The sequence below is a fragment of the Polaromonas sp. YR568 genome (assembly GCF_900116715.1).
GTDB lineage: Bacteria > Pseudomonadota > Gammaproteobacteria > Burkholderiales > Burkholderiaceae_C > Polaromonas.
This window is the reverse complement of the sequence record NZ_FPBM01000002.1, coordinates 114,902-226,543: the sequence shown is the minus strand read 5'-3', so window position 1 is coordinate 226,543 and position 111,642 is coordinate 114,902. Positions and strand designations below refer to the sequence as shown.

At 63.0% G+C, this 111,642-nt stretch carries 105 protein-coding genes, 2 tRNA genes and 1 pseudogene (1 of these 108 running past the window's edge); 55 read left to right on the top strand and 53 right to left on the bottom strand.

The window, feature by feature from the left end:
* Window positions 1-261: 261 nt before the first annotated feature.
* On the bottom strand, window positions 262-1,365 hold the full coding sequence (locus BM408_RS05560; RefSeq protein WP_092127778.1) for a saccharopine dehydrogenase family protein: 1,104 nt from the start codon (window positions 1,363-1,365) through the stop codon (window positions 262-264).
* 183 nt (window positions 1,366-1,548) lie between these two features.
* Here BM408_RS05560 and BM408_RS05555 point away from each other — a divergent pair, with 183 nt between their 5' ends.
* On the top strand, window positions 1,549-1,980 hold the full coding sequence (locus BM408_RS05555; RefSeq protein WP_092127776.1) for an Lrp/AsnC family transcriptional regulator: 432 nt from the start codon (window positions 1,549-1,551) through the stop codon (window positions 1,978-1,980).
* A gap of 7 nt (window positions 1,981-1,987) precedes the next feature.
* Here the strand turns inward: BM408_RS05555 and BM408_RS05550 are convergent, their stop codons facing one another.
* The 5 genes from BM408_RS05550 to BM408_RS05530 all read right to left on the bottom strand — a co-directional run bounded on the left by BM408_RS05550 (window position 1,988) and on the right by BM408_RS05530 (window position 4,695).
* Window positions 1,988-2,416: a thioesterase family protein gene (locus BM408_RS05550; protein ID WP_092127774.1), complete on the bottom strand. Its 429-nt coding sequence runs from the start codon at window positions 2,414-2,416 to the stop codon at window positions 1,988-1,990.
* A 28-nt stretch (window positions 2,417-2,444) separates the two neighbouring features.
* Window positions 2,445-2,795: a hypothetical protein gene (locus BM408_RS05545; RefSeq protein ID WP_092127772.1), complete on the bottom strand. Its 351-nt coding sequence runs from the start codon at window positions 2,793-2,795 to the stop codon at window positions 2,445-2,447.
* Window positions 2,792-3,010, bottom strand: coding sequence for a DUF4287 domain-containing protein (locus BM408_RS05540; protein ID WP_092127770.1), 219 nt, complete (start codon window positions 3,008-3,010; stop codon window positions 2,792-2,794). Before BM408_RS05540 ends, BM408_RS05545 begins: the two co-directional genes overlap by 4 nt.
* A gap of 81 nt (window positions 3,011-3,091) precedes the next feature.
* Entirely contained in the window at window positions 3,092-3,736 is a 645-nt protein-coding gene (locus BM408_RS05535) for a glutathione S-transferase (protein ID WP_092127768.1), read from the bottom strand.
* 11 nt (window positions 3,737-3,747) lie between these two features.
* On the bottom strand, window positions 3,748-4,695 hold the full coding sequence (locus tag BM408_RS05530; protein ID WP_092127766.1) for an oxygen-dependent tRNA uridine(34) hydroxylase TrhO: 948 nt from the start codon (window positions 4,693-4,695) through the stop codon (window positions 3,748-3,750).
* 298 nt (window positions 4,696-4,993) lie between these two features.
* Between BM408_RS05530 and BM408_RS05525 the strand changes: the two genes are divergently transcribed.
* Entirely contained in the window at window positions 4,994-6,217 is a 1,224-nt protein-coding gene (locus tag BM408_RS05525; protein WP_092127764.1) for an extracellular catalytic domain type 1 short-chain-length polyhydroxyalkanoate depolymerase, read from the top strand.
* A gap of 102 nt (window positions 6,218-6,319) precedes the next feature.
* Here the strand turns inward: BM408_RS05525 and BM408_RS05520 are convergent, their stop codons facing one another.
* The 3 genes from BM408_RS05520 to BM408_RS05510 all read right to left on the bottom strand — a co-directional run bounded on the left by BM408_RS05520 (window position 6,320) and on the right by BM408_RS05510 (window position 8,908).
* A complete protein-coding gene (locus BM408_RS05520) occupies window positions 6,320-7,261 on the bottom strand; it encodes an alpha/beta hydrolase (RefSeq protein ID WP_175541700.1) in 942 nt (313 codons plus the stop codon).
* A gap of 104 nt (window positions 7,262-7,365) precedes the next feature.
* Window positions 7,366-8,043: a porin family protein gene (locus BM408_RS05515; RefSeq protein ID WP_092127760.1), complete on the bottom strand. Its 678-nt coding sequence runs from the start codon at window positions 8,041-8,043 to the stop codon at window positions 7,366-7,368.
* 229 nt (window positions 8,044-8,272) lie between these two features.
* Window positions 8,273-8,908: an NADPH-dependent F420 reductase gene (locus tag BM408_RS05510; RefSeq protein WP_092127758.1), complete on the bottom strand. Its 636-nt coding sequence runs from the start codon at window positions 8,906-8,908 to the stop codon at window positions 8,273-8,275.
* Between the two features lie 163 nt (window positions 8,909-9,071).
* On the opposite strand from BM408_RS05510, the gene BM408_RS05505 reads away from it, so the two are divergent.
* A complete protein-coding gene (locus BM408_RS05505) occupies window positions 9,072-10,001 on the top strand; it encodes a LysR family transcriptional regulator (RefSeq protein ID WP_092127756.1) in 930 nt (309 codons plus the stop codon).
* A 130-nt stretch (window positions 10,002-10,131) separates the two neighbouring features.
* Entirely contained in the window at window positions 10,132-11,049 is a 918-nt protein-coding gene (locus BM408_RS05500) for a ketopantoate reductase family protein (protein ID WP_092127754.1), read from the top strand.
* Between the two features lie 23 nt (window positions 11,050-11,072).
* Here BM408_RS05500 and BM408_RS05495 read toward each other — a convergent pair whose 3' ends face one another.
* Together BM408_RS05495 and BM408_RS05490 are read right to left on the bottom strand one after the other, a co-directional pair.
* Complete coding sequence (locus BM408_RS05495; protein WP_175541699.1) at window positions 11,073-11,591, bottom strand: hypothetical protein; 519 nt, start codon at window positions 11,589-11,591, stop codon at window positions 11,073-11,075.
* Between the two features lie 143 nt (window positions 11,592-11,734).
* Window positions 11,735-12,628, bottom strand: a complete 894-nt coding sequence (locus tag BM408_RS05490; RefSeq protein WP_092127749.1) for an NAD(P)-dependent oxidoreductase — start codon at window positions 12,626-12,628, stop codon at window positions 11,735-11,737.
* A 135-nt stretch (window positions 12,629-12,763) separates the two neighbouring features.
* Between BM408_RS05490 and BM408_RS05485 the strand changes: the two genes are divergently transcribed.
* On the top strand, window positions 12,764-13,162 hold the full coding sequence (locus BM408_RS05485) for a winged helix-turn-helix transcriptional regulator (protein WP_092127747.1): 399 nt from the start codon (window positions 12,764-12,766) through the stop codon (window positions 13,160-13,162).
* A 38-nt stretch (window positions 13,163-13,200) separates the two neighbouring features.
* On the opposite strand, the gene BM408_RS05480 is transcribed toward BM408_RS05485, so the two are convergent.
* The 3 genes from BM408_RS05480 to BM408_RS05470 form a co-directional block, all read right to left on the bottom strand.
* The gene (locus BM408_RS05480; RefSeq protein ID WP_092127745.1) at window positions 13,201-14,292 is read right to left on the bottom strand and encodes a Bug family tripartite tricarboxylate transporter substrate binding protein; all 1,092 of its coding nucleotides are present in this window, start codon (window positions 14,290-14,292) and stop codon (window positions 13,201-13,203) included.
* A 548-nt stretch (window positions 14,293-14,840) separates the two neighbouring features.
* The gene (locus BM408_RS05475; RefSeq protein WP_092127743.1) at window positions 14,841-15,311 is read right to left on the bottom strand and encodes an EVE domain-containing protein; all 471 of its coding nucleotides are present in this window, start codon (window positions 15,309-15,311) and stop codon (window positions 14,841-14,843) included.
* Window positions 15,312-15,407: 96 nt separating this feature from the next.
* The gene (locus BM408_RS05470; RefSeq protein WP_092127740.1) at window positions 15,408-16,439 is read right to left on the bottom strand and encodes a saccharopine dehydrogenase family protein; all 1,032 of its coding nucleotides are present in this window, start codon (window positions 16,437-16,439) and stop codon (window positions 15,408-15,410) included.
* A gap of 106 nt (window positions 16,440-16,545) precedes the next feature.
* On the opposite strand from BM408_RS05470, the gene BM408_RS05465 reads away from it, so the two are divergent.
* On the top strand, window positions 16,546-17,160 hold the full coding sequence (locus BM408_RS05465; protein WP_092127738.1) for a TetR/AcrR family transcriptional regulator: 615 nt from the start codon (window positions 16,546-16,548) through the stop codon (window positions 17,158-17,160).
* 24 nt (window positions 17,161-17,184) lie between these two features.
* On the opposite strand, the gene BM408_RS05460 is transcribed toward BM408_RS05465, so the two are convergent.
* From BM408_RS05460 to BM408_RS05380, 17 genes are all read right to left on the bottom strand, one after another.
* Window positions 17,185-18,297, bottom strand: a complete 1,113-nt coding sequence (locus BM408_RS05460) for an ABC transporter substrate-binding protein (RefSeq protein WP_092127736.1) — start codon at window positions 18,295-18,297, stop codon at window positions 17,185-17,187.
* Window positions 18,298-18,470: 173 nt separating this feature from the next.
* Complete coding sequence (locus BM408_RS05455) at window positions 18,471-19,145, bottom strand: alpha/beta hydrolase family protein (protein WP_092127734.1); 675 nt, start codon at window positions 19,143-19,145, stop codon at window positions 18,471-18,473.
* A 35-nt stretch (window positions 19,146-19,180) separates the two neighbouring features.
* Window positions 19,181-19,453: a YkvA family protein gene (locus BM408_RS05450; RefSeq protein ID WP_092127732.1), complete on the bottom strand. Its 273-nt coding sequence runs from the start codon at window positions 19,451-19,453 to the stop codon at window positions 19,181-19,183.
* A 118-nt stretch (window positions 19,454-19,571) separates the two neighbouring features.
* Window positions 19,572-19,814: a hypothetical protein gene (locus BM408_RS05445; protein WP_092127730.1), complete on the bottom strand. Its 243-nt coding sequence runs from the start codon at window positions 19,812-19,814 to the stop codon at window positions 19,572-19,574.
* A gap of 41 nt (window positions 19,815-19,855) precedes the next feature.
* The gene (locus BM408_RS05440; RefSeq protein WP_092128493.1) at window positions 19,856-20,065 is read right to left on the bottom strand and encodes a hypothetical protein; all 210 of its coding nucleotides are present in this window, start codon (window positions 20,063-20,065) and stop codon (window positions 19,856-19,858) included.
* 28 nt (window positions 20,066-20,093) lie between these two features.
* A complete protein-coding gene (locus BM408_RS05435; RefSeq protein ID WP_092127728.1) occupies window positions 20,094-20,912 on the bottom strand; it encodes an alpha/beta fold hydrolase in 819 nt (272 codons plus the stop codon).
* A gap of 54 nt (window positions 20,913-20,966) precedes the next feature.
* Window positions 20,967-22,259 carry an amidohydrolase family protein gene (locus BM408_RS05430; protein ID WP_092127726.1) on the bottom strand — a complete coding sequence of 431 codons (1,293 nt, stop codon included), beginning with the start codon at window positions 22,257-22,259 and terminating at the stop codon, window positions 20,967-20,969.
* 21 nt (window positions 22,260-22,280) lie between these two features.
* Complete coding sequence (locus tag BM408_RS05425) at window positions 22,281-22,739, bottom strand: hypothetical protein (RefSeq protein ID WP_175541698.1); 459 nt, start codon at window positions 22,737-22,739, stop codon at window positions 22,281-22,283.
* Window positions 22,739-23,671, bottom strand: coding sequence for an ABC transporter permease (locus BM408_RS05420; RefSeq protein ID WP_092127722.1), 933 nt, complete (start codon window positions 23,669-23,671; stop codon window positions 22,739-22,741). Before BM408_RS05420 ends, BM408_RS05425 begins: the two co-directional genes overlap by 1 nt.
* Complete coding sequence (locus BM408_RS05415; RefSeq protein ID WP_092127720.1) at window positions 23,668-24,738, bottom strand: ABC transporter permease; 1,071 nt, start codon at window positions 24,736-24,738, stop codon at window positions 23,668-23,670. Before BM408_RS05415 ends, BM408_RS05420 begins: the two co-directional genes overlap by 4 nt.
* A complete protein-coding gene (locus BM408_RS05410) occupies window positions 24,735-26,297 on the bottom strand; it encodes an ABC transporter ATP-binding protein (RefSeq protein ID WP_175541697.1) in 1,563 nt (520 codons plus the stop codon). Before BM408_RS05410 ends, BM408_RS05415 begins: the two co-directional genes overlap by 4 nt.
* Before the next feature lie 130 nt (window positions 26,298-26,427).
* On the bottom strand, window positions 26,428-27,393 hold the full coding sequence (locus BM408_RS05405) for a 5'-methylthioadenosine/S-adenosylhomocysteine nucleosidase (RefSeq protein WP_092127718.1): 966 nt from the start codon (window positions 27,391-27,393) through the stop codon (window positions 26,428-26,430).
* A 30-nt stretch (window positions 27,394-27,423) separates the two neighbouring features.
* Entirely contained in the window at window positions 27,424-28,422 is a 999-nt protein-coding gene (locus tag BM408_RS05400; protein ID WP_092127716.1) for a BMP family protein, read from the bottom strand.
* A 103-nt stretch (window positions 28,423-28,525) separates the two neighbouring features.
* Window positions 28,526-29,179 (bottom strand): uracil phosphoribosyltransferase, encoded by a 654-nt coding sequence (gene upp / locus BM408_RS05395; protein ID WP_092127714.1) that lies wholly within the window; start codon window positions 29,177-29,179, stop codon window positions 28,526-28,528.
* Between the two features lie 28 nt (window positions 29,180-29,207).
* Window positions 29,208-30,509, bottom strand: coding sequence for a URC4/urg3 family protein (locus tag BM408_RS05390; protein ID WP_092127712.1), 1,302 nt, complete (start codon window positions 30,507-30,509; stop codon window positions 29,208-29,210).
* A complete protein-coding gene (locus tag BM408_RS05385; RefSeq protein WP_092127710.1) occupies window positions 30,502-31,839 on the bottom strand; it encodes a GTP cyclohydrolase II in 1,338 nt (445 codons plus the stop codon). Before BM408_RS05385 ends, BM408_RS05390 begins: the two co-directional genes overlap by 8 nt.
* Before the next feature lie 102 nt (window positions 31,840-31,941).
* Window positions 31,942-33,468, bottom strand: a complete 1,527-nt coding sequence (locus tag BM408_RS05380) for a helicase HerA-like C-terminal domain-containing protein (protein ID WP_092127708.1) — start codon at window positions 33,466-33,468, stop codon at window positions 31,942-31,944.
* Between the two features lie 88 nt (window positions 33,469-33,556).
* Between BM408_RS05380 and BM408_RS05375 the strand changes: the two genes are divergently transcribed.
* From BM408_RS05375 to BM408_RS05325, 11 genes are read left to right on the top strand one after another with little or no spacing between them, the layout of a single operon-like run.
* Complete coding sequence (locus BM408_RS05375) at window positions 33,557-34,288, top strand: YebC/PmpR family DNA-binding transcriptional regulator (protein ID WP_092127706.1); 732 nt, start codon at window positions 33,557-33,559, stop codon at window positions 34,286-34,288.
* Window positions 34,289-34,323: 35 nt separating this feature from the next.
* Window positions 34,324-35,625 carry a phosphoribosylamine--glycine ligase gene (gene purD, locus BM408_RS05370; protein WP_092127704.1) on the top strand — a complete coding sequence of 434 codons (1,302 nt, stop codon included), beginning with the start codon at window positions 34,324-34,326 and terminating at the stop codon, window positions 35,623-35,625.
* Between the two features lie 58 nt (window positions 35,626-35,683).
* Window positions 35,684-36,286 carry a 1-acyl-sn-glycerol-3-phosphate acyltransferase gene (locus BM408_RS05365; protein ID WP_175541696.1) on the top strand — a complete coding sequence of 201 codons (603 nt, stop codon included), beginning with the start codon at window positions 35,684-35,686 and terminating at the stop codon, window positions 36,284-36,286.
* Entirely contained in the window at window positions 36,283-37,206 is a 924-nt protein-coding gene (hemF, locus tag BM408_RS05360; protein WP_092127700.1) for an oxygen-dependent coproporphyrinogen oxidase, read from the top strand. The genes BM408_RS05365 and hemF overlap by 4 nt, the downstream gene beginning before the upstream one ends.
* Window positions 37,203-37,856, top strand: a complete 654-nt coding sequence (gene nadD, locus BM408_RS05355) for a nicotinate (nicotinamide) nucleotide adenylyltransferase (RefSeq protein ID WP_092127698.1) — start codon at window positions 37,203-37,205, stop codon at window positions 37,854-37,856. Before hemF ends, nadD begins: the two co-directional genes overlap by 4 nt.
* A 29-nt stretch (window positions 37,857-37,885) precedes the next feature.
* Window positions 37,886-38,692, top strand: coding sequence for a ribosome silencing factor (gene rsfS, locus BM408_RS05350; RefSeq protein ID WP_092127696.1), 807 nt, complete (start codon window positions 37,886-37,888; stop codon window positions 38,690-38,692).
* Complete coding sequence (gene rlmH, locus BM408_RS05345) at window positions 38,689-39,156, top strand: 23S rRNA (pseudouridine(1915)-N(3))-methyltransferase RlmH (RefSeq protein ID WP_092127694.1); 468 nt, start codon at window positions 38,689-38,691, stop codon at window positions 39,154-39,156. The genes rsfS and rlmH overlap by 4 nt, the downstream gene beginning before the upstream one ends.
* 7 nt (window positions 39,157-39,163) lie before the next feature.
* Window positions 39,164-39,766 carry a Maf family protein gene (locus BM408_RS05340; protein ID WP_092127692.1) on the top strand — a complete coding sequence of 201 codons (603 nt, stop codon included), beginning with the start codon at window positions 39,164-39,166 and terminating at the stop codon, window positions 39,764-39,766.
* A gap of 22 nt (window positions 39,767-39,788) precedes the next feature.
* Window positions 39,789-41,288 (top strand): ribonuclease G, encoded by a 1,500-nt coding sequence (gene rng, locus BM408_RS05335; protein ID WP_092127690.1) that lies wholly within the window; start codon window positions 39,789-39,791, stop codon window positions 41,286-41,288.
* Window positions 41,289-41,300: 12 nt separating this feature from the next.
* A complete protein-coding gene (locus BM408_RS05330) occupies window positions 41,301-42,041 on the top strand; it encodes a polysaccharide deacetylase family protein (RefSeq protein WP_092127688.1) in 741 nt (246 codons plus the stop codon).
* Window positions 42,038-43,222 carry a glycosyltransferase family 4 protein gene (locus tag BM408_RS05325; RefSeq protein WP_092127686.1) on the top strand — a complete coding sequence of 395 codons (1,185 nt, stop codon included), beginning with the start codon at window positions 42,038-42,040 and terminating at the stop codon, window positions 43,220-43,222. Before BM408_RS05330 ends, BM408_RS05325 begins: the two co-directional genes overlap by 4 nt.
* Window positions 43,223-43,275: 53 nt before the next feature.
* Here the strand turns inward: BM408_RS05325 and BM408_RS05320 are convergent, their stop codons facing one another.
* The 3 genes from BM408_RS05320 to BM408_RS05310 are packed head-to-tail and all read right to left on the bottom strand — an operon-like array spanning window position 43,276 to window position 47,122.
* On the bottom strand, window positions 43,276-44,148 hold the full coding sequence (locus tag BM408_RS05320; protein WP_092127684.1) for a glycosyltransferase family protein: 873 nt from the start codon (window positions 44,146-44,148) through the stop codon (window positions 43,276-43,278).
* Between the two features lie 26 nt (window positions 44,149-44,174).
* Entirely contained in the window at window positions 44,175-45,941 is a 1,767-nt protein-coding gene (gene msbA / locus BM408_RS05315) for a lipid A export permease/ATP-binding protein MsbA (protein ID WP_092127682.1), read from the bottom strand.
* On the bottom strand, window positions 45,938-47,122 hold the full coding sequence (locus BM408_RS05310; protein WP_254774713.1) for an O-antigen ligase family protein: 1,185 nt from the start codon (window positions 47,120-47,122) through the stop codon (window positions 45,938-45,940). The genes msbA and BM408_RS05310 overlap by 4 nt, the downstream gene beginning before the upstream one ends.
* A 245-nt stretch (window positions 47,123-47,367) precedes the next feature.
* On the opposite strand from BM408_RS05310, the gene BM408_RS05305 reads away from it, so the two are divergent.
* The 10 genes from BM408_RS05305 to BM408_RS05260 all read left to right on the top strand — a co-directional run bounded on the left by BM408_RS05305 (window position 47,368) and on the right by BM408_RS05260 (window position 54,528).
* A complete protein-coding gene (locus BM408_RS05305; protein WP_092127678.1) occupies window positions 47,368-48,138 on the top strand; it encodes a glycosyltransferase family 2 protein in 771 nt (256 codons plus the stop codon).
* Window positions 48,135-49,007, top strand: a complete 873-nt coding sequence (locus tag BM408_RS05300; RefSeq protein WP_092127676.1) for a glycosyltransferase family 2 protein — start codon at window positions 48,135-48,137, stop codon at window positions 49,005-49,007. The genes BM408_RS05305 and BM408_RS05300 overlap by 4 nt, the downstream gene beginning before the upstream one ends.
* Window positions 49,004-50,293, top strand: coding sequence for a Tol-Pal system beta propeller repeat protein TolB (gene tolB, locus BM408_RS05295; protein WP_092127674.1), 1,290 nt, complete (start codon window positions 49,004-49,006; stop codon window positions 50,291-50,293). Before BM408_RS05300 ends, tolB begins: the two co-directional genes overlap by 4 nt.
* A 47-nt stretch (window positions 50,294-50,340) precedes the next feature.
* Window positions 50,341-50,880 carry a peptidoglycan-associated lipoprotein Pal gene (gene pal / locus BM408_RS05290; protein WP_092127672.1) on the top strand — a complete coding sequence of 180 codons (540 nt, stop codon included), beginning with the start codon at window positions 50,341-50,343 and terminating at the stop codon, window positions 50,878-50,880.
* A gap of 20 nt (window positions 50,881-50,900) precedes the next feature.
* Window positions 50,901-51,656: a tol-pal system protein YbgF gene (gene ybgF / locus BM408_RS05285; protein WP_092127670.1), complete on the top strand. Its 756-nt coding sequence runs from the start codon at window positions 50,901-50,903 to the stop codon at window positions 51,654-51,656.
* 67 nt (window positions 51,657-51,723) lie between these two features.
* Complete coding sequence (locus BM408_RS05280; RefSeq protein WP_092127668.1) at window positions 51,724-52,839, top strand: YeeE/YedE family protein; 1,116 nt, start codon at window positions 51,724-51,726, stop codon at window positions 52,837-52,839.
* A 23-nt stretch (window positions 52,840-52,862) separates the two neighbouring features.
* Entirely contained in the window at window positions 52,863-53,642 is a 780-nt protein-coding gene (locus BM408_RS05275) for a tRNA threonylcarbamoyladenosine dehydratase (protein WP_092127666.1), read from the top strand.
* 104 nt (window positions 53,643-53,746) lie between these two features.
* Window positions 53,747-53,822: transfer RNA gene (locus BM408_RS05270), tRNA-Lys, on the top strand.
* Between the two features lie 8 nt (window positions 53,823-53,830).
* Window positions 53,831-53,906: transfer RNA gene (locus BM408_RS05265), tRNA-Lys, on the top strand.
* 211 nt (window positions 53,907-54,117) lie between these two features.
* Window positions 54,118-54,528: a YybH family protein gene (locus tag BM408_RS05260; RefSeq protein ID WP_175541695.1), complete on the top strand. Its 411-nt coding sequence runs from the start codon at window positions 54,118-54,120 to the stop codon at window positions 54,526-54,528.
* A 23-nt stretch (window positions 54,529-54,551) separates the two neighbouring features.
* On the opposite strand, the gene BM408_RS05255 is transcribed toward BM408_RS05260, so the two are convergent.
* From BM408_RS05255 to dapC, 8 genes are all read right to left on the bottom strand, one after another.
* Window positions 54,552-55,055 (bottom strand): hypothetical protein, encoded by a 504-nt coding sequence (locus BM408_RS05255; protein WP_092127662.1) that lies wholly within the window; start codon window positions 55,053-55,055, stop codon window positions 54,552-54,554.
* Between the two features lie 27 nt (window positions 55,056-55,082).
* On the bottom strand, window positions 55,083-55,337 hold the full coding sequence (locus BM408_RS05250) for a GlsB/YeaQ/YmgE family stress response membrane protein (protein ID WP_092127660.1): 255 nt from the start codon (window positions 55,335-55,337) through the stop codon (window positions 55,083-55,085).
* 100 nt (window positions 55,338-55,437) lie between these two features.
* Window positions 55,438-57,450 (bottom strand): ABC-F family ATP-binding cassette domain-containing protein, encoded by a 2,013-nt coding sequence (locus BM408_RS05245; protein ID WP_092127658.1) that lies wholly within the window; start codon window positions 57,448-57,450, stop codon window positions 55,438-55,440.
* Between the two features lie 108 nt (window positions 57,451-57,558).
* Entirely contained in the window at window positions 57,559-58,470 is a 912-nt protein-coding gene (prmB, locus tag BM408_RS05240; protein ID WP_175541694.1) for a 50S ribosomal protein L3 N(5)-glutamine methyltransferase, read from the bottom strand.
* The gene (gene dapE, locus BM408_RS05235; protein ID WP_092127654.1) at window positions 58,467-59,627 is read right to left on the bottom strand and encodes a succinyl-diaminopimelate desuccinylase; all 1,161 of its coding nucleotides are present in this window, start codon (window positions 59,625-59,627) and stop codon (window positions 58,467-58,469) included. The genes prmB and dapE overlap by 4 nt, the downstream gene beginning before the upstream one ends.
* 42 nt (window positions 59,628-59,669) lie before the next feature.
* Window positions 59,670-60,815, bottom strand: coding sequence for a PilT/PilU family type 4a pilus ATPase (locus BM408_RS05230; protein WP_092127652.1), 1,146 nt, complete (start codon window positions 60,813-60,815; stop codon window positions 59,670-59,672).
* 157 nt (window positions 60,816-60,972) lie between these two features.
* Window positions 60,973-61,809 (bottom strand): 2,3,4,5-tetrahydropyridine-2,6-dicarboxylate N-succinyltransferase, encoded by an 837-nt coding sequence (gene dapD, locus BM408_RS05225; protein ID WP_092127650.1) that lies wholly within the window; start codon window positions 61,807-61,809, stop codon window positions 60,973-60,975.
* A gap of 13 nt (window positions 61,810-61,822) precedes the next feature.
* Entirely contained in the window at window positions 61,823-63,028 is a 1,206-nt protein-coding gene (gene dapC, locus BM408_RS05220; protein WP_092127648.1) for a succinyldiaminopimelate transaminase, read from the bottom strand.
* Window positions 63,029-63,419: 391 nt separating this feature from the next.
* On the opposite strand from dapC, the gene smc reads away from it, so the two are divergent.
* The 9 genes from smc (at window position 63,420) to BM408_RS05175 (ending at window position 74,907) form a co-directional block, all read left to right on the top strand.
* Window positions 63,420-66,956 carry a chromosome segregation protein SMC gene (gene smc, locus BM408_RS05215; protein ID WP_092128488.1) on the top strand — a complete coding sequence of 1,179 codons (3,537 nt, stop codon included), beginning with the start codon at window positions 63,420-63,422 and terminating at the stop codon, window positions 66,954-66,956.
* A 6-nt stretch (window positions 66,957-66,962) separates the two neighbouring features.
* On the top strand, window positions 66,963-68,033 hold the full coding sequence (locus BM408_RS05210; RefSeq protein WP_092127646.1) for a cell division protein ZipA C-terminal FtsZ-binding domain-containing protein: 1,071 nt from the start codon (window positions 66,963-66,965) through the stop codon (window positions 68,031-68,033).
* Between the two features lie 122 nt (window positions 68,034-68,155).
* Window positions 68,156-69,538, top strand: a complete 1,383-nt coding sequence (locus BM408_RS05205) for a hypothetical protein (RefSeq protein ID WP_092127644.1) — start codon at window positions 68,156-68,158, stop codon at window positions 69,536-69,538.
* A gap of 91 nt (window positions 69,539-69,629) precedes the next feature.
* Window positions 69,630-71,696 carry an NAD-dependent DNA ligase LigA gene (ligA, locus tag BM408_RS05200; RefSeq protein ID WP_092127641.1) on the top strand — a complete coding sequence of 689 codons (2,067 nt, stop codon included), beginning with the start codon at window positions 69,630-69,632 and terminating at the stop codon, window positions 71,694-71,696.
* A gap of 2 nt (window positions 71,697-71,698) precedes the next feature.
* On the top strand, window positions 71,699-72,304 hold the full coding sequence (locus tag BM408_RS05195; protein ID WP_092127638.1) for a hypothetical protein: 606 nt from the start codon (window positions 71,699-71,701) through the stop codon (window positions 72,302-72,304).
* A 56-nt stretch (window positions 72,305-72,360) separates the two neighbouring features.
* Window positions 72,361-73,077 (top strand): MgtC/SapB family protein, encoded by a 717-nt coding sequence (locus BM408_RS05190; RefSeq protein ID WP_092127636.1) that lies wholly within the window; start codon window positions 72,361-72,363, stop codon window positions 73,075-73,077.
* Between the two features lie 99 nt (window positions 73,078-73,176).
* Window positions 73,177-73,374, top strand: a complete 198-nt coding sequence (locus tag BM408_RS05185) for a hypothetical protein (protein WP_092127634.1) — start codon at window positions 73,177-73,179, stop codon at window positions 73,372-73,374.
* Window positions 73,375-73,452: 78 nt separating this feature from the next.
* Window positions 73,453-73,992 carry a peptide deformylase gene (gene def / locus BM408_RS05180; protein ID WP_092127632.1) on the top strand — a complete coding sequence of 180 codons (540 nt, stop codon included), beginning with the start codon at window positions 73,453-73,455 and terminating at the stop codon, window positions 73,990-73,992.
* 201 nt (window positions 73,993-74,193) lie between these two features.
* Window positions 74,194-74,907 (top strand): class I SAM-dependent methyltransferase, encoded by a 714-nt coding sequence (locus BM408_RS05175; RefSeq protein WP_092127630.1) that lies wholly within the window; start codon window positions 74,194-74,196, stop codon window positions 74,905-74,907.
* 3 nt (window positions 74,908-74,910) lie between these two features.
* On the opposite strand, the gene BM408_RS05170 is transcribed toward BM408_RS05175, so the two are convergent.
* On the bottom strand, window positions 74,911-77,502 hold the full coding sequence (locus BM408_RS05170; protein ID WP_092127628.1) for a [protein-PII] uridylyltransferase: 2,592 nt from the start codon (window positions 77,500-77,502) through the stop codon (window positions 74,911-74,913).
* 54 nt (window positions 77,503-77,556) lie between these two features.
* The gene (gene map, locus BM408_RS05165; RefSeq protein WP_092127626.1) at window positions 77,557-78,399 is read right to left on the bottom strand and encodes a type I methionyl aminopeptidase; all 843 of its coding nucleotides are present in this window, start codon (window positions 78,397-78,399) and stop codon (window positions 77,557-77,559) included.
* Window positions 78,400-78,655: 256 nt separating this feature from the next.
* Between map and purL the strand changes: the two genes are divergently transcribed.
* Together purL and BM408_RS05155 are read left to right on the top strand one after the other, a co-directional pair.
* Window positions 78,656-82,693, top strand: coding sequence for a phosphoribosylformylglycinamidine synthase (gene purL / locus BM408_RS05160; protein ID WP_092128486.1), 4,038 nt, complete (start codon window positions 78,656-78,658; stop codon window positions 82,691-82,693).
* A gap of 186 nt (window positions 82,694-82,879) precedes the next feature.
* Window positions 82,880-85,507, top strand: a complete 2,628-nt coding sequence (locus BM408_RS05155) for an autotransporter family protein (RefSeq protein WP_139237303.1) — start codon at window positions 82,880-82,882, stop codon at window positions 85,505-85,507.
* A 27-nt stretch (window positions 85,508-85,534) separates the two neighbouring features.
* Here the strand turns inward: BM408_RS05155 and BM408_RS23140 are convergent, their stop codons facing one another.
* The 9 genes and pseudogenes from BM408_RS23140 to BM408_RS05115 all read right to left on the bottom strand — a co-directional run bounded on the left by BM408_RS23140 (window position 85,535) and on the right by BM408_RS05115 (window position 92,343).
* Window positions 85,535-86,305 (bottom strand): ABC transporter substrate-binding protein, encoded by a 771-nt coding sequence (locus BM408_RS23140; RefSeq protein ID WP_254774733.1) that lies wholly within the window; start codon window positions 86,303-86,305, stop codon window positions 85,535-85,537.
* A gap of 102 nt (window positions 86,306-86,407) precedes the next feature.
* Window positions 86,408-86,536 (bottom strand): annotated as a pseudogene (locus BM408_RS23135) (ribosomal protein L7/L12); the annotation flags it as partial.
* A 202-nt stretch (window positions 86,537-86,738) separates the two neighbouring features.
* Window positions 86,739-87,596 carry a metal-dependent hydrolase gene (locus BM408_RS05145; protein WP_254774712.1) on the bottom strand — a complete coding sequence of 286 codons (858 nt, stop codon included), beginning with the start codon at window positions 87,594-87,596 and terminating at the stop codon, window positions 86,739-86,741.
* Between the two features lie 167 nt (window positions 87,597-87,763).
* The gene (locus BM408_RS05140; protein ID WP_092127622.1) at window positions 87,764-88,549 is read right to left on the bottom strand and encodes a peptidylprolyl isomerase; all 786 of its coding nucleotides are present in this window, start codon (window positions 88,547-88,549) and stop codon (window positions 87,764-87,766) included.
* Between the two features lie 107 nt (window positions 88,550-88,656).
* Window positions 88,657-88,956 carry a BolA family protein gene (locus BM408_RS05135; RefSeq protein ID WP_092127620.1) on the bottom strand — a complete coding sequence of 100 codons (300 nt, stop codon included), beginning with the start codon at window positions 88,954-88,956 and terminating at the stop codon, window positions 88,657-88,659.
* Window positions 88,953-89,582: a septation protein A gene (locus tag BM408_RS05130; protein WP_092127618.1), complete on the bottom strand. Its 630-nt coding sequence runs from the start codon at window positions 89,580-89,582 to the stop codon at window positions 88,953-88,955. Before BM408_RS05130 ends, BM408_RS05135 begins: the two co-directional genes overlap by 4 nt.
* A gap of 69 nt (window positions 89,583-89,651) precedes the next feature.
* Window positions 89,652-90,065, bottom strand: coding sequence for a peptide-methionine (R)-S-oxide reductase MsrB (msrB, locus tag BM408_RS05125; RefSeq protein WP_092127616.1), 414 nt, complete (start codon window positions 90,063-90,065; stop codon window positions 89,652-89,654).
* 45 nt (window positions 90,066-90,110) lie between these two features.
* Complete coding sequence (locus tag BM408_RS05120; RefSeq protein WP_092127614.1) at window positions 90,111-91,604, bottom strand: protein adenylyltransferase SelO; 1,494 nt, start codon at window positions 91,602-91,604, stop codon at window positions 90,111-90,113.
* A gap of 43 nt (window positions 91,605-91,647) precedes the next feature.
* Window positions 91,648-92,343 (bottom strand): Crp/Fnr family transcriptional regulator, encoded by a 696-nt coding sequence (locus tag BM408_RS05115; RefSeq protein WP_092127612.1) that lies wholly within the window; start codon window positions 92,341-92,343, stop codon window positions 91,648-91,650.
* A 304-nt stretch (window positions 92,344-92,647) separates the two neighbouring features.
* On the opposite strand from BM408_RS05115, the gene BM408_RS05110 reads away from it, so the two are divergent.
* From BM408_RS05110 to BM408_RS05030, 17 genes are all read left to right on the top strand, one after another.
* Complete coding sequence (locus BM408_RS05110; RefSeq protein ID WP_092127611.1) at window positions 92,648-94,276, top strand: 3-(methylthio)propionyl-CoA ligase; 1,629 nt, start codon at window positions 92,648-92,650, stop codon at window positions 94,274-94,276.
* Window positions 94,277-94,604: 328 nt separating this feature from the next.
* The gene (locus BM408_RS05105) at window positions 94,605-95,852 is read left to right on the top strand and encodes a branched-chain amino acid ABC transporter substrate-binding protein (RefSeq protein ID WP_092128480.1); all 1,248 of its coding nucleotides are present in this window, start codon (window positions 94,605-94,607) and stop codon (window positions 95,850-95,852) included.
* A 130-nt stretch (window positions 95,853-95,982) separates the two neighbouring features.
* Entirely contained in the window at window positions 95,983-96,936 is a 954-nt protein-coding gene (locus tag BM408_RS05100) for a branched-chain amino acid ABC transporter permease (protein ID WP_092127610.1), read from the top strand.
* 12 nt (window positions 96,937-96,948) lie between these two features.
* Entirely contained in the window at window positions 96,949-98,241 is a 1,293-nt protein-coding gene (locus BM408_RS05095) for a branched-chain amino acid ABC transporter permease (RefSeq protein ID WP_092127607.1), read from the top strand.
* A gap of 105 nt (window positions 98,242-98,346) precedes the next feature.
* Window positions 98,347-99,117 carry an ABC transporter ATP-binding protein gene (locus BM408_RS05090; protein WP_092127604.1) on the top strand — a complete coding sequence of 257 codons (771 nt, stop codon included), beginning with the start codon at window positions 98,347-98,349 and terminating at the stop codon, window positions 99,115-99,117.
* Entirely contained in the window at window positions 99,117-99,812 is a 696-nt protein-coding gene (locus tag BM408_RS05085) for an ABC transporter ATP-binding protein (RefSeq protein ID WP_074574254.1), read from the top strand. Before BM408_RS05090 ends, BM408_RS05085 begins: the two co-directional genes overlap by 1 nt.
* A 197-nt stretch (window positions 99,813-100,009) precedes the next feature.
* Window positions 100,010-102,118: a 3-hydroxyacyl-CoA dehydrogenase NAD-binding domain-containing protein gene (locus BM408_RS05080; RefSeq protein ID WP_092127601.1), complete on the top strand. Its 2,109-nt coding sequence runs from the start codon at window positions 100,010-100,012 to the stop codon at window positions 102,116-102,118.
* A 62-nt stretch (window positions 102,119-102,180) separates the two neighbouring features.
* Entirely contained in the window at window positions 102,181-103,356 is a 1,176-nt protein-coding gene (locus BM408_RS05075; RefSeq protein ID WP_092127599.1) for an acetyl-CoA C-acyltransferase, read from the top strand.
* Window positions 103,357-103,447: 91 nt separating this feature from the next.
* Window positions 103,448-105,286, top strand: coding sequence for an acyl-CoA dehydrogenase (locus tag BM408_RS05070; RefSeq protein WP_092127597.1), 1,839 nt, complete (start codon window positions 103,448-103,450; stop codon window positions 105,284-105,286).
* On the top strand, window positions 105,286-105,516 hold the full coding sequence (locus BM408_RS05065; protein ID WP_092127595.1) for a hypothetical protein: 231 nt from the start codon (window positions 105,286-105,288) through the stop codon (window positions 105,514-105,516). Before BM408_RS05070 ends, BM408_RS05065 begins: the two co-directional genes overlap by 1 nt.
* A 185-nt stretch (window positions 105,517-105,701) precedes the next feature.
* Window positions 105,702-106,493: an SDR family oxidoreductase gene (locus BM408_RS05060; RefSeq protein WP_092127593.1), complete on the top strand. Its 792-nt coding sequence runs from the start codon at window positions 105,702-105,704 to the stop codon at window positions 106,491-106,493.
* A gap of 25 nt (window positions 106,494-106,518) precedes the next feature.
* Complete coding sequence (locus BM408_RS05055) at window positions 106,519-106,956, top strand: PaaI family thioesterase (RefSeq protein WP_092127591.1); 438 nt, start codon at window positions 106,519-106,521, stop codon at window positions 106,954-106,956.
* Between the two features lie 50 nt (window positions 106,957-107,006).
* Window positions 107,007-108,023, top strand: coding sequence for an NADP-dependent oxidoreductase (locus BM408_RS05050; RefSeq protein WP_092127589.1), 1,017 nt, complete (start codon window positions 107,007-107,009; stop codon window positions 108,021-108,023).
* A gap of 32 nt (window positions 108,024-108,055) precedes the next feature.
* Window positions 108,056-109,696 carry an isovaleryl-CoA dehydrogenase gene (locus BM408_RS05045; protein ID WP_092127587.1) on the top strand — a complete coding sequence of 547 codons (1,641 nt, stop codon included), beginning with the start codon at window positions 108,056-108,058 and terminating at the stop codon, window positions 109,694-109,696.
* A 43-nt stretch (window positions 109,697-109,739) separates the two neighbouring features.
* Window positions 109,740-110,678: a glutathione S-transferase family protein gene (locus BM408_RS05040; protein WP_092127585.1), complete on the top strand. Its 939-nt coding sequence runs from the start codon at window positions 109,740-109,742 to the stop codon at window positions 110,676-110,678.
* A complete protein-coding gene (locus BM408_RS05035) occupies window positions 110,675-111,136 on the top strand; it encodes a GNAT family N-acetyltransferase (RefSeq protein WP_092127583.1) in 462 nt (153 codons plus the stop codon). Before BM408_RS05040 ends, BM408_RS05035 begins: the two co-directional genes overlap by 4 nt.
* Before the next feature lie 78 nt (window positions 111,137-111,214).
* A protein-coding gene (locus tag BM408_RS05030; protein ID WP_092127581.1) for an SDR family oxidoreductase crosses the window boundary here: on the top strand, window positions 111,215-111,642 show its start. Its footprint extends 478 nt past the window's final position; 428 of the gene's 906 nt are visible here — the first part of the coding sequence; its start codon is at window positions 111,215-111,217; its stop codon lies off the right edge, out of view.

Sequence of the window (111,642 nt, the reverse complement as noted above, 5' to 3'; positions counted from 1 at the left end):
CCCCTTCTGTCTGCGCCGAGGAGCGGAGGTCCAGACGGATAAGGGCAAAAACTTGTTTGAGCGAAGCGAGTTGTTTTTGACCCCGTCTGGACCGAGCACCGCAGGTTGCCCCGTAGCGAAGCGCAGGGGACGCAGACAGTAGGGTCGCCTTTCTTTTGGGTACTTTTCTTTGGCGAAGCAAAGAAAAGTGCCTCGCCCGCCGGGGCGAGACCCGGCCAGCAGCCTATGCAACGAGCACGCAGGCCGGGCCAAGAAACCAACTCAAGCCGCAAGCCTCTCCACAAACCCCTCCCCATAAACCCGCCCAAACCGGTTAGCCAAAAACTCCCCCAAACCAATCTCCTCCTGCCGCACAAACCCCTTCGCAGGCAAGCGCCCAGCCGCCAGCAAGTCCAGCACGGTGCAAATCCCCGAAGCCGTGGTGACTTGAATCGCACTGCGCATCGCGCCCCCAGCCGCCTGGCTGTAAACCTTGTGCGCATAAGTCTCTTGCGTCAGGCGCCCATCGCGCTGGCCGCTCACGGTGACAAACACGATCACCACGTCTTGCAGCGTCACAGGCAAAGCGTTTTCCAGCAGGTCTTTCAGCACAGGCCGGCGCTCGCGCAGGCGCAGGTCGTTCAGCAGCACCTTCATGATGGCCGCATGGCCCGGGTAGCGGATGGTTTTGTAGTTGAGGTGGGTGACCTTGCCTTGGAGCGTCTCGCACAACGTGCCGAGGCCGCCTGAGGTGTTGAAGGCCTCATACGTCACGCCGTCCAGTGAAAACTCTTCATGCTCGGCCAGCGGCGGCACCTGGCGCAGCGTGCCTTCGACAATCGCTTCACAGGGCTCGCAGTACTCGTTGATGACGCCGTCGGTGCTCCAGGTCAGGTTGTAGTTGAGGGCGTTCGACGGGAACTGTGGCAGCGCGCCTACGCGCATGCGCAAGCTGTGCAGGCTGTCAAAGCGTCGGCACAGGTCGGCCGCCACGATGGAGACAAAGCCCGGCGCCAGGCCGCACTGGGGGATTAGCGCCGTGTGCGCCGTGGCGGCCAGCTCTTTCACGCGACGTGTGCTGGCCACGTCTTCCGTCAGGTCGAGGTAGTGCACGCCCTGAGCCACGGCGGCTTCGGCGATCAGCGTGGTGAGGTGAAAGGGCGCGGCGCTGAGCACGGCGTATTGCCCGGTCAGTGCTGCACGCAGGGCCAGCGGGTCGGTGATATCGAGCGTGAGGCGCTGCACGTTCGGGCCGGTGTTGATGGCGGCGAGTGCCTGCGGCGATGCGTCTGCCACGGTGACGGCGTAGTCCGGCGTGGCGGCCAGCAGCGCGGCGATGGCCGAGCCGATCTTGCCGGCGCCTGCGATCAGGATTTTCTTTTTCATGGCGTCTCCTTTGAGGTGTGTGACCCCCGTGCAGGGGCATGACTTATTGTGAAAGCCTGTGCAGACGGTTACCAGTATCAAAATAGTGAAAATAACGCCATAATTTAGATAAATAAACTATAAAAATACGCGATTTAACTAAATCATCCTTAAACCTCTTGCCAAGCCTTTTCAGACCCTTCCATGCAACTCGACGCCATCGACCAGACCCTGCTCAGCGAACTGCGTGAAAACGCCCGTTGCCCCATGGCCTTGCTGGCCCGCAAGGTGGGGCTGTCGCGCACGGCGGTGCAGGCGCGCATCACGCGGCTGGAGCGCGACAAGGTCATCACCGGTTATGGCGCGCGCATCGGCGACGCTTATGAGCAGTCGCAGGTATCAGCGCATGTGATGCTCACCGTCGGCCCCAAGCTATCGGGCCCGGTCGAGGCGGCGCTGCGCAAAATCCCCGAGGTGCGTTCGCTGCTCTCCATCAGCGGCACCTTCGACATGATCGCCATCGTGCAGGCCGGCTCGATTGAGCGGCTCGATGCGCTGATCGACGGCATTGGGTTGCTCGAAGGGGTGGAGCGCACGCACACCTCGGTGGTGCTCTCGACGCGCTTTCAGCGCTGAAGGCACATCAAGCCGAAGCGCGCTTTCCTTTTTCGCGCACCCGCGCATCAAAGCGCTCCTTGTTGATCACAAAGCGCTCATGCCGCCCTTCAGAGACGGTGTCGACGCCGTCATGCGCCTGCACCGCAAACACCAGGCGCTTGCCGTCTACTTCGATCAGCTCCACCGTCGCCGTCACTTCCAGGCCCGGCGGCGTGGCGGCTGAATGGCTCACGTTGATGTGCGTGCCGACGGTTTGCTCGGCTGGCCAGTCCAGGTGCGGCTTGATCGCCAGCACGCAGGCCCACTCCAGAAAGCCGACCAGGTAGCCGGTGGCAAAGACTTCCGGCATGGCCACGAACTCTTCAGACTCGGGATAGAGCGCGGGAACGGTCTTGCCGGCGGGGACGACAAAGCGGTGAACGTATTTCAGGCCTGGTTGCAGTGATGGCTTCAACGAAACCTCCGGGACGTGTGAAGGCGGTTTAAAAACTGGCGCAGGTGGGCTTAAACACCTGCAGTTTGGAGATGGCGCCATTGGGCGGCGCTGCCTCAAACCATATTCTGTGAATGCAGCCGTACGGCGGCCACAAGGGGGCGCGGGACCGGTTGCACTCAAAAATGCCTTTGGCCCGTGGTTGAAGCGACGTGCCTTCCGCGCAAGAGAAGCCGCGAGACTGCATGGCCCTCACGGCGTCGGCAAGCGGCATGCCGTCTTTGACGACCTGGGTGACTTCGCCCTCCAGCAGCTTGAGGTCTGCAGGGTCAGTTGCGCAGGCGGACAGCGCCATGCACAGCGCAAGAGGCCATGCGCGGCGGCCTGCCAGCCTGATCACGCTTCTTTCCCTTTGAGCAAGGCCACAATCGCCATCGCATGGCCGTGCCCCAATTCAAACTCCTCCTTCAGCCATGCCACCACCTGGCCGGCTTTCACCTCGGGCTTGAGCTTGCCTTTGCTGCTGAAGCCTTTTTGGTCAGCCAGCTTTTTGAAGTCGGCAGCGGACTTGCCGGTCTTTGCCTGGATATTGTCGATGTAGGCCTGAAAGGTCATGAGGCGCCTTGCGTTGAAAAGAGACTCGCCAGTCTAGGCGGTCAGTGCGAGGCGATCAATCCTGAAGGCCGTGCGGGCGTGTCATGCCCGCCACGGTGCATGCTTTTGCATCACATCCGCATACAGCGCGCTCGCTTCAAACTGCGCCAGCCATGTTTGCAGCTGTGGCCAGGGCTGGGCGGCGAACCAGTCAGGATCCGTGTGCGCGAACTGGCGCACAAAGGGCAGCAGCGCCATGTCGGCCAGGCTGGCGCGTCTACCGAACAGCCAGCCGCCTTCCAGCATGCCGTCGAGCTCAAGCAGCCATGCCGCGCCCAGACTGCGGTGATGCAAGCCAAACCCGCCGGCATCACCGGCAGATTCTTGGTCGTAGCGATTCGGGTATTTGTAGCGATCCAGGCTGCGCTTGAAGGCGCCGTCGTTGCCGCTGATAAGCGTGAGCATCTCGTCGAGCGAGCCCTGCGCGGGTGCGAGCCAGCCCTCGGGGTCCTTGCGCCGCAACGCCCACAGCATCACATCCAGGCTTTCGTCGATGACTTCACCACCCGGCAGCACCAGCACGGGCACTGTGCCTTTGGGTGAGGCGGCCAGCATCTCGGCGGGTTTGCTTCGCAGCACGACTTCACGCAGTTCGTGCGGCTCGCTGCTGATGGCCAATGCGAGCCGCGCGCGCATCGCATACGGGCAGCGGCGAAACGAGTAGAGGACGGGCAGGGCGTCGCTCATGGCGTGAACGCTCAAGCGCCGGGCTGGCGCACGCCGATGTGCGCGGCCTGGCGCTTTTCGGCCAGCTCAACCTGGCGTTGGCGTTCGCGGTAGCCGGCCTTTTGTTCTTCGCTGGTGCTGCCGTGGCAGTGCGGGCAGCTCACGCCCAACTCATACAGCGGTGACTGGCGGTCTGCTTCGCTTAGCGGGTCGCGGCACGATCGGCATAGGGTGAAGCCGCCGGGCTTGAGCCCGTGGCCGACGGAGACGCGCTCGTCGAACACAAAACATTCGCCTTCCCAACTGCTTTGCGCCTCGGGCACGGTCTCCAGGTATTTGAGGATGCCGCCTTGCAGGTGATAGACCTCGTCAAAGCCTTTGGAGCGCAGCAGCGCGGTGGATTTTTCGCAGCGTATGCCGCCGGTGCAGAACATCGCCACCTTGGGCTTTTTGCCGTCTTGCGCGGCGAGCTTGCCGCCTTCGGCCATCTCGCGCTCGACCCAGCCCGGCAGCTCTGAAAAGCTGCTGGTGTGCGGGTTGATTGCGCCCTCAAAAGTGCCGATGGAGACCTCGTAGTCATTGCGCGTGTCGACCAGCACCACACCGGGCTCATGGATGAGCTGGTTCCAGTCTTCGGGCTTGACGTATTCGCCGGCCATCAGGGCCGGGTGCACTTCGGGTACGCCCATGGTGACGATCTCGCGTTTGAGGCGCACCTTCATGCGGTAGAAGGGCATGGCGTCGGCCCAGGCCTCCTTGTGCTCCAGCATTGCCAGGCGCGCGTCGCTGCGCAAATACGCCAGCACCGCCCGCACGCCGGCTTCGGGCCCGGCGATGGTGCCATTAATGCCTTCAGCGGCCAGCAGCAGCGTGCCCTTGACGCCATGGGCCTCACATTGCGCGAGCAGCGGCGCCTGCAGCGCGGCAAAGTCGGGCAGCTCAACAAACTGGTAGAGGGCGGCGGTAAGGAATTGGGACATGGGGCAAAAGGGCGGCGGAACGGGGAACCAGAAACGGGGGCACCAAAACAGGGTGATTTGGGCGCCAGGTGCTGATTTTCGCCTTTACATACGGCGTAACACGGCTTGAACCCTGATTTTGTGACGAAAAGCACTGGAATCAAGCCGGCGTCCGGCGCTTTGAGGCCTTGGCTGATAGATATTTTGCTGCAATGCAGCAAAATAAACGTATGCTTATTGATTGAGGGCTAAAGCATTGTGATTGCAGCCCCCGGTTTTCCTTTTCAATGACAACACACCTTCACACCCCCCTCCAGCCATGGCCAAAAGCCTGAGCAGCCTCTGGCTGAAAAGCATGCGCCGCGTGAGCAAGGCCCAACAGGCCCAGCAGGCGCAGGGCTTGCGGCTGTTTGAAAGCATGCTGCCCAAGGCCGCGCCGGCCAAAAAGCCGCGCCGGCCCAAGCTGAAACTGCTCAAGCTGGTGGCGGCCGTGCCTGAACCAGTTGCCAAAGCCGCCCCGAAAACCCGCCGCCCCACGGCCGCACAGGCGCGCGCTGCTGCCGGCTTGCCCGGCACCTGGCGCAAAGCTTGGTTTACCTTGCCGGGAGACGGCTTGTGGACGGATACGCGGCGCATGCTGTACTGGCTTTACCTGCCCGCCGGTGTGCCTTGCGCACCGGGTGTGTCTGACACGCCGGCCAAACCGCTTCCACTGGTCGTGATGCTGCACGGCTGCCAGCAGACGGCGGCCGACTTTGCTGCCGGCAGCCGCATGAACCAGCTGGCCGAGCGCAAGGGCTTTGCGGTGCTGTACCCGCAGCAATCAAGCACCGCCGACGCGCACCGCTGCTGGCACTGGTACAAGCGCGCCACGCAAAAGGGCGAGGGCGACATCGGCGTAATCGCCGCGATGGTGGCGCAGGTGCAGCAAAAGCATGGGCTGGACACCTCGCGCACCTATGTGGCGGGCCTGTCTGCCGGCGCCGCACTGGCGGCCATTCTGGCGCTGCGCCATCCGGGGCTGTTTGCCGCTGTGGGCATGCATTCGGCGCCGGTGTTCGGCACCACACATTCGCCTTTTAGCGCCTACCGCGCGATGCAGCACGGCTCGGCCTCGTCGTACGGCGCGGCGGCGCGTGAATTTGCCGGTGCGCAGCCGCAGTTTCCGGGCATGCCGGCCATCCTCATTCATGGCAATGACGACAGCGTGGTGCGGCGGGTGAATGCCGACCAGCTGGCCGAGCAGTTTGAAATCATCAACGGCCCGGTGCTGACGCAAAGCGCATCGCGTGAAGAGCCGGCGCTGCGCCGTTGCCCCGAACGCCGCGGCGGGCGCAAGCCGCGCCACGCCTATCAAACATCAACCTGGTACGCGGGCCGCAAGCCGCAACTGGTGAAGTGCGATGTCGACGCGCTGGGTCACGCCTGGAGCGGTGGCGACGTCAGCGTCAAATTTAATGAGCCGCAGGGCCCCGACGCGACGCTGATGATGTGGACCTTTTTCAGCTACCACCGCCGCGAGCCGGTTGCGCCCGAGACCTGAGGCGGCGCCAGGCTGCTGGCGCTATTAATTTGGTAGCGGGTTGCGCTCTTGCTTATTGGGTTTGAGCCCGATTTGAGCCTCGATTTTGACCTTTTAAAGCCTTCAGCGCACCGTGGATGCCCGCATGGAAAGCAAGCCTGACATGAAACTCTGCACGGCGTCGGTGTAGGCGCCGGGCAGGCCCAGCGTGGTGTTGACCTGCTCATGCGTCAGGTTCTGGGGCAAGACGCTGACTGGCGTGTTCCTGGCGGCAGCCTTGGCCGCAAAATCCCGCGCCTGCGCGCAGGGGCCGTCGGCCCGCTGTGTGGAGCACACCAGCAGCATGGGTGTGGCGTCCGGCGCCAGCACGCTGCTGGGTGATACGGTGCGCCAATACGCCGGGTCCGCGCCGAAGACGCGGTCGTAAAAGCGCATGTGGCGGGCGTTCATGATGCGCTCCAGGTCCAGCGCGGCGCTGTCGAGCGCGACGGTGCCCAGCCATGGCCGGGCGCCGGCCTCTCGCGCCAGCGCCGGCGACGCGCCCAGCAGCGCCACCAGGTGTGCGCCGGCCGAATGCCCCATGAGGATGACTTTTGCCGGGTCGCCGCCCCAGGAGGCCGCCAGCGACTGCGTTTTGGCCAGCGCTGTGGCCACGTCATGCGCCTGCACCAGAGGGTCAACTTGCGGCGAGAGACGGTAATTCACCGAGACGAAGACATAGCCTTTTTGCCGGACCCAGTAGGCCACCTTGTTGTCGACCACATTGGCCATCGCCTTGTTGCCCACCATCCACGCGCCGCCGTGCACCATGACGATGACGGGCGCCTTTGCCGCGTCCGTCATGGCGGCCGGCAGGTACACGTCCATGCGCTGCCTTGGATCCGTGCCGTAGGCGATGTCGGTGATTTGCCGCACCTCGGCCGGTACGGTGGCTTTGGCGGCCTTGGTGGTTTTACGCTCCAGGCGGCCATTGTCCTGCTGGGCGGGCGCCTGCCCGGCGTGGAAAAACGCGGCCAGCATCAGCGCAAGGACCGGCCAGCGGGGAAGTCGGAGGGCAGGGGGCATGCAATGGCTCCAGTGATGTTGCGCCGGGGCGGGCCGCAAAGCTTACCCGGCCCGCCTCAAAACCCAAAAAGGCCGGCGCACACGGCGCCGGCCGGGAATCACCTTCAGAGGAAGTGGTAGCGCAGGCCGAAGTTGACCTGGTTGACCGCGCTGGTGCCGGTGGCGGACGTACCGACGCGGTTGTAGTGCACCAGCTCCGCCGTCGCGTCTACGTTGGGCGAGATGGCATAGGCCACGCCGGCGCCCAGCGCCAGCGAGGTGTTGGAGCCGGTCGTCGATACGTTGGGGGTGCCGCCGGTGGCCGACGCCGTGTCCAGCGAGGTGTGCCATTGCTCGATACCGGCGCGTCCGTAGGCCGACCACTGGTTGTCCAGCGGCGCGATGCCCAGCACATGCAGGCCAAAGCCGTGCGCCTTCCAGGTGCCCGAGGCGGTGTCCGCCGCCGGCGACGTGATGGCGGACTGCAGGTCCGTCGAGCCGATGCGGTCGTAGCTGGCTTCGAAGGCCAGGTTGGGGTTGAGGCGGTAGCCCAGCCGCAGGCCCCCTGTGGCGCTGGGTGTGCTGGTCGAAGTGCTGCTGGCCAGGCCCTGGTTATTCAGTGCGCCGTCAATGCTGCCGCCCAGGCTGGACGTGCGGCTGTAGGCGATATTGCCGCCAAGGTAAACATCCGGCGATTGCGATGCCAGCGGCGCCGCCAGTGCCGTCTGGGCTGCCATGGCGGCGCCCAGGGACAGTGCAGCGGCAGACAGGCGCAACAGTTTGGATGAATGGGTGAACTTCATGATTTCTCCGGAAAAAGCCGGCGCATGGCGCCGGCAAGCTCTCTGATCTGCCTGGGTGGGCAACGAGCGCCCGTCATAAGCGCCCTTTATTCAACCCAGGCCGCGCAGGACCCTGCGCACCGCCATTGAGCGACGCATCGGTGTAGCGGCGGTCTAGCGCTGGTAAAGCAACGGTAAAAAAATGCATGGCATTTGTGACTTTACGCAGCGCCCCGCATCACTCGCCTTCTCAGGCGTAATGCACCAGATTCAAGATCGGCAGCGGGCCGCCCGGGAACTGCGCCAGGCGCGCCCCTACGTTCAGTGCGCCCAGGTCGATTCCTGAGAACCCGAGCCGGCCGATCAACGCGGCCACGGTGGCTTTGGCCGCAGCGTCGTCGCCTGAATAAAACAGCACGCGCTTGCCGCCCTGGTCGGCCGGGTCGGTGGCCAGCAGCGCGGCGGCCAGGTGATTGAAGGCCTTCACCACGCGTGCGCCGGGCACCAGATCGCTCACTACCTCGCTGGAGAGGCGACCGTTGAGTTCGGCGGGTTTGAAGAGCGGCGCCTCAATCGGGTTGTTGGTGTCGATGACGATGCGCCCGCCGAAGTCAGGCAGGCCAGCCAGCGCAGTGGGCAGCTTGCCCCAGTTGACGGCGACAAAGACGATGTCCTGGGCGGCGGCTTCTTCACGGGTGCCGGCTTTGATGCTGGGGCCCAGTTCGCGCACCAGGTCTTTCAGCGAATCGGGGCCGCGGCTGTTGGCGAGCGTGGCCTGGATGCCGTGGCGGGCCAGGACTTTGGCGACGGCCGAGCCAATGGCGCCGGAGCCGATGATGCCGATGGTGGGGGTGATGGGGGTGATGGGGGTGGTGATTGCAGTCATAAATTCAATCCTTGGGTTGTTGATGGGTTGCCAATCAGTTGCTAACTTGCTGCTGATGGACTGAATGATGGGATTTGGATTGCCTTTTGGTAAGTCAGTAATGCCTTGAATCATCTTCAAGCATTGGTTGAAGAAAGACCGGAACAGTCCTAACATCGGCCCCATGGAAACACTGGCCAACCTCGAATCCTTTGTCCGCAGCGCCGAAGGCCGCAGCTTCTCGGCCGCGGCGCGGCGCCTGGCGCTCACGCCGGCGGCCGTCAGCCGCAACGTCGCCATGCTGGAGCGCAACATTGGCGTACGGCTGTTTCAGCGCTCGACCCGCAAGCTCACGCTGACTGAGGCCGGTGAGCGCTTTCTGGCCTCGATAGGCGGCAACCTCGACGCGCTGCAGTCGGCGATTGCAGCCGTGGCCGGTGATGGCGGCGAACCCGCCGGGCCGCTCAAGGTCAGCATGTCGCCCACCTTCGGCATCGATTACATCCTGCCGCTGCTGCCGGCCTTCCTCGCCCGCTACCCCTTGGTGCGGCCTGACTGGTATTTCGAAAACCGACCGGTGGATTTGATCGCCGAGGGTTATGACGCGGCCATAGGCGGCGGTTTTGAGCTGTCGCCGGGCGTGGTGTCGCGCCCGCTCGCGCCCATGCACCTGGTCGCCGTGGCGTCGCCTGCCTTGATGGCTGGCCGGCCCGCGCCTGTCGACCCGGCAGGGCTGGCCGCGCTGCCCGGCATCGTCATGCGCTCCAGCGCCAGCGGCCGGGTGCGCCAGTGGGTGATGCGCGACGCCGCCGGTGCTGAAATGGCGGCCGGCACCAGCGAATCAGTGGTGCTGAGCGACCCGACCGCCATGCGCGCCGCCGCGCTTATGGGCCTGGGCGTGACGCTGATCGCCGTGCCCGACGTGCTGCCGCAGCTGGAGCGCGGCGAGCTGGTGCGGGTGTTGCCGCACTGGTATGTGGATGCAGGCGCGATCTCGGTTTATTACCCCACACGTAGCCAGATGCCCGCCAGGACCCGCGCCTTCATCGACTTTGTGGCCGAGGGCTTTGAGCGCCAGGAACTGGGCCGGCGCTTTGCGGGCAGCCTGGGCTAGGGTCTAGGGGCTTGGGGCTTCGTGGAGGGCCTTTTGCGCTTGCCAGCAAACATCGCGCACTTCACCCACAATCCGGGTCTTCGCATCCCTTTGCATCTCTTGGTATCTCTTTGCACGCAGAAAGCTCTTCATGACCACCCAATCCCCCCACCTCAAAGTCGCCGTGATGGGCGCAGGCGCCGTCGGTTGTTATTTCGGCGGCATGCTGGCCCGCGCCGGCCACGATGTGGTGCTGATCGCGCGGCCGCGGCATGTCGACGCCATCGAAGAGAGCGGCCTGCACATGGAAACACGCAGTTTTGACGAACACGTGCGCCTGGCGGCCAGCAGCGAGCCGAATGCCGTGCAGGGCGCACAGCTGGTGCTGTTTTGCGTCAAGTCCACCGACACCGAGTCGGCCGGCGCGCTGATCCGCCCGCACCTGGCGCCAGGCGCGCTGGTGCTGTGCCTGCAAAACGGTGTGGACAACGCAGACCGTTTACGCGCCGTGCTGCCGGGGCATGCCGTGGCGGCTGCCGTCGTTTACGTCGCCACCGAAATGGCCGGCCCCGGCCACCTCAAACACCATGGCCGCGGCGATCTGGTGATTGAACCCTCAGCCCTCAGCGACACCGTGGCGCAAGCGCTGGTCGCCGCCGGTGTGCCAACAGAAATCTCGGCCAATGTGCGCGGCGCGCTGTGGGCCAAATTGATTTTGAATAGCGCTTACAACGCCGTCTCGGCCATTGCCCAGATGCCCTATGGCAAGACAGTGCAGGGCGTGGGCATCAAGGACGTGATGCGCGACGTGGTCGCCGAATGCCTGGCCGTCGCCAAAGCAGAAGGCGTGGAAGTGGCCGGCGACGTGCACGCCGCCGTCGACAAACTGGCCGGCAGCATGCCCAACCAATATGCCTCTACCGCGCAAGACCTGGCCCGCGGAAAACCCACCGAGATCGACTACCTCAACGGCCTGATCGTCAAGCGCGGCGAGGCGCTGGGCGTGCCGGTGCCGGCGAACCGGGTGCTGTGGGCGCTGGTGAAGTTGCTCGAGGGCAAACAGGTTTAAAGCAGCTCGCCCGGGCCTGCTCTTTACCGCGGCCGGTTGCCGCCCAGTTCTGCCAGCAAAGCGGGCAGGGCCTTGTCGGCCGTTTGGAGCTGCTCGGGGCTGAGTTGGGCCAGCAAGGCCTGCGCGGCGGTGTCCAGCGTTGTCAGCGCGGCGGTGCGCCTTTGCGCATCACGCAGCAGTTGCTGAAAAGCGTCCTTCGCCGTCGGCTGATCCTGCATAGCCTGGCCCGACGGGCCGGTGGTCGCCGTCTCCAGCAAGCTGGCGCGAAAAGCTTCCCAGGCCTGGCCTTGCTCGCGGGTGATCATCAGTTGAATTCGCAAGTCATACAGTTTGCCGCTGAGCTGCTCCCATGCCGTCTGGCTTCGCTGGGAGGCCGGCGCACCCGCCTGCGTGTGGCCCTGGCCGCCGCGCTGGCGCGGGCCACCGCCGCTGCCACCGCCAAATTGCGCATGGCTGCTGCAAGCCACACCCGCCAGAAAAAGGGCGGCAAGCCCCATTCGCCCGCGTGAAAAGGGGATGCCCCCGGCCCATGAAAAATGCATGTCTTCTCCCGATGATTGGCGCGCAGCCATCTGCGCCCGCGTATTTCAAAACGGATAAACATCGGGGATGTAGTGCCACGGTAAAGCCGGCGTAAACCGGGGCCGGAAACCGCGAACTTTACGTTGCTGGCCGCCGTGATGCTTCAGGCACGCAGCAACTTGATCATCGCCGCCAGCTCTTCACCGCCCAGGCCCGCCGCATCGGCGCGTTGAAAGAGGCCGGACGCAAAGGCCGGGAACTCGGTGTTGATGCCGGCCTCTTTGGCGGTGTCCAGCAGGCGTTGCGTGGCTTCGACCGAGATGCGCAGCGGGCTCTCGGAGATGGTGTAGTCGCCGGAGCGGATCACCTTGCCCTCATGCTGCAGAAAAGCGCCGAAGGTCGGCGCGATGCCGTTGACGATCTCGCCGTAGTGCGCGACGTCGAAGCCTTCGGCCTCAGACACGCGCGCGCCGTGCAGGAAGCCGAGGATCGCGCCGTAGACATACGACAGCGTGGCCAGGTCCATCGCTGCGGCGGCGCTGATTTTTTCGCCCAGGTAAATCACGTTGCCGGCCAGCACTTTGAGCAAGGGTTCGGCTTCGCGGTAGCTGGCTTCGGCGCCTGAGAGCAGCAGCGGCGTGTCGGGCTTGCCCATCTGGCTGGGGCCGGCCTGGATGGCGCCGTCGAGGTAGCGGGCGCCGTGTTGCTGCGCCCAGGCTTCGCTGCTGCGGGCGTCTTGCGGGCTGCCGGTGGTCAGTTGCAGCAGCAGCCTGCCGGTGATGGCCTCGGCCACATCGGGCAGGGCCAGGATGGCGTCTGCCGCCTTGTAGTCATAGACGCACATCACGGCCGTGGGGCTGGCGCGCACGGCTTCGGCGGCGCTGGGCGCGAGCACTGCGCCCTGTGCGACGAGAGCCGCGGCTTTGCCGGGTGTGCGGTTCCATACCGTGACCTGGTAGCCCTGATCAAGGTAGAGCTGTGCGAGGGTGGTGCCCATAGAGCCCAGGCCAATGACCGAAACCTTTGAGACCGCTGAGGTCTTTGCATCTGCATTCATGACGATTCGCTTTTAAAAAAATGGGGTTAAACGATGAGGGGAGTGCATCGTAGAAAATCCACTTGCGAAGCGTCAAGTACCTACTATAAAGTGAGGTACTTACTAAAAAGTAAGCAAGAAAAGTATTGGAGCGCCATGAAAGTCACTGCAGGCAAAAAAGCACCGGCCACACCCGCGAGAAAACCGTCGGTCAAAACCTCGGAAAAGCCCAAGAAGACGGCGCCCGAGCCCTTTACCTGCGGGATCGGCCCGGCCTTTGAAGTCATAGGCGGGAAATGGAAGGCGGTGATTTTGTGGGAGCTACACACCGAGGCGCGCCGCTTCGGTGAGTTGAGGCGGCTGGTGCCCGACATCAGCGAAAAAATGCTGATCCAGCAACTGCGCGAGATGGAAGCCGACGGCATCGTGCACCGGCTGGTGTTTCATGAAGTGCCGCCGCGAGTCGAGTACTCGACGACGGAGCTTGGCAAGTCGCTCAACGACGCATTGGCCCCGCTGGCGGATTGGGGCGACCGCTACGCGCAGCGCGGGTGAGCAGGCGCCGCGCGCAGTGGCCCGGCGCCCCTGAGGATTTAACTGTCGGCCCGAATGCCCCGCAGCATGATGATGCCGCCCAGGTTGCGTGTGTCGGCGCGCATGCGGGTGCGCAAGCCTTCGGCGGTAGAGGGCGACGGTTGCCAGCCCACGGTGATCAGGCGCTGGCGCGTCTCGCTGGTTTTGAGCACGTCGATCACGGCGGCGCCCAGTTTGTCGCGCACCGGGGCGGGCAATGACGCAGGGCCGGCCAGCGCGGTGAACAGCTCCATGTCGGCGCCCATGATGCCGACTTCGCGCAGCGTCGGCAGCTCCGAGGCGAGCATGCTGCGCTGGTCTGATGTGACGCCAATCGCTTTCATCTTGCCCGCTTTGACCTGCTGCATCGCCAGGCCAGGCGGCAGCAGGGCGGCTTGCAGTTGTCCGCCCAGCATGGCGGTGATGATCTGCGGGTTACCGGGGTAGGGCACATGCATCACGCCCAGGCCGCCGCTGCGGCTTTTGATGAGCTCCATGCCCAGGTGGCCGGGTGTGCCAGCGCCGGGTGAGCCGTAGTTGGCCTTGTCGCCCTGGTTGCGCAGCCAGGTCAGCCATTCCTGCGGGGTTGTGCCCAGCGCGAAGTTGCTGACCACCAGCACCATGGGCGTGGTGCCGATCAGCGCGATGGGCGCCAGGTCAACCGCTGGGTCGTAAGAGGCCATCGGGTTGAGCAGCTTGGCGATGGTGAGCTGGCTGTTGTTCATCACGCCGAAGGTGTGCTGGTCGGTCGACTTGGCCACCTGGTCGGCGGCAATCGTGCCCGAGGCGCCGGCCTTGTTTTCAACCAGCACGGGCTGGCCCAGGGATTTGGACAGTTGCTCGCTGATCGCGCGCGCGGACAAGTCTTGCACCGAGCCCGGCGGAAAGCCGATGAGCAGGCGAATGGGTTTGGTGGGCCAGTCCAAGGCGACAGGCGCGGCTGCAACGGCAGCAGCAGGGCGGGCAGCTGGCGTTTTCGCGGCTGCTGCCGGCGTGACCTTGCCGCTTGCCGTGTTGCCCTGAGGGGCCTGTGCAAAGGCGCTGCCGCCGGTTAATGCCAACAGGGCCGCCTGCAGAAGGTGCGCGCGCCGTGAGAGATGAATCCGCTTCATGAGATGTCCTTTTTCGAAAATGAATAAGCCGCTGTTGGACCTGGAGGCAAGCCGTGGCGGCGCTCGCAAACCGGATGGCACACGCAGCGATGCAAGAGCCTCCCGCTCCACGCACCCGCGCTCCTCCTCTTGTCAATCCCGCCTCTGTCTGTGAGGGCCATTCTGTGGAGCGGTGAGGGCCATGGCAACCCTGTCAGGGATGACAGGGGGCGTGGATATAAGGTCGCGCACGGCAGACGAGTGGTGTGCCATGCAGGCAGACTAAGCCGCAAGGAAGCAGCAAGGAAGGAGTCAGCAAGCGGCGGGAACACAGGCGGAATGCGGGCCGCGACAGGGCCTGGTGTTTGTGCCAGGGTTTGTGTCAGAGATAACAGCGAAACGGAAGGCCGGTTAGCGGCTGTTGCGCGGTTGAAACTTTGGGCGAGATTGGTTTTTGCACGCCTTAAGCCATTGGTTTTCCGTCACCGGCGGCACAGCGAACTATTGGCTAGCGGCCCGCAATCGCAGGGAAGCAAGGCGGACTACAAGGGCAAAGTAGCCGGTGCGGTTCAGGCCGGTTTGGCCAGCAATTTGGTGATCAGCCGCCAGTGCTGCGGCTCCACCGGCGTGATCGAGAGCCGGTTGCCCTTGCGCAGGATCACCAGGTCTTCCAGGTCTTTGTTGGCCCGCAACTCCGGCAGCGCCAGGTTGCGGGTCTTCTTCAGCACCTTCACATCCACCAGTTGCCAGCGCGGCTCTTCGGGTTTGGACTTGGGGTCGTAGTAGTGCGACTTGGGGTCGAATTGCGTCGGGTCGGGGTAGGCAGTAGACGCCACCTCGGCAAGGCCGACGATGCCCGGCTCGGCGCAACTGGAGTGATAAAACAGCACGCCATCGCCCACACGCATTCCGTCGCGCATGAAGTTGCGCGCCTGGTAGTTGCGCACACCGACCCAGGGCACGGTGGATTTTTTTGCCGCGAGTGCGTCGTCGACCGAGCATTCTTCGGGTTCGGATTTCATCAGCCAGTAGCTTGTCATGGGGGCCTCGTCTTGCCAGGTTCCGGGATGGCCCAAGCTTAGCGGATGGAGGCGTTTTGCGCAGCGGGGGAGTCACCGCAAGGGGCTCCAGAAACGCTATTGAAAGTTCAGTTTGAGGTGCAGGGGCGCCAGGGTGTGCAGAAAGTCCGCTGCGTCAGAGATCTGCCCGGCGCTCAATACGCCAGAGAGATGGCGTTTGTTGGCGATGACCCGTTCGGCGGCCTCTACAGCAATCGGTGCTGTGATGGCATAGATGTCTTGCCCGCTGACGGTGGCGCGGCGTTCGTCCTTTCCGCGGCGAATGACGGCTTCGACCATAAACCTTTGCGCGGACCGGCCGCTGGCATCCACGCTGGGTGGCGGGGCTGTGTCCGGGTCGGACAGGTCGCCCAGGGGGGCCAGCGTCATCACTTCCCTGATGTGGGTGAATTTCACATACCTTGAAAGCGCCACACTGTCTGCGGTGGTGAATTCTTCGACCACGGTTTGCCGGCCCACTGGTGCGGGAAAAACCCATTCTGTTCGTGCCGCGCTGCCTTCGTGCAGGCTCAGCTGGCCGTTTGAAAATACCAGCCGCTTTCCGCCCCTTCGTTCTTCGGCCACTTCTATGGTGATGCGCGTGCCTCGTGTCGGCTTCCAGCTGCTGAGCGCAAAGGCGAGGGTGATCTCGTCGGCATCCGGCCAGTCCCGCATGGCGGCGGTGGCGAGCAGGCTGCCCAGCGCGCCATAAAACGCGGAGGCCGGCGCGATGATGATGCCGGCCTCACGCGCGCGGCTGTCGTAGTGCTGAAAGGCGGCCGCGGCGATTTCCGGCTCCGCCACCACGTCGATGTAGGGCGTCTTCATGCGCAGCGCGGCCTCCATCAGCGGCGCGGCCGTCAGGGAAAACGGGCCGGCAGCATTGATGACAGCGGCGACGCCGCTCACCGCGTGGTCCAGCGACGATGCATCGGTCAGCGATGCGGCGCGGACTTCGAGTCCGCCCTTTTCGCGAGACAGCGCTTGCAGCCGGGCCGTGTCTCGCCCCGAGAGCACGGGGATCCATCCGCGCTGCTGAAGCTGCGCAATGATGAAACGGCCTGTATGGCCGTAGGCGCCGAAGACGGTGATTTTTTTGTTCGATGTCATTGCGTGATTTCTCTTTGGTGTTGCAGGGCGATACAGATCTGTAGCGTTTGGCGAGTCTACGCTACTGATCTGTAGCGCGTCAACCGGACATCCGTTAAGATGGCGCATGCTGCAAAAAAAGAACGCCCCGCCAGAGGCAGGCAACCCGGGCTCGGTGCGCGACCGGATACTCGACACGGCTGCTGAGCTCTTCTATACGGAGGGTGTGCGGGCAGTCGGGGTCGATCTGGTCGTCGAGCATTCGGGCGTTGCCAAGACCAGCCTGTACCGGCACTTTTCAACCAAGGACGATCTGGTGGCGGCTTTCCTGGAGCGGGACGACCGCGCTTACTGGAAATCGTGGGGTGAGATCACGGCGAAGTTCAAGGATGACCCTGGTGCGGAACTGCAAGCGCATGTCCGCTGGATTGCGCAGTACATCGCACGGCCGAGCTTCAGGGGCTGCCCGTTTATCAATGTGCTGACTGAGTTTCCTGAAGCAGGTCACCCGGCGCGGGTGGTGGCGCTGGGCCACAAGACTGAATTACGCCGGCGTGTTTTGGGTCTGACCAAGGCGATGGGGGTGGCCAAGCCTGCGCCCATGGCGGATCAACTGGTGCTTTTGATCGATGGCGCGTATGTCAATGGCCAGATGGGCAAACGCGGTCCTTCGCAGTCGCTGGTGGCCGGGGCTTTGGCGCTTGTTGCCATGAATGCGCCGGGCAGCCGGCACCCGGGCTGATCCCGGCTTCGCTCTTGAGGTAATTTACCGCCGGAACTTGCCGTCCGTACCGATGATCGAGAGATCGGCAAAGTCCAGGCCGGTATGGTCTTCGGGTGAGAAGTTCACCTCCAGGCCGCCCAGGTCGTATTTGCGCAATCCGTCCAGCGCCGCCTGGAGTTTCTCGCGGGTGGGTTTGGGGCCGGCGCGGCGCAGTCCTTCAACCAGCACCTTGGCGGCCGCAAAGCCTTCAAGCATCGCGGGGCTGATGTCGTCTCCACCCTTGGCTTTGGCCAGTTCCTGGGCTTCCTTGACCATGCTGAAGGCAATGGAGCGCTCATAAGGGAAGACCTGGGTCACGATCACGCCGCGCGCGTTTTCACCCAGGCTTTTGATGAAGCCGGAGGATGCGTTGTTGGACAGCGTCACGATCTGGGCCGCAGAGCCGGCTGTGCGGAAAGCCTTGGTGCCGTCTACCACCGCCTGGCCGGATGCCACCATGATGATGGCTTGCGCATTGGACTGCATGACTTTGGGGGCGATGGGAGCGAAATCGGGTTTGGCGCGGTTGAACTTTTCAAGCACGGCGGGCTGCAGCTTGGCCGTGGCCAGGCCTTTCTGCGCGCCGGCGACGCCGTCGGCGCCGAAGCTGTCGTCGGCATAAATAATCGCGATCCGCGTGATGCCCATGGAGTGCAGGTGGCTGACGGCTTTTTCGGCTTCACGCTGGTAGGTCGCGCGCACATTAAAAATGTACTTTTGCACGGGCTGGTGCAGCACCATGGCGCCGGTCGACGGGCCCACCAGCGGCACACCATGCTTTGTGAGGTGAGGAATGATGGCTTCGGTGTGGGGTGTTCCACGGGTCAGGAAAAGCGCCACCACGTTTTGCTCTTCAATCAGCTTTTTGGCGTTCTCGCTGGCCAGCTTGGGCTCGAACTTGTCGTCAACCGAAATGAGTTCGATCTTTTGCCCATTGACGCCGCCCTTGGCGTTGACGGAATCGATATAAAGCTTGGCGCCGTCGGTGGTTTCTTTGACACCCGCACCGACAGGGCCGGTGAACCCGGCGGTTTGCCCGATCAGGATCTGCGCCTGGCTGGCGTGGGTGATCGCGGCCAGGGCAAGGGCTGTACACCATACGGTTAATTTGTTCATTTGAAGCCTCCAGAGAGTAAGTCTCTTGGGTTCAAATCTAACCAATAAAGCATGCCAGTGAGAAGCAGGAAAACCAGTACCGGAGCCGTAAATTTGCGACTTAAGGCATAAATTGCGGGGAAATCGGCCGTGAAAGGACTCACTTAAACGACGTTGAGGTTGTCGATGCAAGGCTAGCGTCTGGTCATCCACCCGGCCATGGTGTCGAGCAGCTCCTCACGCACCTGCGCATCGGTGCAGCCTGAACGCACCAGCACATGGAAGGCGTGGTCGGCGCCTTCCACGATGTGCAGGGTGGCCTTTTTGCCCAGACTTGCCGTGGTTTGCGTGATCAGATCCAGATCGGCGAGAGCATCGCGCGTGCCTTGCAGGAAAAGCATGGGCAGCTTCACATCCGCCAGGTGCGCGGCGCGTTCGATGGAGGGCTTGCCTGCGGGGTGCAGCGGAAAACCCACCAGCACAATGCCCTTCACCCCAGGCAAGGGCCCAGCCGCCTGGGCTTGCGTGCTCATGCGCCCTCCGTATGACTTGCCGCCGGCAAATAGCGGCACATCGGGCATGTGCCGCGCCGCTTCAGCGACCGCCGCCCGGATTGCGGCATGCGCCACGGCGGGGGAGTCCGGACGCTTGGAGCCTTGTTCCATGAATGGAAAGTTAAAGCGCAGGCTGGCGATGCCGCGTTCCGCAAGACCCTGGGCGATGGCCTCCATGAAGGCGTGGTTCATGCCCGCGCCTGCGCCGTGGGCAAACACATAACAGGCCTTGGCGCTGACGGGCGCCTGCAGCAGGCCGGAAGTGGTGCCGCCCGGTGCGAGCGGAATGGTCAGTGAAACAGGGCGTGCCGGCATCAATGGAGTGTGTATCGGCTTGTGCCGCTCGGCGCTTATGCGGAAGGCTTGTTCACAGGATCGGCGATCCCGGGCGGCAGGCGATTGAGCAGCCAGCGGATCGCCAGCGGAACCAGCACCAGGTCGTCGGCGATGCCGATGACGGGCAGGACGTCAGGAATGAAGTCAATGGGTGAGAACAGATAGAGCGCAATTGCCGCGGTACCCCATTTCAGCCAGACGGGCGCCTCGGGGTGGCGCAACGCGGTCCACAGCCGCCGCGCATCGCCGCGGATCAGGACCCAAAGCAGGGTCAGGCGTTTGAACATGAGAGCTCCTTGGGTGAAGGTGCAGGCCCGGCGGGCCGCTGGCATCCACATGGCGCTGTTTGCCCGGGCTGCAAGGGCCCTGACAGGGCGTTACATTCGCGGCGAACTGGCTCTGCGATCAGTGCGCCAGATCGGCAACCAGCTTGGCTGCCGCCTGAACAGCCTCGGCGCGCGTGGGCCAGGTCCTGTCGCTGTCATGCAAGGGGGGCAGTGACTCAACGTGGACGACGTCGATATACCAGGGACCGTCAGGGAAATGGCACAGCCTGGCCATGTAGTTGCGGCCGTTGGCCACACCGGGCACGTATTCCTCAATCGGTTCGGGTTCTTCTTCGGGTGTTTCGGGTACTTCGGGGGCCATCGGGTTTCTCTCCAAATCCTGATTATCGGCAAGCCGTCCAGCTAATTCTTGAGGTCCACTTTGAGCGCAGCGAGCTTTTTGGCGTAAGCATCTCTGCGTTTTGCCGCTTTGTCTGCCGTCTCGATAGCCATCCGAATCGCCTTGGGGCCTTTTTTGGCGGCAGCCGCTATCAGTTTGAATTTGTGCGCAGCCTCTGCCTCCGCCCTCCTGAAGGTGGCGATGAGTTCGGCATGGGCAATGGGTGTGTTCACAAAGTGCCCCGAGCTATTTGCCGCCGGCTCAGGCCGCAGCTTCATCCAGAAATGCCGACAGCAATTCGGCACACCGGGCGGCATGGCTGGTGATGAGGAAATGGCCCGCACCCTCCACGGCGAAGGGGCGCACGTCGGGCAGGCAAGCCCGCAAGGTGTCGGTGATGGCCACCATTGCTGGATTCGCCTCGCCGCCGCGCACCAGCAGGACGGGTATGTCCAGCGCGGCGCAGTCCCTGGCCTTCACCTCGGAGGTGACCGTGCGCCAGTCCAGCACATTCACGGTGGCCGTCTCTCGGCAATAGGCTTTCACGGCGTCAGGCATGGCGGCAAAGACGCCGGGGCCGCCCCAGAAGTCAATGACTCGGGCGGGGGCGTTCTGCTCGCCGGCGTTGACGGCGGCCTCAAAGGCCTGACTCATGCGAACCGTTTCGTCGTACAACCTGCCGCCGTCGTGCTCGCGGATCAGCGGTATGGGGTTGGCCTCAAACAGGCTCAGGCTGGCGATATCGGCAGTGCGGGAAAGGGCCGCAGCCAGTGCCACGGTGCCGCCAAAGGAATGGCCGACCAGGTGGACCGGCTGGCCGATGTGGCGTACTACCTCCTGCACCAGTTGCACTTCATGTTCGATGCCGCAGTCTTGCAGGCTGCGGGTGTCTGTGGTACCGCCGTAGCCGCACAGGCTGGTGGTGACCAGCCGGTAGCCCGGGCTGAGGTGGCGCTGCACCTGGCGCCAGGCCGCGGTGGTGCTGTAGGAACCGGGCAGGAACAGAACAGCCGGGCCCTGGCCGGATTCGACGCAGTCGATGGTTCGTTCTTTTTGCGTTCCGGTCTTCACCGTCAGCATGTTTGTCTCCTGTCGTCCCTGTGACGTCCGCTCCAAGGGCGAAGCCGACCCGCTCTATGCACCTGCCTTGCCGATCTGGAAAGTTACCCGTTCCGGCCGGCCCGCAGTGTTGAGTTTTGTGGCGACTTCGGGCGTTTCCGCCAGCAGCACGCCTTTTTTCCACACCTTCAGCCGGTTGGCCCGCAGCCGGATCGCCTCCGCCGGGTCCCGTGCTTGCAGCAGCACAAAACTCGCATCGCAACCGACCTCCAGCCCGTAGCCTTTGAGGTGCATCACCTTGGCGGCATTGGTCGTTACCGCTTCAAAACACTGGCGGATGCCTTTCTGGCTGGTCATCTGGGCGACGTGAAGGCCCATGTGGGCGACTTCCAGCAGGTCGGCCGAGCCCATGCCGTACCAGGGGTCCATCACGCAGTCGTTGCCAAAGGCGACGTTGACGCCTGCGGCCATGAGTTCGGGCACGCGCGTCATGCCGCGGCGTTTGGGATAGGTGTCGTGGCGGCCTTGCAGGGTGATGTTGATAAGGGGGTTGGCGATGACGCTGACGCCGCTCTCGGCAATCAGGGGCAGCAGCTTGCTGACGTAGTAGTTGTCCATGCTGTGCATGGAGGTGCAATGCGAGCCGCTGACGCGGCCTTGCAGGCCCAGGCGCTGGGCTTCAAACGACAACGTTTCGATATGGCGCGAGAGCGGGTCGTCGGACTCGTCGCAGTGCATGTCGACCAGCAGGCCGCGTTCGGCGGCGATTTCGCAGAGCAGCTTGACGCTGGCTGCGCCGTCGGCCATGGTGCGCTCAAAATGGGGTATGCCACCGACCACGTCGACGCCCTTGTCGAGTGCACGTTTGAGGTTGTCTACGCCGTCCTTTGTGCGCAGCACGCCGTCTTGCGGGAAGGCGACCAGTTGCAGGTCGATGTAGGGTGCGACGCGTTTTTTGACTTCAAGCAGCGCGTCGACGGCCAGCAGGCTGGCGTCGCTTGTGTCCACATGGCTGCGAATGGCCAGCAGGCCCCTGGCGACGGCCCAGTCGCAGTAGGTGAGGGCACGTTCAATCAGCGCTTCGGCGGTCAGCAGCGGCTTCAGCTCGCCCCACAGCGCAATGCCTTCAAGCAGCGTGCCGCTTTCATTGACGCGCGGCAGGCCGTAGCTGAGGGTGGCGTCCATGTGGAAGTGGGGGTCAACAAACGGCGGGCTGAGCAGGCAGCCTGCGGCGTCGACCGTTTCACGGGCCTGGGCGCCAGAGATCGGGCCTTCGCTGATCTGGGTGATCTTGCCGTTTTGCACGGCAATGGAAACATTGCTGCGGCCGTCGGGCAGGCTGGCGTGGGTGATGAGGAGGTCAAGCATGGCGGTGGTGTCTGTTGGGTGTCAGCGTGCGCGCTGCGTGCGATAGCGGTATTGGCCGGTGGCTGGGCCGGCCTCGATGGTGACGCGGCGCAGCTTGTCATCATGCCCTGAGGACGCACGCGCCGTGAGCGCAATGCCCTGCGGCGTCGCGCGGCAGGCCAGGCCGCTGAGGGCGATTTCCGAATGGTCGTTGTTCATCTCTGCAATGCCGACGGTGTGCTCGGCGTGCAGGCTGCCGTTGGCGTCGCGGGTCATCCATTGAATATAGAGGAAGGATTGCGCGTACTGGTCGGCGTGCAACACGCGGTAAGTTCCTTGATTGTCTTTGCCCCAGGAGCCGCACATCTGGACCCAGCTCACCGCATCCGGCGTGGTGAAGGCGTCGTAGGGGTAGTCTTTGCCCAGCGCCTGCACATTCAAGCAGCTCAACGCCAGCAATGCCGTGATCAGTGCGCCTCTTAAGGGGGAGGTTGTTTCCATCAGCGCTCGCCTTTTCGGTAAGGTTTCATCAGCGCCTGAGGATACGCCGCCTTGCGCGCCACCAGCACCAGCGCCAGGATGGAGAGGGCGTAGGGCAGCATCAGGTAGATCTGGTAGGGCACGTTCACGATGCCCGAAGTTTGCAGGCGCAATTGCAGCGCGTCAAAAAAGGCAAACAGCAACGCGCCCAGCAGCGCCTTGCCGGGCCGCCAGGAGGCAAACACCACCAGCGCCACGCAGACCCAGCCGCGACCGTTGACCATGTTGAAAAAGAAGGCGTTGAAGGCCGACAGCGTGAGGAAGGACCCCGCCACGCCCATGAGCGCCGAGCCGGCCACGATGGCAGCGGTGCGCGTGGCCGCGACCGAGACGCCCTGGCCTTCGGCGGCCTGGGGGTTTTCGCCGACCATGCGGATCGCCAGGCCTGCCGGCGTGCGGTAGAGCAGCCAGGCGATCAGCGGTACCAGCAGCAGGGCCAGCAAGGTGAGCGGGGTTTGCGCGGCCAGCACGTTCAAACCGGTGCCGTCTAGCCATTGCATGGGCGCGAAGGGTGTGACGGTGGGCGGCGTATCAACTTTGGGAAAGCTCACGCGGTAGCCGTAGTAGCTGAGCGAGGTCGCCAGCAGCGTGATGCCCAGGCCCGCCACATGTTGCGACAGCGCCAGTCCGACGGTGAGAAAGGCATGCAGCAGGCCGAACACCGCGCCGGTGAGCGCCGCCACGCCCACGCCTACCCACAGCGGCGCACCGCCATACACAGCCAGCCAGCCGCTGAAGGCACCGGCGACCATGATGCCTTCGATGCCCAGGTTGAGCACACCGGCGCGCTCGCACAGCAGCACGCCCAGCGTGCCGAGGATGAGCGGCGTGGCGATGCGCAGGACGGCAATCCAGAAGGGGGCGGCGGCGAGGATGTCCAGAAGATCGCTCATGGCTTGCGCCCCCACACCACCCGGTACTGCGTCATCAGCGTGGCCACCAGCACTGAAATGAGTGAAGCCGCCACGATCACATCGGCGATATAAGTGGGCACGCCGACGGCCCGGCTCATGGTGTCGGCCCCGACCGGCACGCCGGCCACGAACACGGCGGCGGCGAGCACGCCCAGAGGGTTGAGCGCCGCCAGCATGGCGATCACGATGCCGGTGTAGCCGTAGCCGGGCGACATGTCGAGTGTGACGTAGCTGGTGCGGCCGGCCACCTCAATGGCACCGGCCAGCCCGGCCAGCGCGCCGGACAGTACCGCCACCAGCACCACGGTGCGGGTTACTGGCACACCGGCAAACGCTGCTGCCCTGGCATTGGCGCCTGTGGCGCGTATGTCAAAGCCGGGCACGGTGTATTTCATCAGTGCCCACAGGGCCACCGCCAGGCCGCAGGCCCAGATCAGGCCGGTGTGGATGCGGGTCTGCGGGATGAGTTTGGCGAGCTCCAGATCGCCTTGCAGCGCCACGCTTTGCGGCCAGCCCATGGCGGTGGGGTCTTTCATGGGGCCGTCGAGCATGGCCGAGACAAACAGCAGCATGATGAAGTTGAGCAGCAGCGTGGTCACGACTTCGTCGACGCCCAGCCGCGCCTTCAGCAGCGCGGGCCCCAGCAGCAGCAGGGCACCGGCGACGGCTGCGGCCAGCATCATCAATACAAAAAGCAGCCAGATGGGCAACTCAAACCCGGTGCCGCCGTGCAGGCCGCCCACGGCCACGGCGGCCAGCGCGCCGGCATACAGCTGGCCTTCGGCACCGATATTGAAAAGACGCGCTTTGAAAGCCACGGTGGCGGCCAGGCCCGTCAGGATGAGCGGTACCGCGCGGGTAAGCGTCTCGCTGAGCGCAAAGACCGAGCCGAAGCCGCCCTTGAACAGCAAGACGTAAGTCTGTCCCAGCGGCGCGCCAGCCCACAGCACCAGCAGCGCGCTGACGAGCAGGGTGAAGGCGATGGCGCCTATGGGGGCCAGCACCAAAGCCCAGCGTGAGGTCTGGGTTCTTTTCTCAAGCCTCATGCGGCTGCTCCCAGCTCGGGTTCGGCGTGCACGCCTGCCATGGCCAGGCCTATGGCTTCCCGTGTCCAGGCTTCGGCGGCCAGGGCCTCCGTCAGTCGGCCCGCGTGCATCACAGCCACGCGGTCGCCAAGCGCCATCACCTCGTCCAAGTCGTCGGAAATCACCAGCACTGCCGCTCCGGCGTCTCGCGCGGCGATCAGTTGCTGCTGCACATAAGCGACGGCGCCTATGTCCAGGCCCCAGGTGGGCTGGTGGGCAATGATGAGTTTGGGCGCCTGTGGTGCGGCGGCTTCGCTGGACGGCGCGACCAGAGCCCGCCCAAGAATGAGCTTTTGCATATTGCCGCCCGAAAGAGACCGCGCTGCCGTGTTCGGCCCGCCGCCGCGTACGTCGAACTCGCGCACGATGCGGCCCGCGTGGGCCTGCGCGGCCTGGCGCTTGACCCAGAACGCTTTGGAAAACGCCGGGCTGCGCAGGCGCTCGGATACCGCGTTTTCCCACACGCTGAGGTCGCCGACCACGCCCACAGCGTGCCGGTCTTCAGGGATGCGGGCGACGCCTTGCGTGACCAGCCAGGCGGGCGAGGCTTTCAGGGGCTGCCCCAGAAAGGTGATCTCGCCCTGGCTGGCCGCGCGCGTGCCGCACAGCAGCTCGGCCAGCGCCAGTTGCCCGTTGCCGGAGACGCCGGCAATTGCAACGATCTCGCCAGCCTTGAGCTCCAGTGAAACACGGTCCAGCTGGCCGCGCTCCGCGCCCGCTGTGCTGACGGCATCCAGCGCGCAGACCGCGTCGCCCGTTGACTGTGCAGGCCGGCGTTGCGTCGCCGTGACGGCGTGGCCGACCATCAACTGCGCCAGTTGGGCCTGGCTGGTGCCGGCGGCGGGCGCCTCGGCCACCAGTTTGCCGCCGCGCAGCACAGCCACGCGGTGGGACACGCGCAGCACTTCACCCAGTTTGTGGCTGATGAAGATGATGGAAAGCCCTTGCGCGACCATCTGGCCCAGGGTTTTGAACAGGTCTTCGCTTTCCTGCGGTGTGAGTACGGCAGTGGGCTCGTCCAGGATCAGGATGCGGGCGCCGCGGTACAGCGCTTTCAAAATCTCCACCCGCTGGCGTTCGCCAACAGAGAGGCTGCCGACTTTGGCATCCGGCGCGACCGGCAGTCCAAAGCGCTGCGCAACATCCAGCAGCTTGGCCCGGGCCGCGCTGCGGCGTGAAAAGAGCTGCCACAGCGGCTCGCTGCCCAGCATCACGTTGTCGAGCACGCTCAGGTTGTCGGCCAGTGTGAAATGCTGGTGCACCATGCCAATGCCGGCAGCCAGCGCCAGGCGCGGATTGCCCGGCGGCAAGGGCTGGCCGAAGATTTCAATCTGCCCTTCGTCGGCGGTGTAGTGGCCAAAGAGGATGGACACCAGGGTGGATTTGCCCGCGCCGTTTTCGCCCAGCAGCGCGAGGACTTCGCCGCTGTGCAGCTCGAGCGAAATTGCGTCGTTGGCGACAAGACTGCCGAAGCGTTTGGTGATGCCGCAGAGGCGCAGGACGGGTGTAGCTGTCACCATATGGCTCCTTCCCCCGCTGGGGGAAGGCTGGGATGGGGGCTGGCGGCGCTGGCGGGTGCGCCGTGCTTGCTCAAAGGTCGCTGGCCCTCACCCCAACCCTCTCCCAGGGGGAGAGGGAGTTGAAATCCCATCAAGGCTTCCATGCCGAAAGGAACGCCAGCAATACTTTCGCCGAGTTGTCCGCCGCGATGTGCATAAAGGTCTCCATCTCATTGGCTTCCTTGCCGCCGCCGGCCAGGTCGCTGAGCGAGCGAAAGGCGATGTAGGGCACGCCATTGCTGTAGGCCACCATGCCCACGGCCGCTGTTTCCATGTCGAGCACATTGGACTGGAAGGTCTTGAAGGTGTATTCGCGGAAGGCCGCGTTGTCGACAAAGGCCTGGCCCGACACGCCATTGCCGCCCACCATGAGTTGCGGCTTGTTCGTCAGGCACACGCCGGCGTTGCAGGCGCCCAGCTCGATATTGCCCAGGCCTCGGGCGACTTCCAGCATTTTGGGGTCGACCTCAAACCAGAACTTGCGTGTCGGCGCCGGGTTGGCGGCAGTGCGCGTTTCGACAGGGCGGGGGTAAAGCATGCCGAAGGGCGGCAGGGTCTGGCCGATCATGCGCTCTGGCACGCTGAATTGGCCGGGTGCGGTTTCGCGCGCCATCAGCACTTCGAGGTATTGCCCCCACTGGGCCGGCACGCTGACATCACCGATGTGCAGGGCCGGGTTGACGCCGCCGGCGATGCCGCTGAACACAATATGCGTGACCTTGAAGCGGTCCAGCGCCATTTGCGTGCTCATGGACGCATTGACCATGCTGATGCCGGACAGAAAGAGCACGACCGGCTTGCCCTGCAGCGTGCCGGTGGTGAAGTCGATACCGTGAATTTGATGCCTGACGGGGGTTTGCAGGCGATTGAGCAAGAGTGTGAGCTCAGGCTCGAAAGCCGACATCACGGCGATGCGGGGTGTTTCGTCCAGCCGCAGCGGCGTGCCGGAGGCCGCCCGGGTGGCGCAGCCGACTAGGCTGAAGGCCAGCAGCCCGGCGCTGAGAAAAGCCGCCAGCCAGGACGGAAAAAAGCGCCGCAGGCAGAACAGAACATGCATACGGCGCCTCCGGCCTCAGTTTTTTGAAGATTACTTGGTCGTGGACTTGGGCTGGCCGTCGTCGACCTTGACGGTGAACTTGCCGTCAAGAATGTCTTTTTCCTTGGCTCTCACCTTGGCCACGATATCGGCGGGGATCTTCTTCTCAAAAGTGCCCAGCGGGGCGAGTTCAGAGCCCTTGTGTTTCATCATCGAATACGGGCCGTAGTCTTCAGCCTTGAACTTGCCTTCTTTGACCAGCTTGATGGCGCGGTCAATGCTGGGCTCCATGTTCCACAGGGCCGACGAGACCACGGTGTCAGGGTATTTGTCTTGCGTGTTGATCACGTTGCCGATGGCGAGCTTGCCTTTTTCCTTGGCGGCGTCGCTCACGCCAAAGCGCTCGGCGTACATCACGTCGGCGCCCTTGTCGATCATGGCAAAGGCTGCCTCTTTGGCTTTGGGCGGGTCAAACCAGCTGTTGATAAAGCTCACGCTGAATTCAACCTTGGGGTTGGTTTCTTTCGCGCCGGCCATAAAGGCGTTCATCAGGCGGTTGACTTCCGGGATGGGGAAGCCGCCGACCATGCCGATCTTGTTGGTCTTGGTCACGCCGCCGGCGATCATGCCGGAGAGGTAGGCGGGCTCCTGGATGTAGTTGTCAAACACCGAGAAGTTGGGCGCCTGCACCTTGCCGGACGAACCCAGGAGGAAAGACACCTTGGGGAAGTCTTTGGCGACCTTGCGGGCAGCCGCCTCGACGGCAAAAGCCTCGCCGACGATCAGCGTGTTGCCGGCCGTGGCGTACTCACGCATCACGCGTTCGTAGTCGGCGTTCGACACGTTCTCGGTGGCTTTGTACTCGATCTCGCCGCGCGCCTCGGCCGCCTTGAGTGCCTTGTGCAGGCGGCTGACCCATTGCTGCTCAAACGGAACGGTGTAGATGGCGGCGACCTTGGTCTTGGCCTGGGCGAGGGCTACGCCGGGCAGGGCGACTGCCACCGCGGTGGCTAGCAGGACGAGTTGTCGGCGCTTGAATATCTGAGGCATGGGACTCTCCGGTTGGGTTGCAGGTGGGTAACGGTATCGGGGTGTCTGGGGTGATGCTATCAATTCAGGAGCTTCTTACGCTCGTCCCTATTGGGCTGGATGCCTATTTCGTGCCGAATATGCGGTCGCCGGCATCGCCGAGGCCCGGCAGAATATAGCCGTGGCTGTTCAATTCGCGGTCGATGGCGGCGGTGTAGATGGGCACGTCGGGGTGCGCGGTTTGCAGCGCCTTGATGCCTTCAGGGCAGGTCAGCAGGCAGACAAACTTGATGGACTTGGGGTTGAGTTCCTTGAGCCGCTCAACCGCCGCGATGGCCGAGTTGCCAGTGGCCAGCATCGGGTCGACCACGACGATGTCGCGCTCTTCCATGTCGTGCGGCATCTTGAAGTAGTACTCCACTGCCGTCAGCGTTTTCGGGTCGCGGTACAGGCCCACATGGCCGACGCGGGCGCCGGGCACCACGCTGAGCATGCCTTCCAGAATGCCGTTGCCGGCGCGCAGGATGGAGACAAACACCAGCTTCTTGCCGTCAATGACTTTGGAGGTGGTGACCTCAAGCGGGGTTTCGATCTCGATGTCCTGCATGGGCATGTCGCGGGTGACCTCATAGGCCATCAGCATGCTGAGCTCGTTGAGCAGGGTGCGAAAGGTGTTGGTGGACGCGTCCTTGCGGCGCATCAGGGTGAGCTTGTGCTGTACCAGCGGGTGGTCGATCAGGTGGACTTTGCCAGGGGCCGCGGCGCTGGAGGTGGTCATGTTGTCAGGTGCCTCTTTTTTTGAAATTTCAGAATACGGTGCCGTCGCTCTGGATGTTCAGGGGCGGCAAACCTTGATGCAATTGCTGTGCCAGTGCGCGCCCTGCCGCCCAGGTGCCGCCTTCGAGCACGCAGGCCAGCGGCATTTGCTCAGCGGTCAATCCTAACTGCTCACGCACCAGCGGCGCGAGCTCGTCGAGCAGGGCGACTGTCAATGCGCGCCACTCCACGATCAGCTCGTCGCCGGCGGCGTGCAGGCGCTCTGCCTGGCTGGGGTCTTTGAGGTGGAGCACGCCGGCGTCGAGGAACAGGCCGCCGTTGCGGTATTCGGGCAGGCCGGTCAGGGCGTCAAGCCCGTGGACCCGCACGCCGGCCCACTCGAAGGGCTCCAGCAGAGAGTAGGTGAGCCACTGCGACAGCTTGTGAAACGGCATCCAGCCCTGGCTGGGGCCGGAGTCTGCATCGCCCGCGGCAGGGTGCTGCCAGCAGTCGCCCAGCGGGATATTGCCCAGCGTGTTTTGCGCCGGCCAGATGGACGACAGGCTGGTGAGCAGGACGGACAGCAGTTCATGCGCCTCGATGGAGCTTTTGCCCGGTTGCGCGAGCGCCTCAAACAGGTGGCCGGGCCGGCCGCGCTGGCCGAACAGCGCGGGCTGGTCTTGCAGCGCCTGGCCCAGGCGGCGCAGCAGCGCGGCCCGGCCCTCCAGCCCGACAAGCGGGTTGTTGGGCGTGACCTGGAAGGCATTGGCGATCTGGTCGGCCGTGATGGCTTTGAGGCCGGCCGCATCGGCCTGCATGGGGTTTTGCGAATCGCTGGAGAAAACCCCGGCGGTAAATGCGTGGAAGCTCGCCACGCCCAGGCCTTCGGAGCGGCTGTATTCGCAGCTCGGGCGCTCGTCCTGGGCGGCTTCAAGATAGCGCCACTCCGGGCCGGCGCCGGCATCCAGCAGCACGCTGACAAGCGCCAGGTCGATCTGCGCGCGAGCGCGCCCGGCCGAGGTGGCGGATGCCAGTGCTTCGTTCAATTGGCCGGGGCGGTCCACACCGCCGGCCTCGAAATGGCGCCAGCGGCTGTGGTACGGAATGCGCAGGTCCGGGTAGCGGGCGCGGGTGATTTCGGCAACCAGCGCTGCGGCGGTGGCCAGCGCGCCGTCGTTGACGGTAAACCAGGCGGATTCGCCGCGGCGGGCGCGCTCAAGCAGGGCGTTGGCGCGGGTGCGTATGGTGGCGGTGGAACGCAACTCGGCCGCAGCGCCTATGCCGCGAATGTTGCCGGCAATGGTGTAGTTGGCGTTGGCGGGCTGGCTGGCAGGGGCTTTGGCTTCAGACATCCAGCCCCCGGCCCTTGGCTTTTTTCAGCTCTTCGGCAGTGGGCACCGCGCCGGGGGTGAAATAGCCCGCCGCCATCTTGGCGTCCATCTCGACCTGGGCGTCGGCGGGAATCATGTGATCCGGGATGTTGATGCGCTGCACCACTTCGATGCCTGCACGGGTAATGGCGTCGTATTTCATATTGCTCATGGAAACAAGTCGGTGAATTTTTCGGATGCCCAGCCAGTTGAGCACATCGGGCATCAACTCCTGAAAGCGCATGTCCTGCACGCCGGCCACGCATTCGGTGCGGTTGAAGTATTGCTCAGCCGTGTCGCCGCCTACCTGGCGTTTGCGGGCGTTGTAGACCAGGAACTTGGTGACTTCGCCCAGCGCCCGGCCCTCTTTGCGGAAGTAAGACACCAGGCCCACGCCGCCGCGCTGCGCGCCCTGGATGCATTCTTCAATCGCATGCGTGAGGTAGGGCCGGCAGGTGCAGATGTCGGAGCCGAAGACGTCCGAACCGTTGCATTCGTCATGCACGCGGGCGGTGAGTTCGATGTCTGGGTTGGCGAGGTCGCGCGGCTTGCCGAAGATATAGGCAGTGAGGCCGCCTATGGGAGGCAGGAACACCTCCAGGTCGCTGCGGGTGACGAGTTCGGGGTACATGCCGCCGGTTTCTTCAAACAGCACGCGGCGCAGGTCGGTCTCGCTGCAGCCGAACCGGCGGGCCACTTCAGGCAGGTACCAGACGGGCTCGACTGCCACCTTGGTGACCATGGCCGCGCCGCCAGCGGTGAGGTATTTGCCGTCGGCCTTCAGGCGGCCGGACTGCAGGGCTTCAATCACTTCGGGCAGGATGACGTGCGCCTGCGTGACGGCAATGGTGGGGCGGATGTCGTAGCCCGCCGCGAGTTCATTGGCAAACACGTCGGCCACCGTGGCGCCCCAGGGGTCCATGGCAACGATGCGGCCGGGCTCGCTCCATTGCGGGTAGGGGCCGATGATGTCGGTCGGTGAGGTGTTGGTGAGGTCGGCCTTGTGCTTGGCCGACAGCGCACCCGAGGCAATGGCAAGCGCGCGGTAGACGCTGTAAGACCCGCTGTGTGTGCCGATGACGTTGCGGTGGCTGCGTTTGGTGGTGGTGCCGACCACCGGCCCGCGCTCGGCCGGGGTGGCCGCGCCCCAGTGAATGGGCAGCGCGCCGTGGCCACCGGCATGGGAGGTCAGCCGGATGTGCTGGGAAGGGGCGGACGAAGAGGTACTGGCGGGCGCTGCGGGTGCAACGGGGTTGGCGGGGGCGGGCGCAGCCAGAGGATCAGAGGACTTGGCGGCTACTTCAGCAGGCATTGCGGATCCTTCAAAAAAACCAATGTAGCGATGCGGGCCGGGCTTGACAAGTCCGCTACCTGTATCAGGTCGCTAATTTAAGACAGGCGGCAACTGGCGTACTTAGCGTTTTTTACCGCCAAAGATGCTGCCCAGCACACCGCGGATGATTTCGCGGCCCACCGCCGAGCCCATGGTGCGCACGGCTGACTTGGCCATGCTTTGCGCCAGGCCGTCATGCTTGCCGCCGCGTGGGCCCGTGGTGCCGAAGAGCACGTCGTTGAGCCCGCCCATGATGCCGCCCGAATCGGTGGTGCCGGCCGCGCCGCCCTGGGGCGCTTTGGCGGCTTCTGTGGCTGCGGCTTCGGCGCGGCCGTTGATCTTTTCGTAGGCGGACTCGCGGTCCACGGTTTTTTCATACACACCCGCCACCAGCGAGCCCTGGATCAGCGCCTGGCGCTGCTGCGGCGTGATCGGGCCGATCTGGCTGCCGGGCGGCAGCACAAAGACGCGCTCGGTGACGCCGGGCCGGCCTTTGGCGTCGAGCAGGCTGACGAGGGCTTCGCCGACGGCCAGTTCGGTGATGGCGGTTTCGATGTCCAGACCTGGCTTTTGCCGCATGGTTTGCGCCGTGGCCTTGACGGCTTTCTGGTCGCGCGGGGTGAAGGCGCGCAGGGCGTGCTGCACGCGGTTGCCCAGCTGCGCCAGCACCGAGTCGGGGATGTCCAGCGGGTTCTGCGTCACGAAGTAGACACCGACGCCCTTGGAGCGCACCAGGCGTACAACCAGCTCGATGCGTTCGACCAGCACCTTGGGCGCTTCGTTGAAAAGCAAATGCGCCTCGTCAAAGAAGAAGACGAGCTTGGGTTTTTCAGGGTCGCCGATTTCGGGCAGTTGCTCGAACAGCTCGGAGAGCATCCACAGCAAAAAGGTGGCGTAAAGGCGCGGCGAGTTCATCAGCTTGTCGGCGGCCAGCACGTTGATCACGCCCTTGCCATCGACCGTTTGCATGAAGTCGCTGATGTTGAGCATGGGCTCGCCAAAGAATTTGTCGCCGCCCTGGCTTTCAACCTGTAGCAGCCCGCGCTGGATGGCGCCCACGCTGGCCGCGCTGACATTGCCGTATTTGGTGGTGAACTCGCTGGCGTTGTCGCCCACGTACTGCAGCATGGCGCGCAGGTCTTTCAGGTCGAGCAGCAGCATGCCGTTGTCGTCGGCGATCTTGAAGACCAGGTTCAGCACGCCGGCCTGGGTTTCATTGAGGTTGAGCATGCGGCCCAGTAGCAGCGGGCCCATGTCGGAGACGGTCGCGCGCACCGGGTGGCCTTGTTCGCCGAAGACGTCCCACAGCGTGGCCGGGCAGGCCAGGGATTCAGGGATGTCGATACCGCGCTCTTTCAGCACACCGGCCATCTTGGCGCCAATGCTGCCGGCCTGGCTGATGCCGGTCAGGTCGCCTTTGACGTCGGCCATGAAGACCGGGACGCCGATTTTGGAGAAATTCTCGGCCAGCGTTTGCAGCGTCACCGTCTTGCCGGTGCCGGTGGCGCCGGTGATCAGGCCATGGCGGTTGGCCAGGCCGGGCAGCAGTTCGCACTGGGTGTCGGCGTTGCGGGCGATGAGCAGGGGGAGGGCGGTGGTTTCGGCCATGGCGGTATGGAATGGGTGAAAAAGTAAAATGCTGGTTGTAGATTAAATCAATTAATCATTGAAAAGCATCGAATAAAGGGTTTCTGTCGTGGCTGGTCATAGTAAATGGGCGAATATTCAACACCGCAAGGGCCGCCAGGACGAAAAACGCCAACGCATCTGGACACGCGTGATGCGCGAAATCATGGTGGCAGCCCGCATGGGCGGCGGCGACCTGGGCACCAACCCGCGGCTGCGGCTGGCAGTGGACAAGGCCAAAGCGGCCAATATGCCCAATGAAAACGTCAAATACGGTATCGCCAAAGCCACCGGCAGCCTGGAAGGCGTGCAATATGAAGAGGTGCGCTACGAAGGCTACGGCATAGGCGGCGCGGCCATCATCATCGACTGCATGACCGACAACAAGGTGCGCACCGTGGCCGAAGTGCGCCACGCGTTCTCAAAGCATGGCGGCAACATGGGCACTGAAGGCTCGGTGGCGTTTCAGTTCAAACACTGCGGCCAGCTGATTTTTGCGCCCGGCGCCAGCGAAGACAAAATCATGGAAGTGGCGCTGGAGTCCGGCGCCGACGACGTGATCACGCATGAGGACGGCGCCATCGAGGTGCTGACGCCCTACACCGGCTTTGAGGCCGTCAAGAACGCACTCGAGGCCGCAGGCCTGAAGCCTGAGGTGGCCGAAGTCACCATGCGCGCCGACAACACCATAGAGCTGACCGGCGACGATGCCCGCAGGATGCAAAAACTGCTCGACATACTGGAAGACCTGGACGATACCCAGGACGTGTTCCACAACGCAGCCCTGTCCGAAGAAGCGTAAGAAGCGCATAAAGAAACAACAATGAAAGCAGCAGCATGAAAGTTCTCGTAGTGGGCGGCGGTGGCCGTGAACACGCCCTGGCGTGGAAACTGGCGCAGTCTCCCAAGGTGCAGGCGGTGTACGTCGCACCCGGCAACGGCGGCACCGCGCTGGATGCCCGGCTGGAAAACATCGCCATCACCGACGTGAAGGCCTTGCGCGAATGGGCGCTGGCCGAAAAAATCGCGTTGACCGTGGTCGGCCCTGAACAACCGCTGGCTGCCGGCATCGTGGATGAATTCCGTGCGCATGGCTTGAGGGTGTTCGGCCCCACCAAGGCGGCGGCGCAGCTGGAAAGCTCCAAGGCCTTTTCCAAGGCCTTTATGAAGCGCCACGGCATTCCCACGGCCGAGTACGAAACCTTCACCGACGCAGCGGCGGCCCATGCCTATGTGGACGAAAAGGGCGCGCCCATCGTCGTCAAGGCCGACGGCCTGGCTGCCGGCAAGGGTGTGGTCGTGGCCATGACGCTGCACGAAGCGCATGAAGCCATCGAGTTCATGCTCGCACCCGATCCGAACTTCAACCCCTTGGGCGTGACGCACAACGAAGGCGGCGCGCGCGTGGTGATTGAGGAGTTTTTGCAAGGCGAAGAAGCCAGCTTTATCGTGATGTGCGACGGCAAGAATGTGGCCGCCATGGCGACCAGCCAGGACCACAAGCGCCTGCTGGACGCCGACCAGGGCCCCAATACCGGCGGCATGGGCGCGTATTCGCCGGCCCCGGTTGTAACGCCCGAGGTGCACGGCCGCGCGATGCGCGAGATCATCCTGCCCACCATCAAAGGCATGGAAAAAGACGGCATTCCCTTTACCGGCTTCTTGTACGCCGGCCTGATGATCGACGCCGAAGGCAAGGCCAAGACGCTTGAATTCAACTGCCGCATGGGCGACCCGGAAACCCAGCCCATCATGATGCGGCTGAAAACCGATTTGTACGACGTGATGATGGCCGCCACCTCGGGCACGCTGGACCAGATCGAGCTGGACTGGGACCGCCGGCCGGCTCTGGGTGTGGTGATGGCTGCCCACGGCTACCCGCTCAACCCCCGCAAGGGCGATGCCATCAAGGGATTGATCAAAGGCAGCGACATGCCAGAAGACGCCATGGTGTTTCACGCCGGCACGCGCAAAGACGGTGACGGGACGGTGACCTCGGGCGGACGCGTGCTGTGCGTGACCGCGCTGGGCGGCACCGTCAAGGCCGCGCAGCAGCGCGCTTATGAAGTCGCGCAGGGCATTGATTTTGACGGCGCCCAGTACCGCAAGGACATCGGCTATCGCGCCCTCAAGCCCTGATCTGGGGATGGGCGCCGGTTTTCCGACTCCGTACCCTGTGCAGTTCAGGGGAAGCCGGGTGGCGCAGTTTCTCCTGCGCTGCGCCGGCTGGCGGGCGGACTTTGAGGGCCTGCCCACGCTTCAGGGTGTTTTGCTGGTCTACCCCCACACGTCCAACTGGGACTTTGTGGTGGGTGTGCTCCTGAAGTGGTCTTTGGGCGTGCCCCTGCAGTTCTGGGGCAAAGACAGCCTGTTCCGCATCCCGGTCTTTGGCGCATGGCTGCGCTGGCTGGGCGGGGTGCCCGTTAGCCGCACCGCGCCGAATGGCGCCGTGGCGCAAATGGTGTCGCTGATCAGGCAAAAGAAGGAGCGTGGCGAGTATTTCTGGCTGGCGCTGTCGCCTGAAGGAACCCGCAAATACACGCCGGGCTGGCGCAGCGGGTTTTACCGTGTGGCGCTGGGGGCGGATGTGCCTGTGGGGCTGGCTGCGCTCGACTATTCGCGCAAGCGCCTGGTTTTGCGCACTTTTGTGCGCCTGACAGGGCGGGAGCCGCAGGACATGGCACGCATTGCGGCTGCCTTCAGCGGCTGCGGCGGTTTTGCGCCGGCCGGCGCGGCGCCGGTGCAATTGCTGGATGCCGGCGTGGGCCGAGCCGATACCATCGTGAATCCGGGTAAATGAGCATGACCGACCTTTCTGTTGTTAAAGATTTTTTGCTGGGGCTGCAGGCGCGCATCACCGATGCGGTTGCCGCTGTTGACGGCCGGCCCTTTGTTGCCGATCACTGGCACAAAGAGCCGGGCGAACCGCTGCAGGGCAGCGGCATCACCATGATTCTTGAGCAAGGCCAGGTGTTTGAGCGCGCCGGTTGCGGGTTTTCGCACGTGCGCGGGCCCAAACTGCCGCCCTCGGCCACGCAGCACCGGCCCGAACTGGCGGGTGCGCCGTTTGAGGCCATGGGTGTTTCGCTGGTGTTTCACCCCCGAAACCCGTATGTGCCGACGGTTCACATGAATGTGCGCATGCTGGCCGCAACACCGGCATCCAGCCCGGATGCGCCTGTTTGCTGGTTTGGCGGCGGCATGGACTTGACGCCTTATTACGGCTTTGAAGAAGACGCCGTGCATTTCCACCAGACCTGCAAGGACGCGCTGGCGCCTTTTGGCGACGACAAATACCCGCGCTTCAAGCAGTGGTGCGACGAGTATTTCTACCTGAAGCACCGGCAGGAGCAGCGCGGCATAGGCGGCGTGTTTTTTGACGACTTCCAGGAACTGGGCCTGGAGCGCAGCTTTGCCATGATGCAGGGCGTGGCGGACTCGTTTTTGACGGCCTACCTGCCCATCGTGGAACGGCGAAAAGAGACGCCGTATGGCGAGGGCGAGCGTGAGTTCCAGCTCTACCGGCGGGGCCGCTATGTGGAATTCAACCTGGTGTGGGACCGCGGCACCCACTTCGGCCTGCAGTCGGGTGGGCGCACGGAGTCCATCCTCATGTCGATGCCGCCGCTGGCGAGCTGGTCTTACCAGCGCGGCGTAGAGCCTGGCAGCGCCGAAGAACGCCTCTATACGGACTTTCTGCCGCGGCGGGACTGGCTGTGAGCGGCAAGCCGTCACCTGGGCGGAAACCCGCCGCACGCATCGGCGTGTTTGGCGGCGCGTTTGACCCGCCGCATAACGCCCATGTGGCGCTGGCCAAAGCGGCCATTGCGCAGTTCAGCCTGGACACGCTGTATGTCGTTCCCACCGGCCATGCCTGGCACAAATCGCAGGCCTTGAGCGCGCCAGCGCATCGCCTGGCCATGGCCAAACTGGCATTTGAGGATATCCCCCACGTTTTCGTGGACGAGCGTGAAGTGCAGCGGCCCGGCCCGACCTTCACAATTGACACACTTTTGGCGCTTCAGGCGGAAAATCCCGCGGCCCAGCTTTACCTCTTTATTGGTGCGGACCAGTTCGCCGCCTTCAGGCAATGGCACCGGTGGCAGGACATTCTGGACATTGCTATAATTTGTATAGCTGCTCGCGCACAATCCACGCTGGCTGGAGGTCAATTTGAGGCCCAGTTTGAAGCCTATGGCAGCCGCAGCGACCGTTTTTCGGTCCTCAATCTCCCCCTGATGCCTGTCAGCGCCACCCAGATACGCCAGTTAACGGCCTCCGGGGCTGCCACTGCGGGGGAAATTACCCAGTTGGTACCTGAAGCGGTTGCGCGTTATATTTCACTGCAACAGCTGTACCGTTCCCATTAATTCACTCCCTTATCGAAGCAAAACACTGCATGACCTCCACCACCGCCAAAACCTCCGCCGCCGCAGATAAAAAGGACGTGCAAAAACTGCAGCGCGCCATCATTGATGGCCTGGAGGACGTCAAGGCGCAGGACATCCAGGTTTTCGACACTGAGCACATCACCTCGCTGTTTGAGCGCGTGATCGTCGCCTCCGGCAGCTCCAACCGCCAAACCAAGGCGCTGGCCGCCAGCGTGCGCGATGCAGTGCGCGACGCCGGCTTTGCCAAGCCGCGCATCGAAGGTGAAGACAACGGGGAGTGGATCATCGTCGACTGTGGCGCCGCTGTGGCGCACATCATGCAGCCCACCATTCGCCAGTATTACCACCTCGAAGAGATTTGGGGCGACAAGCCCATCAAGCTCAAGCTGGGCGCGCCTGCGCCGCTGGTGAAGGCGTCCAAGGCCGAGGCCGAGCCGGAACCCAAAGCCAAAACCTCGCGCGCCGGCGCGAAATCGTCCGCCAAGGCGGGTGCGAAGTCCGCAGCAGGCAAGTCAGCAGCAAAAGCGCCTGCCAAGAAGGCACCGGCCAAGGCGCCCGATTCCAGCTACGTGGGCCGGGTCGGCAAGACCAACGACTGGACCGCCAAACGCAATGCGACCGCAACCGCAGCCGAGCCAGCCGCCAAACCGGCCCGGGCCGGCGCCAAGTCTGCTGCGAAGCCGGTTGTGAAGACGCCCATCATCAAGGTGCCCGCACCCAAAAAGGTCGCCGCTCGCAAGACGGCGGTCAAAACAGCCGCCAAAACCGCGGCCAAGAAACCCGCCGCCAGGAAAACCGCTTCCCGGAGCAAATGAGGCTGACGATCGTAGCCGTCGGCCAGAAGGTGCCCGACTGGGCACAGACGGCTTATGACGACTACGCCAAACGCTTTCCGCCTGAACTCAAGGTAGAGCTCAAGGCCGTCAAGACCGAGCCACGTGCCTCCAAAACCCTGGAGAACCTGCTCTCTGCCGAGCGCGGGCGTATTGAGGCCAGCATTGCCCGCGGCACCCGCGTCGTGGCGCTGGATGAGCGCGGCACCGCCGTCACCACCGTGGCCCTGGCCGAAAGGCTGAAAACCTGGCAGCTGTCGGGTGACGACGTTGCCATCGTGATCGGCGGACCCGACGGGCTGGACGCCGGCTTCAAACAGGCCGCGCATGAGCGCTTGCGTCTTTCAGACCTGACCTTGCCCCATGCCATGGTGCGTGTGCTGCTGATAGAGCAGCTCTACCGTGCCTGGAGCATCACGATCAATCATCCCTATCATCGAGAGTAGCCCGCCCATGGCCGACTTTATTTACCTGGCCTCGCAAAGCCCCAGGCGGCGGCAATTGCTGGAACAACTTGGCGTGAAACACGAGCTGCTGCTGCCGGACGCCGACGAGGATGCCGAGTCGCTGGAGGCGGTGCTAAAGAACGAAGCGCCCACGGCCTACGTTCAGCGCGTCACCGGCCTGAAGCTCGATGCGGCAATCGCCCGCATGAAGCGCCGAAAGCTGCCTCCCGCGCCAATCCTCTGTTCGGACACCACGGTAGCCATGGGACGCACCATTTACGGCAAGCCTGACGACGCGAAAGACGCGGCCCGCATGCTGCAAGAGCTGTCTGGCGGCACGCACCGCGTGCTGACCGCCGTGGCGGTGCAGGCTGGCCGCCGCCGTTTCGAGGCGCTCAGCGACTCGAAGGTGAGTTTTGATGCGCTGACGCCTGCACAGATCCGCAGCTACGTCGCCAGCGGTGAGCCCATGGGCAAGGCCGGTGCTTACGCGGTGCAGGGCAGGGTGGCCATGCACATCAGCCGGATCAACGGCAGCTACAGTGGCATCATGGGGCTCCCGCTGAGGGAAACAGCCCAGCTGCTGCACGCGGCGGGTCTTCGCTTCTAGCCATTGAATAGTCCAAAAAAACATGCAACAAGACATTCTGATCAACTGGTCACCCCAGGAAACCCGGGTCGCCGTGGTCGAGCACGGCGCCATACAGGAGCTTCACGTCGAACGCACCCTGGAGCGGGGCCTGGTCGGCAACGTGTACCTGGGCAAGGTGGCTCGCGTGCTGCCCGGCATGCAGTCGGCCTTTATCGATATAGGCCTGGACCGCGCGGCCTTTTTGCATGTCGCCGACTTGATGAGCAGCATCAACAGCCGCCACGCGGAAACAGACGCCCAGGCTGCCGGCGGCTTGACGGCGCCCGCGATGGCCTCGTTGCAACCGATCGAAAAGCAGTTGTTCGAAGGCCAGGCGGTGATGGTGCAGGTCCTCAAGGACCCGATAGGCACCAAGGGCGCGCGGCTGACGGCGCAGATCAGCATTGCCGGCCGTCTGCTGGTGTTTTTGCCGCAAGACAATCACATTGGCGTTTCGCAAAAAATACCGCCGAGGCAGCGCGAAGAGCTTCGCCAGCGCGTGCAGGCCCTGACGGGCGATATGGGCGGCGGTTTCATTTTGCGGACCAATGGCGAAGACGCCACGGACGCCGAGCTGGCCGAAGACATCACCTACCTGCGCAAGACCTGGGCGCGCATCAAGGATGCGTCGCTGCGCTTGCCGCCGGCCTCGGTGCTGCACCAGGACCTGAACCTGCTGCAGCGGGTGCTGCGCGACCTGGTGGTCGAGGACACGCAAACCATACGCATCGATTCGCGCGAGCAGTTTGAAAAGCTCAGGACTTTTGCGGTGGAATTCATGCCCGCCACCGAAAAGAAACTGCAGCACTACGGCGGCGAGCGGCCGATTTTTGACCTCTTCAGCATTGATGAGGAAATTGCCAAGGCCCTGGGCCGGCGTGTTGACCTCAAATCCGGCGGCTATCTGATCATCGACCAGACCGAAGCGTTGACGACTGTGGACGTCAACACGGGCGGGTTTGTCGGCGCGCGCAATTTCGACGACACAATTTTCAAAACCAATCTGGAGGCCTCGCAAGCCATTGCCCGCCAGCTTCGCCTGCGCAACCTGGGCGGCATTGTGGTCGTTGACTTCATCGACATGATCAAGGAAAACCACCGCGACGCGGTGCTGGCCGAGTTCCAGAAACAGCTGGCGCGCGACCGCATCAAGACCACGGTGAACGGCTTCTCGGCGTTGGGCCTGCTGGAAATGACGCGCAAGCGCACCCGCGAATCGCTGGCCCACCAGCTTTGCGAGCCCTGCAGCGCCTGCATGGGCAAGGGCGTGGTGAAGACCGCGCGCAGTGTCACGTACGACATCCTGCGTGAGATCCTGCGCGAGGCCCGGCAGTTCAACCCGCGTGAGTTCCGGGTGGTGGCGTCGCCGAAGGTGATAGAGCTCTTCCTTGACGAAGAAAGCCAGCACCTGGCCAGCCTTAGCGACTTCATCGGCAAGCCGATCTCCTTGCAGGCGGAAGCCGCCATGGCGCAGGAGCAATACGACATCGTCCTGCTTTGAGTTTTCTTTCTCATGCTGACCCAGAACCGCCAACCCATTCCCATCCTGGTCTATCACCAGATCGCCCTGGCCCCACCCAAAGGCAGCCCGTTTCGCAGTCTTTACGTGGCCCCAAAAGCTTTCGCGCGGCAAATGGCCTGGCTCAAACGCCTGGGCTACACAGGCTTGTCGATGAGCGCTCTGCAACCCTATCTGCAGGGTGAGCGCAGCGGCAAGGTGGTGGGCATTACGTTTGATGACGGTTACCAGAACAATCTGGTGCATGCCCTGCCGGCCCTGGCCCGGAACGGGTTTTCCTCAACCTGCTACGCCGTGAGCGGGCTGCTCGGTAAAACCAATATCTGGGATGAAAACATTGGCATCCCGCAGACGCCGTTGATGGATGAGGGCGAGATCCGGCAATGGGTGGCCGGAGGGCAGGAGATCGGTTCCCACACGCATCGGCACGTCAATTTGCTGGAGACGGACGAGCCGGGCGGCCGCGACGAAATGGCGCTGGGGAAAACCGGGCTGGAGGCTGTGATTGGCCGGCCGGTGGAACACTTCTGCTATCCCTATGGCCACTTCAAGGCCAGGCATGTGGAGCTGGCGCGGGAGTTGGGTTTTGCCACCGCCACCACCACGCAGCGCAGCCGCTGCCATGCGGGGCTGGACATGCTGCAACTGCCGCGCGTGCCGGTGATGCGCTCGACTGTGCTGCCGGTGTTCTGGCTCAAGATCGCCACGGCCTATGAGGACCGGCGGAAAAAATGAGCCTGCCTGATTCCCCGGCCAAGAAACTCCGCGTCGCCGTCTTCAACCGCACTTTTTCGCCGACCGGCGGCGGTGCGGAACGTTATTCCATCGCGCTGGTCGAGCAGCTTTCAGCGCGGCACGAGATGCATGTGTTTGCGCAGGAAATTGACCACCAGTGGCCCGGCGTGACCTATCACAAGGTATCTGCGCCTCTGCGCAAGCCTCGCTGGATCAACCAGCTGTGGTTTGCAACAGCCACCTGGTGGGCAACGCGCCGTGGTTTTGACGTGGTGCATTCTCATGAAAACACCTGGCACGGCGAGGTGCAGACGGTGCATGTGATGCCGGTCAAATACAACCTGTTCCAGGGGCGCCACGGCGCTCGCCGCGTGCTGCGCTGGATCAAGGTGGTGACCAGCCCACGCCTGCTGGCCTACCTGGGCCTGGAGCGCGCCCGTTACGCCGCCCGCCCGGGCCGGCAGGTGGTGGTGACGTCCGAGAGTCTGCGGCCCATCATGGCGGGCAGCTATCCGGACAGCCGGGCTGTCACTTCAGTCGTGACGCCGGGCATCACGATGCCGCCGCCCGTCAGCGCCAGCCGCAAACGCGAGGCGAGGGCGCAGCTGAGATTGCCGGCGGAGGGCACCTGTCTGCTGTTTGTGGGCAACGATTACCGCAAGAAGGGCCTGGAGGCGCTGCTACAGGCTATGGCGCAGCTGCCGGCCGGCGTGATGCTGGCCGTGGTGGGTAATTCGGCCCACATTGCCGAATTCCGGGGGGTGGCCGAGGCGCTCAAGCTGGGTGCGCGGGTGTTTTTCCTGGGGGCGCTCAAGGATGTGGCCCCGGCTTACGAGGCCGCCGACATCCTGGTGCACCCCACGTTTGAAGACACCTTCGCCATGGTGGTGCTGGAAGCCATGGCCCACGGCCTGCCCGTGGTGGTCAGCGGGCCGAAGTACTGCGGTATTTCCGGCCTGCTGCGGCAGGGTGTGAATGCCCTGATGCTGGACGACCCCAGGGATGCGGGCGAGTTGACGCGGGTGCTGGGGGATCTGCTGGGCCGGGCCGGGCTGCGGGAAACCTTGTCAGAAGGCGCCGTGGCCTTTGCCACGCACTACCAGTGGCGGGAAATCGCGCTGCAGCAGGAGACGCTTTACTTCTCGGCCATCGCGGCGAAAGCCGGCAGCGAACGGCGCTGAGGTTTTCGGCCTCCTGGGAGGCTCTACGGGGCCCTCCCCGGGGAAGCGCGGCGTCAGGCCACCAGCTTGAAGTGCTTGCGGCTGAAGTCCAGGCCGGTCAGCGTTTCCACCTGCCGCATGAAGTGGTACTTGTTTTCTTTTGGCGTGGGCTTGTAGGCGGGGTCGATGTTCAGGACCGGCTCGGCCTCGGTGGCCAGCCAGGCCTGCACAGCCTGCGGGTGCGTACCCGTGAAGGGGGCGAGGGCGCGGCGGTCAAACTGGCTGTAAGTGATCTGCGCCGCCGAGGCTTCGCCCCAGTACTTGCTGACCTGGTCCAGCTTTTTCTGCATTTCCTCGTTGCGGCGTATCCAGCCGTAGTGGTAGATATGCGCATTGGCCAGCGCGGCATGCGGGTTGCGCCCGCGCTTGTGCTGGGTGGTCACCAGCCAGTACTGTCCGTCGGGCGCATAGCTGCGGATGGTGTTGCGGATCAGGCGGCATTCGCGCCGGTACCAGCCGGGGCTGATGGAGATCCAGTCGGGCGAGCCGTAAAAATGGTGGTAATCAAAGACCAGCGCCTCGACGGCGGGGTTGTTGTGGTGACGCTCGACACTGGCGCGAATGGCGGCCAGCTCACCTTCATGCACAAGTTCGTCGCCCTCAAGGTAGAAGGCCCAGTCGCCGGTGCACGAATACTGCGCAATCATTTTCTGCTGCGCGTAGACAAAGCCGCGGTCGGCCATGCGCTCGTTCCACAGGGTTTCAATGATGCGGATTTTCGGGTCGCCTATGGCTTTGACACGCTCCAGCGTGTCATCCTCGCCTTTGCCCACGGCCACGACAAATTCATCAACAAGAGGCAGCAGGGACCGGATGGACGCCTCAAAGGGAAAGCCAAGGCCCACGCCGTTGCGAATAAAGGTAAAGCCGCTGATGGAAACTGGCATCGATGACACTTTCGGACTGTCGGGTTCTAGGCTACGCCCTGGGTGCCCAACCGGTAGAGGTGGGCATAAGCGCCGTTATTTTGAAGCAGTTCGGCGTGGCTGCCTTGCTCCACAATGCGGCCGGCATTCATCATGATGATGCGGTCGGCATGCTGGATGGTGGAGAGCCGGTGCGCGATGATCAGCGAAGTGCGGCCCGATGCCAGCCGCTGGATGGCTTCCTGCACGGCTTTTTCCGACTCGGTGTCCAGCGCCGAGGTGGCTTCGTCCAGGATCAGCACCGGCGCATCCTTGTAAAGTGCCCGGGCAATTGCCAGCCGCTGGCGCTGCCCGCCGGACAGCTGCATGGCGTTGTGGCCCAGAACCGTGTCTATGCCTTGCGGCAATTCTTCGAGCAACTGGCCCAGGTTGGCGGCCACCAGGCAGCGGATGACTTTGTCGCGCTCGAAGGACTGGCCCAGCGCAACGTTAAAAGCCATGCTGTTGTTGAACATGACCACATGCTGGCTGACGAAGGCAAATTGCGAACGCAGGGACGCCAGGTCCCATTGCCGCAGCTCGGTTCCGTCCAGGCTGACGCTGCCGGCGGAGAAGTCGACAAAGCGCGGCAGCAGGCTTGCCAGCGTGGTTTTGCCGGATCCTGAAGAGCCGACCAGCGCGACCGTTTCGCCGGCCCGGATCGCCAGGCTGATGTTGTCCAGCGCCGGCGGCGCGTCGGGTTTGTAAACCACGCTCACGCCTGAAAACTCGATGTCGCCGGCTGCCCTTGCCTTGGTAAAGCTTCCACTGCTCTCATCGTCAATCAGATCCACCAGGTCCAGCCCGCGCTCAAGCGCCGCCAGCCCGCGCGTGATGGGCGTTGCGCCGTCGGAAAGGCTTTTGATGGGGGCGATCAGCAACAGCATGGCCGTCACGAAGGCGACGAAGCCGCCCACCGTGGTGGTGTTCTCGGAGCCCTGGAGCAGGGCGATGGAGATCACCGCCGACAAGGCCATGGCGGCCAGCACCTGGGTGATGGCGCTCATGCCCGCATAGGCCACAGTGGACTTGATGGACAGCCTGCGCAGCGTATTGCTCAGGGCCTCAAAGCGCGACGCCTGTCCTTCCTGCGCACCGTGCAGCCGCACATCGCGGTGAGCCAGCACGTTTTCTTCGACGACGTAGGCCAGGTTGTCCGTGGCGACCTGGCTTTCCTTGGTCAGGCGGTAGAGGCGGCGTGTCAGCAGCTGGATCACCAGCGCCACGGCAGGGAAGAGCAGCGAAACGATCAGCATCAGCTTCCAGTTCAGGAAGAGCAGATACGCCACCAGGGCCACCAGGGTGAGGATGTCCCGCGCCAGCTTCATGATCGCGTTGATCATCATCGACGAGCCGTTGAACACCTCGTAGACCACGGTGTTGGCGATCGCGCTGGAGGATTGGTCCGAAAACAGGGAGAGGCGCGAACTCAGCAGCTTGCCGAACATGGCCCGGCGCAGGGACTGCAGGCCCTCGTTGGTCACCTTGGCCAGCGCGTACTGCGCCACAAAACCGGAGATTCCGCGTACGGCAAAAAGCAGGATCAGGGTGACCGGCACCAGCCAGAGGTCCAGCGCGCCTTTTTGAAAGCCCCGGTCCAGCAGGGGCTTGAGGAGCGCGGGCACGAAAGGCTCGGTGGCTGAGGCCACAATCGTCGCGCCGACGGCCAGCGCCCAGCCCATACGCGAGCCGCTGAAATAAGGCCAGACCCGCACGATGCGGCGCCACAGGCCTGGCCTGGCGGGCGGCGGGGGGGTGTCGTTAGATGAGCTCACGTTACGCGTTCGAGAGTGGGTGGACCGGCGGGTTTTGTCAATCCCAACGCCAGCAGCAAGCCGATCAGGATACAGAAGAAGTCCCCGATCAGGCCATCGTAAAGGGTGGAGTTGAACAGGCAGGCGACGGCGAGTGCCAGCACTGCGGATTGCGCTGCACGCGCGTAGGGCACTTCCATTCTCGTGCTGTCACGCAACACAGAAAGCAGGAACGCTGCAAACAGGAGCAAGCCGGGAATGCCGAGTTGTACGCCCCAGTAGAGGTATTCCTGGTGGGGATTGCTGCCGGGGTTGATGGCTTGATGTTTGGGATTTTTAGCGCGCTCCAGCCGGTCGTACTCGGTGCTCCAGCTCCCGACGCCGGCCCCGATAAGAGGTTTTTGGGCAACGACCTGGACAGCTGCCTGCCAGAATGCGATACGGACCCCGGATGAAGTGGTGGAATTCTGGGTTGCCGAATAAGCTTGCACTTCCGTTTTAAGCAGCGTCAATCTCTCCCGCATGGTGGGTGAGCTGAAGAAGAGGGCGACCACCAGCAAAAATGGCAGTACGGCGACGACGATGCGATATTTCCTCGGCAGCTGCCACATGATGGCAAGGGATATCAGCGCGACGCCAACCAACTGACCGCTACGTCCGACAAGTACAAAAAACACATTTGCCAGCGAAACCAGCGCCGCCGTGACCGCGATTTGTGGGCCGAAGCGGCCGGGCGTCAAGCCACGTAAATGCCAGCACAGCGCGGCAAAGACCGCGCTCATGATGCCCTGGTCGAGGTAGCCAGAAAATACCGTGTAGTGTGTCAGGGATGTGCGGGAACTGGCCCAGGGAATGGGCGCGCCGACAAAAAGCAGCCACGAACTGAGCACTGTCACCAACTGAGCGATGGCGAATGCACCCAGGGCATACATGGCTTCACGGCGGTCGCGGATCAGGGCCATCATCACCAGGACGAGGATGAGTTTGCCGTACTTGGCGATGGAGGCCAGGGCAACTTCCTGCGGCGCAACTGTCCAGAGCAGGCTCAGCACGAACGCCAGCAGGGCGACGATCACGGCCGGCATCGTCCATGTTTTTGCCAGTGGGGCACCGTTTTCAGACGGGGTCCGCGAGAAAATCAGCAGCGCCAGGGCGCTACACAGCAAGAGCAGCTTGGCGATGCTGATGATGGCGATTGACAACCCAACGGAGGCAGCGGCCAGGCAGATGATGGCAAGCCGAAAATTGATTGTCTTTGTTCGCAAAATGGTCGTAGGAGTTGCCCAAAGGGGTGCCCGCATTATCTGCCATTCTGTTTCGCGTCCCGGGCCGGGATACCAAGGGGCTCTGCTATGCTGCTAACGCTCCGAGCGGGCCTGTTTCACTGGCAAAATCCCGTGTCGGCTTCCTGCGTCGGCTACTCTCCAGATCATTGCGAAGGCATTCGTTGGCAAGCTTGTCCGTTACCGTCATTACCCATAACGAAGCCCACAACATCGAGGCCTGTCTTCGCTCCGTGAGCTTCGCCGACCAGGTGGTGGTGCTGGACTCAGGCAGCACCGACGACACGGTAGAGATGGCCCGCTCGCTGCGCGCCGAGGTCAGCGTCAGCCCCGACTGGAAGGGTTTCGGCATCCAGAAGAACCGCGCTCTCGCGCTGGCTACCTCGGACTGGGTGTTATCGCTGGATGCCGACGAACGGGTGACGCCTGAGCTTCAGGTGGAAATCCTGGCCTGCCTCAAGGCTCCGGCTTTCGACGTTTACGCATTTCCCCGGTTGTCCAGCTATTGCGGGCAGTACATGCGCCATTCGGGTTGGTATCCCGACCGGGTGACGCGTTTGTTTCGCCGCAATGCCGCCCGTTTCAGCGACGATCTTGTGCACGAGAAGGTCATCTTCCAGGGGCAGCAAGGCCAGTTGCAGTCGCACCTGCTGCACGAGAGCTTTCGCAGCTTTGAAGCCGTTCTCGACAAGGCAAACCGCTATTCCACGGCAGGCGCCCAAAGCCTGCTGAGCCGGGGCAAGACCGCATCGGTAGGAAAGGCGATCGGGCATGGCCTTTGGGCCTTTATCCGCACTTATTTTTTGCGGCTGGGTTTCCTGGACGGAAAGATGGGCCTCGTTCTGGCCATCTCCAACGCGGAAGGCACTTATTACCGGTACCTCAAGTTGTGGCTGCTGCAGCGCGACGGCAAAGGAGCGCCGGGCGCGCAATGAAAATCAGCTTTGTCGTCCTGACCTACAACCGCACCGATGCCTTGCTGGCCGTGTTGCGGTCGCTGGCCACGCAGTGCGATGAACGCCACGAAGTGCTGGTGGCCGATGACGGCTCGCGGCCGGAGCAGGTGCAGATGCTGCTCGACCAATGCCCTGCGTTCAAATGCCCGGCTCGCCACATCTGGCACCCGGATGTGGGCTTTACAGCGGCGCGGGCCCGCAACCTCGGAGCCGCCCAGGCCACGGGCGATTACCTGGTTTTTCTGGACGGGGACTGCGTGCCTAACAAGTCTTTTGTGGCGCAGCACACGCGGCTGGCCGAAAAAGGCTGTTTTTTGAACGGGAGTCGGGTGCTTATCAGTGAACGTCTGACAGAGCGTGTAGTCAATGGCGCTATCGACTTGCCAAGCCGTCCTGTATCGTTCTGGATGCGTGCGCGGCTGACCGGGGACAGCAACAAATTATTGCACCTTGTCCCCTGGCCGCGGCGTTTATTCAGGGTAAAACAGGACTTTGACTGGCATGGCATACGCAGCTGCAACTTTGGCGTCTGGCGCACGGACTTTGTTCATGTCAATGGATTCGACGAAACCTTCCAGGGATGGGGGCATGAAGATGCCGACCTCGTGCTCAGGCTTCACCATCTGGGCATCCACCGGAAAAATGGTTTCATGGGCACCGAAGTCTTTCACCTCTGGCACCGCGAAAACCCGCGCGACCAGGAGTCCATCAATAAAAACAGGGTGCTTGAGCGCATGAAAACCAATGTGGTCCTGGCCGAAAAAGGCCTCCGTGAACTTGATCCCTCCTCTGGCACCATTTCAGCCGTCAAAATAACTCCCTTGAACGGATCCAAATCTCCCTTATGAGCATTGCACCTTTTCTTCGCCGCCGCACACTTGTCACCCTCCTGACAGCGGGCTCCTTACCCGTTTTACCCGCCTTCGCGCAATTTCGCGTCGAGGTCTCCGGCGTTGGCCTGACCCAATTGCCCATCGCCGTCGCCGCATTCCGCGGGGATGCACAGGCGCCACAAAAAATCGGCAGCATCGTGCGCGCCGACCTCGAGCGCAGCGGTATGTTCCGCCCGGTTGACACCACCGGCATCAATGCAGACGAAAACACCCGCCCGGACCTTGCCGTCTGGCGGCAAAAGGGCGCCGATTCCATGGTGACCGGCAGCGTGACACTGCTGGCCGACGGCCGCTACGACGTGCGCCTTCGTCTCTGGGATATCGTGCGGGGGCAGGACCTCGGCGGGCAGAGTTATACGGTGGGCGCCGCGGACTTGCGCCTGTCCGCGCACCGCATCTCCGACTTTGTTTATGAAAAGCTCACCGGCGAGAAAGGCATTTTCTCGACGCGCATTGCTTATGTCACCAAGGCGGCGCAAAAATACAACCTCTGGGTGGCCGACTCCGATGGGGAGGGCGCCCAGTCTGCCCTGACCAGCCCCGAACCCATTATTTCGCCCGCGTGGTCGCCCAACGGCGCCCAACTGGCCTATGTTTCTTTTGAATCCCGCAAACCCGTCATTTATTCGCACGACGTGGCGAGCGGCAAGCGGCGCCTGCTGGCAAACTTCCGGGGGTCGAACAGCGCGCCGGCGTGGTCGCCGGACGGCAAACAACTGGTGGCGACGCTCAGCCGTGACGGCGGCTCACAGCTGTACGCCATAGGCCTGAACGGGGGCGAGCCGAAGCGGCTGACCCAGTCTTCCAGCATCGACACTGAGCCGGCTTTTTCGCCGGACGGGCGTTATATCTATTTCGTCAGCGACCGTGGCGGCGCGCCGCAGATCTACCGCATGAGCCCCGGCGGCGGAAATGCCGACAGGGTGACCTTTACCGGGAGCTACAACATCTCGCCGGCAGTCAGCCCGGATGGACGATGGCTGGCCTATGTTTCACGCGTAGGCGGCGCCTTCAAGCTGCATGTGATGGAACTTGCCAGCGGAACCGTCACTCCAATCACCGACACCACGGCCGACGAAAGCCCCAGTTTTGCGCCCAACAGCCGCCTGATCGTGTACGCCACCCAGCAGCAGGGCCGGGAAGCGCTGATGACCACGACGCTGGACGGCAAGATCAAGGCCAAGCTATCCGGCGCCAGCGGCGATATCCGGGAGCCCGATTGGGGCCCCTTCCAGCGTTAAGCATCATTTTTAATTCAGCTTGGTTTTAATTTTTGTAGAGGTACTTCATGAAGCGCACCATTTATTCGATCATTTCCTCCGTCGTCCTGGCGGCCACGCTGACGGCCTGCGGCTCCGGCGTCAAACTCAATGACGTCCCCGTCGAAGACCGCACCGGCACGACCCAGCAAAGCGGCAGCGACACAACGGGCTCAACCGGCAGTGGCGTGACCCAGGTGCAAGTTCAGGGCACTGACGCTTCGCTCGCCGGCCCGGCCAACACCACCAAAGTCATCTACTTCGACTTTGACAGCTATGTGGTCAAGCCCGAGTTCCAGGGCGCCATCGAAGCCCATGCCAAGTACCTGACCGCCAACAAGGCCCGCAAGATGGCCATCGAAGGCCACACTGACGAACGCGGCGGCCGCGAATACAACCTGGCCCTGGGCCAAAAACGCGCTGAAGCCGTTCGCCGCGCACTCGGCTTGCTGGGTGTGGCAGATGCCCAGGTGGAAGCCGTGAGCTTCGGCAAGGAAAAACCGGCAGTCGCCGGCTCCGACGAAGAAGCCATGGCGAAGAACCGCCGCGCTGAACTCAACTACCGTTAAGCAGGGCGCTCACCGTGAACATGTTCCGGATTGCCGCGACGGTCGCGGCCGGCATGCTGGCGTTCAGTGCACACGCCGGCCTGTTTGAAGACGACGAGGCCCGCAAGGCGATTCTCGATTTGCGGCAGAAGGTCGACAGCTCGCAGCAGCGCATGGCTGATGACGTGCGAAAGACCAATGAAGACAACGCCCAGCTGCGCCGCAGCCTGCTGGACCTGTCCAACCAGATCGAAGCCTTGCGCAATGAACTTGCCACCTTGCGCGGACAGAATGAAAACCTGACGCGCAACGTTGTCGAGATGCAGCGCACCCAAAAGGACCTGACGACAGGCGTGGACGAGCGACTGCGCAAGTTCGAGCCGGGCAAGGTCAACGTGGACGGCAAGGAATTTGTGGCCGAGCCTGCTGAAAAGCAGGAATTCGAAACCGCGCTGGCTACCCTTCGCAAGGGCGACTTTGCGGCCGCGCAGACCAGCTTCCTGGCCTTCATGAAGCGCTACCCGCAAACCGGCTACAAGGCTTCAGCCTTGTTCTGGCTGGGCAATGCGCAGTACGCCTTGCGTAATTACCGCGATGCCGTGACCAATTTCCGATCGCTCGTCACGGCCGAACCCGATCACATGCGCGCACCTGAGGCGATGCTGTCGCTGGCCAATTGCCAGATAGAGCTCAAGGACACCAAGTCGGCCCGCAAGACGCTGGAGGACCTGGTCAAGGCCTATCCCCAGGCAGAAGCGGCGGCAGTGGCAAAGGACCGTCTTTCCAAGCTGAAGTGATCCGTACCCGGGCGGGCCATTCGGCACGCCCCGGGGCGCAGCAACCATTCCGCCCTAAAATTGGGCGATGGATATCCCCGCACTCAACAGTCTCACGGCCCAGGTTCTCTGGGCCGGTTTCATTCTTTCGATGATTTTTGGTGCGATTGCCCAGCGCACGCACTTCTGCACCATGGGCGCTGTCAGCGACATTGTGAACATGGGCGACTGGACCCGCATGCGCATGTGGGGCATGGCGATTGGTGTTGCCATGATCGGGTTTTTCACCATGGCGGCAGCCGGTGTGATCGATCCCGCCAAGACACTTTATGCCTCCAATCGCTTTATCTGGCTTTCAGCGCTGGTGGGCGGCGCCATGTTCGGTTTCGGCATGGTGCTGGCTTCGGGTTGCGGCAGCAAGACGCTGGTGCGCATAGGCGGCGGCAGCCTGAAATCCGTTGTGGTCTTTGCCGTGATGGGTATCGCGGCCTTTGCCACGCTCAAAGGCATTACTGCGGTGGTTCGTGTGGCAACTGTCGACAAGGTCGCCATCGATTTCACGGCCAACGCAACCTTGCCGAATTGGGTTGCCGGTGCTATCGGCATTTCGCCCGCAGCGGCTGGCATCGGCCTGGCGATCCTGATCGGGCTGGGCCTGATCGTCTGGGCTTTGTTTGGCGAAGATTTCCGGCGCTTTGACAACCTGCTGGCCGGTTTGGGCATAGGCGCCGTCGTGGCCGCCATGTGGTGGGTCAGCGGAAGGCTGGGTTATGTGGCCGAGCATCCTGAAACCCTGCAGGAGGCGTTTCTCGCCACCAACTCCGGCCGGGCTGAGGCGCTGAGTTTTGTCTCGCCGGTCGCCTATACGGTGGACTGGCTGATGTTTTTCAGTGACAAGAGCAAAGTCCTTACGCTGGGCATTGTGTCCGTGTTCGGCGTGATTGCCGGCTCGGCCGTTTATGCCGGGCTTTCGCGCAATTTCCGCTGGGAAGGCTTTCGCGACGCGGAAGACACTGCCAATCACCTGGTGGGCGCCACACTGATGGGTGTGGGCGGTGTCTGCGCCATGGGTTGCACCGTGGGGCAGGGCCTGTCCGGTATCTCGACCTTGAGCTTGACCAGCTTTGTGGCGCTGGCCGCCATCCTGGCCGGTTGCGTGGCGGGCTTGAAGTACCAGGTCTGGCGGCTTGAGCGCTCGGCCTGACGCAAGGTCTTTGCAGGCTTCCCATGGCATCCATCATCGAAGAACTCCCCGCCGACCTGGAGCGCCGCTTCGGCGGCCTGGCACGCCTTTATGGCGCGGCAGGCGCACAGCGGATTCGCCAGGCGCACATCGTGGTGGTGGGTTTGGGCGGCGTGGGCTCCTGGGCGGCTGAGGCCGCGGCCCGGAGCGGCGTAGCCCGCCTGACCCTGATCGACCTTGACCACATCGCCGAATCCAACATCAACCGGCAAGTCCATGCCCTGGACAGCACGCTGGGGCAGGCCAAGGTGCAGGCGATGCGTGAACGCATTGCGCAAATTCATCCGGAGTGCCGTGTCGACGGCATCGAGGAGTTTGTCGATGCTGCCAACTGGCCGGGCATTCTGGGCCTTGAAGCAGGGTTTGACCGCAAGCAGCTTGCCGTGATCGATGCCTGCGACCAGGTCAAAGCCAAGACAGCCATGGCGGCCTGGGCGATCGCCAACAAGGTGAATCTGGTCAGCGTGGGCGCAGCCGGCGGCAAGCGGCTCGCGCACCGCGTCGACATCGACGACCTCGCGCTGGTCACGCATGACCCCTTGCTGGCGCAATTGCGTTACAGGCTGCGCAAAGAGCACGGCGCCGCGCGCAAAGGCAAGATAGGCGTGGCCTGCGTATTCAGCCGCGAGGCCGTGTTGCAGCCCAACGCGGCCGACCAAAGCGACGGTAGCCTGAACTGCCACGGCTATGGATCGGTCGTGAGCGTGACCTCAACCTTCGGCCTGTGCGCGGCCGGCTGGGCGCTGGACAAAATTGCCGCTTGAGATTTTGCGGAGTACAAAAAAACCACGCTATAATTCAAGGCTTTGCTACTCTTGAAGTGGTAAAAACCGGAATGTATCGCAAGGGAAACCCTGTGATATAAATCGGGACCATAGCTCAGTTGGTAGAGCAGCGGACTTTTAATCCGTTTGTCGTGGGTTCGACCCCCGCTGGTCCCACCAAAATTTTCGGGTTCTTAGCTCAGTTGGTAGAGCAGCGGACTCTTAATCCGTAGGTCGACAGTTCGAATCTGTCAGAACCCACCAAGTACATCAAGGACTTAGCCGTAAGGCTAAGTCCTTTTGTCTTTCCGGGCGCGTTTGAAGCATCAGGGGAAACCTGCCCGACGTTTCAGCTGTCTGGTGTTATCTTGGGCCCACTACCAAATCAGGAGCGTGGGCCATGAAGCTGCAAGCACTTATCCTCTCCGCAGCAGCGGTCGTCGTCTCAAATGCTGCCTGGTCTCAGGCAGCGCCCATGTCCCAGCAAGAAACCGACGCAATCGTTTCGAAGTTCCAGGCGGCTTACGCCGATACCTTCAATCGCCGGGATGCAGGCGCCATGGCCTCACTTCTGACAGAGAACGCCACTTTGCAAAATGAATGGGGCGATGTCACACAAGGGCGCGGCAAGATTGAATCCTTGGTCACGCGCCTGATGGCCGGCCTGCCGGCGGGGACACGGCTTGAGGACACGGCGCTGGTGTCGCAGGCTATCAGCGCAGACACCATCGTCAGCCAGGGTGTGTCGCGCCGCATTGTTCCCGGCACGGAGCCTGGCCAGATGTTTTTCAGCCGTGTGCTGGTGCTCAAAGACGGGCAATGGCGCCTGGCGGCCACGCAGATCGCCCGGCCATCTACGGTACCCAAGCCGGCTGCCGCCCCTTAAGCGGCCTGAAACCCATCCACTCCTCAGGCCGAATATCCGAGTGCCGGTAGTTCAAGCTGCGCTTGCCTGGCCACCCGTATGCAGTCTTTCATGTGCTCTTCACCCAGGTAGCGAATAGCGGCATAACCCACCGCAGCAGAGACCACCTGGCCCGCCAGCGGTACGTACTTGGCGAGTTGCTTTGTGGTTAGGCGAACGCCGATTTTGGTGGCGGCTTTGATGACCAGGTCACGGCTGATGAACTTGCCGATGAGCACGGAACCCACCATGGTGACGGCCTTCTGAACCTGGTCGCGCTTTTTGGGCTCGAGCTTGTCCAGTTGCTGCGGCGTAAGGCCGAATTCCTTGTTGATCTCGGGAATGAGCTTGGACAGCATCGCCGCGTCCACCATCCAGTCAAGGCCGGGCACCGGCACGGCGCTGGCCGCCGCTGCCACCATGGCGCGCTTGTTCAACAGCTTGCGGCTGCGTTTGACGGCGGCCGCAAGGGCCGCGTCGTCAGAAGCCATTTGCAGTGCGGTCGGCATGGCGATGCTCTCTTCAGCGGCGCGAGATCAGCTGCTTTTCTTGGTGATCAGCCCGTAAATCACGAGCAGGACGATGGCGCCGACGATGGAGGCAATCCAGCCCACTACGTCGCCTTCTTTGTAAAAACCGGTGGCAATGCCCGCGTACTTTGCGGCAAAGGCGCCCGCGATACCGAGCACGGTGGTCATGATGAAGCCCAGGCTGTCATTGCCGGGCTTTAAGGCGCGGGCAATCAGGCCAACAATCAAACCGACAACAATGGTTCCGAGGATGGATAGCATGCTGCGAAGCTCCCTGCAAGTAAGGTGGCTGTGAGTGGCGGGAAGCTGAACCATCCCTTGCCGGGTGACCGGGGCCGGATGGGGCAGCCTCACATGCACTTTATACCGCAGCGGTCTCGATCTGCTCGGTCAGTTCAAGCCACCGTTCTTCCAGCATGTCTATTTCGCCTTCGATGGCTTTGAGGCGCTTGCCGGTCTGGGCGATCTCCGCTGGCGCGGTGGTGGTGGTCAACAGGGCCTGCAGGCTATCGCGCTCGGTGGTGAGCGCCTTCATGCGCTGGTCGATCTTTTCGACTTCCTTGCGCAAGGGCTTGGTGGCTTCGGCCTGCTGCTGGCGCCGCTGCGCGTCGAGTTTGCGCTGCTCGGGCGTTTCACGCGGCACGGGCTTCTTCTCTTCAGCTGCGGTTACCGGTGCGGCTGACTTGGCCGCGGCAGCCGGCGCTGCGTTACCCGACTTCTTGGCCTCCTCGCGCTGGCGCTTGGCTTCATCGAGCAGGTAGCGCTGGTAGTCGTCAAGGTCGCCGTCAAAAGGCGCCACGCCACCGCGCGAGACCATCCAGAACTCGTCGCAGACGGCACGCAGCAAGGCCCGGTCATGGCTGACCAGCATCACCGTGCCTTCAAACTCGTTGAGCGCCATCGACAGCGCCTCGCGCGTGGCCAGGTCCAGGTGGTTGGTCGGCTCATCGAGCAGCAACAGGTTGGGGCGCTGCCAGACGATCATGCACAGCACCAGGCGGGCTTTTTCGCCACCGCTCATGCTGCCCACAGCCTGCTTGACCATGTCGCCGCCGAAATTGAACATGCCCAGAAAGCTGCGCAAGTCCTGCTCGCGCGTCTGCTGGCCGCTGATCTTGCCGGCGGCGGTGACTTCTTTCACCAGGCGGATCATGTGCTCCAGCGGCGTGTCGGCCGGGCGCAGCACGTCGAGTTCCTGCTGCGCGAAGTAGCCGATGTTCAGGCCCTTGCCTTCGGTCATGTCGCCGCTAATGGGCGCCAGCGCACGCGCCACAGTTTTAACGAGCGTCGATTTACCCTGGCCGTTGGCGCCCAGAATGCCGATGCGCTGACCGGCCAGCACCGATTTGCTGACGTTCTGCACAATGACCGTGGGTGGCGTGCCTTCGGGTGCATCCTCAGGCGGCGGGTAGCCGAAGAAGGCGTTTTGCATCGATAGCATGGGGTTGGGCAGGTTGGCCGGTTCCTTGAACTCAAAGGTGAAATCGGCTTCCGCGAGCAGCGGGGCGATTTTCTCCATGCGGTCCAGCGCCTTCACACGGCTTTGCGCCTGCTTGGCCTTGCTGGCCTTGGCCTTGAAGCGTGCGATGAACTTTTGCAGGTGGGCGATCTTGTCTTGCTGCTTGGCAAACGCGGTTTGTTGCAGCGCCATCTGCTCGGAGCGCAGGTCTTCAAATTTGCTGTAGTTGCCGCCGTAGCGGGTCAGCTTGGCGCTTTCGATGTGTACCGTCACGTCGGTCACGGCGTCGAGGAATTCGCGGTCATGGCTGATGACCAGCATGGTGCCCTGGTATTTTTTCAGCCAGGCTTCCAGCCAGACCAGTGCGTCCAGGTCCAAATGGTTGGTGGGTTCGTCCAGCAGCAGCAGGTCAGACGGGCACATCAGCGCGCGCGCCAGTTGCAGGCGCATGCGCCAGCCGCCTGAGAAGCTGTTGACGGGGTTGTCCAGCTCGCTGACCTTAAAGCCCAGCCCCAGGATCAGCGCCTGGGCCCTGGCCTGCGCGTCATGCGCGCCGGAGTCGTACAGCGCCATGTAGGCGTGCGCCATGCGGTCGCCGTCGCCGCTGGCTTCAGAGGCGGCCACCTCGGCCTGCGCCGCCAGCAGCACCACGTCGCCTTCGACCACGAAGGCGGTCGCGCTCTGGTCGGTCTCAGGCATGTCCTGCGCCACCTGCGCCATGCTCCATTGCGCTGGAATCGAAAAATCGCCGCCGTCTTCGTGCAGGGAGCCGTTAAGCATCGCAAACAGCGACGATTTGCCCGCGCCATTGCGGCCCACCAGCCCGATTTTTTCGCCCGGGTTGAGGGTGACAGACGCGCTGTCCAGAATCACTTTGGCGCCGCGGCGCAGCACGACGTTTTTGAGGGTAATCATTAAATAACAGCTTCAGGAAAATGAATCGGGCAGCGCGGCAGGCGCTTTAACCCTTGTGGGCAAGAGCCGCGCCGGCAGTTCAGCGCTGCGGGGCCCCGGCGATTGGCCTCAGGCCAGTTGTTCGCGTGTGAGCAGTAAAACCTGGTCGGCACCCGAGCTGGTTTCGAACCACAGCGGTTCAAGCGCCGGGAAGGCACGCTCGAAATTCTCGCGCTCGTTGCCGATTTCCAGCACCAGCACCGCATTTTCGCTCATATGGCGCGCGGCGTTTTGAAAAAGGTCTCGAATGAAGTCCATGCCGTCGGTGCCGCCGTCCCGGTTGCCGTCCAGCGCCAGGCCGGGTTCGGCGCGGAACTCGGCCGGGAGCGCCGCCATGCTGGCCGCGTTTACGTAGGGCGGGTTGCACAAAATCAGGTCATACAGGCCCGGGCAGGCCGCCAGTCCGTCGGACTCGATCAAGGTGATACGGCTGTCCAGGTGATGGCGGTCTACGTTGATGCGGGCCACCTCCAAAGCGTCCAGGCTGATATCGGCGGCGTCCACCACCACATCGGGGTAGGTGATGGCGGCCAGCACGGCCAGGCTGCCGTTGCCGGTGCACAGGTCAAGCACCCGCTGGGTGTGCTCGCCCAGCCAGGGGTCTATGCTCGCGTCGGCCAGCAGCTCCGCGATAAGCGAGCGCGGAATGATCACGCGCTCGTCCACGTAAAAAGGCAGGCCCATCAGCCAGGCTTCGTTCGTCAGATAGGCGGCTGGTTTGCGGGTGCTGATACGTGTGTCCAGCAGCGCGGCAACCTGCGCCTGTTCTTCGTTGGTCACCGGCCGGGTTTCAACCGAATCAAGGTCGTCCAGCGGCAAACCCAGCTTCCACAGCACCAGCCAGGCCGCTTCGTCAAAAGCGTTGGTTGTGCCTTGCCCGAAGCCGTCTGAATAACTTAGTCCTGCAGCATCCAGCTTGGCGGCGGATTCTTCGACCAGCGCCAGCACCGTCATGGGGGTTGAGGATGTGGCGTTCCTCATGCCGCCAGCCGTTCCAGCACGCCCTTGTAGATGTTCTTGAGCGGGTCCAGCGAACTCACTAGCACGTGTTCGTTGATCTTGTGGATGGTGGCATTGATAGGGCCGAACTCAATCACCTGCGGGCAGATCTTGGCGATAAAACGGCCGTCGCTGGTGCCGCCGGTGGTCGAGAGCTCGGTTTGCAGGCCGGTTTCGGCCTGGATCGCGCCGCTGACGGCGTCGACCAGGGTGCCTGGCGTAGTCAAAAAGGGCAGGCCGCCCAGGGTCCATTTCAGGTCGTACTCGAGCTGGTGCCGGCTGAGCACTGCCTGCAAACGCTGCTGCAGGCTTTCAGGGGTGGATTCGGTGCAGAAACGGAAGTTGAAGTCCACCACCAGTTCGCCCGGAATGACATTGGAGGCGCCAGTGCCGCCATGGATGTTGGACACCTGCCAGCTGGTGGCCGGGAAGAACGCATTGCCCTTGTCCCACTCGGTCGCTACCAGTTCGGCCAGCGCCGGTGCAAACAGGTGGATGGGGTTTTTGGCCAGGTGCGGATAGGCGATGTGGCCCTGCACGCCCTTGATGGTGAGCTTGCCGCTCATGGTGCCGCGGCGCCCGTTTTTGATCATGTCGCCCAGCTTGTCGACTGAGGTGGGTTCGCCCACGATGCAGTAGTCCAGCACTTCGCCGCGCGCCTTGAGCTGCTCACACACCATGACTGTGCCGTCCACGGCCGGGCCTTCCTCATCGCTGGTGACCAGAAAGGCAATCGACAGGGCCGGGTCCGGGTTGGCCGCGATGAATTCCTCCACTGCGACGACCATGGCCGCGATGGAGGTTTTCATGTCGGCGGTGCCGCGCCCGTACATCTTTCCGTCACGGTGGCTGGGTGTGAAGGGGTGGCTGTGCCATTGGTCAAGCGGGCCGGTGGGCACGACGTCGGTGTGGCCGGCGAAGACAAGTGTCTTGGCCGGGGTTTTGGCGGACGCCGGTTTGCCCGCGCGCTTGGCCCAGAGATTGGTCACACGAAAGCTCTCAGGGCCGCTGACGATGGTTTCGCACTCAAAGCCCAGTGGCGCCAGCCGCGCAATCAGCATGGCCTGGCAGTCGGCATCGTCGGGCGTGACGGAGGGGCGCGAAATAAGCTGTTCAGCGAGATGCAGGGTTCGGGACATGTTCAGGTTCAAGTCGGCCCGAAAACGAGCGCGGCCGTGTTTTTAGTGTTTCACGTCCAGCGTGATCTCGGTGAAGGATGGTTCGTCATCCGGATCCTCTTCGGGCTCCAGAGTCTTGGCCTTGACGGCGAAGTCGTTCTCCAGCCGCCACATCAGGTTGGTCGGCGAATCGGCGTACAAAATGCCTTCCTTGCGCGTGACGGTGCCGGCCACGATCAGCTTGGCAATATCCTGCTCAAAGGTCTGCGAGCCTTCGGCCATGGATTTTTCCATCGCTTCCTTCACGCCGGAGAAGTCGCCCTTTTCAATCAGCTCGGAAATCAGCTTGGTATTGAGCATGACCTCGACCGCCGGCGTGCGGCCGCCGTCTTGCGTGCGCAGCAGGCGCTGCGAGACGATGGCCTTGAGGGCCGCGCCCAGGTCGCCCAGCATGGTGCTACGCACTTCCACCGGGTAAAAGCTCAGGATACGGTTGAGTGCCTGGTAGCTGTTGTTGGCGTGCATGGTGGCCAGGCACAGGTGGCCCGACTGCGCATAGGCAATTGCGGCTGACATGGTTTCGCGGTCACGGATTTCGCCGATCAGGATCACGTCGGGCGCCTGGCGCAACGCGTTTTTCAGCGCCACTTGCAGGGACTGCGTGTCGCTGCCGACCTCGCGCTGGTTGACCACCGACTTCTTGTTGGTGAACAAGAACTCGACCGGGTCTTCAATCGTGAGGATGTGGCCCAGTGTGGTTTCATTGCGGTGGTCCATCATCGCGGCCAGCGTGGTGCTTTTGCCGGCGCCGGTGGAGCCCACCATCAACAGCAGCCCGCGCTTTTCCATGATCAGGTCCGCCAGGATGGGCGGCACATTCAGGCTTTGCAGGGGCGGGATTTCGTTGGGGATATAGCGGATCACCGCGGCATAGGTGCTGCGCTGCTTGAAGGCGCTGATCCGGAAGTTGCCCAGGCCGGCGATGGGTAGCGCCATGTTGAGCTCACCCATTTCTTCCATCTCTTCGATGCGCTCGGGCGGCAGCACTTCGGCCAGCAGGTTGCGCGGCGCATCCGGCGGCAGGATTTGCGCATTGATGGGAATCGCCTGGCCGTTGATCTTGATCAGGGCGGGGGAGTGCGCCGACAGGTAAACGTCCGACGCTTTCTTGTCCGCCATCAAGCGAAGGATTCTTTCCATCGTGCTCATAGTCCACCCTCTTGATTGAAATGAAATACAACGTCCGCCACTAAGCTTACGGCTCCTCGCCAGCAGGGGCCGCGGAACCGGCTTTGCCGGGCCGCAGGCGCAGCGGCCCCCTCGGGGGGCAGCGAACTACGCGAAGCGAGAAGCGTGGGGGTCATGTCTAGTCGCGCAGCAAATCGTTCAGGCTGGTCGTCGAACGGGTTTTCGCATCCACCCGCTTCACGATCACCGCGCAGTACATGCTGTACTTGCCGCCGGCCTTGGGCAGGTTACCCGACACCACCACGGAACCCGCAGGGATACGGCCATAGCTGACGGTGTCGGCTTCGCGGTCATAAATCGGCGTGCTCTGGCCGATGTAGACGCCCATGGAGATCACCGAGTTTTCTTCGACGATCACGCCTTCGACCACTTCAGAGCGTGCGCCGATAAAGCAGTTGTCTTCAATGATGGTGGGGTTGGCCTGCAAAGGCTCCAGCACGCCGCCCAGGCCCACGCCGCCGGAGAGGTGCACGTTGTTGCCGACCTGGGCGCAACTGCCCACGGTGGCCCAGGTGTCGACCATGGTGCCTTCGCCGACCCAGGCGCCGATGTTGACGTAGCTGGGCATCAGGATGGCGCCCTTGGCGATAAAGCTGCCGCGGCGTGCCACGGCGGGCGGCACAACACGCACGCCGGTGGCGCGCATTTCGGCTTCGCTCAGGTGTGCAAACTTGGTTTTGACCTTGTCGAAAAAGCCCAGGTCGCCGGCGCGCATGAGTTCGTTGTCCTGCAGGCGAAAGCTCAGCAGCACGGCTTTCTTGATCCATTGGTGCGTCGTCCACACACCCACGCTTTCGCGGGTGGCCACGCGCAGGGTGCCGTTGTTCAGCTGCGAAATCGTTTGCTCGACGGCTTCCAGAATGTCCTTGGGCGCCGACTTGGGCGACAGGTTGGCGCGGTCTTCCCAGGCGGCGTCAATGGTTTGCTGGAGCGCTTGCAGGTTGGTTTGGGTCATGAGAATGGTTTTTTCAGTGAACTTTGGATTGGATGAACTGGACGATGCGCTCTGCGGCCTCCACGCATTCGGCGGTTTCTGCCACCAGTGCCATGCGGATTCTGCCGGCGCCGGGATTGTGCCCCTGCGCATCGCGTGCCAGGTAACTGCCCGGCAACACCACGACATTGTAAAGAGCGAGCAGCTCGCGTGAGAACGCGGTGTCCGAGCCCTTGAAGACTTCAGGAATTGCCGCCCACAGGTAGAAGCCTGCGTCGGGTAGTGCAACGTCCATCACGACGGACAGCATGGGGGTGACCTTGGCAAATTTTTCGCGGTACATCGCGCGGTTGTCCACCACGTGCTGCTCGTCGCCCCAGGCCGCGGTGCTGGCCGCCTGCACGATAGGGCTCATGGCGCTGCCGTGGTAGGTGCGGTAGAGCAAAAACGGTTTGATCAGCGCCGCGTCACCGGCCACAAAGCCGCTGCGCAGGCCGGGCACATTGCTGCGTTTGGACAGGCTGGTCAGGGAAATCAGGTTTTTGAAGTCATGCCGGCCCAGTTGCGAAGCCGCTTGCAAGCCGCCCAGCGGCGCCTCGTCGCGGAAGTAAATCTCGCTGTAGCACTCGTCCGAGGCAATCACAAAGCCGTAGCGGTCGCTGAGCTCGAACAGCAGCTTCCATTCGGCCAGATTCATCACCGCGCCTGTCGGGTTGCCGGGTGAGCAGACAAACACCAGCTGGGTTTTGGCCCAAACCTCGGCCGGCACGGCCGCCCAGTCGATGCCGAAGTTGCGCGCGGGCACGCTGGGCGCAAACCAGGTCTGGGCGCCGGCCAGCAGGGCCGCGCCCTCATAAATTTGATAGAAGGGGTTGGGGCAGACCACGGTGGCGCCAGGTTTGCTGGCGTCCAGCACGGTCTGCGCCAGCGAAAACAGCGCCTCGCGTGAGCCATTGACCGGCAGGATCTGCGTGGCCGGGTCCAGCTTCAGGCTGTAACGGCGGGCCAGCCAGTCGGCCATTGCCTGGCGCAATTTGGGCTCGCCCAGCGTGCCCGGGTAGCTGGCCAGCCCGCTCAGGCTGGCCGTCAGGGCGTCTTTGACGAGTTGCGGCGTGGCGTGGCGCGGCTCGCCGATGCCCAGGCTGATGGGTTTGTAGGCCGGGTTGGGGGTGATATCGGCGTGCAACTGGCGCAGCCGCTCAAAAGGATAGGGCTGAAGGCGTGAAAGCAGGGGATTCATACCTGGATTATCCAGCCTTGCCCGCAGGCCCTCCGGCCCCAGCGGCCTGTACCACCCCGATTGCCACTAAATTGATAGCAATAAACCAACGTACGGCATGGGCGAAGTGCCAATTTCGTAGAGAGCTTTCGGTCGAGTCAGCTTTGAGGGAAATTTTTGATGCAATTCGCGCATTTCGGCGTGACGGCCGGGCTGGAAGCAAAGTGTTTCACGCCGGGCCCGTCAAGGGCCTTTTTCCCGGCAAAATCCCTGTCCCGCTCGGGTAACATGACGGGCCGTGCGCTACTGAAAGTGGTACACGGCGTGTGTCAGCGTTTTGCCGTAAAACGCCATAAAAATCAACGAGTTAGGGTTCATGGACCCTGACTCAGGCCAAAAAACAGGGACAGCCGTGCGTCTCAATTCGATCAAGCTATCTGGTTTCAAGTCATTTGCAGAGCCCACCAATTTCGTACTGCCGGGCCAACTGGTCGGTGTGGTGGGCCCCAACGGTTGCGGCAAGTCCAACATCATGGACGCGGTGCGATGGGTGCTGGGCGAGAGCAAGGCCTCCGAGCTGCGCGGCGAGTCCATGCAGGACGTCATCTTCAACGGCACCACGACGCGCAAGCCGGCCAGCCGCTCCAGCGTCGAGCTGGTGTTTGACAACGCCGACCACCGCGCCGGCGGCCAGTGGGGCCAGTTTGTCGAAATCGCCGTCAAGCGTGTGCTGACGCGCGACGGCACCTCCAGCTACTACATCAACAACCAGCCGGTGCGCCGCCGCGACGTGCAGGATGTGTTTCTGGGCACCGGCCTGGGCCCGCGCGCCTACGCCATCATCGGCCAGGGCACCATCAGCCGCATCATCGAGTCCAAGCCCGAAGAGCTGCGCCTCTTCCTCGAAGAAGCTGCTGGCGTTTCCAAATACAAAGAGCGCCGCCGCGAGACGGCCAACCGCCTGTCGGACACCCGCGAAAACCTGACCCGCGTCGAAGACATCCTGCGCGAACTCAACGCCAACCTGGACCGGCTCGAAAAGCAGGCCGAGGTGGCCATGCGCTACAACACGCTGCACGCCGACGCGAGCCTGAAACAGCACCAGCTGTGGTTCCTCAAACGCGCCGAAAGCGAAGCCGACCAGTCCAAGGTCAAGGCCGACGCCGAAAAGGCTGTGAACGACCTGGAAAGCCGCGTGGCCGACCTGCGCCACATCGAGGCCGACCTGGAAACCATTCGCCAGGCGCATTACTCCGCCGGCGACCAGGTCAACCAGGCCCAGGGCAAGCTTTACGAGGCCAGTGCCGAAGTCGGCCGCCTCGAGGCTGAAATCCGCTTCGTGGTCGATGGCCGCCAGCGTGTCGAGCAACGCCTGGCCCAGTTGAAAGAACAAACCGCCCAGTGGGCTACGCGCAAGGAAGACGCCGCCGTTGAGACGGAAAACCTGGCCGCGCAAGCCATTGAGGCTGAAGAAAAAGCCGAGTTGCTGGCAGCACAGACCGAAGAGCACCAGACGCAGTTGCCCGCCCTGGAAGACGCCTTGCGCCAGGCCCAGGCCAAAGCCAACGAGCAGCGCACCAGCGTAGGCCAGGTGCAGCAGCAAATCCAGGTGCTGGCCGCCGACCAGCGCAACATCGAAGAGCAGTCGCGCTCCTTAAGCCTGCGCCTTGAAAAGCTCACGGCCGACCGCAACGCGCTCAACGCCCCTGACGAAGCCCGTCTGGCCAACCTGAACACGCAGTTCACCGCCGCACAGGAAGCCCAGGCTGAAGCCGAGGCCCGTCTGCACGAGCTGACCGACAGCGTGCCGCAGCTCGACGAAGAACGCCGCACGTTGCAGCACACCGTCAATACCGAATCCGCCAAACGTGCCGACCTGTCGGCGCGCATGGAGGCGCTCAAGGCCCTGCAGGAAAAGGTCAAGACCGACGGCAAGCTCAAGCCCTGGCTGGCCAAGCACGGCCTGGACGGCCTGCAAGGCCTGTGGAGCCGCATCCACATTGAACAAGGCTGGGAAAACGCGCTGGAAGCCGCGTTGCGCGAGCGCCTCGGGGCGCTGGAAGTCAGCCGGCTCGACATGGTGCGCGGCTTTGCCGGCACCGACGGACGCGACACGCCGCCCGCCAAGCTTTCGTTCTATTCACCGCCCAGCGCCGCTGCGCCTGCGCGCGCCAATGCAGCGATCAACCTTAAGCCACTGACCGAGCTGCTGCGCCTGAATGACGCCGGCCAGTCGGCATTGCTGGGCGATTGGCTGCAGGGCTGCTATACAGCCCAAGGCCTGGACGACGCCCTGGCCGCGCGCGACAAGCTGCAGGCCGGCGAAGTGATTTATGTGCAAAGCGGCCATGCCGTCACGCACCACAGCGTGAGCTTTTACGCCCAGGATTCCGAGCAGGCCGGCTTGCTGGCCCGCGCCCAGGAAATCGAAAACCTCGACAAGCAGCTCAAGGCCCAGGCCCTGATCAGCGAAGAGGCCCGCTCCGCGCTGATACGCGCCGAAGCAGCCTACGCCGACGCCGCCCAGCGCCTGGCCACGGCGCGCCGCGAAACCGCCGAAGGCCAGAGCCGTACCCATGAGCTGCAGGTCGAAGTGCTGCGCCTGACGCAGCTGGCCGAGCAGACCCGCGCGCGCAGCGAGCAGATCCAGGCCGACATGGCCGAAATCGAAGCACAGCTGGGTGAGCTGCAAGAGCGCAAGGTCACCGCCGAAGGCCGCTTTGAAGAGCTGGACATGCAGCTGGCCGACAGCCAGGAACGCCACGCGCAGCTTGATGACCGTGTGATCGAAACCGAGCGCAAGCTGGGCGAATCACGCGAGCAGCAGCGCACGCTGGAGCGCCAGGCGCAGGAAGCCACGTTTGCGCTGCGCAGCCTGGCCTCCCGCCGCGAAGAGCTGACGCGCTCTATCGACATTGCAGCCCAGCAGGCCAGCTCTATTGCCAGTGAAGAGGCGCAAGCCCGCGAAGAACTCACGCGCCTGACCGACGCCGCCGCGCAGGCCGGCCTGCAAAGCGCCCTGAGCGTGAAGCTGGAGCGCGAAGCCGACCTGGGTGCCAAGCGCAGCCAGTACGACGACCTGACCAACAAGCTGCGCGCCAGCGATGAGCGCCGCCTGCAACTCGAGCGCGAGCTGGATCCGCTGCGCCAGCGCATCACCGAATTCCAGCTGAAAGAGCAGGCTGCGCGCCTGGGCTTTGAGCAATACGCGCAGCTGCTGGCCGACGCGCAGGCTGACCTGGCCGCGGTGGAAGAGTCCATCCAGTCCGGCAATGTGCGCCTGACCGGCCTGCAAGGCGAGATCGACCGCATCAACCGCGAAATCCAGTCGCTGGGCGCCGTCAACCTGGCCGCCCTGGACGAGCTGAGCACGGCGCGCGAGCGCAAGCAATTCCTCGACGCGCAGTCTGCCGACCTGAACGAAGCCATGACCACGCTGGAAGATGCGATCAAGAAGATCGACATCGAAACGCGCGATTTGCTGTCCAGCACCTTTGACACCGTCAACGGTCATTTCGGCCGCATGTTCCCCGAGCTCTTTGGCGGTGGCAACGCCAAGCTCATGATGACGGGCGAGGAAATCCTCGACGCCGGCGTGCAGGTGATTGCCCAGCCGCCCGGCAAGAAGAACCAGACCATTCATCTGCTGTCCGGCGGCGAAAAGGCGCTCACGGCCATCGCGCTTGTGTTTGCCATCTTCCAGCTCAATCCAGCACCTTTCTGCTTGCTGGATGAGGTCGACGCACCGCTGGACGATGCCAACACCGAGCGCTATGCCAAGCTGGTGCGCTCCATGAGCAAGGAAACCCAGTTCCTCTTCATCAGCCACAACAAGATCGCCATGGAAATGGCCGAGCAGTTGATCGGCGTGACCATGCAGGAGCAGGGCGTTTCGCGCATCGTGGCGGTGGACATGGAAGCCGCCATCGGTTTCGCCGAAGCCGCCTGATCCACGATGAGCAGTTTGCAGATCAGTCTGGCGGTGGTGGGCGGGCTGGTGCTTGCCGGCGTGGTGGCCCATAGCGCCTGGTCCTCACGCCGAAACCTGCCCAAACAGGCCACGCCGGAAGCGCCTCCTGCCGAGCAGCCCGTTGCACCGGTGCAAGACAGCGAAGGCGGCACCGCCGAACGGCAGGAGCCCAGCTTTGATGTGGATTCCGGCCTGGCATCGCTGGCGTCACTCACGACCATGACACCCGACCGAAAGCCCGGCCTCGACGTGCTGATCGACGCCGTCGCGCCGGTGGTGATCGACGGCATGGTGTCGGGCGAAGCCGCACTGGCCGCCATGCCCAGCACGCGCCGGGCCGGCAGCAAGCCTTTTGGCGTGGAAGGTCTGAGCGTCATCACCGGCGAATGGGAATTTCCCACCGCCGGCCATCGTTACAGCGCTTTTCAGTGCGGTGTGCAACTGGCCAACCGCACCGGCGCACTCAACCAGATCGAATACTCAGAATTTGTGATGAAGGCGCAGGCCTTTGCCGACGCCATAGGCGGCGAGCCGGAATTTCCGGAAATGCTGGACGAAGTGGCCCGCGCCCGCGAATTGGACCAGTTCGCCAGTGGGCACGATGCACAGCTGAGCTTTACCTTGCGTGCTGTCAACACCGCCTGGAGCCCGGGCTATGTGCAGCAAAGCGCAGGGCGGCTCGGTTTTGTCGCCGGCTCTATCCCAGGCCGTATGGTGCTGCCGGCCAGCCAGCAGGGTCATGCGCCCATCCTGGGCCTGGCCTTCGATACCCAGGCCGCCATGGCCGAAGACCCCGAGCAGACGGCGCTGCGCGAACTCACGCTGTCGCTGGATGTGCCTCAAGTACTGCGCTCTGAAAAACCCTTTGCCCGCATGTGCGAAGCCGCACTCTCCCTGGCCGCCAACATGGACGGCGTGATCATCGACGACAACGGCAACCTGATCCGTCCTGAAGCGATGGAAGTCATCCACGCCGACCTGGAGCAGTTGTACGACACGCTGGACAGTCGTGATCTGTCAGCAGGTTCGGTGCTGGGGCGGCGGCTGTTCAGCTGATTCGCCGTTAGCAGGGGGGGCGGGCGCCGGCGCGCCACTTCACGCCGGCTTCACTTTCTTCATGGCGGCCTCACGCAGGCCCCGCAGACTGTGGTCTTTTCTTGACAAAGAAATTGCACCCCATGCTGCTCCTGTTGTTTCCCTTGCTTTTGTTCGCGCTGCCTTGGGTTCTGCCGCGACGCTGGTTGCCGGCTTGCGGTCTCACGGTTTTTTATTGCGCCACCTACCTCTTTATCGATGACACCCGCGCGCAATGCACCGGGTGTGGTGGTCTGGGGGCTGCGCTGGGGTCGGCGATTTTTACATTTGCCTGCATTGGGTCTCTCATCAGTTTTCTCACCCGGTTGGCCGTGCCGATTTTTTCAGGAAAACGGAAAACAGAGCCCGGTCCAAGTGTTTTTTCGTCGGGTGCAACTACCGCATTGGCGGCTTTCGGCCTTGCCTGCGTGGTGGTGTGGCAGGCCGTTGTAATCACGAAAGCCTGGTTCGACGATGGCTTTTGGATACACGGCGCCTTGGCGGTGCTGGCGCTTGGCTGGGTAGCCCTGGGGCGGCTCTATCGTGAGGAGAGGGGGGAGCACGGTTTGCGCATTTTTAGCGGCGTTGGCGCCGTCACTACGGTCTGTGCGCTTGCCTGGTCGCTGCAGGTGCCGGCCAAAGTCATCGCTGCTGCCGAGGAAGCTGCTGCGGGGGCGCCTTATTGCCTGTTGACCAGCGGGCGTAATGGCTTGCGGCCGGCCCGTGATCGCATGGATTTGTCGGGTTTTGCAATGCAGGATGGGCCGGTTTCCCTGCGCCATGCGACGCTGGCTGTCGGCGAAAGCCGTGAGCCGGTCTGGCGATACTGGTCTTACCGGCGTGGGGCTTTCGTGCCTGAATTTTTCGGCGGCGTTCTGACCTGCGAGCTGCAACGCAACGGCGCCAAAGACCTGAGCTGGTTTCAGCCAAAGGCGGAGCCGCTGGATTCCCGGTTTTGGCTGGCTCGCGGCCAATGGCATATTCCCGCTGCCTACCTGGGTGGCGCAAGAGATCGCCCGCCGGTGCTGACTTTTTATGCACAGGGCAAGGATTTCGAACCTTTCCCGGTATCGGGCCGTAAACCGGGATTCGATGTGGGGATGATCAACGCCCAAGTCCAAGTGACCCTTTGCGACATTGACCGCCTGCATGTCTGGCAGGCCCAAAACGACAGCAACTTCACGGTCGAACCCGCAGGTACGGAGGCCGGCCTGCAGAAGCAGTCCGTGGATTCTCGGGGGTCGCCCCGCAGGGAGTTCCAATACGTCGGCCTGGATAAAACCGGGAGAATTTCGACCTGGCTGCTGTGCCACGAGGGAGGCGACACCTGCCGCCATGCCTTCCGGCGTGAAGGCGTGGTGGTCGAGTTCCAGCACCCCCGTAGCCAATTCGCGCAGTGGAAAGAAATGCAGGATGCTGCCTGGAGGCGCGTCAAATCCCTCGCGGTGGTCTGGCCTGATGCCCCGTCCCAAAGCTGCAAATCCTGAGTTCCCCGGTTGAATCACTGCGCAACTGGCGGCGGCTCCCCTAAACTGGCGGATGTTTTTAAATCGAATCAATTAAAAGGACCTCTCTGAGATGCCAGGGAACGCCAAGACACCCGTCCAGCAACGCGATGAACTGCACAAGGTCTTGCACCAGCATGCCCATCGCTACTACGTGCTGGACGACCCAAGCGTTCCCGATGCCGAATACGACAGGTTGTTCAGGGAGCTGCAAGCCCTGGAAGCCGCCCACCCCGAACTCCTGACGCCGGATTCGCCCACCCAGCGCGTGGGCGGCAAGCCGCTGGACCAGTTCGCCAGCGTGCGCCACAAGGTGCCCATGCTCAGCATCCGCACCGAAACCGATACCGAGGCCACCGGCGCGCAAAACTTCGACACCCGTGTTCGCAAGGAATTGGGCCTCGTCGAGTCTGATCCGCCGGTTGAATACGTGGCCGAACTCAAGTTCGACGGCCTGGCAATGAGCTTGCGTTATGAAAACGGCATCCTTGTGCAAGCCGCCACGCGCGGCGACGGTGAGGTCGGCGAAGACGTGACGCAAAACATCCGCACCATCAACCAGATTCCGCTTCGTTTGCCTGCCGATGCGCCGCCTGTGATGGAGGTGCGTGGCGAGGTCTATATGCGCCGTGCGGATTTCGAGGCGCTTAACGAGAAGCAGCGCGAAAAGATTGCACAAGGCGCCAAGGGTGAAAAAACCTTCGTCAATCCGCGCAATGCGGCAGCCGGCGGCGTGCGTCAGCTGGATCCGACCCTGGCAGCGCAGCGGCGGCTGAGCTTTTTTGCCTACGGCCTGGGGGATATTTCACCGGCGGAAGAGGGCGGCCCGGCGTTTGATACCCATTTTCAGCTGCTGCTGACGCTTCGTTCATGGGGTTTTCCGGTTGCAACCCAGACACAGCTTGCGCAAGGCGCTCCCGAATTAATAGCGTTTCACGAGGCCATGGGCAAACAGCGGGACAGCCTGCCCTACGACATCGATGGCGTGGTCTACAAGGTCAACAGCCTGGCGCTGCAGAGAAAAATGGGCTTTGTCACGCGCGAGCCGCGCTGGGCCGTGGCGCACAAATACCCGGCGCAGGAGCAGCTCACCACCGTGCAGGCCATTGAGGTGCAGGTGGGCCGTACCGGCAAGCTGACGCCGGTGGCCAAGCTGGCGCCGGTCTTTGTGGGCGGCGTCACGGTGACGAATGCGACGCTGCACAACGAGGACGAAGCCCGCCGCAAGGACGTGCGGGTGGGCGACACCGTCATCGTGCGCCGCGCCGGCGATGTGATTCCGGAAGTCGTCAGCGTGCTGCTCGACAAACGTGTGCCGGACGCGCCGCAGTTCACCATGCCGCGTACCTGCCCGGTCTGTGGCTCCGATGCCGTGCGCGAAGAAGGCGAAGCCGACTACCGCTGCACCGGTGGGCTTTTCTGCGGCGCCCAGCGCAAGGAGGCCATCCTGCACTACGCGCACCGGCGCGCGGTGGAGGTCGAGGGCCTGGGTGACAAGCTGGTTGAGCAGCTGGTGGATGCCAATGTCATCCGCACCTTGCCCGATCTCTACAAACTGGGCCTGACCGCGCTGGCCAGCCTGGACCGCATGGCGGAAAAGTCGGCCAACAACCTGCTCGAAGCACTGGAAAAATCCAAGCAGACGACGCTGCCGCGCTTCCTGTTCGGACTGGGCGTACGCCATGTGGGTGAAGCCACCGCCAAGGAGCTGGCGCGCCACTTCGGCAAGCTGGACGCCATCATGGATGCCACCGAAGAGCAGTTGCTGGAAGTCAGCGACGTCGGCCCCATCGTGGCCCAAAGTATTCGCACCTTCTTCGAGCAGCCGCACAACCGCGAGGTGGTCGAGCAACTGCGCGCTTGCGGCGTGACCTGGGAAGAGGGCGAGCCGGCCGCCCGGGCGCCGCAGCCGCTTTCGGGCAAGACCTTCGTCATCACTGGCACCTTGCCCACCCTGAGCCGTGACGAGGCCAAAGACAAGGTCGAGGCTGCGGGCGGCAAGGTGGCCGGCTCCGTCAGCAAGAAGACCGACTACGTGGTGGCGGGCGAGGAGGCCGGCAGCAAGCTGGTCAAGGCGCAAACACTTGGTGTTCCGGTCATTGACGAAGCGGCTTTGCTGGCCATGCTGGCGAGTGAATAAACGTGCCGGCAGGTAAAACTTCGCCCGAAGCTGATGTCGCGCGTGAGCGCGCCAGCGCGCAGCGCCGGCGGGTTTTCGAGTGGTACATCAGGTTGGCCATCGGCATGGTGCTTTTGACGGTGGCTTTCAGCAGCAAATTTACGACACCCATTCACGTGACATTTTCGGGCGGGTGGTCGTTCCTGCCCCTGGCTGACTGGGCACTCGTTTGTCTCGCAGCCGCCGTTCTCACCGGCATTGTTTCCGCTTTCCTTGAACGGCTGCACAGGGCTTCCAGTGACGTCGGCAAGCTTGCCGCGGGGTCCTTGCTGTTCGTCGGGGTTTGCCTGTTCTGCTCCCAAGCCATCGTGGAGGGCGCCAACGTGCACTTCGATTCATCTCCGGTGGCCAGAGTCACCACGCAGATTCTCCGGATCGAACCGGCCCCTTCCGGCAGTAAACGCGGGGCGACATTGCATCTCGCAGGCTGGGGTGGCAGCGAACCTGGAAAGACTGTGAGAGCAAGACAGGATGTGCGGGTTTTTCGTATGGACCTGGATGCAAAATACGCCACGTTCTATGTCCGCAAAGGGTTCTTCGGCGTGCCCTACGCCACTGAATTCAAGTAGCAGGATCATCCAGGGTTAAACCGTTAAACCGATGCTTGATTTACTGAAGGCACACCATGCAGGCGCTTGAATCCATCAGCACTCCAGATCTTCTTGACTCGCTCGTCAGCCTGTCTTCCGCCTTTGTGTTCGGCGCCCTGATCGGCTTTGAGCGTCAATACCGGCAGCGCACCGCCGGTTTGCGGACCAATGTGCTGGTGGCCGTGGGCGCCGCGATTTTTGTGGACATGGCCAACCGGCTCACCGGCTCGTCCGGCGCTGTGCATGTGGTGGCTTATGTGGTGTCGGGCATCGGCTTTCTGGGCGCCGGCGTCATCATGCGGGAGGAGGGCAATGTGCGTGGCCTCAACACGGCTGCCACACTGTGGTGCTCGGGCGCGGTGGGCGCCTGTGCCGGCGCCGACCTGGTGGTGCAGGCGGGCATTGCGACGCTTTTTGTGCTGGCCGCCAACACGCTGCTGCGTCCCATCGTCAACCAGATCAATCGCCTGCCGCTGGATGTTCAGTCGGCCGAGGTGACCAACACGGTCTATGTCGTCACCTCGGGCACCCACCAGAAAGAGGTGCTGGCCATTCTGGAGAAATCGCTGGAGGAACTGCATTACCCCACCAATGACCTGGAGGTTTATTCCTTCGGCGATGAAGGCGTGAAGATCCAGGCGACTTTGGTGGCGATTGCGGTGGACGGCGCCGTCATGGACCGCCTGGTCAGGCAACTGGGCGATTTGCCCATGGTCAGCCAGGCTTACTGGAGCGCCAGTACGACCGAATAAATAAGTCGGACTTACATGGCGTTACCGGGGTTTGCACGCCGGATGTGAGGCCAGGCGGCAGTGCCGGGCGTTGAAAAGACCTGTACACAGGAGCTTTTCATGAACTACAAGCGTTTATCTGCCCTTGCCGCTGCCGGCGGCCTGGCCGCTTTGCTGTCTGGTTGCGTCGTGGCGCCTATCGAACCTGGCCCTGTGGCGGTTTACCCGTCCCGGCCCGTTTACGTCCAGCCGGCGCCCATTGTGGTGGCGCCTGCACCCGGTTATTACCGCCCGTACCGGTACCGGTATTGGCGCTAAGAGCCCGTCTGGATCGTCAACCGGCTTTTAAGGCTCTTAAGCCTTTTCAGTGCGGCCCCGCGCCGCGATAATCGGCGCATGACCATTCGCGAAATCCTCAAAATGGGCGACCCGCGGCTGCTGCGCGTGGCCCAGCCCGTCACGGCGTTTGACACCGACGAGTTGCACTTGCTGATCTCGGACATGTTTGACACCATGCACGCCGTCAACGGCGCAGGCCTGGCGGCGCCACAGATCGGCGTTGACCTGCAACTGGTGATCTTCGGCACCGATACAGTCAACCCGCGCTACCCGGACGCGCCGGTGGTGCCTCGCACGGTTTTGCTCAACCCCCTGATTACCCCCCTGGGCCCTGAAGAAGAGGACGGCTGGGAAGGCTGTCTTTCCGTGCCCGGTTTGCGAGGCTTGGTTCCGCGCCTTTCGCGTATTCGATATAGCGGCTTTGACCAGTACGGCGACGCGATTGAACGCACGGTGGATGGTTTTCATGCGCGCGTTGTGCAGCACGAATGCGATCACCTGATCGGCAAGCTTTATCCCATGCGCATTCGTGACTTCAGCCAGTTCGGTTTTACCGAGGTGCTTTTCCCGGGGCTCGACGCGTCGGACGACGACTGATTCCATTCCTACTTCAAAGCGATAGGTCGTTGCGCCGCCTTGCCGTGCTGTAGCACTGTCTGCGGCGGCACGCCTACTCTCGCTTTGAAGTAGAAATGGAATGCGCCAGAGCGCCTCTAGGAAGGTCAAGGCGTACACTGACCGGGCTGAGGGCTATTTCGCCCCGCTTGAGCGTGTTGTCACGCAAGGAAAGTGTTCCGGATGTTGGTCGCTCCCGTTTCGGGAGCAGTTCCCATCACCGGAGCTGCTTCGCCTCCTCCCTACCTGCTGAAGTTTGAAACCGTGAGCGGCAGCGGCGATGACCTGCAACTGCGCTCGCTGCTGGACCGGCAGCAATTCCATGACCCCCTGGGCGAGGCTGAGCGCGAAGGCATCTCTTCGTCGGCCTGGCCGATATTCGGCTTGCTCTGGCCCTCGGGCCGCGTGCTGGCCCATGCCATGCTGACCTTTGAACTGGAAGGCAAGCGCATCCTGGAGCTGGGCTGCGGCCTGGCGCTGGCCAGCCTGGTGGTGCATCGCCGCGGCGGCAACATTACCGCCAGCGACTGCCACCCATTAACGGCAGAGTTTCTGCTGGAAAACCTCAAGCTCAACCATCTTCCGGCCATGAAGTACCAGACGGGTAATTGGGGACGTGCCAACCCGCTGCTGGAGCGCTTTGATTTGATCATCGGCAGCGACGTGCTTTACGACCGTGGCCAGCCTGAGGTGCTGTCGCAGTTCATCGAGCTGCATGCGCTGCCGCACACCGAGGTGCTGATCGTGGACCCTGATCGCGGCAACCGGGCCAGTTTTAATCGCAAGATGGATGCTTTGGGTTACTCGCGCACCGAAACGAAGGTGACGCAGTTGCCAGGCGCCGGCGGCGTTTACAAGGGGCGCTTGCTGCAATACCTGCGCAAACCCGCCAGCTGAAGATCAGGTATTCAGCGCTTCGAGCAGCTCAGTCTCAATCGCGATCTGAGCCTTGTTGTGCTGCAACTCGGGGCCATCGATCAGGAAGGTATCTTCCACGCGCTCACCCAGGGTGCTGACCTTGGCCAGTTGCAGGTTGATACGGTGGCGCGCCAATACACGCGCGATGCGGTACAAGAGCCCGGCCCTGTCGCTGGCCGATACGCTGAGCAGCCAGCGCTGGGCTTTTTCATCGGGCCGCAAGTCCACCCGCGGCGCAATCGGAAAACTCTTGACCCGCCGCGACACACGGCCTTTGCTCGGGGGCGGCAGAGGGCCGGGGTTTTCGATGGTGCGGTCCAGTTCGGCCTCCACCATGGCGGCCAGTTCGCGGTAATGGTCGGCCAGCGTGGGGCTCACCACCTGGAAAGTGTCCAGCGCATAGCCGTTCTTTGCCGTGTGAATCTTGGCGTCCAGGATGCTGAAGCCGGCTTCGTCAAAGTAACCGCAAATGCGCGCAAAAAGGTCAGGCGCATCGGGCGTGTAAACCAGCACCTGCATGCCTTCGCCTGCTGACGAGCGGCGCGCCCGCACAACCGCCTTGGCCTTGCCCACATGGCGTGACAGCTGGCGCGCATGCCAGGCGATATCGGCGGCTTCATGGCGCATGAAGTAACTCACGTCCAGCGTGTCCCACAGCGTCTTGTGCGCCTCAAAGGGCTCGGCGTGCAGGGCCAGTGTTGTCAGCGCTTCGCGCTTGCGGGCCTCCACCTCGGCGTCCGCGTCGGGGGCGCGGCCGCCCAGCACGCGCAGCGTGTAGCGGTACAGGTCTTCGAGCAGCTTGCCCTTCCACGCGTTCCAGACCTTGGGGCTGGTGCCGCGGATGTCGGCCACCGTCAGCAGGTACAGCGCCGTCAGGTAGCGCTCGTTGCCCACACGTTTGGCAAATGCGGCGATCACTTCCGGGTCGCTCAGGTCTTCCTTCTGGGCGATGCGGCTCATGCTCAAGTGCTCGCCCACCAGGAATTCAATGAGTTGGGAGTCTTCGGTGCTGATGCCGTGCTGGCGGCAAAAAACGCGTACGTCCTTGCAGCCCAGCTCCGAGTGGTCGCCGCCGCGGCCCTTGGCGATGTCGTGGAAGAGGGCGGCGATGTACAGAATCCAGGGTTTGTCCCAGCCGGCCGCCAGCTGCGAGCACATCGGGTACTCGTGCGAGTGCTCGGCCATGAAGAAGCGCCGAACATTGCGCAGCACCATCAGGATGTGCTGGTCCACCGTGTAGACGTGGAACAGGTCATGCTGCATCTGCCCGACGATCTTGCGGAAGATCCAGAGGTAGCGGCCCAGCACCGAGGTCTGGTTCATCAATCGCATGGCATGCGTGATGCCTTCGGGCTGCTGCAGGATGCGGCGGAAGGTGTCGCGGTTGACCGGGTCGCTGCGGAACTTGCTGTTCATCAGCCCGCGGGCGTTGTAAAGCGCGCGCAGCGTGCGCGCCGACAGGCCCTTGATGCCCACGGTCGTTTCGTAGAGCAGAAAGGTTTCAAGAATGGCGTGCGGCTCACGCACATACAGGTCGTCGCTGGCGACTTCCAGCATGCCGGCTTTGTCGGAAAAGCGCTCGTTGATCGGGCGTATGGGATAGGTATTCGGATTCAGGCGCTCTTCAATATTGAGCAACAGAATCTGGTTGAGCTGGGTCACGGCCTTGGCGGCCCAGTAATAGCGTTTCATCAGCGCCTCGCTGGCGCGGCGCGGCACTTTGCTGCCATCGTCGGCTTCAGCGGAGTAACCGAAGGACTCGGCGACGGCGGTTTGCAAATCAAACACCAGCCGGTCTTCACGCCGCCCGGCAATCAGGTGCAGGCGTGCGCGTATCAGGCTCAGCAGCGCCTCATTGGCCTTGATCTGGCGCACCTCAAAAGCCGTGGCCAGGCCGTTGCGGGCCAGGTCGTCCCACGATTTGCCCAGGCCGGCAGCGCGCGCCACCCACAGAATCACCTGCAGGTCGCGCAGGCCGCCAGGGGACTCCTTGCAGTTGGGCTCGAGCGAGTAGGGCGTGTTTTCGAATTTGTTGTGGCGCTGGCGCAGCTCTAGCGTTTTGGCCACGTAAAACGCCTGCGGGTCCAGCACGGCGGCGAGCCGGTTTTGCAGCTGGAGAAAGCTTTTCTTGGCGCCGGCCACCAGGCGAGCCTCGAGCAGTGAGGTCTGCACCGTGACGTCTTTGGCGGCTTCTTCGACGCAGCCGGAAACCGTGCGCACGCTGGAGCCGATTTCGAGGCCCACGTCCCAGCAGCCGCCGATAAAACTCTCGATCTTGGCTTTCAGGGCCGGGTTGGCGTCGACATCGGTGTCGTCCGGCAACAGCAGCAACACGTCCACATCTGAATGGGGGAACAGCTCGCCCCGGCCAAAACCGCCCGCAGCGACCAGGCAGGCTGCAGCGGGGAAGCCGGCGCGCTGCCAAAGCAGCTGCAAGGTGCCGTCAGCGTGGCGGGCCAGTTTTTGCAGCAGGCTGTGAATGCCGCGGGAAGAGGCGCCGCCGGCGCCCAGCGAGGCCAGCAGGGCGGCTTTGCCGGCCTTGTAGTGCTCACGCACCTGAGCCAGGTCGCTCATGGCTGCGTGAGCCGGCTCATGGGAAGCGTGCAGCGCGGGCACTGGGCGTGCCGGTCAGGCGGTGGCCGTGGCCTGGGCCGGGCTTTGCTGCGGCACAAACGCCGGCGTCGGCGGGCTGCCGGCGGACATCGTCAGCACCTCATAACCGGTCTCGGTCACCAAAATCGTGTGTTCCCACTGGGCCGACAGCGAATGGTCGCGCGTCACGATGCTCCAGCCGTCCTTTTCCGGGCCGTCCTTGATGTCGCGCCGGCCGGCGTTGATCATGGGCTCGATGGTGAAGGTCATGCCGGGTGTGAGCTCTTCGAGCGTGCCGGGGCGGCCGTAATGCAGCACCTGGGGTTCCTCGTGGAAGCTCTTGCCGATGCCATGGCCGCAAAATTCGCGCACCACGGAAAAGCCCTGCTTTTCAGCAAAAGTCTGGATGGCAAAGCCGATGTCGCCCAGCCGCACGCCCGGTTTGACCCGCATGATGCCCTGCCACATGGCTTCAAAAGTGATGTTGCACAGCCGTTTGGCGGCAATCGAGGCTTCGCCGACCAGGTACATGCGGCTGTTGTCGCCATGCCAGCCGTCTTTGGTGATCACGGTCACGTCGATATTGACGATGTCGCCCTTTTTCATTGGCTTGTCGTTGGGAATGCCGTGGCAGACCTGGTGGTTGACGGAGGTGCAAAGCGACTTGGGGTAGGGCACATAGCCCGGAGGGCCGTAGCCCAGGGTGGCGGGGATGGTGCCCTGCACCTGGGTCATGTAGTCATGGGCCAGCCGGTCGATTTCGTTGGTGGTGACGCCTGGTTTGACGAAGGGGGTGAGGTAGTCCAGAACCTCGGAAGCCAGCCTTCCGGCAAGGCGCATGCCTTCAATTCCTGCCGCATCTTTGTAGGTAATACTCATGGCCCTGATTATCCCACTGCTCCCAGGCGCATGCATTTTCAGCATGAGGGCAAGGGCTTTTGTGTTTTTGGCCTGAATCAAGCGCGAAAGTGCCCGTGCCCGACGCTCGCAGGACGGGATACCCGCCCAGTCACTGATAAAATTACGGGTTAACGCGAACCCCGCAAAGCCGGCCACAAACGGGCGCTTGCAGGCGGTGTTAAACCCCCAAAACAGCCATGAGCTGCCCACTTCCCACTACAAGGCCACCGCTACCGTGACCCTGCACCTGACGACTTTTGAGGCCGAACCCCACGGGATCAGCGCCCTCAGCGAATTCCGCGTCCAGCAACTCCTTCCCCGCCTGCAAGCCATCCACGACAAAATCGTCGGCATCAGTGCCCGGTTTGTGCACCTGGTGGCGACTGAATCACCCCCCTCGGACGCCGTCAAAGCCCAGCTCGCGGCATTGCTCACCTACGGCGATCCTTGCGCGGCAGGCACCGGCAAGGCCGATGACGCCCTGGTCTTCATCGTCTCCCCGCGTTTTGGCACCGTCTCTCCCTGGGCTTCCAAGGCCACGGACATTGCCCACAACTGCGACCTGGCCGTCAAGCGCATCGAGCGCATCACCGAATACCGCGTCACCCTGAAATCCGGCTTTTTCAGCAAAACCGCCCTGACCGACGCCCAGCGCGAGCAGGTGGCCGGCCTGCTGCATGACCGCATGACCGAAAGCGTGATGTTCGACCGCGCGCAGGCTGCCGGCCTCTTCACCGAGTTGCAAGGGGCGCCCCTGCAGACCATCGACGTGCTGGCAGGCGGCAAAGCCGCGCTGGAAAAGGCCAACGCGGAGTTCGGCCTGGCGCTGGCCGCCGATGAGATCGACTACCTGGTCAACGCCTTTACCCAGCTCAAGCGCAACCCGACCGACGTCGAGCTGATGATGTTCGCCCAGGCCAATAGCGAGCACTGCCGGCACAAAATCTTTAACGCCGACTTCACCATTGACGGCGTGGCGCAGGGCATCAGCCTGTTCGGCATGATCCGCAACACCGAAAAGCTGCATCCCCAGCACACGGTGGTGGCTTATTCCGACAACGCCTCCGTCATGGAAGGCTACAAAACCCAGCGGTTTTATGCCAAATCGGCCCCCAGCCCAGCAGGGACTAGCGTAAGCAGCTACCAAAGTTATAGCGCCACCAACGACGTGCAAATGCACGTATTGATGAAGGTCGAGACGCACAACCATCCCACGGCGATCTCTCCCTTCCCGGGCGCCTCTACCGGCGCGGGCGGCGAGATCCGCGACGAAGGTGCAACCGGCCGTGGCTCCAAGCCCAAGGCGGGCCTGACGGGCTTCACGGTATCCAGGCTGTTTGACGACGCTGCCACGTCTTACGGCAAGCCCGAACACATCGCCAGCCCCTTGCAAATCATGACGGAAGGCCCGCTGGGTGGCGCGGCCTTCAACAACGAGTTCGGCCGGCCCAACCTGGCCGGCTACTTCCGCGAATACGAGCAAACCGTGGGCGGCCAGCGCTGGGGTTACCACAAGCCCATCATGATCGCCGGCGGCGTCGGCACGATTGACGCCGCGCTCACCAAAAAAATCCTGTTCCCGGCCGGCACCCTGCTGATCCAGCTGGGCGGCCCCGGCATGCGTATCGGCATGGGCGGCAGCGCGGCCAGCTCCATGGCCTCGGGCGCCAATGCGGCGCAGCTCGATTTTGACTCCGTGCAGCGCGGCAACCCTGAAATCGAGCGCCGTGCCCAGGAAGTCATTAACCAGTGCGCCCAGTTGGGCGCAGCCAATCCCATCCTGGCGATCCACGACGTGGGCGCCGGTGGCTTGTCCAACGCCTTTCCTGAGCTGGTGAACGACGCCGGGCGCGGCGCGAAGTTTGACCTGCGCAGCGTGCCGCTGGAGGAAAGCGGCCTCTCGCCCAAGGAAATCTGGAGCAACGAAAGCCAGGAGCGCTATGTGATGGCGATTGCGCCAGAGTCGCTGCCGCAGTTCCAGGCTTTTTGTGAGCGCGAGCGTTGCCCGTTTGCCGTGATTGGCGTGGCGACTGAAGAAAAGCAATTGGTGCTGTCCGACAAGGACGCCGCCCCGCCGGTAGACATGCCGATGAATGTGCTGCTCGGCAAGCCGCCCAAGATGCACCGCGACGTGAAATCGGTCAAACACACGGTCAAGCCCATTGACCTGACCGGCGTGGACCTGCAGAAAAGCGCGATTGCCGTGCTGAGCCACCCGACGGTCGCTTCCAAGCGCTTTTTGATCACCATTGGCGACCGCACGGTGAGCGGCCTCACGCACCGCGACCAGATGGTTGGCCCCTGGCAGGTGCCGGTGGCCGATTGCGCTGTCACCCTGGCCGACTACAGCGGTTTTGCCGGCGAGGCCATGAGCATGGGCGAACGCACGCCGCTGGCCACCGTGAATGCAGCCGCTTCCGGCCGCATGGCGGTTGCCGAGGCCATTACCAATCTGCTGGCCGCGCCTATAGAGCTGCCACGTGTCAAGCTCTCCGCCAACTGGATGGCCGCCTGCGGCGAGCCTGGGCAGGACGCCGCGCTGTACGAAACCGTCAAGGCCGTGGGCATGGAGCTGTGCCCGGCGCTGGGCGTCTCGATCCCGGTCGGCAAGGATTCGTTGTCGATGCGCACCGTGTGGAGTGAAGGCGCTGACAGCAAGAAGGTCACCTCGCCGGTGTCGCTGATCGTGAGCGCTTTCGCCACGCTGCCTGATGTGCGCGGCACGCTTACGCCGCAACTGAACCGTGATGAGGCTGACAGCACGCTGATCCTGATCGACCTGGGCAAGGGCCAGAACCGCATGGGCGGCTCCATCCTTGCGCAGACGCTGGACAAGGAAGAGGGCGATGTGCCCGACCTGGACGACCCGAAAGACCTGGTCAACCTCGTCAACGCCGTCAATGCACTGCGCAAGGATGGCCGCTTGATGGCCTACCACGACCGCAGCGACGGCGGCCTCTTTGCCGCGGTTTGCGAAATGGGCTTTGCCGGCAACGTCGGCGTGTCGCTCAACATCGACATGCTGCTGGTCGAAGGCGACGGTATTTCCGACAGCCGCATGGATACGGGCGACAGCAAGAACTGGGCAAGCCAGGTCGGCGCGCGCCGCGAAGAGCTCACGCTCAAGGCCTTGTTCAACGAAGAGCTGGGCGCGGTCATCCAGGTCGCGACCTCCGAGCGCAACGAGGTGATGCAGGTCTTGCGTGAGCACGGCCTTTCCAGATTCAGCCATTTCATCGGCAAGACCCGCCCACAGCACGCTTCGCTGGAGGTCGGCAAGGGCGAGATCCAGGTCTGGCGCGACACCAAGGCCGTGTTCTCGGCCAAGTTGCAAGACCTGCACCAGGTCTGGGATTCGGTCAGCTGGAAGATCTGCCAGCAACGCGACAACCCGGACTGCGCCAACGCCGAACACGCTTCGGCCGGCAACCCCGCCGACTCAGGCCTGCACGTTCAATTGACTTTTGACCCGGCCAAAGTGCCGTCAGCACCCGCGCTCAATCTGTCGGCACGGCCGCGTGTGGCGGTGCTGCGCGAGCAGGGCGTCAACTCGCACATCGAAATGGCCTATGTCTTCACCGAGGCCGGTTTTGAAGCCTGCGACGTGCACATGACCGACCTGCAGACCGGCCGCGCCAAGCTGGCCGACTTCAAGGGCATCGTGGCCTGCGGCGGCTTCAGCTACGGCGACACCCTGGGGGCCGGCATAGGCTGGGCACGCTCGGTCACCTTTAACCCGGTTCTCTCTGAAGAGTTCAAGGCCTTCTTCGCACGTCAGGACACCTTCGGCCTGGGCGTGTGCAATGGCTGCCAGATGTTTGCCGAACTGGCTGACATCATTCCGGGCGCCGAAGCCTGGCCGCGCTTTACCACCAACCGCAGCGAACGCTTTGAGGCGCGGCTGAGCATGGTCGAAGTGGTGGAGTCCCCCAGCATCTTCCTGCAAGGCATGGCCGGCAGCCGCCTGCCGATCGCCGTGGCGCATGGTGAGGGTTATGCCAACTTTGCGTTCCGGGGCGATGCCTCCAAGGCGATTGCCGCAATGCGCTTCACCGGCAACGACGGCAAAGCGACGGAAGCCTACCCCGCCAACCCCAACGGCAGCGCCGGCGGCCTCACGGCTGTGACGACCGCCGACGGCCGCTTCACGGCCATGATGCCGCACCCTGAGCGCGTGTTTCGCAACATCCAGAAGAGCTGGACTTCAGGTGACGCTAGCGAGCACAGCCCGTGGATGAGCCTCTGGCACAACGCGCGCAAGTGGGTGGGTTAGGGCGCGGCGGGGTGCCGCTGCTCTGAACCGGCGTTCTCTGGCGCCGGGCCTGGCCACATGGCACGCAAGACGTGTCAGTTGTAGTCTTTTGTATTTTCAAGGGGCTGCGCGAGTCAAAACGACCTACATTGCCTGAACCGCTAAGGCCGCCCATTCGTGGCCTGCGGCACCTCTGGAGGATCAGCCGTGATTCCGAAGTGCGGGCGTGGAAGCTTCTGTCGTTCCATCCTGACCAGCTCAACCGCCTGGGGTATCGGCGCCATAGCAGTGCTGGCCGGCGGCGCTGTCACCAACAGCCGGGCAGCTTGCCTTCCCACCACCGCGCCGGGCTCCGGCATCACCGTCACCTGCTCGGGGACCGACGTGGGCTCGACAACGGTCGTGGCGGCGCCGGGGTCCACCAACGTCATCATTCTGGTGGATACGGGAGCCCTCCTGACCACCAACGCCACGCAGGGGTTGCTGGTTCGGGATGGCAGCACCATCACCAACAACGGCCAGATCACGATATCGGGCGGCGCCGGGACTCCACGTTTCGCCATCGGCGGCTCGGGCAATAACAACATCCTGATCAACAACGGCAGCCTGCGTACCACCAGCGCCAGCACCGCCGGCATTTCCATCGCCGTCGGAGGCAGCAGCACCGGCACGCAGATCATCAACACCGGCAGCATCACGACCACAGGCGGCAGCTCGCACGGCATCCTGACCTTCGGGCCCGGCAACAGCATCACCAACAGCGGCAGCATCACGGTCAGCGGCACGGGCTCCAAGGGTGTGTTCCTGCAAGGCGGCAACCTGGTTGCGAATGTGCTGGTCAATACCGGCACCATACGCGCAAGCGGCGCCAATGGTGCATCTGATGCAGACGGCGTGCACGCCAACACAACGGGAGCGACTTTTTTCTCCCGGGTCGAGAACCGGGCAGGGGGCTCCATCGTCAGCGCCAATTCCTACGCGCTGCGCGGGCAGAACGGCAATGACACCTTTGTCAACGCGGGCTATCTCGAAGGGCACGGAGGCGCCGGTGGCGGTGACGCCATCACCATGGGCGCAACCTTGGGCACCGGCACGCTGATCCTGCAGACGGGCTCGGTTATCAGAGGGGCAGCTGACGGCGGCATTGTCAAGCGTAGCAACACCTTTCTGGAAGGCAGCGGTACCGTCGACAACAACTTCCGTAATTTTCAGAATCTGATCATGCGCGGCACGGCCTGGTCTTGGCTTACCAATGCCAGCTTCTCCGACGGCATCCAGGTTCAGACGGGCACCTTCACTTTCAGCAGCACATTGACCAGCCCTGTCATCGCCGTGCAGGCTGGAAGCAGCGTTGCAGGCACCGGCACCTTTGTCGGCAATGTCACCAGCCAGGGCACCTTGCTGCCCGGCCCGGGTGCAGGCAACGGATTCGGCGCCCTGACGGTGCGTGGCAACTACACCGGCAGCAATGCATTGCTGCAACTCAACGCGGTGCTGGGCACCGACAACTCGCCGGTTGACCAACTGGTCATCGACGGCGGTGCCGCAAGCGGCAATACCGGCATTCAGGTCGTCAATCGCGGCGGCGTGGGTGGTCGCACAACGAGCGATGGCCTTCTTGTGGTCCAGGCGGTCAATGGCGCGTCCACGGGCAGCAGCGCGTTCGCGCTGGCCCAGCCGGTGCAGGCTGGGGCCTACGATTACCGGCTGTTCAAAGGCGGGGCAACGGGCAACAACCCCGACAACTGGTATTTGCGGTCCACCGCCTTCGCGGTGGCCGGCGTTGTGGTGGCGACGCAGGCACAAGCTGCCGCCCTCGCGGCGGCGAGCAATGCCCCCATAGAAGCCGTTTCCCTCTATCGGCCTGAAGTGGCGTTGTACAGCAGCATTCCCATGGCGGTCCGGCAGGGCGGCTTGATGCAGCTGGGCACTTTCCACCAGCGCCAGGGCGGCCAGCGGCTGCTTGCGCAGGACGGCGCGCGCCCTGCGTCCTGGGCACGGGTCTTTGGGCAGGCGCTCAAGCAGAGCCAGGACGGCGACGCCTCGCCGCAGTTTGACGGTACCGTGTCGGGCTTGCAGGCCGGCCACGACTTCTACCTTCGTGATGGTGAAGGCAGTGGAGGTGGTGGAGGTGGTGGAGGTGGTGGAGGATACAGCCGCGCAGGTTTGCTGGCCGGCTACACCAGTACCCGGGGCGATGCCAGTGGCTTTGTTGGTGGCTTGCGCGGCACGGGTGCGGGCCGGCTGAGCGTGGACGGCTACAGCCTGGGCGGCTACTGGAGCCGCGTGGAAGCCAACGGGGCCTATGCCGATATGGTGCTGATGGCGACGTTGCTCAGGGTCAACACCCGTTCTGTGCAAACCCTCGGAGGCAACACCCGCGCAAACGCCCTGACAGCGTCGGCCGAGGCCGGTTACCCTCTGGCGCTGGGTGAAAAACTGGTGCTGGAAACGCAGGCGCAATTGATCTGGCAACGCACCACATTCAATGATTTCGACGACGGCGTTTCCAGCGTGCATATCGAGCGCGACAACGCCCTGACTGGCAGGGTTGGCGCGCGCTTGCGCGGGGCGCTTGAGGGAAGTTCGACCTGGAGGCCTTACCTGCTCGCCAATCTCTGGCACACCTTCAAAGGCAACAACGGCGTGACGTTTGGCGGTGTGGACACCGTGGCTGCTTCGCGCACGGCCACAGCCCTGGAGCTGGGGGTCGGCCTGACGGCGCAAATGAACGCGAGGCTGGCGTTTTATGGCGGCCTGTCCAGCCTGGGCAATATCGGCGGTGCGTATCAACAGGGAGGCCAGGTCCAGGTTGGCTTGAAATACCTTTGGTGACGGGCGACGCAGCCTGCAGAAAAGTTCTTAAGGTTTCGAAGGCGGTGCTACAGCCGCACCTTCAATGCCATGACGTGCCAGCGCGGCAGCGACAAAGCCCGAGGCCTTCATCTCCTCGACGAAGCCCGTCAGGTAACGCGCACCGGCCTCGCGTCCTTTAGGCAAGCCCATGGCCTGGTTGATGACCATAAAACGTCCCGGCAACAGGCGGACACCCGCCACGCGTTTGGCATCGGCCTCAAGCTGCTGCTTGACGCCTGCCGCCACCTCGACGTTCTGCGCGACCATGACATCGGTCACTGCCGGTGAAGTAGGGGCCTTGACCAGCCTGGCAGCCTTCAGCTCGCGGGTCAGGTACAGGTCGTAGGCGCTGCCGTTGCCCACCACGACGCGGTTGGCCGCCTGGTCGACTTCTTCGTTGCGCCGGATCGGCGAGTCGTTTCTTACCAGGTAGGCACCTTCGATGATGACGTAGGGTGGCGTTTGGAGCATGTCGGCGCCGCGTACGGGGTCGATGGCTACAAAGGCGATGTCCACCTGGGCATCACGAACCGCTTCAACCACCTTGCCGGCGGAGGTAAAGGTGACGAGCTCTACAGGCACGCCCAGGCGGCGCCCTAGCTCGCGCGAGAGGTCCACCGAAACACCGCGCGGCTCGCCGCTGGCGGCATCCTTCACGGCCAGGATGGGGTTGCCGAAATTGATGGCGGCGCGCAGTTTGCCGCCGGGCGCAAGTTCGGCAACCGGGGCGGGCGGCTTGGTCGCGCAACCGAGCAACGCAAAAGCACCCAGCGCCATCACGGCCAGCGCGATCAGCCACCACCACAGGCCATTTGAATTGCGGACCTGCCCCGGAGACAGGTCTGCGGCTTGGCCCCGGCCCACGCCTGCGGCATCCACGGCGTCCTTGGCCTCTTTCAGGCCCAGCCCGGTCAGGCCTCGCAGCCGCCGAACGGCCTCTATCTTGTTGCCCTGGTTCAGTGCTTCCTGAACCGTGGCGGGCAATGGCGCTCCCACGGGCAGTGCCATAGGCGCAAAGCCCGCCGGCGGCGGCTCGCCGCGCATGTAGGCTTCCAGGGCGTCCTTGGTTTCTTTCAGGCCCAGGCCTGTGCCGGCGCGCATCAGCTTGATGGCTTCGACGAGGTTGCCGCGCTGCAAGGCGTCTTGTACCGCTTGAGGCAGCACCGGGGTGGGCGGATTGGACAGGTCAGTAGAGCTGGTCATCAGAGGCCTAGAAGTCGACCTTCTGGCCGGGGTCCAGGGTCACCATGCGCGCGGTTCCCGGTGCGGTCCCGAGTGCTGCGTTGAATTCAGCCGGCGTGCCGCGAAGCACGGGTGTGGTGCCGTAGTGGATGGGTAGCGCGAAGCGGGGACGGATCATCTCGCGGACCGCCATGGCTGCGTCCACCGGGTTCATCACAAAGTGGCCGCCAATGGGAATGAGCACCAGGTCTGGGCGGTACATGTCGCCGATCAAGCGCATATCGCCAAAGACGCCGGTGTCGCCCATATGCCAGATCTTGAAGCCGTTTTCCATCTCGATGATGTAGCCGACCGGTTCACCGCCGACATGGACTTCTTCCTTGCCGGTGGCCGGATTTTTCCAGCCCAGCTCGGACGAATGCTCCGCATGCACGGCCGTGATTTTCACGCCGCCCGGGCCAAAAGGCTGAATGGTGCCGCCTTTGCCGAAGCGCGGCGCCAGTTCCACCGGCAAAATGCCCAGCGCGATCACCGACTGGTTGAGGCCGGCTGGGCCATACATCGGAGCCTTGTTCAGCAGCGACAAGGCAGGCGCATCGGCGAAATGGTCGAAATGGCCATGCGTCACCAGAATCAGGTCGACCTTGCCCACTGACTCAATCGTGCGGAAGTTGGCCGGTGTCTTGGGGTTGGTCGTTATCCACGGGTCGATCACGATGACCTTGCCGGTAGGCGTCGTGATGCGTGTGGCGGCTTGCCCGAGCCAGAGAACTTCGGTTTTGCCGCTTTGCGCTGATACCAGGGTGGTGGCTAACAAGGCGGCGCCAAGAAGCAGGCCGCGCAAGAACGCCATGGGTGCCGCAGAAAATTGAGAGCTGATGGACATGGGACCTCCTGATGGATGTGAGCCATTGGAACGGCCTCGACCCCTGTCGTCAATCAGCAATTTGCGCAAATTTCCCTTGCCTGAAGCGAGCCCCAAGAAAAAAAGCAGCCGAAAGGCTGCTTTTTCTGAACCGGTGGGGCGCGACAGGCACCGCGCCCAAATTGGTTTTATTCGACCTTGGCTTTTTTGCGCAGGTCGTTCTGGAAGGCGGCCAGCTTTTGCTGCTGCATTTGCTGGGCGATCTGGGGTTTGACTTCTTCGTACGAAGGCAGTTGGGCGTCACGAATGTCGTCCACACGGATGATGTGGTAGCCGAACTGGGTCTTCACCGGCGCGTCGGTGGTCTGGCCCTTGTTGAGTTTGACCAGCGCTTCCGTGAACTCAGGCACATAGCTCGAAGGGTTGGCCCAGTCGAGGTCGCCGCCCTTGGCGCCGGATCCGGGGTCCTTGGATTTCTTCTTGGCGATGTCGTCAAACTTGCCGCCTTTTTTCAGGCTGGCAATGATTTCCTTGGCTTCGGCTTCTTTTTCGACCAGGATGTGGCGGGCCTTGTATTCCTTGCCGCCGTTGGCCGCGGCAAATTTGTCGTATTCGGCCTTCATCTCGGCTTCCGTCACCGGGTTTTTCTTCTGGTAGTCGGAGAACAGCTCGCGGATCAGGATGGTCTGGCGGGCCAGTTCCATTTGCACCTTGACGTCGTCGCTGGAGCCCAGGCCCAGCTTGTCGGCTTCCTGCATGAACACTTCGCGCGCGATGACTTCTTCACGCAGCTGGCCTTCCATCTCCGGCGTGACGGGGCGGCCGGACTTGACGACTTGCTGCGCCAGCGAGTCCAGGCGGGTCTTGGGTACGGCCTTGCCGTTGACGATGGCGACGTTCTGCGCGAGGGCGCCTTGTGCGGCGAAGGCCAGCAGGCCTGAAGCAACGGTAGCCAGTAAGAGTTGTTTTTTCATGATGTTGATGCAGTCCTTTTGATGATTGCCTGGGTAGCTTGAATGGCTTTTTGAATGACTTTGGGTGGTGCTTGCCCGGTTGGCCGGAGCCGGGGCGGTAGCGGTTTTCAGGGTGATTCGATGATTTCAATTGCCAGCGCGTGAAGGCCCTGGTCAATGAAATTTTGCAGTGCATCATACACAAGCCGGTGGCGCGTCACGCGGCTCTTGCCTGTAAAGAGCGGGCTGGCAATGCGCACACGGAAGTGACTGCCGTAGCCTTCGGCGTTGGCGCCTGAATGCCCGGCGTGGGCCGCGCTTTCATCCAGAACTTCGAGTTGCGTCGGTTGAAGCTGCGCTCTCAGTTGCTGCTCAATGGCATGGGCGCGTACGGGCTGCGGCGCCACGCTGGAAAGCCCTGCGTTCATGGCGCGGTGTCCGGCTGCTTGATGTGCTTGTTGAGATAAACCGCCTGCACCAGCACGAAGAGCAACATCAGGCCCAGGCCGCCGAACAGCTTGAAGTTGACCCAGGTGGCGGTGGAGAAGGTAAAGGCCACCCAGAGGTTGAGAAGGCCCATCACGGCGAAGAACCCGACCCAGCTGAGGTTGACCACGCGCCAGATGGCGTCGGGCAAAGTCATTTGCGCGCCCATCAGCGACTTGATGCCGTTCTTCTTGAGCACCAGCTGGCCAAACAGCAGGGCGCCGCCCATGACCCAATACAGCACGGTGGGCTTCCATTTGATGAAGTTCTCACTGTGGAAATAAATCGTGGCGCCGCCCAGAATCGTGACCAGCCCCAGGCTGATCCACAGCATGGTGTCGACCTTTTTTCCGCGCACCTTGAGCCAAAGGATCTGCGCCAGCGTGGCAATGATCACCACCACCGTGGCCAGCAACACCGGCGCTTCAGACGGGCCCACCACGCCGCCGGAGACCATAAAACCCAGCCACTCGGTGGCTGTAGCGGCTGCCCAGTCCTTGTTGCCTTCGGCGTACTTGAACATGCCGAAGAAGAGGGCGATAGGCAAAAAGTCGAAAAGAATTTTCATGTGCTGATTATCTGGCCTAAGCGCAGGCCTTTAAACGATTCCCGCCCGGCGCGCGGCCCGGTCCCATTGTCATTCCTGGGGTTTGAAGTCCAATGAGGCGGAGTTCATGCAGTAGCGCAGGCCTGTGGGGGAGGGGCCATCCGGAAACACGTGGCCCAGATGCGCACCGCAGCTGGCGCACACGGTTTCAGTACGCACCATGCCGTGCTTGCGGTCCACGATTTCTTCGATCGCGCCCGGCACGGCCTCTTCGGAAAAGCTCGGCCAGCCGCAGCCTGCGTCGAATTTGGTTTCAGATTCGAACAATTTGGCGCCGCAGCAAATGCAGTGGTAGTTGCCGTCAGCCCATACAGCCTCGTACTTGCCGGTGTAGGGCCGCTCCGTGGCGGCATGGCGGGTGACTTCAAAGGCAGCCGGCTCGGCTCCTTTTTCGGCCAGCAGGGCTTTCCATTCGGCATCGGTTTTCTGGATCTTGGCGCTCATGTCGGGTCCTGGCGTAGTGGGTGTTGGGGATATCTGGCTTGGGTGTTACGAACTGCAACTGATTTCAATTGATGAAGCCCAGTCAGGCGGAAAACCGGCAAAGCTCTCGTGGCCGGCATGTTCATCAAATGGGGTCTGCAGCAGCGCAAGCAAGGTATCGACCCCGGAAAAGTCTTTTAGTTTCGCGGCGCGTATGGCTTCTTCGCCCAAATGGTTGCGCAATATGAATTTGGGATTGTTTTTGAGCATCAAATCGGCCCTTTTCCCAGTATCCACCTGCGTCAGGCGCTCTGAATATTGTAGCGCCCAGGTATTGAAGGATTCCCTGTCAAAGAACAGGTCGCGCACCGCTTCATGGCCGCTTTGGGGTGTAAAGCCGTTCAGCCGGCGCCAGAAGATGGTGTAGTCCACCTTGTTGCCGGCCAGCAGCTTGAAGGTGCTCTCCACCAGGGCCTTGTCGCCCTCCCGGCTGTCCGCCAGGCCCAGCTTGGCCTGCATGCGCGCCTGCAGCGCGTCGGGGAAGATGGTTTTATAGGGCTCCAGCGCCGCCAGCGCCTGTTCCTGGTCGCCGATCAGGGGCAGCAAGGCCTGGCCCAGGCAAAAGAGGTTCCAGTAGGCCATGTTGGGCTGCCGGTTGTAGGCATAACGGCCCTGGGTGTCCGAATGGTTGCAGATGTGGCCGGGGTCAAAGGCATCGAGAAACTGGAACGGGCCGTAGTCGATGGTCAGGCCCAGGATGCTCATGTTGTCGGTGTTCATGACGCCGTGGCAAAAGCCCACGGCTTGCCAGGCGGCCATCAGGTGGGCCGTGCGTTCGCTCACCGCTTCCAGCAGCGCCGCATAGGGTTGCGGGGCTTCGCGGCAGGCGGGATAGAAACGGTCAATCACGTAGTCGGCCAGGGCCTTGAGCTGCGCGTGCTGGTCGTTATAGCTGAAGTGCTCGAAATGGCCGAAGCGGATAAAACTGGGCGCCGTGCGGGTGACCACCGCCGCGGTTTCAATTTCTTCACGCCGTACAGCCGCATCAGAGCCCGTGACGCAGAGCGCACGCGTGGTCGGTATGCCCAGGCCGTGCATGGCTTCCGAGCACAAAAATTCGCGGATAGAGCTGCGCAGCACCGCACGGCCGTCGCCCATGCGGGAGTAGGGCGTCTTGCCGGCGCCTTTGAGCTGGATTTCCCGCGGCCCGGCGGGCGTGTCGATCTCACCGAGCAGCAAGGCACGGCCATCGCCCAGTTGCCCCGCCCAGACGCCAAACTGGTGGCCGCTGTAAACGCTGGCCAACGGCCTGGCGCCGGGCAGCAGGCGGTTGCCTGCCAGGGCTTCCAGCGTGTCGGCCGATTCAAGCCAGGCGTCTTCAAGGCCCAGCTCGCGGGCCAGCGCGCGGCTTTTTCCTACCCAGTAGGGGGAGGGCAAGGCGGTCGGCTGGAGTTCGGTGTAGAAATCCGGGCCCAGCCCGGCAAAACTGTTGATCCAGTTCAGTCCGGCTGATCCGGCAAGGCTTGGGTGGGCGGCGGGAGCGTCTGTCACAGAGGTCATGGCTGTATTGTGCTGCTGCCTCAGCGGCCCTGCCGAAGCGGGGTTAAACCTTCTGATCGACCGGCCGGCTGGCGTAAGACGCCAGAGCCTGCTCGTCCAGCAGCGCGACACGGCCGAACTCGAGCGATACCATGCCTTGCCCCTCCAGGGTTTGCAAAACCCGGTTGACGGTCTGCCGCGACAGGCCCGCCAACAGGCCGAGCTCTTCCTGCGACAGCAGCAGCTTGCGCCGCCCCTGCCAGAACACCCGGCTCAAATACAGCGCCACACGCTGCTCGGGCGCACGCATGCGGCCGGCTTCGATGATGGTCATGGCCTGGCCCAGGCGCCTGTTGAGGTGCGCCACCAGAAAGTGGTTGAAAGGCAGCGAGGAGGCAAGAAGCTCCTCGAACAGGGCGCGTGGCAGGCACAGCAGCGTGGTGTCACGCAGGGCAATCACGTCGTAGCGGCGCGGCTCGGTCTTCAGCGTCGAGCCTTCGCCAAACCATTCGCCGTCAGGCACGCCCAGAAAGGCTGACACGCGGCCTTCCGGTGAAGTGCTTTGCAGTTTCACCAGGCCTGACAGCACGGCGTACCAGCCTTTGACCGAAGCACCTTCGGGCAGCAAGACTTCACCCTTGCGCCCGTCCTCGGTGAAGGTGCGCTCCAGCAGCCGCGCCTGGAGGTCAGCCGGCAGCGACGCAAACCATGGCTGGCCGATCAGAAAGCGGTGGGGCAGGGAGATGGCTTGAAACGGCATGGCGCTGATTGTCCTCCGGCCGCGATGCGGGCAGGCCTTCTCAGCACGCCGCGCGAGGCGGGTATCTACCTAGAAACTGTCGGTGGAACGACATGGTTTGTGTCTTTGGTGCTTTGGCGTGACAGTACCGCATCCCGTCACAAAGCTGCAGCAGAGGTCGCTGCGTACGGACACTCAGGTGTCACAGAGGTAACGTTGCTGCGGACTTTCCCGAAGGACTCGTGAAGGTGCGCGGGGTACGATGTTCGTTCAAGGTATTTCGATTTAAAGCACGCCTCTTCAGGGCATGAAAGGAACACGGACGATGTTAGGTTTGATGCAAAGCCAGCCGCTGCTGATCTCATCGCTGATCGAGTTCGCGGAGCGCCACCACGGCGACGCGGAAATCGTCTCGCGCCGCGTAGAGGGCGACCTGCATCGCTATACCTACAAGGACGTTGCCCACCGCGCCCGCCGTGTGGCCAATGCGCTCGACGGCCTGAAGCTCGCGTTCAGCGACCGTGTGGCCACGCTGGCCTGGAACGGCTACCGCCACCTGGAGCTGTACTACGGCGTGAGCGGCTCCGGCCGTGTGCTGCACACCATCAACCCGCGCCTGCACCCCGACCAGATTGCCTGGATCGCCAACCATGCCGAAGACCAGGTGCTGTGTTTCGACCTGAGCTTTCTGCCGCTGGTGCAGGCCGTGCACGCGAGATGCCCCACCATCAAACACTACATCGCGCTGTGCGACGCCGACAAGCTGCCGGCTGATTCCGGCGTGCCCAACCTGCAGAGCTATGAAAGCTGGATAGGCGCGCAGACCGCCGACTACGCCTGGCCCAGCTTTGACGAGAACACCGCCTCCAGCATGTGCTACACCAGCGGCACCACGGGCAACCCCAAAGCGGCGCTGTACAGCCACCGCTCCAGCACGCTGCATGCTTATGCCGCAGCGCTGCCCGACGTGATGTGCATTTCCGCGCGTGACTCCATCCTGCCGGTGGTGCCCATGTTTCACGTCAATGCCTGGGGCATTCCGTATTCAGCCGCGCTCACCGGCGCCAAGCTTGTGTTTCCGGGGCCCGCGCTTGACGGCAAGTCGATCTATGAGTTGATCGAGGCCGAGAAGGTCACCTACGCCGCCGGCGTGCCCACCGTGTGGCAGATGCTGCTGACGCACATGAGGCCTGCCGGGCTGAAGTTTTCGACCTTGCGGCGCACCGTCATTGGCGGCTCAGCCTGCCCGCCGGCAATGATCAATGCCTTCCGCGAAGACTATGGCGTCGAAGTGCTGCACGCCTGGGGCATGACCGAGATGAGCCCCCTGGGCACGCTCTGCGTGCTCAAGAACAAACACGACACCTTGCCCGACGCCGAAAAAATGAAGATACGCCTCAAGCAGGGGCGCGCCATTTACGGCGTCGACATGAAGATCGTTGACCCGGACGGCAAAGACCTGCCCTGGGATGGCAAGGTCTTTGGCGACCTGTATGTCAAAGGGCCGTGGGTCGTTCGCGAATACTTCAAAGGCGAGGGCGGCGACCCGTTGGTGGACGGCTGGTTCCCCACGGGCGACGTCGGCACCATCGATGCCGATGGCTATTTGCAAATCACCGACCGCAGCAAGGACGTCATCAAGTCGGGAGGCGAATGGATCAGCTCCATCGACGTGGAGAACATTGCCGTTGCGCACCCAGCCGTTGCCATGGCCGCCTGCATCGGCGTGGCCCATCCCAAATGGGATGAGCGGCCCATCATTGCGGTGGTCAAAAAGCCCGACATGGATGTCACACGCGACGAGCTTTTGCGTTTTTACGAAGGCAAGACCGCCAAATGGCAAATCCCCGACGACGTGGTTTTTGTCGACGCCATCCCCTTGGGTGCCACGGGCAAGATGCTGAAGACGAAGCTGCGTGAACTCCTTAAAGACTACAAATTGCCCCAGAGCTAAAACCAAAGTTCGAGGAGCCCAAATTCAAACCAAGCATGAGCCGCGGGACTGGCTTTGCCAGATCGCAGGCGGGCGGTCCCATCGGGGGCAGAGAGCTACACGAAGTGAGTGAACGTGGGGCTTTATCTCTGGGTCACATCTGTGACATTGGCTAGGGCATTCCCTGACGCAGTGCAGCATTTTTTAACCTAACCTTTGCCGGTTCCCCCGTTAGATTTCGTTCACAAATTCATAAATTTTCAGGAGACAAGGGATGACAACCCAGACCCGATTTTTCGCAAAACATGCAGGCATCGCCCTGGCGGTGTCCTCTATGCTCTACAGCGGCATGACCCTGGCCCAGGCGCCCGCCAAGGCCGCCGCGCCGGCCAAAGCCGCCACGGCGGCGCCGGCGCCAGGCGCCGTTAACCTGAATCAGACCGTCAAGATCGCCTGGCTCGACCCGCTGTCGGGCCTGATGGCGGCCGTCGGCACCAACCAGCTCAAGGGCTTCCAGTTTCTGGCTGAGCATTTCAGCAAGAAGAACAAGGCCGGTGTGAAGTTCGAGATCATCGGCATCGACAACAAGCTGAGCCCGCAGGAAACCACCAACGCGCTGAAGTCCGCGATTGACCAGGGCGCTCGCTATGTGGTGCAAGGCAACGGCTCCGGCCCGGCGCTGGCCATCATGGACGCACTGTCCAAGTACAACGAGCGGAATCCGGGCAAAGAGGTTGTCTACCTCAATTACGCCGCGGTGGACCCGGACCTCACCAACAGCAAGTGCGAATACTGGCACTTCCGCCTGGATGCCGACACCTCCATGAAGATGGAAGCGCTGACCGCCTTCATGAAAGAGCAGCCGGACATCAAGAAGGTCTACCTGATCAACCAGAACTACTCGCATGGCCAGCAGGTTGCCAAGTTCGCCAAGGCCAATCTCGCTTCGAAGCGCCCTGATATCCAGATCGTCGGCGAAGACCTGCATCCGCTGGCCCAGGTGCGCGACTTCGCACCCTATATCGCCAAGATCAAGCAATCCGGCGCCGACACCGTGATCACCGGCAACTGGGGCTCAGACCTCTCGCTGCTGGTGAAAGCCGCCAACGAGGCGGGCCTGAGCAACGTCAAGTTCTACACCTACTACGGTGGCGTTACCGGCACTCCGACGGCACTGGGCGCTGCCTCTGCCGGCCGTGTGTACATGGTGTCGTACAACCACCTCAACATGGGCGGCGAAATCCAGCAGCTGCAGGCCGAGTACAAGAAGAAGTTCAACGACGACTTCTACACCGGCGCGATCTACCACGCCTTCACCATCCTGACCGAAGCCATGGCGCAAACCAAGTCGACCGAGCCGGCCGTGGTGGCCAAGGCCATGGAAGGCATGCGCTTCAAGAGCTTTAACGGCGACGTCGAGATGCGCAAGACCGACCACCAGCTGCAGCAGGGCCTTTACATCGACAAATGGGAAAAAGCCGGCGGCAAGTACCCCTACGATGCGGAGAACACCGGCTACACCTTTGTGCCTGTGAAGTACTACGAGCCCTATGTGGCCAGCACGCCCACCTCGTGCCAGATGAAGCGTCCGGGCTGATGCCCTGAGCGGGTAGTAACCAAGGCTAAGGCCCGACCAATCCTCGGGCCTTTTTCTTTACTGCTGCCCCTGCTGCCCCTGCTTCCACCTTCTTGCCCTCTAAACTTTTTCCAGCTTCAGGCGGTTATTGATGAATTTGGAATTCTTCACCATCTCTTTGCTTAACGGCCTGAGCTACGGCTTGTTGCTGTTCATGCTCAGCTCCGGCCTGACGCTGATCTTCAGCATGATGGGTGTGCTGAACTTCGCCCACGCATCGTTCTACATGGTCGGAGCCTATATCGCCTACAGCACCTCGCAGGTCATTGGCTTCTGGTGGTCGCTGCTGGTCGCGCCGCTGCTGGTGTTTGCCATGGGGGCGGCCTTTGAGCGCTTTTGCCTGCGCAAGGTGCACAAGTTCGGCCATGTGCCGGAACTGCTGGTGACCTTCGGCCTGTCTTACCTGCTGCTGGAGCTGGTGCAACTGGTCTGGGGGCGGTCTGCCGTCAATTACGTGCTGCCGCCCGGGCTGGAAGGGCCTCTTTTTACCGTCTTCGGCACCAATTTCCCGAAGTCGCGCGCTTTCATCATGCTGATTTCCATCGTCATGCTGATCAGCATCTGGCTGCTGCTCACGCGCACGCGCATCGGGCTGGTCATCCAGGCCGCGCTCACTCATCCTGAAACAGTGGAAGCCCTGGGCCACAACGTGCCGCGTGTTTTCATGCTGGTGTTTGGCGGCGGTGCGGCGCTGGCAGGCCTGGCCGGCGTGATTGGCGGCAATACCTTTGTGACGGAACCCGCCATGGCCGGCTCGGTCGGCGCCATCATCTTTGTCGTGGTGGTGGTGGGCGGCATGGGCTCGCTGAGCGGCGCCTTCCTGGCGTCCTTGCTGATCGGCCTGATCCAGACATTCGCCGTGGCCATGGACCAGTCCCTGATCACGCTCCTCGGCCATTTCAAGTATGCCGTGACACCCGAAACCTTTGGCTACCCGCTGCTCAAGCTCACCATCTCGCAGGTCGCACCCATATTGCCTTTCCTCTTCCTGGTGCTGATCCTGATCTTCCGGCCCAAAGGCCTTCTGGGCACACGCGAAGGCTAAGGGCTGAACAACATGACACGACCGTTTCACGAATTCAGACCTTACAACGTCGGCCGCTGGCTGCTCTGGGCGCTTTATGCGCTGCTGCTGATTGCAGCGCCCATGATGTTCAAAAGCAGCCTGGCGCTCACCATGCTGTCGCAGGCTGGCTACCTGGTCATCATTTGCCTGAGCTACAACATCCTGCTGGGGCAGGGCGGCATGCTCAGTTTTGGCCATGCGGTTTATGCCGGGCTGGGGTCCTTCCTGGCTGTGCATGCAATGAATCTGGCCGCCAAGGGCGCGTTCTATATCCCGCTGCCGCTGATACCTCTGGTGGGTGGGCTGTCGGGCCTGCTCTTTGCGGTGCTGTTCGGTTATGTCACCACCAAAAAAGCCGGCACCACCTTTGCCATGATCACTTTGGGCGTTGGTGAACTGGTGTTTGCGATGTCGCTGATGTTCCCCGAGTTCTTTGGTGGGGAGGGCGGCATCACCACCAACCGCGCGTATGGCAAGCCGGTCTTCGGCATCAGCTTCGGCCCGCAGATCCAGGTTTATTACCTGATTGCCGTTTACTGCTTCATCTGCACGGCCGCCATGTTTGCCTTTACCCGCACGCCGCTGGGCCGCATCCTGAACGCCGTGCGCGACAACCCGGAGCGCGTGGAATTCATCGGCTACAACACACAGCGTGTGCGCTACTACGCTTTCATCATTGCCGGCTTCTTCGCCGGCATAGGCGGCGGCCTGGCGGCCATCAACTCGGAAATCGTCACAGCGGAAGTGGTGAGCGGTGTGCGCTCGGGTAGCCTGCTGCTGTTCACCTTCCTGGGTGGCGCCACCTTCTTCTTTGGGCCCATCATCGGCGCCGGCCTGCTGGTGCTGGCGCTGATCCTGCTGTCTGAGCTTTCCATGGCCTGGCTGCTTTATGTGGGCCTGATCTTCCTCTTTATGGTGATGTATGCGCCGGGCGGCATCGCCAGCCTGATCATGATGAACCTGCGTGTGGCTTCCTTCGGCAAGTTCAGGGAGCTGTGGGTGGCCTACCTGGGCCTGGCCATCACGGCGCTGACGGCGCTGGTGGGCGCCGCAGCCATGGTGGAAATGATTTACCACCTGCAGCTCAATGCGGCACTGGGCGCCGAGCTGGGCTTCATGGGCGTGCGGCTCAATGCCACCAATATCAACAGCTGGCTGGGCGCCGGTTTTGTGTTGATCACCGGCCTGGTGCTCTTTGAACTCACGCGCCGGCAGTTTTTGACGCAATGGGGCGAAATCCAGAATGACATTGAAAAAGAGATCAAGCGAAGGGAACTACTGTGAGCCCCCACGCTAATTCACTTCGTGTAAACGCTGCCCCCCGAGTGGGCGCTGCGCCTGCGGCCCGGCAAAGCCGGTTCCGCGGCCCCTGCTGGTGGGGAAAGTAATATGACCTACTCACTTGAATTGAAAGACCTGCGCAAGAGTTTTGGCAAGACCGAAATCATCCGCGGCACCAACCTCCAGGTGAAGGCTGGCGAGCGCGTCGCCATCATCGGCCCCAACGGCGCGGGCAAGTCCACGCTGTTCAACCTGATCAGCGGCCGGTTTGAGCCCACCAGCGGGCAGGTGCTGCTCAACGGCCAGCGTATCGACGGCAAAAAGCCGTTTGAGATCAACCGGCTGGGTTTGTCGCGCAGCTTCCAGATCACCAATATCTTCCCCAAGCTCAGCGTGTTTGAAAACCTGCGCTGCGGCGTGCTTTGGAGCCTGGGCTACAAGTACACCTTCTTCCGCTTTCTGGCCGACCTGGACGACGCCAACCAGCGTGCGGATGAACTGATGGCCATGATCAAGCTCGACAAAAAGCGCGACGTGCTGGCAACCAACCTGACCTATGCCGAGCAGCGCGCGCTGGAAATCGGCATCACGATTGCCGGCGGCGCCAACGTCATCCTGCTGGACGAACCCACGGCCGGCATGAGCCGCTCCGAGACCAGCCGCTTTATCAACCTCATCAAGGAAGTCACCGTGGGCAAGACCTTGCTGACGGTGGAGCACGACATGGGCGTGGTGTTTGGCCTGGCCGACAAGATTGCGGTGGTGGTCTATGGCGAAATCATTGCCTACGACACACCCGAGGCCGTGCGCGCCGACCAGCGCGTGCAAGAAGCTTATTTAGGCTCGTCGGTTGCCGATGCCCAGGCGGGAGGCCACTGATGCTGCATATCCAGAATCTCCACGCCTTCTACGGCAAAAGCCACGTCCTTCACGGCGTGCATTTCGACGTGCAGCCCGGCCAGATCGTCGCCTTGCTGGGCCGCAATGGCTCGGGCCGCTCCACCACGGCCAAGGCCATCATGGGCCTGGTCGATTGCCAGGGCTCCATCCTCTGGAAAAAGCAGGAGATCGTCGGCAAGAAGGCCTACCAGATTGCCCACCTTGGCATCGGCTATGTGCCCGAGAACCGCGACATCTTTCCCAAGCTCACGGTGCACCAGAACCTCTTGCTCGGCCAAAAGGGCTCCGGCAAGGGCTCGCGCTGGTCGTTTGAAGACATGTACCAGATGTTCCCCCGGCTGCGCGAACGCCAGCACACCGAGGCCGGCGTGCTCTCGGGCGGCGAGCAGCAGATGCTCACGCTGTGCCGCACGCTGATGGGCGACCCGGATCTCATCATCATTGACGAGCCCACCGAAGGCCTGGCGCCCAAGATCGTTGAGCTGGTCGGCCAGTACCTGCAAACACTGAAGGCCAAGGGCATTTCGGTGCTGCTGATCGAGCAGAAACTGACGATTGCCATGGCAATTTCCGACCGCGCGCTGGTCATGGGCCACGGCAGCATCGTGTTTGACGGCACGCCCGACAGCCTGCGGGCCGATGCTTACATCCGCAAAGAGTGGCTGGAAGTGTAAAAAACGGTTTGTTTGCCGTGGGCATGTCACCGCAGGGACAAAAATAGACTGAACAGTCCATCCGGGGACTTGTGCCGTCACAAACGCCCCCTACAATGGAAAAAGAACGGTCGTACTTTTTTTAAGGTCGACCGAGGCCGCAGCGCCAGCCGAGACAACTGAAAACTGAAACTCCCATCAAGGAAAGAAGCATCGCAATGACCACCCTTTACGAAGTTCACGGCCCCGTCGCGCTCATCACGCTGAGCAACCCACCCGTCAACGGCCTGGGCCACGCCACGCGCCTGAGCCTGACCGACAGCATCCAGAAGGCCAATGCCGATGCCGCCGTCAAGGCCATCGTGATCACCGGCGCCGGCAAGGCGTTTTCGGGCGGTGCCGACATCAAGGAGTTCGGCACGCCCAAGGCGCTGTCCGAGCCCAATCTGCACAGCGTGATCCGTGTGGTCGAAAACTCGGCCAAACCCGTCATCGCCGCGATCCATTCGGTCTGCATGGGCGGTGGCCTTGAGCTGGCCCTGGGTTGCCACTACCGCATCGCCGCGCCCGGCACCAATGTGGCTTTGCCTGAAGTCAAGCTGGGCCTGCTGCCCGGCGCCGGTGGCACGCAGCGCCTGCCGCGCGTAGTGGGCGTGGAGCCGGCCCTGAACATGATCGTGAGCGGTGAACCCGTCAAGAGCGAACTGCTGGCGCAAATCCCCGGCCAGAAGCTGTTCGACAAAGTCTCTGCTTCGCCCGAGTCGCTGGCCCAGGAAGCCCTGGCCTTTGCGCAGTCGGTGTCCGACACCCGGCCGCTGCCGCTGGTGCGCGACCTGCGTGCCAAGCACCCTAACGGCGACGCGTACTTCCAGTTTGCCCGCAACATGGTCAAAGGCATGGCCAAGAACTTCCCCGCGCCGCTCAAGTGCGTTGACGCCGTGGAAGCCGCAACCAAGAAGAAGTTTGAAGACGGCCTGGCCTTTGAACGCGAGCTCTTCATCAACCTGATGTGGACGCCTGAAAGCCGTGCGCTGCGCCACATCTTTATGGCCGAGCGCGCCGCCTCCAAGATTCCCGATGTGCCAGAAGACACGCCCAAGCGCGAGATCAAGTCGGTTGCCGTCATCGGCGCCGGCACCATGGGCGGCGGTATCGCGATGAATTTCCTGAATGCCGGCGTCCCCGTCAAGATCCTCGAGATGAAGCAGGAAGCGCTGGACAAAGGCCTTGGCATCATCAAGAAGAACTACGAAGCCCAGGTCAAGAAGGGCAAGCTCAAGGAAGACAAATACGACCAGCGCATGGGCCTGCTCAGCACCACGCTGAGCTACGACGACCTGAAAGACGCCGACCTTGTGATTGAGGCCGTGTTTGAAGAGATGGGCGTCAAGGAAAAAGTCTTCAAGGAACTGGACCGCGTGATGAAACCGGGCGCCATTCTGGCCTCCAACACCTCCACGCTGGACGTCGACAAGATCGCCGCCTTCACCAAGCGCCCGCAAGACGTGGTCGGCCTGCATTTCTTCAGCCCCGCCAATGTGATGAAGCTGCTGGAGGTGGTGCGCGGCGCCAAGACCGGCAAGGACGTGCTGGCCACCGTGATGGCGATGGGCAAGAAGATCAAGAAGACGGCTGTGGTCTCCGGCGTCTGCGACGGTTTTATCGGCAACCGCATGATCGAACAGTACGGCCGCCAGGGCGGCTTCCTGCTGGACGAAGGCTGCACGCCTGAGCAGGTCGACAAGGCCATCGAAAAATTCGGCTTTGCCATGGGCCCCTTCCGCATGGGCGACCTGGCCGGCAATGACATCGGCTGGGCCATCCGCAAGCGCCGCTACACCGAAAAGCCGGACATGAAGTACAGCAAGACGGCTGATCTGCTCTGTGAGAAGGGCCGCTTCGGCCAGAAGACGGGCGCCGGCTGGTACGACTATGTGCCCGGCAAGCGCGACGCGATCCCGAACGCCGAAGTCGTCAAGATGATTGAAGACCACCGCGCCAGCCTGGGCATCACGCCGCGCAAGATTTCCGACGAGGAAATCGTGCAGCGCCTGGTGTACTCGCTGGTCAATGAAGCCGCGCACATCCTGGAAGAGGGCATTGCCTCCAAGGCCAGCGACATCGACATGGTCTACATCATGGGTTATGGCTTCCCGGTCTACCGCGGCGGCCCCATGCTGTACGCCGACCAGGTCGGCCTCTTCAACGTGGTGCAGAGCATGAACCGCTTTGCCCAGAACCCGCTGGACGACGCCAAATTCTGGAAACCCGCGCCGCTGCTGGCCAAGCTCGCGGCTGAAGGCAAGACCTTCAACCAGTCGACCTGAAGCGCATAGATCGCAGATCGCACAGCTCGCACCCATCAACGTCCCAGATTCCGGAGAATTCCATGTCCTCAGCAGTAATCGTTTCTACCGCACGCACCCCCCTGGCCAAAAGCTGGAAGGGCTCTTTCAACATGACGCACGGCGCCACCCTGGGCGGTCACGCGGTCGAGCACGCCATCCAGCGCGCCGGCATCGAAGCCGCCGAGGTCGATGACGTCATCATGGGCTGCGCCAATCCCGAAGGCGCCACCGGCGCCAACATCGCACGCCAGATCGCACTGCGCGCCGGCTGCCCCGTCACCGTGTCGGGCATGACGGTCAACCGCTTTTGCTCTTCCGGCCTGCAGACCATTGCCACCGCAGCCCAGCGCGTGATCGCCGGAGAAGCCGACATTTACGTGGCCGGCGGCGTGGAAAGCATCTCCTGCGTGCAGCAAGAGATGAACACCCACATGCTGGCCGACACCTGGCTGGCCAAGAACAAGCCCGAGATCTACTGGAACATGCTGCAGACGGCAGAGCAGGTCGCCAAGCGCTACAACATCTCGCGCGACCGCATGGACGAGTACGGCGCGCTGAGCCAGCAAAAGGCCACGGCCGCTCTGGCCGCCGGCCTCTTTGAAGCCGAGATTGCCCCCATCACCGTGACGGCCGGCGTGGCCGACAAGGTCATGGGCCTCTCCACCAAACAGGTCACCGTCAGCAAAGACGAAGGCATCCGCGAAGGCACGACCAAGGAAGGCATCAGCGGCATCAAGCCGGCCATCCCCGGCGGCGTGATTGCAGCCGGCAATGCCAGCCAGTTCTCCGACGGTGGCGGCGCGGTGGTGGTGATGAACGAAACCGTGGCCGAGAAAAAAGGCCTCAAACCCCTGGGCCGCTTCCTCGGCTTTGCAGTCGCAGGTTGCGAGCCTGATGAAATGGGTATCGGCCCAGTCTTCGCTATTCCCAAAGTGCTCGCCAAACTGGGCCTGAAGATCAGCGACATCGATTTGTGGGAACTGAACGAAGCCTTTGCCGTGCAAGTGCTGTATTGCGCCGACAAGCTGGGCATCCCCATGGACAAGCTCAACGTCAACGGCGGCGCGATTGCCGTCGGCCACCCCTACGGCGTGACCGGCCAGCGCCTGACGGGCCACGCCCTGATTGAAGGCAAACGCCGCGGCGCCAAGCGCGTCTGCGTGACCATGTGCATTGGCGGCGGCATGGGTGCGGCTGGTATTTTCGAAGTCCTCTAAACCAGGCGATCACGATGAATGAAACCCTGCTCCTTCAGAAAGGGCAGGCGTTTCCTGCCTTGATGCCCTGCTGTGTGCCCGGGAGGCCCTCATGAGCCTCAGGCCCACGCTTGATTTCCTCCTTTATCACTGGCTGGGCGCGGAGTCGCTGAGCCAGCGCGAGCGCTTCGCCGACCATTCGCGCGAAACTTTCGACGCGGTGTTCGACACCTGCGAACGCATCGCGCGCGAAAAGTACGCGCCGTTCAACCGGACTGTCGACACGCAAGAGCCGCATTTCGACGGCGAAAAAGTCATCTTGCCCCAGGCCACGCACGACGCGCAGAAGGCCTATGCGGCTTCCGGCATGCTCAGCGCCGCGCAAGACTATGAAGTCGGCGGCATGCAGCTGCCTTATACGGTTGAAGCCGCGGCCAATGCCTTTTTTGCAATGGCTTCCGTCAGCATCGGTTCAGGCCTGCTGACCACCGGTAACGCCAACCTGCTGATGGTGCACGGCACCGACATGCAGAAGGAAGTCTTCGCCAAAAATGAATTCTCCGGCCGTTTCTCCGGCACCATGTGTTTGTCGGAGCCGCAGGCCGGCTCGTCGCTCAGCGACGTGACAACACGCGCCGTGCCGGACGGCGACGGTTTTGAGGCCGACCCGCTGGGCCCGCGCTACCGCCTTACGGGCAACAAGATGTGGATCTCGGCCGGCGAGCATGAGCTGACAGACAACATCATCCACCTGGTGCTGGCCAAAGTTCCGGGGCCGGACGGCAAGCTGATCGCCGGCACGCGCGGCATTTCGCTTTTCATCGTGCCCAAGAAGATGGTCGATACCAAAGGCGAGCTCACAGGCGTGCGCAACGACGTGGCGCTGGCAGGCCTCAATCACAAACTGGGCTGGCGCGGCACCACCAACACGCTGCTTAACTTTGGTGAAGGCAAATACCCGGTGGGCGGCCAGGCCGGCGCCGTAGGCTACCTGGTCGGCAAGCCGCATGAAGGCCTGCGCTGCATGTTCCACATGATGAACGAGGCGCGCATAGGCGTGGGCACTGCCGCCACCATGCTGGGCATGGCGGGCTATTACGCCAGCCTTGATTACGCCAAGAGCCGGCCGCAGGGCAGGCCCGTCGGCGTGGGCGGCAAAGATGCCTCCCAGCCGCAGATCCGCATCATTGAACACGCCGACGTCAAACGCATGCTGCTGGCGCAAAAAGCGTATTGCGAGGGCGCGCTGGCGCTGGAGCTGTACTGCGCACGCCTGGTCGACGAGCACCACACCGCCGATGCACAGGCTGCCGACGACGCGCGCCTGCTACTCGAAGTGCTGACGCCTATCGCCAAAAGCTGGCCCAGCGAGTGGTGCCTGGAGGCCAATTCACTGGCCATCCAGGTGCATGGCGGTTACGGCTACACGCGGGACTTTCCGGTCGAGCAATACTGGCGCGACAACCGCCTGAACATGATCCATGAAGGCACGCACGGCATCCAGGCCATGGACTTGCTGGGCCGCAAGGTGCTGATGGAAGGGGGCAGGGGGCTGCAACTGCTGGCCGCGCGCATCAACGCCACGATTGAAAAAGCCATACAGCAGCCCGAGCTGGCCGTGCATGCCAATGCGCTGGGCAAGGCCTTGCAGCATGTGGGCAGCGCCACCAAGGCGGCATGGGCAAAAGGCGAGCCCGGCGAGGCCTTGGCCAATGCGGTACCCTACATGCAGGCCTTTGGCCACACCGTGCTGGCGTGGATCTGGCTGGACGTGGCGCTCGCCAGTCTCTCGCTGCCGCAGCTTGCCGGCAATTCAGGCGCTGCTCACACAGGCAGAATGGGGGCGGCACGTTATTTTTATCACTATGAGTTACCCAAGATCGACGCCTGGCTCAAGGTGGTTGAAACCCGCGACCTGACTTGCGCCGATCTGCCCGAGGAGGCCTTTTAATGTCATTTTTCAAACCGTCCGCCGAGCCGGTGTCCAACAAATCGGTGGCCCGCCTGCAGGCCCTGATCTGGATCCTGATCTACGGTGGGCTGTTGACGCTGGTGCTGGGCCTGTCGGTCCAGCGTATCGACGATCCGATTGGCTGGTCCATGGTGGTCGTCGGCGGCATCGTCGCGGCAGTCGGTTTTGTGCTGATCTATGTGCGCTCCCGCATCAATGTGGGGCCCTGACCGGTCAGCTGATTTCGAAGTCGCCGCCACGACAGCCACGCTGCCAGCGGGCCCCATGTTGTGCCAACATCAGTAGCCAAGCAAAAACCATCTTCTCTTTATCCGCAACCCTTCATCCCGCCCGCCGTTTGAGCCAATCAATGGCATCACGGCGAAGCCGATGACCACACTTCAGGAGACTCTTCATGACCCGTACCATCCAGCAACTGTTTGACCTCAAAGGCAAGACCGCACTCGTCACCGGCGGCTCGCGCGGCCTGGGCCTGCAACTGGCCCAGGCGCTGGGCGAAGCCGGCGCCAAGGTCATCCTGAGCTCGCGCAAGGCTGAAGACCTGGTTGAATCCGCTGCCGAACTGAAAGCCGCCGGCATCGATGTCGACTGGATTGCCGCCGACTGCTCCAAAGAAGAAGACATCCGCGCGCTGGCCGATGAAGCCATCAAGCGCCTCGGCCATGTCGACATCCTGGTCAACAACGCCGGCGCCGCCTGGGGCGCACCCGCCGAAGACCACCCCGTCGAGGCCTGGGACAAGGTGATGAACCTTAACATCCGCGGCTACTTCATCCTGAGCCAGCACATCGCCAAGCACAGCATGATCGCCCGCAAGTCCGGCCGCATCATCAACGTGGCCTCCATCGCCGGCCTGGGCGGCAACCCGCGCGAGATGACCACCGTGGCCTACAACACTTCCAAGGGCGCTGTCGTCAATTTCACCCGCGCGCTGGGCTGCGAATGGGGCAAGTACAACATCACCGTCAACGCGATCTGCCCGGGCTTTTTCCCGAGCAAAATGACGGTGGGCACGCTCAAGGCGCTGGGCGAAGAGAAGCTCGCCTCGCACGCGCCGCTGGGCCGCCTGGGCGACGACGAAGACCTGAAGGGCCTGTGCGTGCTGTACGCATCGGATGCCGGCAAGCACATCACCGGCCAGTGGCTGGCAGTGGACGGCGGTGTATCGGTGGTAACAGGCGGCTAATTAAGTGAAAGGCTGGGAAGAGCTAATGGACTTCGGCGCCGACATTCCCTTCGTCAATCACCTCGGCTTTGAGCTGGAGCTGTTCACGGGCGGCGCCTCGGCCATTGGCTATGCACCCAGGCCCGAGCACCTCAACTCTTTTGCCGTCACGCACGGCGGCGCCATCATGACGCTGATGGATGTGACCATGGCCACCGCCGCGCGCAGCGTGCAAAAAGACATGGGCGTGGTCACCATCGAGATGAAGACCAGCTTTATGCGGCCCGCGCCTGGCGACGGCAGCCGCCTGACGGCCAAGGGCCGGCTCATGCACCGCACCGCCACCATGGCGTTTACCGAAGCGACGCTTTACGATGTGCTGGGCCAGGCCTGCGCGCATTCGACAGGCACTTTCAAGTACGTCAAACGCAAGCCCGCCGCCGGCCAGCCGGATGCCCCGGGCGGCGCGATTTCCACAGACTGATCCGCAGCCCTGCCGCAGCCGCGGCACCCCCACTACAACAGGAGACCACCATGCCCATCAACCAGCAAATCCTCCTCGACAACCGCCCCACCGGCGAGGCCGTGGCAAGCAACTTCATGCTGGTCTCCAGCGACACGCCGGAGTTGCAGGACGGTCAGGTGCTGGTGCGCCACCACTTCCTCAGCCTGGACCCTTACATGCGCGGCCGCATGAGCGACGCCAAAAGCTACGCCGCGCCCCAGCCGCTGGGCCAGGTCATGCTGGGCGGCACGGCCGGTGAGGTAGTGGAGAGCCGCTCGCCGAAATTCCAGCCCGGCGACAAGGTCGTCGGTATGGGCGGCTGGCAGGAATACAGCGTGGTCAGTGCCGACCAGCCCGGCGCGCTGCGCAAGGTTGACACCACTCATGTGCCGCTGTCGCATTACCTGGGTGCGGTCGGCATGCCCGGCGTGACCGCCTGGTATGGCCTGGTAAAAATCATTGAACCAAAAGCAGGCCAGACCATGGTGGTCAGCGCCGCCACCGGCGCCGTGGGCAGTGCTTTTGCGGCCCTTTCCAAGGCGCGCGGCTGCCGCACCGTCGGCATCGCCGGAGGGCCCGACAAATGCAAGTACGCGGTTGAAGAGCTCGGCTTTGACGCCTGTATCGACTACAAGCTGCATGCCGATGCCGCGTCGCTGACCAAGGCGCTCAGAGATGCCTGCCCGGATGGCATTGACGGCTACTTTGAAAACGTGGGCGGCATGGTGCTGGACGCCGTGCTGCTGCGCATGAACGCCTTCGGTCGCATCGCGCTGTGCGGCATGATCGCCGGCTACGACGGCAAGCCCATGCCGCTGGCCTACCCGGCGCTGATTCTCACCAACCGGCTCAAGCTGCAAGGCTTTATCGTGAGCGAACACATGGAAGTCTGGCCCGAAGCCCTCAAGGAACTCGGCACGCTGGTAGGCACCGGCAAGCTGCGCCCGCGCGAAAGCGTGGCGCAGGGGATCGAGGCGGCGCCCGAAGCTTTCCTCGGGTTGCTCAAGGGCAAGAACTTCGGCAAGCAGCTGGTCAAGCTGATTTAGCGGATCAAGCCTTTCAGATCAGGAGGTTTGCCATGAACCCCACCCACGAAGTCTTCAACCAGCCGGCTGCGCTGTCTGACTACAACCTGTTCGATACCAACCGGCCGCTGCGCGATGCGCTGAAGTTCAACGCACCGGCGCTGGATACGGCCGAGCTGAGCCGGCTGGGCGCCGCGCTGGGCAGCACCGCAATGCAGACGCATGCGCGGCTGGCCAATGTCCACGGGCCGGTGCTGCACAGCCATGACCGTTTTGGGCGGCGTGTGGACCAGGTGGAGTTTCACCCCAGTTATCACGAGCTGATGAAGCTCGCGACAGGCTCTGGCCTCCACGGGTCACCCTGGTCTGACGAGAACCCGTCTCCGCATGTCCGGCGCGCGGCGGGCTTCATGCTCTTCACCGAGCTCGAGCCGTCCACGCTGTGCCCGATTTCCATGAGCTACGCGGCAACGCCCGCGCTGCGCGGCAACACGGCGATCTATGCTGACTGGGGCCCCAAACTCGCCAGCCGCGCTTACGACCCCGAACTCAAGCACTGGCAGGCCAAGCCCGGCCTTACCATGGGCATGGGCATGACCGAAAAGCAGGGCGGCTCCGACGTACGGGCCAACACCACGCGCGCCGAACCTGCAGGCCGCGACGGCTGGGGCGAGCGTTATGCCATCACCGGTCACAAATGGTTTTTCTCGGCGCCCATGTGTGATGCCTTCCTCGTGCTGGCGCAGACCAAGAGCGGCCTGTCCTGCTTCTTCCTGCCGCGCGTGTTGCCCGACGGCGGCCTCAACGCCATTCGTATCCAGCGCCTCAAAGACAAGCTGGGCAACAAAGCCAACGCGAGTTCTGAAGTCGAGTTTGAAAACGCCCAGGCCTGGCTGGTCGGCGATGAAGGCCGCGGCATTCCGCAAATCCTGGAGATGGGCACCATGACGCGGCTGGACTGCGCGCTGGGCACCAGCGGCCTGATGCGCCAGGCTTTGGCGCTGGCGCTGAACCACACCTCGCAGCGCAAGGCCTTCGGCAAGCTGCTGATAGACCAGCCGCTGATGCGCAATGTGCTGGCCGACCTCGCACTCGAATCCGAAGCCGCGACGGCGCTGGCGATTCGCCTGGCCCGCGCCTTCGACAGGCCGGGCGATGCCCATGAAGCCGCCATGGCGCGGCTGCTGACGCCGGTCGCCAAATTCTGGATCTGCAAACGCGGCAGCCATTTCGCGCAAGAGGCCATGGAATGCCTGGGCGGCAACGGTTATGTAGAGGAGGGCGGCGAGGGCGTTATGGCCCGCGTTTACCGCGAAATGCCGCTCAACTCCATCTGGGAAGGCGCGGGCAACATCATGGCGCTGGACTTGCTGCGCGCCCTGCGCAAAGCCGACGCCGTGGTCGCGCTGGCCCAGGAACTTGCCGCCGCCAAAGGCGCGCACCCGGCGCTGGACCGGCTGGCCGCCGCCTTGCCCACACGCATCGAAGAGATGGCGACTGAAATCGAAGCACGCCGCCTGGCGCAAGACGTGGCTTTGGCAGTGCAGGCCGCACTGCTACTGCAGACGGCGCCTGCGGCCGTCTTCAGCGCCTTTTGTGATTCGCGCCTTGCGGGCAACTGGGGCCAGTCCTTCGGCACGCTGGGCGCCGGCGCCGATTTCGACAGCATCATCACAAGAGCCATGCCGCGATAAGGCCGCGACAGGGCGGGCGCACAGAAACCAAAACGGAGACCCCATGCCAGAACTGATTCTTCACCACTACCCCACATCGCCGTTCGCTGAAAAAACGCGGCTGATGCTGGGCTACAAAAACCTGCCCTGGAAGTCCGTCATCATCCCGATGATCATGCCCAAGCCTGATGTGGTGGCGCTCACGGGCGGCTACCGCAAGACGCCCATCCTGCAGATTGGCGCTGACATTTATTGCGACACCGCCCTGATCAGCGACGTGCTGGAGCACCTGCAACCCGAGCCCTCGGTGTACCCGGAGCCCAGCAAAGGCATGGCGCGCACGCTGGCGCACTGGGCCGACAACACGCTGTTCTGGACCTCCATGGCCTACAACACCCAGCCCAAGGGCATTGCCCAGATTTTTGAAAAAGCGCCACCCGAAGCCGCCCGCGCTTTCGGCGAAGACCGCAAGGCCATGAGCTTCGGCATGGCGCGCATCCGTTCCGCTGACGCCGCCGCAGCCTACAAGTCTTACCTGCGGCGCATCTCCGACATGCTGGACGACCGGCCCTTTTTGCTGGGCGAGGTACCCTGCATCGCCGACTTTGCGATGTACCACCCGCTCTGGTTCACGCGGGTGCAAACGCCGGTGCTGGCGGGCATTCTTAAACTCACACCCGCGGTGCTCGACTGGATGGACCGCATGGCCGCCATCGGCCATGGCAGTTTTGAAAAATTCAGCTCGGCGCAAGCCATTGCACAAGCCAGCGCCGCCATGCCCGCACCGCTGAGTGACGAGGTATTTCAGGACGAACACGGCATACCGCTGGGCAGCCAGGTGGTGATCACCAGCGAGGCCTTCGGCCCTGAGCCGACTGAAGGCGAACTGGTCGCCGCCACCCGCATGCACTACACGCTGCGCCGCGTTGACGCGCGTGCCGGCACGGTGCATGTGCATTTCCCGCGCATCGGTTACGCATTGAAAGCAGCCACACCCGCATGAAGAGTTCCAACGATATTGACTGGCGTTTTGTCCCCTTCAGCGCGCTGAGCTCGCTGGAACTGTATGAAATGCTGCAACTGCGCAGCGAAGTCTTTGTGGTCGAGCAGGCTTGCCCCTTCCAGGACATGGACGGTGCGGACCAGAAGGCCATGCATCTGATGGGCGTGAAGGGCGACCAGCTGGTTGCGTATGCACGCTGCTTTGCCGCCGGCGAGAAGTTTGCCGAGGCCAGCATTGGCCGCGTCGTCACCCACATGTCGGCGCGCGGCGACGGCATCGGCCACGTGCTGATGAAGCAGGCCATCGCCAGCCTGCTGCAGCACTGGGGCCCGCAGCCCATACGCATAGGCGCGCAGGCGCGGCTCGAAAAGTTCTACAACCAGCACGGCTTTGTACAAAACGGCCGGCCTTACATCGAAGACGGCATACCGCACATTGAAATGCTGCGAGTTGCCTGAGCAGTTGCCTGTGCGACAGCCGCCGCGGTATGCCTGGGGGAAAATTTTCCCACTCAGACAATTCAAGGAAAGCCAAACATGATCACGGATTTCAAAGGCAAAACAGCCGTTCTCACCGGCGCGGGCTCGGGCTTTGGCCTGGAGTGTGCGCGCCTGGGCGCCAAACTGGGCATGAACCTGGTGCTGGTCGATGTGCAGCAAGACGCGCTGGACAAGGCGACGGAAGAAATGAAGGCCGCCGGTGCGCAGGTGCTGTCCTTCAAGCTCGATGTGGCCAGCGCCGCGCAGATGGAGGCCATGGGCAAAGCCGTGTTTGAGCGCTTCGGTGCGCCGCACTTCGTCTTTAACAACGCCGGCGTGGGTGCGGGCGGCCTGATCTGGGAGAACAGCCTCAAGGACTGGGAATGGGTGATGGGCGTCAACGTGATGGGTGTGGTGCACGGCGTGCGCATCTTCACGCCGATGATGCTCGAAGCGGCTGCGAAAGACCCCTCCTGGCAAGGCCA

Coding starts and splice junctions, on each gene's coding strand:
- BM408_RS05380 (WP_092127708.1), bottom strand. CDS start 33,468: ATGGCCGAAACCACCGCCCTCCCCCTGCTCATCGCCCGCAACGCCGAC.
- dapE (WP_092127654.1), bottom strand. CDS start 59,627: ATGTCCCGAACCCTGCATCTCGCTGAACAGCTTATTTCGCGCCCCTCC.
- BM408_RS05420 (WP_092127722.1), bottom strand. CDS start 23,671: ATGAGCGATCTTCTGGACATCCTCGCCGCCGCCCCCTTCTGGATTGCC.
- BM408_RS05340 (WP_092127692.1), top strand. CDS start 39,164: ATGGCCGACTTTATTTACCTGGCCTCGCAAAGCCCCAGGCGGCGGCAA.
- BM408_RS05500 (WP_092127754.1), top strand. CDS start 10,132: ATGACCACCCAATCCCCCCACCTCAAAGTCGCCGTGATGGGCGCAGGC.
- BM408_RS05060 (WP_092127593.1), top strand. CDS start 105,702: ATGACCCGTACCATCCAGCAACTGTTTGACCTCAAAGGCAAGACCGCA.
- BM408_RS05465 (WP_092127738.1), top strand. CDS start 16,546: ATGCTGCAAAAAAAGAACGCCCCGCCAGAGGCAGGCAACCCGGGCTCG.
- BM408_RS05055 (WP_092127591.1), top strand. CDS start 106,519: ATGGACTTCGGCGCCGACATTCCCTTCGTCAATCACCTCGGCTTTGAG.
- BM408_RS05530 (WP_092127766.1), bottom strand. CDS start 4,695: ATGTCCCAATTCCTTACCGCCGCCCTCTACCAGTTTGTTGAGCTGCCC.
- BM408_RS05260 (WP_175541695.1), top strand. CDS start 54,118: ATGTCCCAGCAAGAAACCGACGCAATCGTTTCGAAGTTCCAGGCGGCT.
- BM408_RS05140 (WP_092127622.1), bottom strand. CDS start 88,549: ATGAAAAAACAACTCTTACTGGCTACCGTTGCTTCAGGCCTGCTGGCC.
- BM408_RS05455 (WP_092127734.1), bottom strand. CDS start 19,145: ATGCCGGCACGCCCTGTTTCACTGACCATTCCGCTCGCACCGGGCGGC.
- BM408_RS05135 (WP_092127620.1), bottom strand. CDS start 88,956: ATGAACGCAGGGCTTTCCAGCGTGGCGCCGCAGCCCGTACGCGCCCAT.
- BM408_RS05405 (WP_092127718.1), bottom strand. CDS start 27,393: ATGCATGTTCTGTTCTGCCTGCGGCGCTTTTTTCCGTCCTGGCTGGCG.
- rng (WP_092127690.1), top strand. CDS start 39,789: ATGCAACAAGACATTCTGATCAACTGGTCACCCCAGGAAACCCGGGTC.
- BM408_RS05450 (WP_092127732.1), bottom strand. CDS start 19,453: ATGTTCAAACGCCTGACCCTGCTTTGGGTCCTGATCCGCGGCGATGCG.
- msrB (WP_092127616.1), bottom strand. CDS start 90,065: ATGAGCGCCAAGATCCAGAAAACCGATGCCGAATGGAAAGCCCTGCTG.
- BM408_RS05525 (WP_092127764.1), top strand. CDS start 4,994: ATGGCCAAAAGCCTGAGCAGCCTCTGGCTGAAAAGCATGCGCCGCGTG.
- BM408_RS05120 (WP_092127614.1), bottom strand. CDS start 91,604: ATGACCTCTGTGACAGACGCTCCCGCCGCCCACCCAAGCCTTGCCGGA.
- rlmH (WP_092127694.1), top strand. CDS start 38,689: ATGAGGCTGACGATCGTAGCCGTCGGCCAGAAGGTGCCCGACTGGGCA.
- BM408_RS05065 (WP_092127595.1), top strand. CDS start 105,286: ATGTCATTTTTCAAACCGTCCGCCGAGCCGGTGTCCAACAAATCGGTG.
- dapC (WP_092127648.1), bottom strand. CDS start 63,028: ATGAATCCCCTGCTTTCACGCCTTCAGCCCTATCCTTTTGAGCGGCTG.
- BM408_RS05555 (WP_092127776.1), top strand. CDS start 1,549: ATGCAACTCGACGCCATCGACCAGACCCTGCTCAGCGAACTGCGTGAA.
- BM408_RS05400 (WP_092127716.1), bottom strand. CDS start 28,422: ATGCCTCAGATATTCAAGCGCCGACAACTCGTCCTGCTAGCCACCGCG.
- BM408_RS05505 (WP_092127756.1), top strand. CDS start 9,072: ATGGAAACACTGGCCAACCTCGAATCCTTTGTCCGCAGCGCCGAAGGC.
- BM408_RS05480 (WP_092127745.1), bottom strand. CDS start 14,292: ATGAAGCGGATTCATCTCTCACGGCGCGCGCACCTTCTGCAGGCGGCC.
- BM408_RS05245 (WP_092127658.1), bottom strand. CDS start 57,450: ATGATTACCCTCAAAAACGTCGTGCTGCGCCGCGGCGCCAAAGTGATT.
- BM408_RS05425 (WP_175541698.1), bottom strand. CDS start 22,739: ATGGAAACAACCTCCCCCTTAAGAGGCGCACTGATCACGGCATTGCTG.
- BM408_RS05460 (WP_092127736.1), bottom strand. CDS start 18,297: ATGAACAAATTAACCGTATGGTGTACAGCCCTTGCCCTGGCCGCGATC.
- BM408_RS05520 (WP_175541700.1), bottom strand. CDS start 7,261: ATGCCCCCTGCCCTCCGACTTCCCCGCTGGCCGGTCCTTGCGCTGATG.
- def (WP_092127632.1), top strand. CDS start 73,453: ATGACCATTCGCGAAATCCTCAAAATGGGCGACCCGCGGCTGCTGCGC.
- BM408_RS05230 (WP_092127652.1), bottom strand. CDS start 60,815: ATGAGCACGATGGAAAGAATCCTTCGCTTGATGGCGGACAAGAAAGCG.
- dapD (WP_092127650.1), bottom strand. CDS start 61,809: ATGACCCAAACCAACCTGCAAGCGCTCCAGCAAACCATTGACGCCGCC.
- map (WP_092127626.1), bottom strand. CDS start 78,399: ATGAGTATTACCTACAAAGATGCGGCAGGAATTGAAGGCATGCGCCTT.
- BM408_RS05090 (WP_092127604.1), top strand. CDS start 98,347: ATGACCTACTCACTTGAATTGAAAGACCTGCGCAAGAGTTTTGGCAAG.
- BM408_RS05185 (WP_092127634.1), top strand. CDS start 73,177: ATGAACTACAAGCGTTTATCTGCCCTTGCCGCTGCCGGCGGCCTGGCC.
- BM408_RS05435 (WP_092127728.1), bottom strand. CDS start 20,912: ATGCTGACGGTGAAGACCGGAACGCAAAAAGAACGAACCATCGACTGC.
- hemF (WP_092127700.1), top strand. CDS start 36,283: ATGAGCATGACCGACCTTTCTGTTGTTAAAGATTTTTTGCTGGGGCTG.
- BM408_RS05495 (WP_175541699.1), bottom strand. CDS start 11,591: ATGCATTTTTCATGGGCCGGGGGCATCCCCTTTTCACGCGGGCGAATG.
- BM408_RS05390 (WP_092127712.1), bottom strand. CDS start 30,509: ATGTCTGAAGCCAAAGCCCCTGCCAGCCAGCCCGCCAACGCCAACTAC.
- BM408_RS05210 (WP_092127646.1), top strand. CDS start 66,963: ATGAGCAGTTTGCAGATCAGTCTGGCGGTGGTGGGCGGGCTGGTGCTT.
- BM408_RS05300 (WP_092127676.1), top strand. CDS start 48,135: ATGAAAATCAGCTTTGTCGTCCTGACCTACAACCGCACCGATGCCTTG.
- BM408_RS05070 (WP_092127597.1), top strand. CDS start 103,448: ATGAGCCTCAGGCCCACGCTTGATTTCCTCCTTTATCACTGGCTGGGC.
- BM408_RS05255 (WP_092127662.1), bottom strand. CDS start 55,055: ATGCCGACCGCACTGCAAATGGCTTCTGACGACGCGGCCCTTGCGGCC.
- prmB (WP_175541694.1), bottom strand. CDS start 58,470: ATGAGGAACGCCACATCCTCAACCCCCATGACGGTGCTGGCGCTGGTC.
- BM408_RS05250 (WP_092127660.1), bottom strand. CDS start 55,337: ATGCTATCCATCCTCGGAACCATTGTTGTCGGTTTGATTGTTGGCCTG.
- BM408_RS05330 (WP_092127688.1), top strand. CDS start 41,301: ATGCTGACCCAGAACCGCCAACCCATTCCCATCCTGGTCTATCACCAG.
- BM408_RS05085 (WP_074574254.1), top strand. CDS start 99,117: ATGCTGCATATCCAGAATCTCCACGCCTTCTACGGCAAAAGCCACGTC.
- BM408_RS05510 (WP_092127758.1), bottom strand. CDS start 8,908: ATGACTGCAATCACCACCCCCATCACCCCCATCACCCCCACCATCGGC.
- tolB (WP_092127674.1), top strand. CDS start 49,004: ATGAGCATTGCACCTTTTCTTCGCCGCCGCACACTTGTCACCCTCCTG.
- BM408_RS05275 (WP_092127666.1), top strand. CDS start 52,863: ATGGCATCCATCATCGAAGAACTCCCCGCCGACCTGGAGCGCCGCTTC.
- BM408_RS05145 (WP_254774712.1), bottom strand. CDS start 87,596: ATGTCCATCAGCTCTCAATTTTCTGCGGCACCCATGGCGTTCTTGCGC.
- BM408_RS05415 (WP_092127720.1), bottom strand. CDS start 24,738: ATGAGGCTTGAGAAAAGAACCCAGACCTCACGCTGGGCTTTGGTGCTG.
- BM408_RS05445 (WP_092127730.1), bottom strand. CDS start 19,814: ATGGCCCCCGAAGTACCCGAAACACCCGAAGAAGAACCCGAACCGATT.
- BM408_RS05490 (WP_092127749.1), bottom strand. CDS start 12,628: ATGAATGCAGATGCAAAGACCTCAGCGGTCTCAAAGGTTTCGGTCATT.
- purD (WP_092127704.1), top strand. CDS start 34,324: ATGAAAGTTCTCGTAGTGGGCGGCGGTGGCCGTGAACACGCCCTGGCG.
- BM408_RS05385 (WP_092127710.1), bottom strand. CDS start 31,839: ATGCCTGCTGAAGTAGCCGCCAAGTCCTCTGATCCTCTGGCTGCGCCC.
- BM408_RS05320 (WP_092127684.1), bottom strand. CDS start 44,148: ATGCCAGTTTCCATCAGCGGCTTTACCTTTATTCGCAACGGCGTGGGC.
- BM408_RS05560 (WP_092127778.1), bottom strand. CDS start 1,365: ATGAAAAAGAAAATCCTGATCGCAGGCGCCGGCAAGATCGGCTCGGCC.
- BM408_RS05430 (WP_092127726.1), bottom strand. CDS start 22,259: ATGCTTGACCTCCTCATCACCCACGCCAGCCTGCCCGACGGCCGCAGC.
- BM408_RS05515 (WP_092127760.1), bottom strand. CDS start 8,043: ATGAAGTTCACCCATTCATCCAAACTGTTGCGCCTGTCTGCCGCTGCA.
- BM408_RS05485 (WP_092127747.1), top strand. CDS start 12,764: ATGAAAGTCACTGCAGGCAAAAAAGCACCGGCCACACCCGCGAGAAAA.
- BM408_RS05190 (WP_092127636.1), top strand. CDS start 72,361: ATGCAGGCGCTTGAATCCATCAGCACTCCAGATCTTCTTGACTCGCTC.
- BM408_RS05280 (WP_092127668.1), top strand. CDS start 51,724: ATGGATATCCCCGCACTCAACAGTCTCACGGCCCAGGTTCTCTGGGCC.
- BM408_RS05205 (WP_092127644.1), top strand. CDS start 68,156: ATGCTGCTCCTGTTGTTTCCCTTGCTTTTGTTCGCGCTGCCTTGGGTT.
- BM408_RS05535 (WP_092127768.1), bottom strand. CDS start 3,736: ATGAGCGACGCCCTGCCCGTCCTCTACTCGTTTCGCCGCTGCCCGTAT.
- BM408_RS23140 (WP_254774733.1), bottom strand. CDS start 86,305: ATGGCGCTGGGTGCTTTTGCGTTGCTCGGTTGCGCGACCAAGCCGCCC.
- upp (WP_092127714.1), bottom strand. CDS start 29,179: ATGACCACCTCCAGCGCCGCGGCCCCTGGCAAAGTCCACCTGATCGAC.
- BM408_RS05130 (WP_092127618.1), bottom strand. CDS start 89,582: ATGAAAATTCTTTTCGACTTTTTGCCTATCGCCCTCTTCTTCGGCATG.
- BM408_RS05100 (WP_092127610.1), top strand. CDS start 95,983: ATGAATTTGGAATTCTTCACCATCTCTTTGCTTAACGGCCTGAGCTAC.
- BM408_RS05175 (WP_092127630.1), top strand. CDS start 74,194: ATGTTGGTCGCTCCCGTTTCGGGAGCAGTTCCCATCACCGGAGCTGCT.
- BM408_RS05115 (WP_092127612.1), bottom strand. CDS start 92,343: ATGCCGTTTCAAGCCATCTCCCTGCCCCACCGCTTTCTGATCGGCCAG.
- BM408_RS05095 (WP_092127607.1), top strand. CDS start 96,949: ATGACACGACCGTTTCACGAATTCAGACCTTACAACGTCGGCCGCTGG.
- BM408_RS05325 (WP_092127686.1), top strand. CDS start 42,038: ATGAGCCTGCCTGATTCCCCGGCCAAGAAACTCCGCGTCGCCGTCTTC.
- BM408_RS05080 (WP_092127601.1), top strand. CDS start 100,010: ATGACCACCCTTTACGAAGTTCACGGCCCCGTCGCGCTCATCACGCTG.
- pal (WP_092127672.1), top strand. CDS start 50,341: ATGAAGCGCACCATTTATTCGATCATTTCCTCCGTCGTCCTGGCGGCC.
- BM408_RS05045 (WP_092127587.1), top strand. CDS start 108,056: ATGAACCCCACCCACGAAGTCTTCAACCAGCCGGCTGCGCTGTCTGAC.
- BM408_RS05470 (WP_092127740.1), bottom strand. CDS start 16,439: ATGACATCGAACAAAAAAATCACCGTCTTCGGCGCCTACGGCCATACA.
- BM408_RS05110 (WP_092127611.1), top strand. CDS start 92,648: ATGTTAGGTTTGATGCAAAGCCAGCCGCTGCTGATCTCATCGCTGATC.
- BM408_RS05040 (WP_092127585.1), top strand. CDS start 109,740: ATGCCAGAACTGATTCTTCACCACTACCCCACATCGCCGTTCGCTGAA.
- rsfS (WP_092127696.1), top strand. CDS start 37,886: ATGACCTCCACCACCGCCAAAACCTCCGCCGCCGCAGATAAAAAGGAC.
- BM408_RS05410 (WP_175541697.1), bottom strand. CDS start 26,297: ATGGTGACAGCTACACCCGTCCTGCGCCTCTGCGGCATCACCAAACGC.
- BM408_RS05050 (WP_092127589.1), top strand. CDS start 107,007: ATGCCCATCAACCAGCAAATCCTCCTCGACAACCGCCCCACCGGCGAG.
- BM408_RS05170 (WP_092127628.1), bottom strand. CDS start 77,502: ATGAGCGACCTGGCTCAGGTGCGTGAGCACTACAAGGCCGGCAAAGCC.
- BM408_RS05540 (WP_092127770.1), bottom strand. CDS start 3,010: ATGACCTTTCAGGCCTACATCGACAATATCCAGGCAAAGACCGGCAAG.
- BM408_RS05475 (WP_092127743.1), bottom strand. CDS start 15,311: ATGACAAGCTACTGGCTGATGAAATCCGAACCCGAAGAATGCTCGGTC.
- ligA (WP_092127641.1), top strand. CDS start 69,630: ATGCCAGGGAACGCCAAGACACCCGTCCAGCAACGCGATGAACTGCAC.
- BM408_RS05035 (WP_092127583.1), top strand. CDS start 110,675: ATGAAGAGTTCCAACGATATTGACTGGCGTTTTGTCCCCTTCAGCGCG.
- BM408_RS05075 (WP_092127599.1), top strand. CDS start 102,181: ATGTCCTCAGCAGTAATCGTTTCTACCGCACGCACCCCCCTGGCCAAA.
- BM408_RS05105 (WP_092128480.1), top strand. CDS start 94,605: ATGACCCTGGCCCAGGCGCCCGCCAAGGCCGCCGCGCCGGCCAAAGCC.
- ybgF (WP_092127670.1), top strand. CDS start 50,901: ATGTTCCGGATTGCCGCGACGGTCGCGGCCGGCATGCTGGCGTTCAGT.